Here is a 115,343-nt window from a genome sequence, read left to right as displayed (position 1 = left end):
CGTACAGGCACATCCCGAGCGCGTTCGACTACGAACTGACGGCGGGCTCCACCGCGAGCGGATTCCTGCGGATCTATTTAGAGGACAAGCTGAACTTCTACGTGGACCTGCGCGTCACCATGGCGCGGTTCGAGGAGAAGCTCGTGCTCACTCGGAATGCCCAATCCGGCTACTACGATTCCTTTTGGGAAGTCTATCGGAGCCCGGTGGCCAAGCTCTCCACGAACGAGGCCTGGCAGCGCACCTTGATCGCACCTGGACTGAGCGTAGGAATGGCACCGCACCTAGGAGAGCACCTCTTCCTCAGCTTCTTCCTTGGCTTGGATTATTACGCCTTCACTGAGAAGAGCTTCTCGATGACGGTCTCTTACACCGAGGACTACGACGGGCAGATGGAATACGCCACTTTCACCACCTTGCTCAACGGCTCCCGCCAGGTCTTCCGTGCAGGCCTGGGCCTTGGAACATACTTCTGATGCATAATGAACCCACGCCTCTTCCTCCTTGCCCTGCCCTTGCTCTCCGCGCATGCCGCGATCGCGCAGTTCGGCTACATCGTGAACGGCTCTCCCGATAGCGCGCAGGTCCTTTTCAACGGCAAGCCCAAGTGCCAGGTGCCCTGCCGAGCGCGATTCAGCTGGAGTGAGGCCGTGGACAAGCGGATCGCCATCGAGATCATCGCTCCAGGCTATGAGAGCTGGCGCGACACCATGACGCGCAAGCCGCAGAGCTACGACCAGAGCGTGACGGTGCACCTGAAGCGAACACCGATCACCCCTGCCCTCGATTCCACCACGGCCATCGTGGGCTTCGACCGCGTTATCGTGGCGCCCAAGAGCGGCGACCGCATCGGCACCTACACCGACAAGCGCGGCGACAGCAGGCCGTTGCTCTGGGACGGCACCACGCAGATCGGCGAGCGCACCGCCGAGCGCAGGTTCTATGAAGCGCTCGATCAGGCCGGTGTCCGCATCCCGGGCAAGCAGTCCGACAAGCTCTTCGCGAAGCCCGGCGAACAGCGCGTGCAGATGCCCCGATTCCTCGTGGGCGCCAAGCTGATGGAGGCCAAGGTGAACATCGCTTATGAGAAGAACGCGGACGCAAAGCTCTCAGGCGAACAGGGCCGCGCGGAGATGCGCATGGAATGGCAGGTGCTCGACCGCAACAGCAGCAAAGTGGTGCTCACCAGGACCACCACGGGATTCTCACGTTCGCGCAACCGCACCATCTTCGGTACCGACAACCAGATCGATGCCTTCGAGGATGCGCTCTGGAAGTTCATCCGGAGCAGCGAATTCCTCGACCTGCTGAGGAATGCCGGACCCGATACCGGTGGCGGATTCGCGGCAGCGGACAGCAGCAGGGCGCCCACAAGCATCACCCGCGCGAAGAACCCTGCCTTCAAGTCGTTGAGCGAGATGATCAAGCATGCCGACAGGGCCTGCGTCACGATCGTCACCGACGACGGGCACGGAAGCGGCGTGATCATCGACCCCGAAGGCATCGCGCTCAGCGCCTACCATGTGGTGGAGGGCTCGAAGCGGATCGAGGCCCAGTTCTCCGATGGCCTTCGGCAGGAAGCGCGCGTGCTGGTGCACGACATGGCCAACGACCTGGTGCTGCTCGACATCACCGGCTCGGGCTTCCGCGCCCTGCCATTGGGCCAGGACGAGGACAATTCCATGGGTGATGAGGTGATCACCATCGGCACGCCCGCCGATGTGCAGTTGGGCCAGAGCGTGAGCAAGGGCATCTTGAGCGGCAAACGCAAGATCGACGAGAAGGTGTACCTGCAGACCGATGTAGCCGTGAGTCCCGGCAACAGCGGCGGGCCCTTGCTGAACGACAAAGGCGAGGTGATCGGCATCATCCAAGTCAAGCTCGTGGGCGAAGGCCTGGAGGGCCTGGGGTTCGCGGCGCCGATCGAGCGCGTGAAGGAGCTGCTCAGGATCCAAGTGAAGGACTGAAGCGCGGAACGGGCACTAGTCCCCCTTCTGGCCCACGAAGTGGTCCTCCTTCTCCTCAAAGAGGATGTTGAAGGTGGTGAGCGAGCCGTAGCAGCGTGTGATGTACTGCTGCAGTTCCACCTTTTCAGCCTCGCTGAGCTTTTCGTGCGCGTTGATCTTCTGCTCCAGCACACGGAAGCGGTCACGGATCATCACGATCTTGTGGAAGAAGTCGTCGATGGGCAGCTCCTTGGCCAGCAGGCCCGTGTCCTTCGGCTTCAGCACCAGCGTTCCGCCGTCATAGCGCCGTGAAATGTCCACCGGACGCTGCGGCTGCTGCATCTCCTCGAGAACCTCTTTCAGGCAGTCCCGCACCGCATCGAGGTCCAGCGGCTCCTGGCCGATCTCAACGCCGGGCGCAATGGTCACCAGGCCATCGAAGCTCCGGCTCACAGGCTGCTCGCCGTGCTCCCGGAAGAAGACGTGCACCGTGCGCGGATCCAGGTCGTACACCACGCCCACGCCCATGGTGGGGTGCTTCACGCGCGCGCCGACCGCGATTTCGTAGAGTTCCATGCTTGACGGGATGTTTCCGCCAAAGAAAGCGCGGCTCAGCAGATCTCCAGCACCGCGTATCGAATGCCGTTCACCACAGCGCTCTCGCCGGCCTTGCGCCCGTAGAGCGCTTGCACGAGCGGCGCTTTCGGCGTGACGCCCAGGTATTGCCTCCCTGCCGCCTCGAATTCCTCGATGCTGAACCCGATGAGCAGGTTGCGCTGATCAGTATGCACCACCGCGCCGAATTGCACCGTGTCCATTAGGGCATCGGGCGCGACGATGCCGAGCCGGTCGAGGTCCTGGAGCATGTGCTCATACTGGGCACCGAGCGAATTCATCAGGTCCACATCACTGCCGCGCGTGCTCTCGGTCTGGCTGGCGGTCTCGGCATTGTCGTCGCCGATGGTCACGGACTTCAACTCCTCGATCCGCACCCTCAACTCGTTGGCGCTTCTTTCCATGTGGCTTCGCGCGGCTTGCAGCACAGCGCGCTTGATGTCGATGCGGTCCATGTGGTGTGCGTTTCGGTCCGAAGGTACCCGGATGGGATGCGGACGCATTGACGTTCGTCAGTGCCGCGCCGCATCGTGCTAAGCCGGCCGTAAACGACTGCGGTGAACGAGCTCCACCAATGCAAAGGCAAAGGCCGCAAGTGCAACGAGCATCCAAGGACCGCCCATCCCGCCCGGGCCACGGAAGGGCACTGGAGGCGCCACCGTATTGCGTCGTTCAGGGCTCATGCGCCGCTTCACTTCATCGGCGTAATCACGGTGCTTGTCCACGTTCCAGCCGGTGAGCGCGTTCAGCTCTTCCAATTCACGATGGCGACGGTAGTAGAGCTGCTCCAGGTAATCCTGCCCTTCGGAGCAGGTAAGATCGCCTTGGGCCGGGTGCGTGAGGATGTAGCGCGCTTGGAAGTGCTCCGTATTGGGCGTTACCTGGAAGACCAGGTCCTGCGGAAAGCGATCGCGCGAATAGCGCACATGCAGGCGCGTGTAGAAGGTTGGCGCGCCTTGCTGGCTCCAAGAGGCGCCAGCTTCAGCGAACTCGCGCGGCATGGGCGGCGGACCGACGCAGGGATCGCACTTCATCCCGCTGAAGCTGGGCGTCACGTTCCAGGCGTACTCAAGGAAGACCGTGTTGCGTCCCTCACGGCGATGCGCCCGCGCGAACAAGTCCTTGTAGAACGGCCCGAATCGTGGCTTGGCGAAGAGCGGGATGTTGCGGTCGGTAGGCACTTTCACCGTTCGGTAGTTCACGCACTCCACACGGCCGGTGCGGGTGAAGGCATGCACGATCATGTCCTGCGAGCCGTTGCTGTTGGCCATGCCCAATCGGATGGGCAGCATGAACTTATGGCTCTCGTACCGGATCTGGATCGGCCGCAAAGTGCTGTAGCCCGATGCCTGGAGTTCCTTCAGGTTCACTTTCACCACGAAGAACTTCAGGTTGCTCTTGATGTAGGGATCGAGCACCTCGTGCGCCGTCTGGGGGATCTTGTACCCGTTCTCGATCAACCAATCCTTCAAGCCCACGCTCTCCTTCGCGCTCAGGATCAGGATGTCATACTCCCCTACCGTGTAACGCGCCTCAATGGTGACGCCTTTGTCCCTGGCTTCCCGCTCTTCTTGCTTCATGGCCATGGCGGACCTCGTAGCCGCCACGCTCTCCTGCATGTCTGCATTGCTGAATAGCCAGCGCCGGCAGGGATTCTCATCGTAATACTCCACCAGCCGCGGCGCGCTATAGGCATCGAGCGCATCGAACACGCGGCGCTCCACCACCTTGATGTCGTCGCGCAGCAGCACCGTGGGCACGGGCACCACCATGGCGAAGTCCTTCACGTCGCCCTTGAAGTCATTGCTCATGGTGAGGATGGTGCGCTGGCCGTCGCGGACGAGGATCACCTCGCTGCGGTCGTTGAAGAGCGTGGCATCGGCCTTGGCCACATAGAAGCCGCAGAAGGCGGAGGCTTGGTGCGCAAGCAGCGCGAGGATGGGGAGGAATGCGTGGCGCATGTTCATTGGGTTCTCGTTTTCAATCAGGGGGCGGTTCGATCTGTGGCAACCGTTGGGGCGATCTGGTGGATCGCAGGTGCGGCTGCCCCGGTTGGGGCGCTTTCCGCATGCCCAACCCACCGGAACACCTCTCCTTTCCAAATCCGATCGAGCAAAGGGGTGAACGCGCTGATGATCAGCAATGCCCAGATCGGCGTGGCATTCACCCACCACTTCCAGCCGAGCAGGAAAGCGAGCAAGGCGATAGCGAGGCTCCAGCCGATGCGAGCGCCCTGTGCTTTGGGCGTGGTCATCGGATCGGTGATCATGAAGAAGGTGAAGAGCAGCAGGGACCCGTTGCTCATGCGGTGCAGCCATACATCGGGTTCCCAACCGAGGTAGAGCACCTGGCGCGCGAAATCCAGGGCAGCGAAGGCCAAGAGGAATGCGAGGCTCGTATCAATGCGCCCGACCCGCAGCACCACCATGCAGCCGGCAGCGCCCACCAGGAAGACCAGCGCGGCTCCGCTCCCCCATTGCCCTGGGCTCACCCACGCATCGCCTGTGAGCAGCACGGCTGCCGCGATGCCCAGGTTGCCGGGATTGAAAACATGCTTGCCATCGATCCGGAGCAAGAACTTGCTCGCGATGGCCACGGATGCGCCAAGCACCAGCACCCACGGCGACCCGGCCTTCAGCAGCAGGCTCATGCCCAAGCCGGTCACCATTGCGCTCTTGACCGAATGCCAAGGCAGCTTCTTCCAACGGATGAAGAACGCTTGCGCCGCGAGGCAAGTGCCCAAGAGGATCAGGTAGCGCCGCCACTCGGCATCCCACTGCAGCACCGCGATGCCGTATGCGAGGAAGGCCGATAGGAAGAGGATCTGGAAATGGCGCGCATCGCGGCGGAGGTGCTGGATCACGGCGGTCATATGCGGGCGTGTTTCAGGGATGCGGTACCCGCAACGCCTTCGCTGGTTCGATCCGGCAGGAACTTTCGCCGAAGACAATCGTTTGAAGCGCCTCAACGACCATCGCGGATGACCCAAGGGACCCTTCAGCAGACCGAGGTCCGCCACATCATCGTGGTGGACGATGAGGACGATTGCAACTTCGTGACGAAGCTGGTGCTGAAGAAGGCCGGCTTCTCCGGCCGAGTCACCTGCTACACGAGCGCAGCGGAGGCCCTGGCGCATTTCCGCGCCGGCCACGACCTGCCTGACCTGCTCTTCGTTGACATCAACATGCCAGCCGTTAGCGGATTCGAGTTCCTTGCCGCCTGCGAATCCGAGGGCCTGCTCCCCAATGAGCTCACCAGCGTGGTGATGTTCAGCAGCAGCAACCGGCCCAGCGACCTGGAGCGCGCGCTTTCCTACCGCAGCGTGATGGGCTATGTCGAGAAGGCGCTCTCGGTGGATAGCTTCGAGCGCGTATTAGCCGATCGCCGGGCCGGGCGGAAGTGAAGTTGGTCGCCATTAACCTCTCCCACGGACCAACCATGAAGAAGATCCTGATCATCGAGGACGAGGCCATCATCTCGTTCAGCTACCGCCTCCAGATGGAGCGCATGGGCTTTGAGGTCACCGGCACCGCTAAGAGCGCCGAAGAGGCTGAGGCGCTCCTCCGCACGGAGCGCCCTGACCTCATCATCATGGACGTGTACCTCAAAGGCCCCAAGACCGGGCTCGAACTGGCGCAAGAGATCCATGCCAGTGACCCCGTTCCGATCCCCATCCTCTTCCTCACCGCCAGCACGAAGCCTGAAGTGGTGGAGGCCATCCGCGCGCTCAAGGGCTGCCATTACCTGCCGAAGCCCATCAACAGCGACAGCCTGGAGGACATGCTCCAGCGGTTCGCCCGCGAATAAGCGAAGGCCATGAAGGCATCGCCAGAGCAAGCCGAGCGCCTGCACCGTTTCGCGCACGACCTGCGCAACCGCCTCGGCGCGATTCGGCAGGTGCTGGCTCAATTCACTGAACCTGCAGCGCGTGAGCATGCTGACCTGCTCGACTTCGCTGAGCAGCAGTGCTTCAAGGCGTTGCGGGCCACGGAGGAGCTCCTCGACGATTTCATGGTTGACCGAAGCCCGAAGCTGATGGCGAAACAGCCCGTCGACCTCGCTGCGTGCATTGGCCGCGCCATCGACGCCCAACAGCACCGTTTCGCGCGCAAGCAGCAAGCGGTGGAGCAATCGGTCGAATCCGGACTCTTGGCCCAAGGAGATGCCCGCCTCCTCGAGGATCTGGTCTGCGCGCTACTGAGCAACGCGTCGAAATTCAGCGATGCCGGGCACTCCATCTCCATCCGCCTTCGGAAGGCGAATGGCATGGCCGAGATCACCGTAACTGATAAAGGCATCGGCCTTGACGCCGATGACCTCCTTCATGTGTTCACGCGCTATGCACTCCTGAAAGGAAGATCAACCGCCGGCGAGGCCCAAGGGCGCTCAACCCTGGCCCGTGCCAAGCAATGGGCTGAAGCTCACGGCGGCGAGCTGACGGCATCGAGCAATGGCGCTGATCAAGGCAGCGCCTTCACCCTGCGGCTGCCGTTGGCTTGATCAGGCTGCCTATTCCGCCGGCCACGTGATGTTCTTCGCCACGCGCTGGCCGCGGTGATTGATGGCCACATTGAATTCAACCTCATCGCTCACCGACAACTCCTCGAAGGTGATGCCTTGGAGGTCGTCATGGCGGAAGAAGAGGTTGTTGTCCGGGTAGCGGATGAATCCGTAGCCGTTCATCAGGCTCATGATCGCGCTGCGATGACGCTCCTCATCCACCAAGGTAGGGGCCGGACGCTCAACGTCGGGCTCGGCGTCGCGGGCATCGCGCGTCACGAACATGTCCCGCACCACCTCATCATCCTCCTTCAGCCCTTCCTCGATCAAGTCGTGCATGGGCATGGGGTAGCTCACCTCATTCCAGAGGTCAGTGCTCGTCTTCGTGGTCTGCAGTTCGCCGGTCTCCTGGTCAGCGAACTCGAAGTCCCAGCCCAGCAGCATGGTCTTGCAGCCCAAAGCATGCAGCTTGCGCACCAAGGGCACATGATCGCTATCGCTGGCGATGATCACGGCCACATCGAAACGCTTGAGCATGCAGAGCTCATAGGTCTCGAGCGCCATCAGCACATCGATGCCCTTCTCGCGCTTGCGGCCCATGAGGTCCTTCACCGGCAGGTAGTGCGTTTGGACGCCGTTGTACATGAGCACATCGTCGAAAACCCGGTCGTAGTAGAGCTGGTTGGTCTTCTCCATGGCATCGCGAGCGCTGAAGCGGCCACGGAAGAAGTGCGCGTCTATGATGTGGCAGAGGCTGGGGCGGGTATCCTCCCGTTCCGCAAGGCTATGCTTGATGAACTCGTGCACCCCGCCGATGTGAAGCCTGCGCCGCTGCGCGTGCACGTAATTGTAGTAGTTGCTCACGTGGGTGAAATAGCTCCCGTCGTAGAATACGCCCACCTTCAGGGCGGTGCTTCCTTGCTTGCTCATGTTTGATCGGAATAAGGTCGCCAAATGTAGGCCCGCGACGGGCCGGGGCTAACTTGCCACCGTGTCCCCGCGCTGCCTCATCTTCCTGGGTTTGGCCTTGCCAGCGGCAGTGGCCGGCCAAGTTGCTGCCATGGGCGACAGTCCGCCGCTCACCTACACGCGGACGGTGACTGTTCCGCTGAACGCTTTGCTCCTTCACGACAAGGCGCTCGATGCCTGGACCTGGACCTTCGGCAAGGAACCCGCCGGGAAGACCCTGCGGACCGACCGTGAACAAGGCGTGATCGAAGGCCTGGCGCGCGTGAATTACCGGTCGGAGAAGCTGGCCTTGCGCGAGGAGACCATGGGCGTGATCCAGTACCGCGTGGTGGTGATAACCCGTGCCGGCGAATGCAGGGTCACGGTGAGCGAATTGACCCATACGGGCAACCGGGGCACGGCACGCGGGGGCATCCACCTTGGGCTACTGCTGCGGGGCGATCGGCCCGCCAAGAACGTGAAGGGCATCGGCGCCAATACCGGCAGGCGGATCTACGCCGAGGTGAAGGCGGTGGCCGAAGCACGCGTATTGGCGCTGCTCCAAGCCTTTGATGCCCGCCTGCGCGCGAACGCGGAGCCGTGAGCCCCGGCGCAACCCGGATCCGCATCCGCCGTTGAAAGGCGGCCCATGCATTTGAAACTCCTGACCGGTTGGCGCCGATGGCCCTTGGCTGCCGGCATCCTCGCCCTTCTCTTCATTGGCTACGGCATCAGCCTGGTATCCCGCTCGCGCGTGATACAGGCACGCATCGCGCAGGAAGTGCGCCTGCTCGATGCCCTTAGCAAGCTCAGTGACGAACTGCATCGCCTCGGGGTGGTGCACCGTGTGGATGTGAGCAGCGCGCAAAGACATTGGCCGATTGACCTCCAGCGCTTCCGGGACCAAGCCGGGTCGATCGCTCAGGGATTCACTGGCCTGCCGGGCGTAGAGCGGCTTCCGAACGAGCTGATGCCGCCCTTGGTCCAAGCCGATTCATTGCACGCGCAAGCCGTGCTGCGCGGCGATCACATCGCCGACCCCCGCTCCGTGGAGGCCGTGTTCCAGATCATGATGGGCCGTGCACAGAAAGCCATCGACCGGAACGCCCGCGCGGTGCACGAGGAAGGATTGAGCGCGCATTCAGGCACGCTCAGCCGCCAATGGCAAGAGGCCCAGCTCCTGCTGATCGCGGCTTGCCTGCTGGCCGTGGCCATGGCCTGGCTCGTTGGTGCACGGGGACAGTTGCTCGCCGAGAGCCGCTTGCGCGCCGAGCAGCTCGAGGTCGCCAGGCAGAATGTGGAACGCGCCAACCGCGACCTGCGGGAAACCATGCTCAGCAAGGAAGAGAAAGAGGTGATGATCAAGGAGATCCACCACCGCGTGAAGAACAACCTTCAGATCGTGAAGAGCCTGATCCGTTTCCAAATGGACCAGGTGAAGGACCCGCGGACCACCGAGCTCTTCAACGAATGCGTGAACCGTGTGAGCGCAATGGCCCTGGTGCATGAACAGACCTATCTCACCAAGGACCTCGCGAACATCCCGGTCGATGGCTACCTGAACAGCCTCGTGCGCGACCTCGTGTATGCCTACTCGGTGAACGTCAAGCTGAACATGGACATCGACATCAGCGTGAAGACACTCACCGTTGATACACTGGTTCCTTTGGGCTTGCTGGTGAATGAGGTGATCAGCAACAGCTTCAAATACGCGTTCCCAGGCCGCAACAGCGGCACCATCACCTTCCACCTGCATGGCAGTGAGGCCGATGGCTTGCGCATGCGCGTGGGCGACGACGGCGTTGGGCTAAAGAGCCGCGATGGCTTCCACCGGCCCAACAGCTTGGGCATGGACCTGATCCACACCCTGGCCGGACAGCTCGATTGCGATATCCACTTGCTCGATGGCCCCGGCACCCAGTACGAACTCGTGAGCCAGAAACTGGCCAAGCGGAAGGTGGCCTGAGCCAACCGTTCATCATCGCGCCTTCGCGTTGCCGATCATCGCCGACGGATAGCTTCGCCGGCCATAAACGCGAAGCGCCATGCTCAAGCCCGCTATCCTTGCCTTTCCCCTTGCGCTGCTCTGCGCATGCGGCGGCGACCAACCCATCGTGGAAAAGATCACCTACCCTGAAACCCGAAAGGATCCAGCTGCTGGCGACACCCTGCACGGCAGCTTCGTCGCCGATCCGTACCGGTGGCTCGAGAACGACACCAGCGCGGAGACCGCTGATTGGGTGAAACGCCAGAACGCCGTCACCAACGCTTACCTGGAGAAGATCCCTTATCGTGGTGCGCTGGCCAAGCGCTATGAGGAGCTCTACAACTTCCCCAAGGTGTATGGGCCCATGCGCGTAGGCGAGCTCTACTTCATCTGGAAGAACAGCGGCCTGCAGAACCAGAGCGTGATCCTGGTGCGCAAAGGACTCGACGGCGAGGACCAGGTCTTCATCGACCCCAACCAGCTCGACCCTGCGGGAACCACCACCTACAATCCCATCGGCACCAGCAAAGACGACCGGTACATGGCCGTGAGCGTGCAGAAGGCCGGCAGCGATTGGCAGGAGATCATGGTCTACGACCTCACCACCCTGCAGCCTACAACTGACCTGATCAAATGGAGCAAGTTCAGCGGTGCCTCCTGGTATAAGGACGGCTTCTTCTACAGCCGCTATCCTACCCCGGCCAAGGGCACCGAACTGAGCGCGGCCAGCAAATTCCAAAAGGTCTATTACCACAAGCTGGGCGATGCACAGGAGAAGGACCAGCTCGTATGGGAGAACAAGGACAACGGGGACCTCTACGTGGGCGTTGGCGTCACGGAGGAAGAGGAATTCGCGACGCTCTACATCAGCACCGGCACCAACGGCTACGAGATGCACTTCCACGATCTGCGCAGCGGCGGCCTGCCCTCGCCGGCCACGAAATGGATTCCCTTGCAGACCGGCTTCGATCACAAGACGAGCATCATCGACTTCGTGCCCGCCGCAGGTAATTTCCTGGTGATGACCGAAGTGGATGCGCCCAACTACCGTTTGGTGGAGGTGGACCCGAAGAATCCCGCCAAGGAGAACTGGAAGACGATCATCCCCGAAGCGAAGGAGCTGCTGCAAAGCGTAAGCACAGGCGGCGGCAACCTCTTCGCGGAATACCTGAAGGACGCCACCAGCCGCTTCTACCGAATGAAGCTCGATGGCAGCAGCAGGCAAGAGATCGCATTGCCCGACATCGGCAGCGCGGGCGGCTTCGGCGGCAAGCGAAATGACACCTACAGCTTCTACAGCTTCACCAGCTTCACCGATCCGGGCAGCATCTACAAATACGACTACGCCACCGGCCAGAGCGAAGTGTGGTTCCGCCCCGAGCTGAAGTTCGACCCTTCACAGTTCGTCACCGATCAGATCTTCTATCCCAGCAAGGATGGCACGAAGGTCCCGATGTTCATCGTGCGCAAGAAGGGCGTTGAGAAGAACGGCAAGAACCCCACGCTGCTCTACGCCTACGGCGGATTCAACATCAGCCTTTCTCCCAGCTTCAGCACCAGCCGCATGCTGCTCCTGGAGCAAGGCGGCGTGTTCGCTCTGGCCAACCTGCGCGGCGGCGGCGAGTACGGCGAGGAATGGCACAAGGCCGGCATGAAAGAAAAGAAGCAGAACGTGTTCGATGATTTCATCGCCGCCGCCGAATACCTGATCAAGGAGAAATGGACAGACAGCGCGCGCCTCGGCATCAATGGCGGGAGCAATGGCGGCCTGCTCGTGGGCGCGGTGATGACGCAGCGCCCCGACCTATTCGGCGTGTGCTTCCCCGAGGTGGGCGTGCTCGACATGCTGCGCTACCAGAAGTTCACCGCCGGCTTCGGCTGGGTGCCGGAATACGGCAACGCTGAGAACAGCAAGGAGGAGTTCGACTACCTGATCAAGTACTCGCCCCTGCATAACTGCAAGCCCGCGAAGTATCCGGCCACCATGGTCATGACAGCGGACCATGACGACCGCGTGGTGCCCGCCCACAGCTTCAAGTTCATCAGCGCGCTGCAGCCCGCGCAGCAAGGTGATGCGCCGGTGCTCATCCGCGTGGAGACGCAGGCCGGTCATGGTGCTGGCAAGCCCACCAGCAAGATCATCGAAGAACAGGCGGATAAGTACGCCTTCTTCTTCGCGAGCGTGGGGGTCACGCCCACCTTCAACGGCGCAGCGAAGCATTAAGTCGCGAATAACTCAAGGCAACGCCCGGTCCAGCGATGGATCGGGCGTTTACTTTCACCCCATGCCCGACATGCATTCATACGCACTGGACCTGTTGTGGCGCGGAGACCATACGCGCGCCTATGAGGACTACACGCGTGAGCATATCATCCGCATCAATGGCAAGAGCGAGCTGCGCGTCACCGCCGACCCTGCATTCCGCGGCGATGGCGCCTTGCACAATCCGGAAGACCTATTGCTCGCCGCGCTCAGCAGCTGCCACCTGCTCACCTACCTCGCCCTGTGCGCGCGTGCCCGCATCAACGTGCTCAGCTACCATGATCGCGCCGAAGGCACCCTCGTGCTCACCAAGGATGGCGGCGGGCATTTCAGCGAAGTGACGCTTCGGCCCCGGGTTGTGGTGGAGAGCGAGGGCATGATGGAGAAGGCCCGCTACTTCCATGGCGAGGCGCACAAGTACTGCTTCATTGCGCGCAGCGTGAATTTCCCGGTGAATTGCGAGCCGTTGGTCTCTGCGGTCTGAAACGCGCTACCTCAATCGCTCCCGATACAGCGTCCGCTTCTGCGTTGATCCGTGCGGCCGATGCACGTAGTACGCGTGGCCTTCATGCACCTGCACATCTTCCGGGAACGGGTGCGTGAGCATCTCGGGCCCGCCCAGCGATCCATCGCGCGCTTCAACCGATCGCAGCCATGTTCGCGGGCCTTGGCGGAAGAGCGCGTACACATGTCCGCTGTGCCCATCCTGGATCAATGCCTTGGCCCAATGCCGCTCCGAAGCATGCCGCATCTTGACCTCAGCTACGGCTGTGCCGTCGGGCAGGAACCGGCGGATGCGATCGATGGCGTGGTCGAACACGCATAGCGTATCGCGCACCACGAAGAGCGGCGCATATGGCACCTTGAAGTACAGGTCCTTGTGGAAGCCTGTCATGAAGCCCGCGATGATCTCGCGGTCGATGCCGGTCTCGATCTCAAGGTCCATGGCGATCACCTTGTCCGGCCCGCTCATGTACTTGTACTGGCTCCGGAAGAGTTCGATCATGAAATCGTCCTGCACGGTGCAGAGCAGCTGATCCTTGTTCAACTTCAGGTCTCGCGCGAAATGCTCGAAGGCCGGGTATCCTTCGTTGCGGTTGTTGCCGAGCAGCTTGCCGCCGAGGCTGTCGGTCCAGGGCAGCACGGCCGCGCGCAAGGTCTCGCCGTCTATCCTGCCCAAGGCGAGCGAATCACCCTCGCGCCGGGCAATCCACCCCCCGCGTGCGCCTTCCACCACGGGCCTGCCAGCGTGATCGCGGTGCATGGCGCGCGCGTCATCGGGCAGTGCGATGCTGGCCAGTTCGCGCATCAGCGTATCGAGCAGCACCAGCCGGGCCGCCTGCATCACGCGCTGTCCGGCATCGGCCTGGGCATGCCAAAGCTGAGGCTTGCTGTAGGCTAGCACCCAGAGGCCATCGGGATTCGCAAGGAAGCCGCCCACATGGAGGTCAGTCCGTTGGAACACGACCTCTGGAGCGATCCGCGCGCGCACTTCAGTCGGATCGAGCAGGATGGCGCCGCGCGCTAGGCGCAACAGGAGGACCTCGCCTCCGGCCACCTCCTTGGCCGGCACCTTCCGCTGCAATTCCGTGTAGCCCGTGTAACTGACGCGCAACAGGACATCAACACCACGCCGCACGTTCAGGCTGAAGCGGCCCTCAGCATCGGACACCGCGCCTTCGACCGTGCCAGGGATGCTGACGTGCGCACCGGACAAGGTCAGGTTCGTTTCGGAATCCAGAACCACGCCGCTGAGCAGGACGGGTTGCGCCCGGAGCATCGAGCCGATCGCGATGAAGACCGCTAAAAAGCCATATGCAAGGATCCTCATGCCCGTGCGTTGCCGTGGTAAGATACCTTGGCGCTGAAGATCGCATAACCCGCAGGTCACGCAGGGAGCTTTGGATCAGGCATCGGCATGCAGCAAGCCCTACGATACGATCATTACAAAGTGCTGGGGGTGCAGCGCGATGCCACGGCCGTCGAGATCAAGCGGGCATACCGCGATCGCGTGAAGCAATGGCACCCTGACCTGAACGACTCAGCGAGCGCGCCAGAAGTGTTCCATGCACTTCATCAGGCCTACCTCATCCTCAGCGATGATGCGGCCCGCGAGGAGTACGATGCGCAGCTGCGATTCTATCGCAGCGCAGGGGCTCCCGCCCATGCCAGGCCCCCGGCCCATAACACCCATGCACGCCGTCCTTTGGCGGATGAGCGCCCGGCCACGCGCACTGACCGCACCTTGTTCCGGGGCTTGCATGCCACGGGCCTTGCCTTCGGCGTGCTGCTGGTAAGCGGCATCTGCATCGGCTGCATGTTCTTCGGTTGGCCGCCGTACACCCTCCTCTTCATGCTGCCCGGATTGGCGGTGATCCCTGACAGCCTCGCTGGGCTTCGTGCCAAATGACGAAGGCCGCCCAGTGGCGGCCTTCGCGCGAAAGAACAGAGGACCCCTCAGACCGGCACCACCCACCCGTAGGGATCGGCCACACGGCCACGACGGATATCATCGAGCTTCTTGCCGATGCGGTTGGCCAGCTCCCGCGTCTCTACGCCCGGGAGGTCGTAGGTGGCATCGTCGAAAGCGATGGTCTGGATGTGCGCGATGGTGGCGGCTGTGCCAGCGCCGAAGGCGGAACGCAATCGGCCATTGCGCGCAGCGACCTCCACTTCTTCGACGGACACGCGGCGCTCTTCCACCTTGACGCCCTCATCCTTGGCGATGCGGATGATGCTGTCGCGCGTGATGCCGCGGAGGATGGTGCCATCGAGCGCAGGGGTGATCAGCGTCCCATCGATATTGAAGAACACGTTCATGGTGCCGCTCTCCTCGATGTACTCATGCGTGAGGCCATCGGTCCAAAGCAGTTGATGGAAGCCCTCCTCCTGGCCCAGCTTGGCGGGATAGAGGCCGCCACCGTAGTTGCCGCCGCACTTCGCTTCACCGGTGCCGCCGGGGAATGCACGGCTGAACTTCGTCTCTACTTTCACACGGACCGGCTCATTGTAATAGCCGCGCACCGGGCAGGTGAAGATGATCAGCCGGTAGGTATCGCTTGGTCGCACCCCGATGTAGGCGTCGCTTGCGAAAAGGAACGGGCGGATGTAGAGCGAGGCGTCCTCATCCTTCAGTACCCAGCCGCTATCAGCGCGCACCAGCTCCACCATCGCCTCCAGGAAAGCCTCCTCCGGGATATGCGGCATGCACATGCGGTGCGCGCTGCGATTCATGCGCGCGATGTTGTCCTGGGGACGGATGAGGTTTATGCCGCCGTCCACGTTGCGATAGGCCTTCAATCCCTCGAAAATGGTCTGGCTGTAATGCAGCACCAAGGAAGCCGGGCTCATTCGCATGTCCGCGAAGGGCACGATCCGCATGTCGCGCCACGCGCCATCGGCATAGTCCATCACGAACATGTGGTCGCTGAAGACCCTTCCGAACTTGATGTTCTCGAGGTCGGTTGCGGGCAGCTTCGAGGCGGCGATGCGCTCGATGGCTATCTTTTGGCCGGTGGTGATCATGCGCGTTGCGATTCAGGGGCTCGGGCCAAATGTAGAAGGCCCGCGCAGGTGAACGGCGCCAATGTAGCCCCGCCGAACGAAGCCGCCGTTAAGGGATGTCAAGCCCAACCGTGATGCGAACGCCCGCTGATGTGCTATCGGAGCATTGGGGCTATCCGGCCTTCAGGCCCGGACAGGAGGCGGTGATCGCTCGCGTGCTGGAGGGCGGCGATACCCTGGCGCTGCTGCCAACCGGTGGCGGCAAGAGCCTTTGTTACCAAGTGCCTGCCCTGTGCATGGGCAAGCTCTGCATCGTGGTCTCTCCGCTGATCGCACTCATGAAGGACCAGGTGGATGGCTTGCGCAAGCGCGGAATCGCGGCACGCGCGCTCATTGCAGGCATGCGCGCAGCCGAGATCGAGAACACCCTTGAAGCCGCTGTGCACGGCAAGCTGGCCTTCCTGTATGTCTCTCCTGAAAGACTGGGCACGGACATGGTGCGCGCGCGATTGCCGCGCATGCCGGTGGGCTTGCTGGCCGTGGACGAAGCGCACTGCATCTCTCAATGGGGCCACGATTTCAGGCCAGCCTACCGGCGGATCGCTGAGGTGAGGGAATTGCTGCCACGGATCCCTGTGCTCGCGCTCACGGCCTCTGCCACGCCAGCGGTTGCAGCGGACATCATGGACCAGCTCGCCTTCAGCGAAGGCAAGCTCCTCCGCGGGTCCTTTGCACGGCCGGAACTCGCCTTGTGGGTGAGCCGCGGCGAGGATCGCACCGGCCGTTTACTGCGGATATTGCGCGAGATCCCCGGCAGCGCTATCGTGTACGCACGTGAACGAAGGGCCACAGTGCGCATCGCGCAATTGCTCGCGCAGCACGGCATCTCAGCCGCAGCCTATCATGCCGGACTTGGCACCGTTGATCGGGATCGCGTGCAGCGTGAATGGACCACAGGTGCTATCCGCTGCGTAGCCGCGACCAACGCATTCGGCATGGGCATCGACAAGTCAGACGTGCGCAGCGTGATCCATCTGGAGCCGCCGCCCGACCTGGAGAGCTACTACCAGGAAGCGGGCCGCGCAGGGCGCGATGGCCAGGGATCATGGGCGTTCCTGCTCATTGGGCCTGGCGATGCCGAGCGCGCACAGGAACGTCTCCGGGATAGCTACCCTCCGATCGAAACCGTGCGCCTCGTCTATCAAGCTTTCGCGGATACCCACGGCATCGCCTTGGGATCAGGGCTGCATGAAGCCTACCCAGTGGACCTCGCCGCGCTCGCGAAGCGCACCGGCTTGCGGGCGCCCGTGGTAGCCAATTCACTGAAGGCCTTGGAGCTCGATGGCCGCATCGCGTTGAGCGATGGCGTCCACAGCCCTTCCCGCGTGCTGGTCGTGGCGGATCATGCCAGCGTCCACCGCATGCGCGTGAACGACCTGAGGCTCGGCGCCCTCTTGGAGGCATTGCTCCGCCTCCATGGCGGCTTGTTCGAGGAACCCACGCTGATTGACGAGGCGAGGCTCGCGAGGCTCCTGGACAAGCCGTCGGCGGAGATCATCGGGCACCTCAAGGAACTCGATCGCATGGGCATCCTATCCTACCGGCAACGCACCGATGCGCCGATGGCCACCTTGCTCATGCCCCGCGCGGATGCTGCAAAGCTCTGCCTGGAACCGGAGGCGCTCAGCGAACGTGAACGTCGGGCCAAGGAGCGGCTGCGAGCCATGCTTGCATACGCTGAAGGCGCAGAGGCCTGCCGGATGATAACGGTGCTCGACTATTTCGGTGAGCGCTTGGAGGCTCCCTGCGGGCGCTGCGATGCATGCACGCGCGCCACGAGGAAGGCCGGAGCAGGCGCTGATGCGCGGGCAATGGCCTCTGAGCCATTGACGGCGTATGCGCGGATATCCGTTGCCGATCGGGCGCTGCGCGATGAGTATGGCGATGGCCCCATGGAGGCATGAGCGCAGTGCTGAACCGGGAATTCTATACGAGACAGGATGTCGTGCGAATAGCTCGTGAACTGCTGGGCAAGGTGCTGGTGAGCGAGATTGATGGGTTCCGCACCAGCGGCATCATCACTGAGACGGAAGCCTATGCAGGAATCGGCGACCGCGCTTCCCACGCATTCGGCGGCAGGCGGACGGCGCGCACCGAAGTGATGTACGCTGATGGCGGCACGGCATACGTGTACCTCTGCTACGGCATGCACCACCTCTTCAATGTGGTCACGCATGAAGCGGGCACCCCGCACGCGGTTCTGGTGCGCGCCATGGAACCATTGGAGGGGATCGAGGCCATGCGCGCCCGGCGCGAAGGAAAGCCGCTGCGCACTGGAGGCCCGGCCTTGGTGAGCACCGCGCTCGGCATACGGACGGCGCACTCCGGACTGGACCTGCTTGATGGTCCGATCAGGATCGAGGATCGCGGCTATCGCCCTGTGCGCGGATCGATCATTGCCGGACAGCGCATCGGCGTTGATTATGCTGGCGCCGATGCACTGCTGCCATACCGGTTCCGCATCGCACCTTCGTCCCCGCTGATCCGGAAGCAGAAGTGAGCAAGGGCCGCGTGATCTTCATGGGCACACCGGAATTCGCGGTGGCCAGCCTGCGCGCATTGATCGATGCGGGCATTGATATAGCTGCGGTGATCACGGCACCCGACCGGCCTGCAGGCCGTGGCCAGCGCGTGCGCGTGAGCGCCGTGAAGGAATCCGCCTTGCAATGCGACCTGCGCGTGTTGCAGCCGGAGAAGCTCCGGGACCCGTCCTTCTTAGCCGACCTCGATGATTTGCAGGCCGACCTGTTCGTCGTGGTCGCCTTCCGCATGCTGCCAGCGGTGGTCTGGCAGAAGGCCCCGCTTGGCACCATCAACCTCCATGCATCCCTGCTGCCCGCATACCGCGGCGCCGCACCGATCAACTGGGCCATCATCAACGGCGAAACGCGTACCGGCGCAACCACCTTCTTCATCCGTGAGGAGATCGACACTGGCGATGTCCTCGACCGCGTTGAATTGGCCATCGGCCCGGAGGAGAGCGCAGGGGAGTTGCATGACCGATTGATGACGGCTGGAGCTGCGCTTCTAACGAGCACGGTGAAGCGCGTCTTGGGCGGCGATCGATCCAGCACGCCGCAAGGCCCAGTGCCGAACGGGTCACCACTGGCCCCGAAGCTCACGACGGAGAACTGCCGCGTGGATTGGAAAAGATCCGTGCAGCAGGCACACGACCAGATTCGCGGCCTCTCCCCATTCCCCGGCGCATGGACCTTGCTGCACCATGCAGACGGACGCCAAGAGCGATTCAAGATACTCCGGGCCACACTTGAGGCTGATTCGGATAACGGTTCCGATGCTGGAGCCATCGTCCTGAAGGATCGAAACCTGCTCGTCCGCTGCGCCGATGGTTGGTTAGCCGTGACACAGCTGCAGCCCGAGGGGCGTAAGCGCATGTCCGCAGCCGAGTTCATCCGGGGCGCTGGGCGCCTGGAGAATGCCCGATTCCAATGACCTGGACCCGGGCCGCATTCCTGCTCCTGGCCTTTGCCAGCGTCTGCTTCGCCTTCGGGCAGCGCTTCAGCAGCGACTTCGCACCGTGCGGTAAGGGTCCTGCGAACACCGTGGCTCCCTTGCACTCTGACAGCCTTTGCTCGTCCTTCCTCATCTGCGTGCCGCGCGAAGTGCACCCGCACTACCACGATTGGCATACGGAGCATGTGGTGGTGATCGAAGGCGAAGGGGAGATGCTGCTCGGTGATTCGGTCTTCGTGATCCGCGTTGGTGATGCGATAGCGATCCCGAAGGGGACCGTGCATGCCGTGACCACCCTCTCCGGAATACCGCTGCGGGTGGTGAGCATCCAGTCACCGCGCTTCGATGGCGCCGATCGCGTGCCCGTGGAGCGTTGATTCAACGGCTGCTGAAGGGTGCCTACAAATCGCCCGATGGCCATTTCTGAAACCCTTGCTGGCAGCGGGATTCCGGATGACTTATGAACAAACACCCTGATTTTTCAACATTCTCCGGATGTCCGCCCGGAAACCGTTGACAGGCGCGGGTTTCAGAATAGATTTGCCCTCGAGTTCAACAAACCACAACTCACCAACACAACACGACCATGGGTAACAAAGCAGAACTGATCGAGAGCATTGCCAACGACGCGAAGATCTCCAAGGCCGATGCGAAGCGCGCCCTCGACGCCTTCGTGGGCAACACCACCAAGGCCCTGAAGAAGGGTGAGCGCGTGACGCTCGTGGGCTTCGGCACCTTCAGCATCACCAAGCGCGCTGCTCGCAAGGGCCGCAACCCTCAGACGGGCAAGGAGATCAAGATCGCTGCCAAGAAGGTGGTGAAGTTCAAGGCCGGCGCCGACCTCGCCAGCCGCGTGAAGTAATCCCCTTCCGCTACCGGGAAAGCCCCTCGCATCGCGGGGGGCTTTTCTTTTGCGCCCTCCGACCGCATGACCGATCACGACCTGTACGAGCGCCTCTGCGCCTTCATCACCGACAACAAGCGCGCGCTCTTCGATCGCATCGCTCCGGAGCGCACGCGCCACATCACCTGCGTGCTCGAGGACATCTATCAGGCGCACAACGCCAGCGCGGTGGTGCGAACCTGCGACCTGTTGGGCATCCAGGACCTGCACATCATTGAGAACCGGAACAAGTACACGGTGAACCCGGATGTCACCCTCGGCTCATCGAAATGGGTGGACATGCACCGCTGGCGCGGCGAAGCCGACAACACCGCGCGCTGCATCGCGCACCTCAAGGAACGCGGATACGCCATCGTCACCACCTCGCCGCGCGCCACTGACTGCACGCCCGCCACCATCGCGCTGGACCGGCCGCTGGCCTTCTGTTTCGGCACGGAGCTCACCGGCGCCAGCGATGCGCTTATGCAGCAAGCCGACATCGCGCTGCGCATTCCGATGCATGGATTCACCGAGAGCTATAACATCAGCGTATCGGCGGCCATCACGCTCTACACGGTGATGGAACGCCTTCGCGCATCCGATGTGAACTGGCAGCTCGATGCCGCCGCGCTCGACGCGCTGAAACTGTCCTGGGCGCGGAAAGTGGTGCACAGCGCTGCTCACCTGGAGGAGCGGATCCGGCAAGAGCGCAGGCCTTGACCGTTTTCGACAGGCACGGGTTCACAAGGGCGAGACCCGCCCGCGCGCCATCATCCGATGCGGGATACTTTCGCCGCGAAACCAACAACCTCGATCTCATGGGAAAAGGTGACCGCAAGTCGAAGAAAGGGAAGCGCCGCATGGGCAGCGCCGGCAAATCGCGCCCGAGCCTGCGAAACAAGCGCCGCGCTGCGCGCAAGGCCGCTGGCACCGCCAAGCCAGCTAAGAAGGCAGCTCCGAAGAAGGCCGCAGCCAAGAAAGCCGCCCCGAAGAAAGCCGCGGCCAAGAAGGCCGCTCCGAAGAAGGATTGAGCGCACGGCGCGTTCATGCTGAGGCCTCCGGCGATCCGGGGGCCTCGCTATTCACACGCGTTCATGGCTGCAAGCGCACGCGCAACCATTGCCCATCGTTGAGGGCTTCATAAGCGATGCGGTCGTGCAACCGGCTGGGGCGGCCCTGCCAGAACTCGATGCGCGCCGGGCGTACCCTATAGCCGCCCCAATGCAAAGGGCGCGGGACTTCGTCTCCCTCCTTGAAGCGATCGGTCCAACGCTGATAGCGCTCTTCCAGCGCTGCGCGATCAGCAACAGGCCTGCTCTGGTCGCTGCTCCATGCTCCGATGCGGCTATCGCGCGGCCGGGATGCGAAGTACGCATCGCTCTCCTGCGCGGTCACATGCTCTGCCTTGCCCTCGATGCGCACCTGCCGTTCGTGCGCACCCCAGAAAAAGGTGAGCGCCACCCGCGGGTCGCGCTCGATGTCCATGGCCTTGCGGCTGTTGTGGTTCGTGTAGAACACGAAGCCCTCGCGATCGAATGCACGCAAGAGCACGATGCGGCAGCTGATGGTGAGCGTGCCCATGCTGGCCATGGCCATCGCGTGGGGCTCCGGCAGTCCATCAGCGATCGCATCATCGAGCCAACGGCTGAAGAGCGCGATGGGATCATCACCGGCCTGCTCTTCCAGCAGTTCGGCCTTACCATACTCCACGCGGTGATGCAAATGCCGTTTCTCGCTCATGGCTCCTTTCTTGGCGCGGCGAAAGATATCCGCCGCTGAACGCTGCGCACCAGACGGACCGCAGGCACTTACCAGGCGTTTACCTTGCCCGCATGTTGCGGTTTTCCATGGTGGTCCTAATGATCGCTTCTTGCGCTGGGGCAACGGCCCAGCTCCAAGACGGGAAGGACTCATTCCTCAGGGCCGATACGCTCAGGGGAAGCCTCGGTCCGGAGCGAGCCTGGTGGAATGTGGTCGGCTACGATGTCTCGGTGAAGCCCGATTTCGGGGCGCGTTCCATCGAAGGCCGCACCATCATCGCCTTCGATGCGGTCGCCGAGGGCCAGCGCATGCAGATCGACCTGCAGCAGCCGCTCATCGTCGACAGCATCCTTGCGGACGTGGCTACCTATAAGGATGGAACCATCGGCGTGAGCTACCGGGCCATTCCATTCCATCGCGAGGGGAACGTGGCTTGGGTGGAACTGCCGCAGCCCATGAAGAAGGGCGAGGCCACCACGATCACCATCCATTACCACGGGATCCCGCGATCCGCGAAGAACCCGCCGTGGGATGGCGGCTGGATCTGGAGGACAGATGCGCGCGGCAATCCTTGGATGAGCGTGGCCTGCCAGGGACTTGGCGCAAGCGCGTGGTACCCGTGCAAGGACCACCAGAGCGATGAGCCCGAGCATGGCGCCAACCTTCGCGTCACCGTGCCCGACAGCTTGCAGGCCATCGGCAATGGACGCTTGCGCAGCACCGTGAGGAATGGCGATGGCACGAGCACCTGGCATTGGCAGGTGAGGAATCCGATCAACACCTACAACCTGGTTCCCTACATCGGCAAGTATGCGCAGCTATCCGACACGTTCGCCGGCATGGAGGGCCATCTCGACCTGGACTTCTGGATCCTGCAGCACCATGCGCCATGGGGCGAAGGTGAATCCAGAGCGAACCGCGAAGAGGAAGAGCAGTGGCTGCAGAAAGCCACGACCCAATTCAAGCAAGTGCCGGAAATGCTCAGCTGCTTCGAGGAGTGGTTCGGCCCCTATCCGTTCCATGCCGATGGCTACAAACTGGTTGAATCACCGCACCTTGGCATGGAGCACCAGAGCGCCATCGCCTACGGCAACGGGTTCGTGAACGGATACCGCGGCAGCGACCTGAGCGGCACAGGCCATGGTCTGACGTGGGATTACATCATCATCCATGAGAGCGGGCATGAATGGTTCGGCAACAGCATCACCACGGCCGACATCGCCGACATGTGGGTGCATGAGGGCTTCACGGATTACAGCGAGACCATCTTCACCGAGTGCCAGCAGGGCAAGCAGGCCGCCGAGGAATACGTGATCGGCCTGCGCAGGAACATCCGCAACGACAAGCCCATCATCGGCCCTTATGGCGTGAACGAGGAAGGCAGCGGCGACATGTATTACAAGGGCGCCAACCTCATCCACATGATCCGCCACATCGTGGGCGACAGCACCTTCAAGGCCATGCTGCTGGAGATGAACCGGCGATTCAGGCACGCGGTCGTCACCAGCGCGCAGGTCGAGGAGTTCATGATCAACTTCAACGAGCGGACGAAGTCGCTGCTGAACAAGAGCATCTTCGATCAGTACTTGAGAACGACGCAGGTGCCTGTTCTGGAGTGGGGCGTGAAGAAGCGGACCCTCTTCGCGCGATGGACGAACTGCCTGCCAGGATTCAAGATGGTCGCATGGATCGACTTTGGCGGCCATCCCATGTACAAGGAGTTGGGCGCGGAATGGACCGTACTTGCAACAGGCAAGGTGAAGAAACTGCGCCCCTCGTTGAACAGGAATTGGTACGCATCCATTTCCCATGTCCATAAGAATGCGCTCAAATCGGTCCTGATCCCGCGCACCGTCTCTCCCGAACTTCGCGCCAAGTGAAGATGCCCTTCAACCATATCGCCCTCCTCACCTCCGGCGGCGATGCGCCCGGCATGAATGCAACCATAGATTTTGAGGAATGTCCGTTGCCCGTAACCGCGTAGGTTCGTAGCATGTCACGCTTGATCAGCACGCTAGCCTTTTCCGGACTCGCGTTCTCCGCCCCCGCCGCCACCTTCACCATCGCGCATTTCGGCACGCCGACCGATGCGCAGCCCGCGATCGATCGCGCGGCGCAGATCTGGGGCAGCATCCTGGTGAGCGATGTGCCCATCAAGGTGGCCGTGAGCTGGTTCCCGCTCGGGGCTTCGGCCCTGGGCGTGACCTTCCCGAATGGGCGCAAGGATTTCCCGGGAGCACCAGTGGCCTCAACGTGGTACGCCTCCTGTCTCGCGAACAGCATTGCGGGTTTCGAACTCAATCCCGGCGAAGACGACATCAACGTCTATCTCAACAGCGGCACCAATTGGTACTTGGGCCTCGATGGCAACACGCCAGCGGGCCAGTACGATCTGGTGACCGTGGCCCTGCACGAGCTCGGGCACGGACTCGGCTTCGTGGGCCTCGCGAAGAAAGCGGGCAGCGAAGGCTCCTTCGGGCAGTTGCTCATGAGCGATTTCGCGCCGCTGATCACCACCTTTCCGTGGCCGGAGCAAGAAGGGCTCCCCGGCATCTTCGACCGCTACCTGACCAGCACCGCTAATGGACCGCTGATCGACCTCACGAATCCGGGCGTTGCGCTGGGCACGGCCTTCACCAGCAATCAGGTCTTCTTCAATGGCGCCAACGCCATGAGCGCCAACGGCGGCCAAACAGCACGCATTTACGCGCCTGCAGCATTCGCACTCGGCAGCAGCTGTGTTCATTTCAACGAGGGCACCTACCCCGTTGGCGATCCCAACGAGCTGATGACGCCCTTCAGCAGTGCTGGCAGCGCCAACCATTGGCCCGGTCCTATCGCCATCGGCGTGATGCGCGACATCGGCTGGATGGTGAATGGTGTAGGCGTGCCCGAGCAGCAGTCGCGATCAGCATGGGGCCTGGCGCTCTTGCCCGACGGACATCTTCACTCATTCGGCCTGGAGGCCGGTGAGCGCTTGACTTTCCTCGATGCCCATGGCCGCAAGCTCCTCGAGGCTTCCGGCAACGGCCCCATCACCTCGGCTGGTTGGAGCAGCGGTCAGTGCATCGCGCTTCGGATGGCCACTGGAGAGGCGCGACGCGTGGTGCTGCCCTGACGCGCTTGCCGCCAGTGGCCATTCCTCTACTTTAGCGGGCCATGATGCGCTCCCTACCCGCGTTCGTCCTGTTATCGGCACTGCTGTCGGCTTGCAGCACGCACGAATACGTGGCCGCCAGCCATCCCAACGGAAAGCCCGAGGTCATCATCTACATGAAGGGCAAGGGCGAAGAAGCCGTAAAGGTGATGGAGAAGGTCTACTACCCGAGCGGCAAGCTGGAATACATCGGTCAATTCCAGAACGGCGTGGAGCATGGCGAATGGACCTACTATTACGAGAACGGCACCAAGAAATACGTTGAGCACTGGGAGGGTGGCGTGGAGCATGGGATACATTACGATTACAGCCCCGACGGGCAGATCTACCGCGAGCTGCATTATGACAAGGGCCGCCTGGTGAAGGAGGTGGACCGCAGCAAGCCGCAGTGAGCGATTTTGAACATTAGGGCACGGCAGGTGTCTATGCCTCGATTCCTCCAGCATGAGAACCACCATCCTGCTCTGCTCCGCGCTCTTCTCAGGATCCCTTGCCGCTCAGACCTATTACCCGCCGCTCGCCGGCAACACGTGGGAGACCGTTGATCCCGCCACCCTGGGCTGGTGCACCGATGAGATCCCTGCCCTGATCGACTTCCTCGAGCAGAGCAACACCAAGGCCTTCATCGTGCTCAAGGACGGCCGCATCGCCATCGAGCACTACTTCGGCACCTTCACGCAGGACAGCCTCTGGTACTGGGCCAGCGCCGGCAAGAGCCTCACCGCCTTCCTCGCGGGCAAGGCGCAGGAAGAAGGCTTCCTGGATATCGACGAGACGAGCGACACCTACCTGGGCGCAGGCTGGACGAGCTGCGCACCGCTGCAGGAAGAGCAGGTCACCATCCGCCACCAGCTCACCATGACCACCGGCTTCGACGATGGCGTGCCGGATCCGGATTGCACCGATCCCGCTTGCCTCGAATGCCTCGCGGAGCCGGGCACCCGCTGGGCCTACCACAATGCGCCTTATACCTTGCTCGATGGCGTGATCACCGGTGCCACTGGCCAAACGCTGAACGGATACGTCTTCAATAAGCTCACGCTCACAACAGGCCTTCAGGGCGCTTACGCACAGCTCGGATCGAACAACGTCTTCTTCAGCAAGGCGCGAGCGATGGCGCGCTTCGGCCTCCTGTGCATGGGCCAAGGCGCATGGAATGGGAACCCGGTGATGAACGACCAAGCCTACTTCAGCGAAATGGTATCGCCCTCGCAATCGCTGAATCCATCCTACGGATACCTCTGGTGGCTGAATGGGCAATCAAGCTTCATGCTGCCGGGCCTCCAGCAGAGCTTCAGCGGCATGCTGTGCCCCGCCATGCCTGCCGATGCATACAGCGCCATGGGCAAGAACGGGCAGCTCTGCAACGTATCGCCCAGCACCGGACTCGTGGTGGTGCGCATGGGCGATCTGCCCGGCGGGATCTTCGTGCCCAACTTCTACAACAACGACATCTGGGCGCTGCTCAATGATGTGATGTGCACCAGCACCGCTGCTTCGGACGTCACCTTTTCCGGGAACGTGAGGCTCTGGCCGAACCCGGCCTCGGACCTGGTGCGCCTCACTGCGGATGGAAGCACGGTGAATCAGATGGAGGTTCGCGCAGCCGATGGGCGATTGCTGCTGAGCGCCTCGAACGTGGCTCACTTCGATGCATCAGCGCTTCCCATCGGGCACTACCTCATGACCCTGCGTGATGGCAGCGATCGCTGGCATTGCGAGCCGCTCGTCATCGTGCGCTAGCCGGAATACCTCAGGTCAATGGACCTGTTCCGCCGAAGCGGGTTTCGCGGAAGAGCACCGGATCACGCTTGCGGAGATGCGCACTTACGTTGACGGGAACATGCGTCAACGGGCAAGACCTCGATGCGCTTGGTCAGCACGCGGCCTGGCATGCAAGCACAAGGGCGACCGTTGGCCGCCCATGTGCATTCAGCGAGGTCAGGATTCTATCACCCCTTCCGGTTCATATCCAGCATCTCCTTGATGCCGCCCACGCTGCTGAGCACGCCGGTGGCCTCGTAGGGCATGTAGATCACCTTGTTGTTCTGGCCGCTGGTCATGCTGGTGAGCGTCTCCAGGTACTTCATGGCGATGAGGTAGTTGGCCGGGTCGGCCTTGGCGCCGCTGATGGCCTGGGTGACGAGCTTGATGGCCTCTGCCTCGCCCTGCGCGCGGCGGATGCGGCTCTGGGCATCGCCTTCGGCCTCGAGGATCTGCGCCTGCTTCTGGCCCTCAGCGGTGGTGATCTGCGCCTGCTGGATCCCTTCGGCCTGCAGCACGGCTGCGCGCTTGCTGCCCTCGGCGTCGATGATCTGCGCACGCTTATCCCGCTCAGCGCGCATCTGCTTCTCCATGGCTTCGCGGATGTCGCGCGGTGGGTTGATGTCCTGCAGCTCCACGCGGTTCACCTTCACGCCCCATTTATTGCTGGCCTCATCGAGGATCGCGCGGAGCTTGCCGTTGATGGTGTCGCGGCTGGTGAGGGTCTCATCGAGATCGAGTTCGCCGATCACGTTCCGCAAGGTCGTCTGCGTGAGCTTCTCAATGGCCAACGGCAGGTTCTCGATCTCGTACATGGCCTTCACCGGATCCATGATCTGGAAATAGAGCAGCGCGTTGATCTCGGTCATCACATTGTCGCGCGTGATCACGTTCTGGCGCGGGAAATCATAGACGGTCTCGCGCAGGTCGATCCGCTCCTTGCGCTGGAACTGCACGTACTTATTGCCATCGGGCAGGTCGCGCGTGAAGCGGAAGATGATCTCGCGCGGCTTGTCGAACACCGGGATGATGATGTTGAAGCCGGCGGTGAGCGTGGTGCGGTACTTACCGAAGCGCTCGATCACCATGGCTTCGCTCTGCTGGACGATGCGAACGCCCTTGGCGATGATCACGAAGGCGAAGACGACCAGAAGCGCGGGGATGATGTAGTCGGTCATGTTGATCCTGATGTTGAGGGGTTGAGGGTTGTAGGCCTACGCTGGTGCTTCGGCGGTAGAAGGTCGGAGGGGGAGCTGCATCCTCGCATGGCTGGTGGCTGGTGGGCTGCGCTACGCTTCAAATGGCTTCACGATGACCGTATTGCTCTCCACGCGCACCACCTCGACCAAATCGCCCACGCGCAAGGCCCTGTCGTTCACGCATTCGGCGCGCCAATCGTCACCTCCGACCGAAACGCGGCCCAGGCGTATCCCAGCCTCGAAGTCCTGCGTGACGCGGCCGCGTTGGCCAACAAGGGCATCCACGTTGGTGCGCACGCCGTTGTCCTTCCACATGCGCCTCATGAGCAAGGGGCGCAGGGTGAAGAATGCCACGAGGGAGACCGCCGCGCACACGATGAGCTGCAGGCTAAGGCCAGCGCCCAGGAATGCCGTGGCGCTCGCAGCGAAGCAGCCCATGCTCACGCAGAAGAGCCAGAAGCCCGGCACGAAGATCTCTGCGATCAGGAGCACGATGGCCACTGCGGCCCACCAGTGATAAGGGGAGAGGGACAGGTCTTCCATATTGTTCGCCGTCGAATATAGCCGGGGCCTCCGAACCGTTTCGTCGTGCTTCTGATGAGCGGCGGGTCACCGGGCCGGGCGGCGACCGGTATTTTCGCGCGCCATGCCCGAACCCGCCGCGCGCAAGCCCGCCCTCCGTCTGGGTCGAGACACCTTGCTCACCTTCGGCACTGAAGGCCTCGCCTTGCTGGGCATGGTGCTCGCTTTCCGGCTGGCGGCGCAACAGAGCAAACACGACCTCGACCTCTACGTGATCGCGCGCCGCACCGTGGCTTTCCTATTCCCGGTGGTGCTCATGGGCGCCATGGTGGGACTCACGCGCTTCGTGGCCATGGATGCCGCGCCCGATGCTGCTCGGCGCTACCTGCGCGGGGCTTTCGCCGTGGTGGCGCCCCTCGGTGCGCTCGTATGCGCTTTGGGCGCACTGCTCGCTGAGCCCCTTGCCTGGATCCTCTTCGGCGACCGCGAAAGCGCTGCACTGGTCCCGCCAATCGGCGTGATGACCTTCGGCATGGCAGCGCACGGCGTGGCGTACGGCTACCTGCGCGGTCGCGGCCGCATCGTCGGGGCCAATGCGCTTCAGCTCGTGGTGCTGGCCATCGGTCCGTGCCTGGCCTTCGTCCTCTTCCACGACATGGAGCGCGCGCTGTGGGCCACGGGCATCAGCTGGCTGCTGCCGCCCGTGATCACCATTGCGCCCGAATTGCTGCGCAGGGATGGTCCCTCGCGACGGGAGCGCAGCGAGATCCTGCGCTACGGGCTGCCCCGCGTGCCGGGAGATGTGGCCCTCGGTGCGTTGCTTACGGTGCCGGGGTACATCGCCCTGCGCACCCACGGCCTCGATCTCAGCGGTGAGGTGGGTTTCGGCGCCACCTTGCTCAACATCGCCGCCGCCGCTTTCTCACCGGTGGCGCTGTTGCTGTTGCCGGCTGCTGCCGCCAAGCTCGCACGCGGGGAGTACGCCGACCTCGCGCAACGCGTGGCCCGCATGTCACGCTTGGTGCTGCTCGCCTCGGTGGCCCTCACCGTGGGCTTCGAGCTGCTGGCAACACCCCTGCTGCTGCTTTACCTCGGGCCCAATGGCGAGGCGTATGTGCCCATGGCGCGGCTGGTCTTCGTCGGAGCGCTGCCTTTCGCGTACTTCAATGGCATGCGCAGCCTGCTCGATGCCTACTTCCGAACGCCGCGCAACGGCATCAACCTCAGCAAGTCCTTCGCCATTCTCCTGCTCGGCGGACTCTTCCACCTCTTGGTGCCCACGCCGTGGTACACCATGCCCGTGGTCCTGCTCACCGCCCTCACCTACCTTGGCTTGGCAACCTGGAGCGATGCGCGGTATGTGCAGAGCGAATTGCAGCGCCTTGCCGATCAGGACCTCAGCGCGCTGCGCGTGATCGTGGTGGTGCCCGAGGCCGAAGGCGGCGAAGTGTATGCCCCCGCGCGTGAGGAAGCGGCGCACTTGGCCGGACAAGGCGCGCATGTGAGCTTCGTGCATCTCGAGAGCCGCACGTCACCATGGCGACTATGGCTCGCGCGTCAGCGCCTCAAGCGCATGATCGTGTCGCAGCGTGCCGATGTGGTGCTCTCGCTCTACGGCTCGGCGGCAGGGCTGTTCACCGTATTGAGCAGCCTCTCCCCTGTGGTGGTCACCTTCGTAGGCGACGATGTGCACAGGCGCGCCGTGCCCGGCGTGGCGCGGCCATGGCTCGGACGGCTCTTCTCACAGCTCGCGGCCTTCTTCGCCGCTGGGCTGATCTGCCGCAGCAGCGCCGTGCGCGACGGACTTTGGTGGCGGGGCAGCGAAGCCCTGGTGGTGGAAGCGGACACCGGGTCGCGTGAAGCGGCCGAGCTCACCCTCGCCCACCTCCGCGCAGTGGCGCTGCACAAGCCAGCCGAGGCATGAGGCTCTTGCTCGTTGCTGCCGCTAACTCGATCCACACGAGGCGATGGGCCGATGCCTTCGCGGAGCGTGGACATGAGGTGCACGTGATCTCGCAGCATGCACCGCGCGAGCCCTATGGTGAAAGCGTGCGGTTGCATCTGCTCCCTCACCGCGGCGGATTGGGCTACGTGCTGAACCGGGCTGCTGCGCAAAGGATCGCGAATGAGATCAACCCCGATGCGATCAATGTCCACTATGCCTCGGGCTATGGCACCTTGGCTCCACGGATCGAAGGCGTTCCGCTGATCCTGAACGTTTGGGGCAGCGATGTGTACGAATTCCCCGACACCAGCGCAGTTCACCGCTGGCTCCTGCGCCGGAATCTCATGCAGGCTGATGCCGTGGTGAGCACCAGCCGCGTGATGGCCGAACGCACCAGGCGCATCTGCCCGGACCTTGCGGCTATCGATGTGGTTCCTTTCGGCGTGGATCCCGAACGGTTCTCGCCGATGCCCAAGGCCGATGGCCCCTTGGTGATCGGCACTGTGAAGACCCTTGCGCCCAAGTATGGGATCGACACGCTGATCAAGGCCTTCGCACTGATCGCTCATGAACCCGGCTTGGAGCTCGCTCGGCTCCGCCTCGTAGGCGATGGCCCGCAACGCAAGCCCTTGGAAGCGCTCGTTCGTTCCTTTCGCATCGCCGACAGGGTGGATTTCATCGGCGCAGTGCCGCACGACCGTGTGCCCGAAGAGCTGGTGAAGCTCGACATGTATGCCGCGTTGAGCCGAAGCGACAGCGAGAGCTTCGGCGTGGCCGTGATCGAGGCCAGTGCCTGCGGATTGCCGGTGGTGGTGAGCCGCGTGGGCGGTCTGCCCGAAGTGGTGGATGAGGGCCGGAGCGGGTTGATCGTGCCGAAGGAGGATCGGAAGGCGGCCGCTGATGCCATCCTGCGCCTAGCGCGCGATGCATCGCTGCGTGAATCGATGGGCGGAGCCGGACGCGCACGTGTGCTTGCGCGCTATGCATGGGGCGATTGCGTGAACCGACAGCTCATGGTGATCGAAGCGGCCATGGAGAACATGCGCGGATCATGAGCGCGCAGCCAACGAACGCCTCGGCCATGCCGCTGGATCCTCCGAGGGTGCGCGTGGTGATACCCTGCCGCAATGAGGCCGGGTACATCGGCAAGTGCCTGCGCTCATTGATCGAGGCGGACCGGAGCGGCATGCAGGTGGAAGCCTGGGTGTGCGATGGGATGAGCGATGACGGCACACGTGAGGAGATCGGGGCCCTTGCAGCATCGCATCCCTGGATCAAGCTGGTGGACAACCCTGCGCGCACCACGCCTCAGGCCATGAACCTTGGCTTGAGGGCCGAAGGGTACGACGTGGGCATCCTCTTGGGCGCGCACGCTGAAGTGGAGGCCGATTTCCTGCAGGCGAACCTCGATTGCCTCGTCGCGCATCCGGAGGCGGGCTGCGTGGGCGGCATCATCGGGAATGTTTACACGGATGCTTCGAGCCGGCGCATCGGCGCAGCCATGGGGCACCCGTTCGGCGTGGGTGGAGCGCATTTCCGCACGGGCCTCAAGGAAGGCGAAGTGGATACCGTGGCATTCGGCGCCTATCGTCGCGAAGCGCTGGCCGCCATCGGCTTCGTGGATGAACGGCTCGCCCGCAATCAGGATGATGAACTCAACTTCCGCCTCACCCGCGCCGGGTGGAGGATCATCCTGTCACCACGCATCCGCAGCCGTTATTTCGTGCGCGCCAGCTTGAAGAAGCTCTTCCGCCAATACTGGCAATACGGCTATTGGAAGGTCTTCGTGAACCGGCTGCACCGCACAGTGACCACCACGCGGCAGCTGGTGCCTGCAGCCTTTGTGCTCTTCCTGGTCGCTGGCGGAGTGCTGGCCTTCATGCATCCTCTTCTGGCGCTCGGCTTTGGAACAGGCATTGCGCTCTATGGCATCGTGGCCATCGCCAGTGCCTTCCACGCCGCTGACCGCATGGTTGATGCCCCGGGCGTGCTCCTCGCTTTCATCACGCTCCATCTGGCTTATGGATCGGGCTACTTGCGCGGATTGCTCGACTTCATCGTGCTGGGCCGCCAACCGAAGGGCAGCGCCGCTACGAGTTCGCGGTAACGAAGGAGCCCCGGATCGCTCCGGGGCTCCGAATCATCATTCAACCTAAGGACTACGCCTCCTCGCCTTGGGTGTCGTCCTCGGCGGTGCGCTCCTTGTTCTCCATCGAGCTCTTCAGGTTGCTCAGCACGCTGAGGTCGCCGAGGGTGCTCTTCTCCACCTTCTCATTCACGCTCTTCACGCTCGCGCTGGTGGCAGTGCTGTCGCTTTCCTTGCGGGTGCGCTTTCCTTTGGCCACGGTCTCCATCGGCTCATCGCCTTCCTCAAAGGTGCGGGTATGGCTTAGGGCGATGCGGCGCGCATCAGCATTGAACTCGAGCACCATGAAGGGCAGCTTGTCCTCCAGCTCCGCCTTGGAGCCATCGGCCTTCTTCAGGTGCTTCAGGGTCACGGTGCCTTCCACGCCATAGGGCAGGCTCACCACGAAGTTCTGACCGGCGCGGCCCGTGAGGGTTCCCTCATGCACGCTGCCCGGTGTGAACACGGAGGCGAATACTTCCCACGGGTTCTCTTCCACCTGCTTGTGGCCGAGGCTGAGGCGGCGGTTGTCCTTATCGACCTCGAGCACCATCACCTCCACTTCGTCGCCCACGTTGCAGAATTCGCTGGGGTGCTTGATACGCTTGGTCCAGCTGAGATCGCTGATGTGGATCAGGCCGTCGACGCCCTCTTCCAGTTCGGCGAAGATGCCGAAGTGGGTGAAGTTGCGGACCTTGGCCTTGTGCTTCGAGCGCACAGGGTAGCGGAACTCGATGTCGGCCCATGGATCGGTGCTCAGCTGCTTCATGCCGAGGCTCATCTTGCGCTCTTCGCGATCGATGTTGAGCACCACGCAATCGATCTCCTGGCCTTCCTTCAGGAAGTCCTTGGGGCTGCGCAGGTGCTGGCTCCAGCTCATCTCGCTCACGTGCAGCAGGCCCTCCACGCCGGGGCTCACTTCCACGAAGGCGCCGTAATCGGTGATCACCATCACCTTGCCCTTCACCTTGTCGCCGGCGTTCAGGTCGGGGCTGAGCGCATCCCATGGGTGCGGCAGCAGCTGCTTCAGGCCGAGGGCGATGCGGCGCTTCTCGTCGTCGAAGTCGAGGATCACCACGTTGATCTTCTCGTCGAGCTTCACCACTTCTTCCGGATGGCTCACGCGGCCATAGGCCAGGTCGGTGATGTGGATCAGGCCATCCACGCCGCCGAGGTCCACGAACACACCGTAGCTGGTGATGTTCTTCACAGTGCCCTCGAGCACTTGGCCCTTCTCCAGGCCGCCGATGATCTGCTTCTTCTGGGCTTCAAGCTCGGCCTCGATCAGCGCCTTGTGGCTCACCACCACGTTCTTGAACTCCTGGTTGATCTTCACGACCTTGAACTCCATGTTCTTGTTCACGAACTGGTCGTAGTCGCGGATCGGCTTCACGTCGATCTGCGAGCCGGGCAGGAAGGCCTCGATGCCGAAGACATCGACGATGAGGCCGCCTTTGGTGCGGCACTTCACGAAGCCTGTGATCACCTCGTTGGTCTCCATGGCGTGGTTCACCTTGCCCCACGCGTTGTGCACGCGCGCGGTCTTGTGGCTCACCACCATTTGCCCCCCCTTGTCCTCCTGCTTCTCGATGTACACTTCCACCTGATCGCCGATGGCGAGGTCGGGCTTGTAGCGGAACTCGCTGATGGGGACGACACCTTCGGACTTGTAGCCGATGTTGATCACCACCTCCTTCTTGTTCATGCCCACCACGGTGCCCATGAGCACCTCCTTCTCGGAGATGCTGCTCAGGGTCTTCTCGTAGGCGTTCTCCATGGCCTGGTGCGCCTCAACGCCCATGGCTTTCCTGTCATCCTCAACACCGGCCCAATCGAAATCGGCTGGTGGCTCGTTAAAGGTGACCTTGTTGTTCTCGACAGTTGACATGCGTTCGCTTCAACTTGTATCCCGGACCTAGGGGGCGCTGTCCGAGAGGGTTCTTGATGCTGCGCCCGGGGCTCCCCTTCCCGGACGTTCCCCGGGCCCGCCACGGAGGGCGGGGGAAACGGGGCCGCGAATGTAGTCGAATGCTCTGAAACGCAGAGGCATGCCGGTGAAGCAATCCGATGAGCGCGCGTGAACATGCGCTTCATCCATCGGACCCTACTTTCGGCACGATGCGCAACGCACTCATCATCACCTCACTCCTATCGGCCTCGGCCTGCCTCGCCGGTGGCGATCCGCTCACCGTGGGCGCGCGATTCGCGGGCATGGGCGGCAGCGGCCTCACCCTTGCGGACCTCTGGAGCGTGCGCCTGAACCCGGCCGGCATCGCCGGCCTCGAAGCACCGGTCGCGGGCCTCTTCTACCAACGGCACTTCCTCAGTGAGGACCTGGCGCATCAAGGCTTGGCTGTGGCGCTGCCGGTAGGCAAAGGCGCTTTCGGGGTGGGAGTTGACCGTTTCGGATACTCGCTCTACAACGAGACGCGCGCCAGCCTGGCGTACGCCATGCGCTTCGGCGAAGGATTGCGCGCCGCCGTGCAGCTGGACTACCTGGGCGTGCAACTCGGCGGCAACTACGGCGGAACCAGTGCTTTCGCCGCCGAGCTAGGCGTGCAAGCCCGCATCAGCGAGCAATTCTGGCTGGGCGCGCACCTCTTCAATCCAACCCGGGCCAAGCTGGATGCCGTTACCGAAGGGAATGTGATCCTCGATGAGCGCGTGCCCACCCTGCTCCGCGCGGGTCTGGGCTGGGTGGCGAGCAGCAAGCTCACCCTCACCGGTGAGGTCGAGAAGGACATCGATCGCGCGGAGCGATTCCGCTTCGGCGTGGAGTACGGCCCGAGCAAGGCGCTTTTCCTGCGCGCTGGCATCAGCACCGCGCATGTGCAAGGTCATTTCGGCGTGGGCGTGCGCACGGGCAGGCTCGATGCGGACCTGGCCTTGGCCGTGCGGGCGCAGCTCGGCCCCACGCCCATGATCAACCTGAACTACCGCTTCAAGTGAAACGCCTCGCGGCATCGGTGATGGCCGGCGCGCTGGTCCTGGGTGCACGGGCCCAGGTCGATGGCGTCCCACGCGATGTGATCGAGCAGCGCATCGAAGCCGCCGTGGAGCAATTGGGAGGCGACAACGACGTGGACCTCACGAACCTCTTCGAGCTGCTGGCTGACCGCTACAACGACCCGATCGACCTCAACCATACCACCGCGCAGGAGCTCAATGCCCTGCTGCTGCTGAACGACGTGCAGGTGAGCGCGCTGATGCAGCACATCAAGCGCAATGGCCAATTGCTCAGCCTCTATGAGCTGCAGGCCATCCATGGCTGGGATGCGGCCACAATCCAATTGGTGCGGCCCTTCATCACCGTGCGCGAGACCCAGATGGGCGCGCGCGCTTCGCTCAAGGAGATCCTGAAGCAGGGCAGCCACGAGTGGACCACGCGCAGCACCTTGAACATCGAGTCACGGCGCGGATTCCTGGACCGCAGGAATCCCATCGGTACGAGCTACGAGGATCCCAGCGGCGATGCGCTGCCCGATGCCGATGACCCCGAGGTGCGCGATTCGCTCCGTGCGAACAGCAAGGTTTACCTGGGCAGCCCTTACCGCTTGTACACGCGCTACCGCTTCCGTTACCGGCAGAACATCAGCCTCGGCTTCACGGCGGAGAAGGACGAGGGCGAGGAGTTCTTCCAGGGCTCGCAGCGCAGCTTCGACTTCCTCAGTGCGCACCTCTTCGTGCGCGATCTCGGGCGGTTGAAGTCCGTGGCCATCGGCGATTACAGCGCGCAGTTCGGGCAGGGCCTCACCTTCTGGAACGGATTGGCCTTCGCCGCGAAGAGCAGCTTCACCTTGAACGTGAAGCGCAACGCCGTCGGGCTGGCGCCCTATACCAGCGTGAACGAGAATCTATTCATGCGAGGGGCCGCGGCCACCTTCGCGGTCACGCGCAAACTCGAGCTCACGGGCTTCTTCTCGAAGAAGCGCATCGATGCGAACGTGAGCGCCCAGCCCACCGGCAGCGACACGCTGGACACCAACATCCAAGAGGTCATCTTCAGCAGCTTCCAGGAGGATGGCTTCCACCGCACCACGAACGAGCTCCAGAAGAAGGAGTCGATCGGGGAGCAGATCATGGGCGGGCACCTGCGCTGGAAAGAGCGCGGCTGGAGCATCGGCGCCACCGCCGCCCGCATCGAGTACGATGCAGTGCTCGCGCGCAGCACGCAGCCCTACAATCGATTCGAGTTCCAGGGCCGCAGCAACACCACCATGGGCCTTGACTGGAACGTGCTATGGCGAAATATCACCTGGTTCGGCGAGGCGGCGCGCAGCGCGAACGGCGGCGTGGCCATGAACTCCGGCCTGCTGGCCGCGCTAGACCAGCGCGTGAGCATGAGCCTTCTATGGCGCGACTACGGCCGCGACTTCCACGGCTTGCAGAGCGTGGGCTTCGCCGAAGGCACCAATCCATGGAACGAGCGCGGGGTCTACGCGGGGATCGAGATTCGTCCCAGCCGGCAATGGCAGATCAACGCCTACTTCGACCAATTCCGCTTCCCTTGGCTGCGCTACCTCACCGACGGCCCTAGCAGCGGCTTCGACTGGATGGCGCAGGTGAATTGGCGCCCCAGCCGCAAGGTGGAGCTCTATGCCCGGGTGCGCCATCAGGACCGTGCGCGCAACACGTCGGCCGATGTGCGCGGAATCGATCCGCTGGTACGCGTGGAGCAGACCAACTACCGGGTGAACGTGAGCGCCAAGGTGAGCAGCAGCATCACCCTGCGCACCCGTGTGGAGACCGTCGATTTCCAGCGCGGGTCGGCGCCCTTGCAGCATGGCTTCCTGCTCTATCAGGACCTCGTGCACCGGCCGCTGAAGAGCCCGGTCGAGCTTACGGCCCGCTTCGCGCTCTTCGAGAGCGACAGCTACGATGCGCGACTGTACGCGTTCGAGAACGACCTCATCGGCGTGTTCGCCATCCCTGCGTATTACGGCCGCGGCATCCGTTGGTACGGCATGGCGCGCATCACGCCCTTGCGACGGGTGGATGTCTGGGTCCGTTACGGCGCGTGGATCTACCGCGACCAAACGAGCATCAGCAGCGGCTTGCAGGAGATCAATGGAAATGTGCGCAGCGACCTGAAGGCACAAGTGCGCTGGTTGTTCTAGAAGTTGAGCGGTTGCCTGCTCAACTTAGCCGGCGCTCATTCCATGGCCCTCCATCACATCCGCATCTCGCGCGAACAGCCCATCGCCTCTTTCGCCGGCAGCACCATGCCGCGCCTAGAATTCCGGCAGGCGCTCTTCAGAACACGTGATGCGCACTGGCAGCAGCGGCTCTATCGGGCGGCACTGGTGGTCACCACATCGGCCTTGGGGCTCGATGGCCGCAAGCTCGTGGTGGACCATCAAGCCATGCGCTTCGCGCTGCTCTATAATGCCTCCTGGCCGGAGCCCGCATTCCTGAAGGTCCGCAACTGGCCTTACAAGCCGGTTGAGCTGCGCGAGGATGCACCTGTCGTTTCCTGGACCGTGGAGCTGCATTTACGGGAACTCCGGCTCCTTGAAGAGGAATGGGTGGAGCTGGTCTTCATGGGCTGAGCGCCGTCTAACTTGCGCACGCCATGCGGTCGATCCTCCTCGCCCTTCTCCTGCCGGTCAGCGCCACAGCCCAGATCAACAATTGGGATCCGCGGTGGTACGCCACTGACAGCACGCTCATCTTCCACGACGACCTTGATTACTACCTCAACGCCTATAGCGAGCCCGAGATCAAGGCCATGCGCAAGCAGGTGAGCATCTGGCGCATGAACTTCGATAAGCTCATGCGGCGGACCATCCATGAACTGCGCGACTACAGCGAAGGCCATGGCATGCAACCGGCGGCCCACGATTTCGACCTGCCGATCGCGCAGCAAGAAGGCCGCTATCGCCTGATGGAAAACCAAGGGAAGATCAGAGCCTTCATGTTCGGGAGCATCAGCAATCCGCCGGCGCGCGTGCAGATGGAGCGCTGGAGCCACTTGGCGAAGAAGTACGCCAAAGAGGCCGATGTGCAGCTCTTCGTGATCTACGGCCGCGAGCTTCATCCCGGCGACCGGAAGAAGTTCAAGCTGTACCCCCAGCCGAAGAGCGAGACCGAAAAGGCGGCCTATGCCAAGGAGTTCGCGCAACTGGGCGCCTTGCCGGTGCTGATCGATGGCCTCGATGAAGCGGTCTACACCACCTATGGCCGGGTCCCGAACGGCGCCTATCTGGTGGACGCCGATGGGAACCTGGTATTCCGCAGCACCTGGGCTGATGCAAGGAAGATGGAGCATATGATCGATACCCTGCTGCGCTGGTACAAGGCTGGACGGCCGAAGGGGTTCGAGGCGAAGTAGGGGCACTGCACGGTTCCGGCGACCACAGAGCCGGAAGTCATCTGATGAACTCGATCTTGCCCAATGCAACATCAACCTTCTGGGTTGACCAAGAGGATTGAAGGAACACCATGCGGACCTGGATCCTGCTTTGCACCTGCTGGCCTCGATTGCGCGGTCTTTTGCACGGTGCTGTGTCCACTGCCGGGGTCGTTTCCCTATTGATGGCCTTCCTTGCGTTCACGCGCATCCCCTTCGATGCGCACCGCTGGCTGGGAACCGCCGCAGGCGAGTGCCGGAGCGAGCCGACGCTGATCATCGTGCTTGGTGGCAGCGGCATGCCCTCGGCACCTGAATTACTGCGGCTGCACCGCGCTGCGGAGCTGGCGCATGCCTGGCCTTCAGCCGGCCTGGCCATCGTGCATCCCGGTGATCCACAGGCCATCCTTTCGATGCGTGATGAGTTGGTGCAACGCGGCGTGGACAGCACCCGGATGAGACTGATCAACGAGGGCGACAATACACGCGCGCAGGCCTTAGCCTTAGCCTCTCGGATGCTGCCGAGCATGAAGGCCATGTCCATCGCTTTAGTGACCGCACCCGAGAACATGTACCGCAGCGTGCTCACTTTTCGCGGTGTTGGCTTCACTGAGGTGTGCGGGGCCCCAGCATGGGATCATGCCATGCATTACGATTTCAACTACGATCACACCGTGGCCGGTGGCAAGGCCTGGGTGCCCGACGTATCGGACAAACCTGCGCTCCGGTACACCTTCTGGAACTACCTGAAACTGGAGGTCACTTGCCTGCGGGAGTATTTGGCCATAGCCTACTACTGGTTGAACGGCTGGGTCTGATGGATTCCTGGTTCATTGGGGCTGGCTATATTCGCACCCGATTTTGAAGGACCCGTAGCTCAATTGGATAGAGCATCTGACTACGGATCAGAAGGTTTGGGGTTCGAATCCCTACGGGTCCGCAGGACACGGAGCAGGCGCCGCGAGGCGCCTTCTTCATTTCGCAGAAATGAAGGATTCGAGGCCTGTCCCGGTGAAAGCCGGGAAATCCCTACGGGTCCGCAGGACACGGAGCAGGCGCCGCGAGGCGCCTTCTTCATTTCGCAGAAATGAAGGATTCGAGGCCTGTCCCGGTGAAAGCCGGGAAATCCCTACAGGTCCGCAAGACATGGAGCAGGCGCCGAAAGGCGCCTTCTTCGTTTCAGAGCGGCTCGCGTCCGGTTTCGACTGATGGCGCTGACAGGCCGACCGCATCCAGCCAACCCGGCCTCAGTCACCCTCTGCATCCCGCCTGACCGGTCCGAACCGACCGCTTGGAGCGGTCAAGCGGAAACTGCCTTGATCAGTTGGCCGTAGGAACGCACGGATCACTCCGCTGCCGCCCTCGATGCTCCAACGATACACCCTCACCATCCTGCTCTTCGTCGCAGCACTCGCTGGCCGAGCCACGCATTTCTCGGGCGGTGAGATCTATTGGACCTGCCTGGGCAACAACCAGTACCAGATCACGCTGATGGTGTACCGGGACTGCGCGGGCATCAACGTCGACCCGAACGTCACGCTGCAGCTCAACAGCCCATGCGGGAACACCAGCATGACGGTGAGCCACAGCGGGCCAACCGAGATCAGCCAGCTGTGCAACACGGAACTGCCCAACAGCACCTGCAACGGCGGAACGCTGCCGGGCATCCAGCAATACACCTACACGGGAACGATCACCCTCGCCCCATGCGACTCGTGGACGATCTCCTACACCAACATCTACCGGAACGACGCGATCGTGAACCTGGTAGCGCCCGGAACGCAGCGCACCCACATCAACGCGATCGTGAACACGCTGGTGAGCCCTTGCAATGATTCGCCGCAATTCTCGAACACGGCCATCCCGTATGTGTGCATGGGCTATCCGATCACGTACAGCTTCGGCGCCTGGGATCCCGAAGGCGACTCGCTCAGCTACGAGCTGATCAACGCGATGGGCCTTGGCGGAGCCCCCATCCCCTATCAGCCGCCGTACACGTTCCAGGATCCCATCCCGGGCATCACGCTCGACCCGGTCACGGGCGAGGTGAACTTCACGCTGAACATGCTGGGCAACTGGGTCGTGGTGGTGCGCGTGCACCATTGGGTGAATGGGGTGCTCGTCGGTTCGGTGATGCGCGATATGCAGTTCGTGGCTTTCCCATGCGGCAACGATCCGCCCGATCCGGCGACAGGCGTGATCACGGGCCTCACCGGCAATGCTGTGCAGCTCGGTCCGCGCGCCATCCAGGTGTGCGAATCCGGCAACTTCTGCTTCAGCTTCGCCATCAACGACCCCAACCTGACCAATGTGCTGGAAGCCTTCAGCAACATCGGTCAGAACCTTCCCGGTGCCACCTTCACCTATACGGCCGGCAATCCGCTAATGGGCCAGGTGTGCTGGACGGCGCAACCGAACAGCTCTGGCTTCTATCCCTTCATCGTGAACGTGGACGATGGGGCCTGCCCGATCCCCGCGTTCCAGACCTACATCTACTCCGTAACGGTTATCCCGGGCCTTTACGGCACCCTGAGCACCACGGGTGAAACGTGCTTGGGCAGCGGAAACGGCACCGCCACCGCGAACGTCACCGCAGGCACGGCGCCCTTCACTTATACCTGGAGCACAGGCGCCACCACACCCAGCATCTCCGCTCCGCCTGGATCCTACACGGTGACCATGACGGACGTGAACAACTGCGTATCGCCGCCGATCACCGGTGTCATCGGCACACAGTCGTTGCCGAACCAGGCGATCGCCGGACCCGATGCGATAGGCTGCGTGGGGAGCTTCCCGGTCACGCTTGGCGGATCCGTGGTGAATGCCACCGGCGGGATCTGGAGCGGCGGCGCCGGGACTTTCGGTGGAGCCTGGCCTTCGATCACCTACACCCCGACAGCGGCGGAGATCGCGGCAGGCAGCGTTGCACTCACCCTCACCACCACGGGCAATGACAACTGCCCGCCAGACAGCGATACGGGCACCTTGCTCATCCCGAACAGCTTCGTGGATGTGAGCCTGTCCTCGGACTCGACCACATGCAACGGTGGCAACGATGGCAGCGCATCGGTGCTGAACGGCCAGCCCGGCTTCACCTATCAATGGAGCACCACGCCGGTGCAGACCGCAGCAACGGCCACGGGGCTCGCGCAGGGCACCTATGGCGTGATCATCACGGATGCCTACAACTGCATCACCAGCCTGAGTGCCACGGTGATGCAGCCACCTGCTCTTGCCGTGAGCATCATTGCCATCGGCGATGAAAGTTGCGCCGGCCTTGGCGATGGCACCCTGACGGCCAGCGCAAGCGGCGGAACGCCGCCCTACACCTACACCTGGAGCACAGGTGCAAGCGGCGCGCTCCTCACAGCCACGGCGGGCACTTACACGGTGAGCGTAACGGATGCCAGCAACTGCGGCCCTGTAACGGCCACGGCAACCATCAATGCAGCCGCACAGCCGAATCAAGCCGATGCGGGCGCCGACCTCGTGGGCTGCATCGGCGATTTCCCCGTCGCGCTGAATGGCAGTGTGACCAACGCGACAGGCGGCACATGGAGCGGCGGAACCGGAAGCTTCTCAGGCGCTTGGCCGGCAATGAGCTACGAGCCCAGCCCCGATGAGATCGCTGCCAATGGCGTGACCCTCACGCTCACCACCACAGGCAACACCAATTGCCCTCCGGCCACGGATCAAGTCTTCATCAACATCCCGAACAGCTTCGCGGATGCGCAAGTAACGCCTACGGATGCGGTCTGCTTCGGCACCGCAACAGGGTCAGCCGCATTCAATCCGGACCTGCCCGGGTACACCTATGCTTGGAGCACGGCACCGGTGCAGACCACCGCTACCGCTACCGGCCTCATGGGCGGCGACTACACTGTGACCGCCACCGATCCCTTCGGATGCAGCATCACCATGACCACGACCATCGGCCCTAGCGCACCATTGAGCATCGTGAGCATCACGGGCGCGGATGAGAGCTGCGCAGGTTTCGCCAATGGCACGGCCACTGTCGAAGCAACCGGTGGCGCGGCGCCCTACAGTTACCTGTGGAGCAATGGCGCAACGACGCAGAGCATCACAGTTGGCGCCGGCGACTATACCGTGACCGTGACCGACGCGAACAACTGCGCTCCGGAAAACGCCTCGATCACCATTGCAGCTGCAGCGCAGCCCAACGTGGCGATTGCGGGTCCCGACCTGCTTGGCTGCGTGGGCAACTTCCCCATCGCGCTCTTCGGAAGCGTGCAGAACGCCGATAGCGGCATTTGGAGCGGCAACGGCACTTTCAGCGGCAGCTGGCCCGGCGTGAGCTACACGCCATCGGCAGCGGAGATCGCCGCAAACAGCGCGACGCTCACGCTCACCACCGCGGGCAACAGCAACTGTCCGCCCGCCACCGACCAGATGGTGATCACCATCCCCAACAGCTTCGCGAACCTGAGCACCACCACGGTGAATGCGCCTTGCAGCGGACAGACCATCGGCTCCGCGAGCGTGACCCCGGTGATCCCCGGCCTCACCTATCTGTGGAACGACCCCGGTGCGCAGACCACGCCCACGGCGACCAATCTGGCAGCCGGCACCTATACGGTGACCGTGTCCGATGGCCCGGGCTGCAGCACCACGCTCACGGCCACGGTCACCTCGCCTGACCCCATCATCGTCACGAGCATCACCAGCACCGATGAGACCTGTGCAGGCTTCGGCAACGGAACGGCTTCGGTGACCGCTGCCGGTGGCACACCGCCATACAGCTACCTCTGGAGCAATGGCGCCACCACCCAGAGCATAAGCGCCAGCGCGGGCAATTACATCGTTGGCATCACCGATGTGAATGACTGCGCCGTGGCCATCGGCATGGTCACGATCAACGCGCAAGCGCAGCCCAATCAGGTGAATGCGGGAACGGACCAGGTAGCCTGCATGGGCAATTACCCGATCAACCTGAACGGCAGCGTGGTGAATGCCACCGGAGGAGTTTGGAGCGGCGGCACCGGCACCTGGCTGAACACCAGCCTGAGCGCGCAGTACATGCCGAGCAACGCGGAAATCGCCAATGGCGGACTGACCCTCACGCTCACGACCACCGGCAATCCGATCTGTCCGCCAGCGAGCGACCAGGTCGTCATCAGCCTCAGCAACGCATTCATCGGTGCGGGGCTCACCACGACGAACATCGATTGCAATGGGAACGGCAATGGCAGCATCGCCTACGCTCCCTTGGTAGCCGGCAATAGCTACCAATGGAACGACCAGGCCGGTCAATCAACATCAACGGCTGTGGACCTCACCCCTGGGGCCTACACCATCACCGTCACCGATGCGCTCGGCTGCGATACCTCGCTCACGGCCGTGATCTCAGAGCCTGCGCCCCTCATGATCACCGCCTTCAACCTCACCGACGTGAACTGCAGCGGAGGCAACGATGGCTCCGCCTATGCGCTGGTGAGCGGCGGAACCCCGCAATACACCTACGCCTGGAGCGGAGGACAGTCCACACCGGCGGTAACTGCCCTCTCGGCTGGTCCGGTCAGCCTGATCGTGAATGATGCGAACGGCTGCACTGCGCAAGCTGATGGCCTGATCAATGAACCGCCGCCGCTGAGCTTCATGGCCGTGGTGCCCGACACCGCGTGCGTGAATGCCCCGGTGACCCTGGTGGCGCAAGGGAGCGGCGGCACTGGCAGCCTCACCTTCAACTGGGGGCCGCTCGGTACGGGCAATCCCATCACGGTCAGCTTCACGCAATCGCAGAACGTGCAGCTCAGCGTCAGCGATCAGAACGGATGCACCGCGCCCGCGCAATTCTATCCGGTGCAGGTGCTCGACCTCAATTCCGGCGAGTTCACCACGTATGGCGACACCACGATCTGCCCGGGCGGCATCCCGGCCACGGTGGGCGCGTTGCTCGCGAACTATCCGGGCTCATACACGATCACCTGGCCCGAGCTCGGGCAGACCGGAGCCGGCCCGTACACCGTGCCTTTCACGGTTGATCAGGACCTGAACGTGACCGTGACCGACCAGTGCGGCAATACGTTGCAACAGGTGGTGGAATTGCGCGTAGAAACACCGCCCGCCATCAACCTGCCGCCGATCATCGCGGAAGGTTGTGCACCGCTCAACGTGACCTTCCCCGACCTGCAACTCGGCCCCGGCCTCACCTACCTCTGGGACCTGGGCAACGGCAGCACGAGCGTTGCGCCGCAACCCGTGCTCGTGTACCAGGCCGGCACCTACGCTGTGAGCCTTACGGTGAGCACGCCGATCGGATGCACCAGCAGCAGCACCACCAACGGGGTCATCAACGCGTGGCTCCCGCCAACAGCGGGCTTCAGCGCCAGCACCTATAGCACCACGGCTGACAATGCCAGCATCGATTTCACCGACCAGAGCCAGGGCAGCATCGCCACCTGGGATTGGACCTTCGGCGATGGCGGCACAAGCAGCGCCATGAACCCCACCTACGCCTACGGCGATGTGGGCACCTTCCAAGTGATCATGCAGGTGACCGACATCCATGGCTGCGCGGACGAGGCTGAGGCGAACATCATCATCGCACCGATCCACGAGATCGTGATCCCCACCGCCTTCACCCCAACAGGCAACGGCGGTTACTACGACCCCAATGCGCTCAACAACGATGTGTTCTATGCCTTCGCGCGCTTCGTTGACGACTTCAGGATGCGCGTCTTCAACCGCTGGGGCGAACTGATCTTCGAGAGCGACGATGTGCGCTACGGCTGGGATGGCACCTATCGCGGCCAGCTCAGCCCGCAGGATGTCTATGTGGTGCAGACCTGGGTGCGCTTCGTGGACGGCAAGGAGAAGCAGATGCTCACTGACCTCACGCTCTTCCGATGAAGGCACGGCATGCGCATCTTCTCTTGCTGTTCCCGGTGCTCGCCGCGCATGGACAGGATCCGCAATTCTCACAGTGGTACGCGGCGCCGCAATACCTCAATCCTGCGCTCACCGGCAACACGCATCAGGACCGCATCGCACTGAACTATCGACTGCAGTGGCCGGGCGTGCAGCCGGGCTACGAGACCTATATGGCGGCCTACGACCATCGCTTCAGCACGGCTCCCATCGGCATGGGGGCCATGGTGCTGCGCGACAAGGCCGGCAGCAGCGGGCTCACCAGCACCACCATCGGCCTCAGCTATAGTTATGAAGCGCGGCTCAGCTACAAGCGCGCATTGCGCGGCGGCGTGCGCCTGGGCTACACGATGCGCGGCGTGGATCCCAGCGGCTACCTCTTCGCCGACCAGGTGATCCGCGACAACGCGCCGGTGACCATCGAGCCGAACCTCGTCCAGCGCACCAACTACCTCGACCTGGCCGGCGGGTTGATGTACTACACCGAAGGATTCTGGGCCGGCGTGAGCATGAATCACCTGAACCGGCCGAACATGAGCCTGATGGTTGATGGCAACGCCCCGTTGCACCGCCGAGTGAGCGTGCATGCGGGCTACCGCTTCCCGCTCGACGGCCAGCGCAACCTGAGCAAGAGCGAGACGCGCATGACGCTGGCCACGCACTACAAGATGCAGGGCAAGTGGGACCAGCTCGACCTCGGCGCCTATGCCGACCACAAGCAGTTCACCGCTGGCCTCTGGTACCGCGGGCTGCCCATCGTGAAGGCCTACGAGCCGGGATACGGCAACAACGAGGCGATAGTGCTCATGGTCGGCTACGAGACCGAGACCCAATTGCGCTTCGTGTACAGCTACGACATCACCATCAGCAAGCTCACCATGCGCAGCGCCGGTGCGCACGAGATCTCCTTGATCTACGAATGGCCCAAGCAGGCCAAGAAGCGCAAGCACAAGATCGTGCCCTGCCCGAAGTTCTAGGCGGCGTATCGCTAGGCGAAGATCCTGTCAAGTGTGGCAAAGACGACCACGAAAGCGAGTACAGCGATCGTGCTGAGCTGCCACCAATCTTGCTTCATTACGATGGCATGTATGCTCTCTTTGCGCCCGGTGAAGAACCACCAAATCAACGCCCCGGGATACGCGAGCACCCAACGGACGAGCACCTCCACAAGGAACTCCGCCAGCCACTCCAGCATGGGTCACATTCGTTCCGGCACCTCGATGCCGAGGCACCACATCGCCTTTTGCGTCGCCGCAGCAACAGTCGCGCTCAGCCCGATGCGGAATGCGCGCTTCCCAGCATCTTCCTCCTTCATCACCGGGATGGCCTGGTAGAAACTGTTGTAGGCCTTCACCACTTCGTATGCATGATTCGCGAGCGAGGAGGGATCGAGCTTCGATGCTGCTTCGTTGAGCACGGCAGGGTATTGATGCAGCAGCTTGATCACCGTGCGCTCCTCCGGGAGCAACGCCCCGTCATAGAGCGCATCGCCTGATTGCCCGGTCTTCTGATCATCCGATCCACCCGCCTTGCGCAGCAGGCTCTTGATCCGCGCGTAGGTGTACTGGATGAAGGGTCCCGTGTGCCCTTGCAGGTCGATGCTGGCGGCTGGGTCGAAGAGCATGCGCTTCTTCGGGTCAACCTTGAGCAGGAAGTACTTGAGCGCGGCCAGGCCGATCATCTCGTAGAGCGCGGCCTTCTCCGCTTCGCCGAAGCCTTCGAGCTTGCTGAGCTCCTCACCCGTGCGGCGCGCCTCGCTCACCACTTCGTCGATGAGGTCATCGGCGTCCACCACGGTGCCCTCGCGGCTCTTCATCTTTCCGGAAGGGAGGTCCACCATGCCGTAGCTGAGGTGGTGCAGGTCGTTCGCCCAGGCGAAGCCGAGCTTCTTCAGGATGATGAAGAGCACCTTGAAGTGGTAATCCTGCTCATTGCCGACCGTGTAGATGAGCTTGCCCAGGCCGGGGTGCTCCTCGAAGCGCTTGATGGCGGTGCCGATGTCCTGCGTCATATAGACGCTGGTGCCATCGCGGCGCAGCAGCACCTTCTCATCGAGGCCCTCCTTGGTATTATCCACCCACACGGCACCGTCCTTCTCATAGAACACGCCCTTCTTCAGCCCGTCGAGCACATCCGCCTTGCCCAGGAGATAGGTCTGGCTCTCGTAGTAGTTCTTGTCGAAATCAACCCCGGCACGCCGATAGGTGGCATCGAAGCCTTCGTAGCACCAACCGTTCATCCTCTCCCATAGAGCGCGCACTTCGGGGTCGTTCGCCTCCCACTTGCGGAGCATCTCCTGGGCCTCGAGCAGGATCGGCGCTTCCTTCTCCGCGATCTCCTTCGGCTTGCCGCTCGCCACTTGCTCCTCCACTTGCCGCTTGAGCTCCCTATCGAATTCCACGTAGTACTTGCCCACCAGCTTATCGCCCTTCACTCCTGCGGAAGCCGGGGTCTCCCCACCACCGAACTTCTGCCAAGCGATCATGCTCTTGCAGATGTGGATGCCACGGTCGTTGATCACTTGCACCTTGATCACCTCATGCCCTGCCGCTTGGAGGATCCGGCTCACGCTATAACCGAGGAAGATGTTGCGCAGGTGGCCGAGGTGCAGCGGCTTGTTGGTGTTGGGCGAGGCATACTCCACCATCGTCTTCTGGCCGGTGGGCGCAAAGGCGAGGATGTCCTGCTGGCCCGCCTCCTTCAGGAAGCCCAGCCAGTAGCTGTCGGCGATGACGATATTCAGGAAGCCCTTCACCACATTGAAGCGCTCCACCACCGGTACTTGCCCTTGCAGGAATTCGCCGATGGCCTGCGCGGTCTGCTCCGGCCCCTTGCCGCTGACCTTGAGGAAGGGGAAGACATTGATGGTGACATCGCCCTCGAACTCGGGTCGCGTAGCCTGGAAGCCGATGCTTCGAACGTCGAGTTCCTTCCCGAATAGCTGCGAGAAGGCGCTTTGCAGTGCAGGAACGAGCAGGTCTTGAAGTCTGTCTTGGAACATCGGGTGGCAAAGGAATGGCAACGATCGTCACGCCGGAGGACGGGCGAGCAACGCTCGCTTGTCCCGGCCATCCGGCGACTCACCAAACGAGATCCTTGTTCTTGGATGAGATCCCGGATGCGCGGGAGCCTGCTGCTTCGCATCTCCCGCGCTCCGGAATGACGCTCAGGTTAGCGGAAGGAAATTCTCAGCCAGCATGCAGCGCACGCTGCCGCCTCCGATGGCCTCGATGGTGGGCACCGCCACGGGAATGAGCTGCGCGTGGCGCTCCAAGGCGATGCGCTGGAAGGGCTTGAGCGCGTGGAATGCGGTTTCGCTCAAGAAGATCGCTTCGCTGCGCCCGCGATGACCGGCTTCACCGGAAATGCGGTGGGGGACCAGCTCGAGCGCATTGCCCACGAACTGGTGCAGCTGGGGCAGGTCGAAGGCGATGACCTCGCGTCCGCTCTTGGCCAATTCCTCTTCTACTTCCTGCCGCTCGGCCGGGTAGGGCATGGCATCGAAGCAGACCAGCGCCCAGTTGGAGCCGATGCTCATGACCACGTTGGTGTGGTAGACGGGAGCACCATTGAGCCGGCCGTCCATGGTTGCGGTGAAGCTGATGGGCGTGTACCCCAATTGCTCGCACCATGCACTGAGCGCACGCTCGGAGGTGCGGGGCGAGAGGCAGGCGAAGGCGCGGCGCTTGATGCGGTCGAGCACCAGGCTGCCGGTGCCTTCGAGGAAGAGGCCGTGATGCTCCCAAGCGCTGAAATCGAGGGTTTGGCGCACGGCGGATCCCTCCGCTTTCAGGACTTCCGCGAGGTTGGGGTCTCGCTCGGCGCGGCGGCTGGGCGTGAGCATGGGGTAGAGCACCAGAGTGCCATCGGCGTGCGTGCCGAACCAATTGTTCGGGAACACGCTGTTGGGCGCCGTAGGGTCGATGGGCTCGAGCACCGTGAAGCCGATTCCGCATTGGCGCAGCGCTTCCAGCAAGCCGTCGAACTCCTCGGCGGCGGATCTGCGCGCATCATCCACCGGCACGCGCTGCTGGAACTCGTTGCTGGCAGCGGTCTCCGGGTCGTACCCGAAGCCGGTGGGACGGATAAGGATGACGGAGGAAGCGGATTGGCTCACCGTGCTCTCAGGATCGGGAACAGCGGTTCCAGGATGCTCAAGGTCGCCTCGGCCATGGCATTGCCGGTATCGAGCGCCGGGTTGATCTCCACTACATCGAGGGTGGCGGTCTTCGGGTCGGCGCAAAAGCCGCTGAGCAAGGCGCGCGCTTCTTCGAGATTGAGTCCGTTGGGAACCGGGGTGCCCGTGCCCACCGAGATGCTGGGGTCCAGGCTATCCACGTCGAAGCTGATGTGCAGGCGCTGGCATGCGGCGAGGTGGTCCAAGGTTTCCTTCACCGCTGCATCGGCCCCGCGCTTCCGAAGATCATCGACGGTAATGACCTTGATGCCGTGCTCCTTGATGATGGCTTCCTCCTCGGGCTCGTAGTCGCGCAGGGCGATGAAGACCAGGTCGCTGGGCAGGAGCTTCGGGCCGCTCACGCCGATTTTCCGCAGGCGGTCCCAAGTGTCCATAGTGTACACACGGGGACGGTTCTTGCCCTTCTTCTCGATCTGCATCAGCAACGCCAGCGGCATCCCGTGGACGTTTCCACTGGGGGTCGTCCACGGGCTGTGGAGGTCGGCGTGGGCATCGATCCAAACCACGCCCAAACGCTGATCGGGGAAGGCCATCTTGGTGCCCGAAACCGAGCCGATGGCGATGGAATGATCGCCTCCGACAACAATGGGGAAAACGCTGTTGCGCAGATACTTGTAAACCTCATAAGCTAAATCGCTCTCGAAGCGGATCAAGCCGTCGATGTGGTGGGCGTTCGGGCTCCGGTCGTCCTCGTAAAGCACATCGTTCTCGTCGCGCAGGATGCTCTCCTCGGCGTGGCCGAACAGTTCGCTGCCGAGTTTCCATGCGGCCACGCGCAAGGCGGCCATGCCCATGCTGGTGCCCCGGGTGCCAGCGCCGATCTCCGACGCAGCCTCAATCAATCGCAAATCCATGCGGGCGAAGGTAATCGGGGCGTCCAAGGAGCATTCTGCCATGTAACTCCGTGGATTCGTCGTTCGTAGGAGGCGGACCATCGAACCCTTCAGCATGACAAACCGGATCCTCCTGCTCGTCCCTGCCAGCGCGCTGCTCCTCTGGAGCTGCAACTCGAGCCTGCTGCAATCAAGGGTCTCTGAAGGCACCATCGAGTACGCGCTCAGCTTCCCGGGAGCCGACCCGGACGGGCTCATGGCGGGCATGTTGCCGGAGAAGACCATCCTCAGCTTCAACGAGGACATGCAGGCGGCGGAGGTAAGCGCCGGCATGGGGCTCTTCCGCACCCTGATGCTCGCCGACAACGAGGCGAAGCAGATGGACTACCACATGAGCATGATGGGCAAACGCATCGTGAGCCACCTGAAGCCGCGCGACCTGGAGCTCTTCAACAATGAGGGCGGCCGGGCCACGATCCTGTACACCGGCGACATCGACACCATTGCGGGCTATCCCTGCAAGAAGGCCCTGGCCATCTTCAACCACATGGATCAGCGCGAGATCGAGCTGTGGTACACGGACCGCATCGCCATGAACGACCCGAATTGGTTCAATCCCTTCAGCGAGGTGCCCGGCGTGCTGCTCCGCTACGAAGTGGTGCAGAACGGCATCCGCATGAAGCTCGATGCCGTGAGCGTTACCCCCGGCAAGGTCGATGAAGCGAAGTTCAAGCCCAAGGCCGACCACGAAGCCGTTTCAGCCGAGGCCTTGCACCATGAGCTCGGTGAGGTGATGGGGACTTTCTCGATGTAACGATCAGCGCAGCAGCAGGACCCTCCCGGTCCGAAGTATGGGCGCCCCGTTGACCGGGATCGCTACGACCCTGTAGAGATAGGTACCGGTTGACACCTCCGCTCCCATCGTGTTCCGGCCATCCCAGTTGATGAGCGGGTCGTTGGTGGCGAAGACGCGGACGCCCTGCCGATCGAAGAATTCGGCCTCAAGCGACCTGATGTTCCTGCTCCGTACTGGAACGAAAGAGCTCCCGGCGCCTCCGGGCGTGAAATGGGTGGGCAGATCTAGTAACGCAGTCTCCATGTGCTCTGTCATTCCGACCGTATTGCCATGCAGCAGGCTCAGTCCATCCAAACCCATACGGATGCCCTCCGGCCATGTGACGTCTGCATCATCGTCATGCGGCATGAATTTAAGGGTGACTGAAGACGCTGGTGCAACGAAGGTGACCTCCCGCATTTCCCATGGCAGATCGAGGCTGCCGGGTGCTTCCGCGCTGTAGGTGGGATCCGTGAAACCGAGGGGAACGTTGCCCGCATACACCGCCCATCCGCCCGAAGGATCAAGCGCGTCATTCATCACCTGCTTCAATACGGTCTGATGGAGCCTGATCGTGTAGGTGGCTCCGACGGTGAGTCCATTCACTGTCTGCTTGATCCCCTCGTGATGCGAGTTGGTGTGCAGCCCCGATATGAAAGTCTGCCCGTCGAATGGATTGCCGAGAATACCATTGAATGCAGCCGGGCCCGTCATGTCGGTGAGATCAGGTGTTGCCCCTCCTGTGAACGTCGCGTCGCAGATGGGATCCGAATGGGGAACGGCGGTCCAGCCTGCGGGGACCACGGAAGGACCCGTGACGACTCCCTCCAACCCGCCATTCACGAAGTCCTGACCGAGCACTGAGCGGGCAAGCGTGAACAGCCCCGCGAGGAGCAACAATCGTGAAATCATGTCCATGGCGATGGAGTTGTGCGAAGATGGATCTGGTGATCGATCATCCGCATGCGATTGATCAACCTCCGCTTGTTGATACTACCGGCCAGTCTTATCCCGTTCAGCCAAGGCACGGCTTCGACCTTCGACGCATCGCTCGCGGGTGCGCGCGAAGCCCCCTATCACCTTGGCCACCGAGAAACGCAACCGCCTCCGCGAAGAGGCACCCGAAGAAGAGACCGCGGCCGCAGAGCCCAAGAAGCGCCGCGCACGGAAAGCAGCAGAGGAAGCTCCCGGCGCATGGAGCCGCTTCAAAGCGTTCCTATCGGATGAGCGCATCCACAAGCTCTTCGGCATGCTGCTCATCCTGGGCGGGCTCTTCCTGCTCACCGCCTTCACCAGCTTCCTCTTCACCTGGAGGGTCGATCAGGACCTCATGTCGCGCGGGTGGTGGGAGATCCTGCGCACCGACATCGCCGCAGAGAACTGGTTGGGCAAGCTCGGCGCCATCAGTGCGCACCGCTTCATCCACGTGTGGTTCGGCCTGGCGGCCTTCGCCTTGCCGCTGTGGAGCTTCCTCGCCGGGGTCCGCATCCTGCTGGGCACCTGGCTGCTGCCCACGCGCCGCACCCTGGGCTGGACAACGATGGCCCTGTTCTGGATACCCGCGCTGCTCGGCTTCTTCTTCCGCGGCGAATACAGTTTCCTCGGCGGCGGCTTGGGCGTGGTGATCACCAAGCACCTCACCACCCTGCTCGGTGAATTCGGCGCGGGCGCCTTGCTCGTGTTCTCAGCGGGCACTTTCGCAGTGTACAGCTTCAACCTCAGCTTCGGATGGGCGGGCAGGCTCTTCGCGAAGCGGGAGATGGAAGAAGAAGCCGTTGCGGAAGAGGCGGCAGTGAGCTCTGGCGTGCGGATGAAGGAGGAATGGAGGGATAGCGGGTTCGCGGAGGAGAAGGTCGCTTCGGGTTCGGGCATCGAGATGGAGGTGGAGGGTGACGAGATCGCTTCGGCCTCCGGCCTCGCAATGACCGGAGAACTTGAGATGGAGGTTGAGGGTGGCGAGATCGCTTCGGGCGGAGCCCTCGCGATGACCGAACAGGCAAACGATTTGCACCTGGAGACCACGCCGATGGAAGTGGTGGAGCCGGTGCTCTCACCGGTGATCAGCACGGCGGAGGACCTGAACGGCGACCTGAACGGCATGAGCGTGACGGCCAACACCGAAGAGGCCGTGCTCAGCGAGGACGAGATCGAGGCCAAGCTCGCGGAGTTCGGCGAATACGACCCCACGCTCGACCTCAGCAGCTACGAGCCTCCCCCGCTCGACCTGCTCGTGGACCACGGCACCGGTGAGATCACCGTGACGAAGGAAGAGCTCGAGATGAACAAGGATCGCATCGTGCAGACTCTTGGCCATTACAACATCGGCATCGACAAGATCAAGGCGACCATCGGGCCCACGGTGACGCTCTACGAGATCATCCCGCAAGCGGGCGTGCGCATCAGCAAGATCAAGAACCTCGAGGACGACATCGCCCTCAGCCTCGCCGCCCTGGGCATCCGCATCATCGCGCCGATCCCCGGCAAGGGCACCATCGGCATCGAAGTGCCCAACAGCAAGCCGCAGGTGGTGGGCATGCGCGCCGTGGTGGCCAGCGAGAAGTTCCAGAACAGCACGGCCGACCTGCCCATCGTGCTGGGCAAGACCATCAGCAACGAGACCTTCGTCACCGACCTCGCCAAGATGCCGCACCTGCTCATGGCCGGCGCCACGGGCCAGGGCAAGTCGGTGGGCTTGAATGCGATCCTCGTGTCGCTGCTCTACAAGAAGCACCCGAGCCAGATCAAGTTCGTGCTCGTCGACCCGAAGAAGGTGGAGCTCACCCTCTTCAACAAGATCGAGCGCCACTTCCTCGCCAAGCTCCCCGGCGACGGCGAGGCCATCATCACCGATACCAAGAAGGTGGTGGCCACGCTGAACAGTTTGTGCATTGAGATGGACGTGCGCTACGAGCTGCTCAAGGACGCTCAGGTGCGCAACATCAAGGAGTACAACGCCAAGTTCATCAGCCGCCGCCTCAATCCGGAGAACGGCCACCGGTACCTCCCCTACATCGTGCTGGTGGTCGATGAGTTCGCGGACCTGATCATGACCGCGGGCCGCGAGGTGGAAACGCCCATCGCCCGTCTTGCGCAGCTCGCCCGCGCCATCGGCATCCACCTCATCATCGCCACGCAGCGCCCCAGCGTCAACATCATCACCGGCACCATCAAGGCCAACTTCCCGGCGCGCATCGCCTTCCGCGTCACCAGCAAGATCGACAGCCGCACCATCCTCGATACCGGCGGCGCCGACCAGCTCATCGGCCGCGGCGACATGCTCCTCAGCACCGGCAACGACCTCATCCGCATCCAGTGCGCCTTCGTGGATACGCCCGAGGTGGACGAGATCACCGCCTTCATCGGCAACCAGCGCGGCTACCCCGATGCCCTGCTCCTGCCCGAGCCGCCCATGGAGGAAGGCGAAGGCGGCGGCGACCTCGACGATGGCGAGCGCGACCCCATGTTCGAGGAGGCCGCACGCCTGGTGGTGCAAACGCAGCAAGGCAGCACCTCCCTCATCCAGCGCAAATTGAAGCTCGGCTACAACCGCGCCGGCCGCATCGTGGACCAACTGGAAGCCGCCGGCATCCTCGGCGGCTTCGAGGGCAGCAAGGCGCGCCGCGTGCTCATCAACAACGAAGCAGCGCTGGCCGCGCACTTGAACAGCGGCGTGGCGGCCGGGCCGGGCGTGGGGGGATTCTGATTCGGTTGTGACCGCAGGGTCCCCGAAGACGGGAGACCCTGCGGTGGTTTAAATGGCCTCCACGATGTAGGCGCCCTTGGGCCCTTGCAGGGTCTGCCATCTTCGGCGACCCTGCCTCTGCCAGTCAAGCATCCAGCGTCGGAGCCACGCATAATCTGCACCGCTCAATCACGTTCCTAGCGCACTATGCGCTGGCTCCTTCTCCCCTTCCCGCTCACGCTGTTCGCGCAAGCGCCAGCCATTCCAGAGCGCCGTTGGCAAGCGCCTTCTTTCGCTGAGGCTTCGGCATTGCTCTCTTGCGGCATGGGCGTATACGGCGATACGGTCCTCACCTGGAGTTCCCGCTTGAAACCCGCCCACGCGCGGCTCTCCGGAATCGTGATCCGCACGCATGGCGATAGCACCTATTCGGCCATCATGCAGTACAGCGAAGGTCGCCGCTGCGGAACTTGGTTCGAGTTTGAACCAACAGAGCGCGTAGAGGAAATCCGGGTGTATGCTCCGGACAGCACGCAAGAGGTGTTCAGGTACGATCCGCACGGCCACTTGGAGGAATACTGCCTGTTGCGTGGGTGGCCGGATGATGCCTTCGATCGGATCTTCGGCGGAGGAGGCTCAGGCCAATGCTGGTCCTTCGACTCACTGGCGCGCATCACCTATTACCTCGATTCGCGGTCAGTGGAGGAGCAGACCATGATCCACTATTACCCCAACGGCCAGATGGCCGAGCGCCGCTGGCATTCACGTAACGATAGACACTTTGAGCAATGGTGCCCGAGCGGAAAGCGCGTCGGATCCATTGAGGTACGGTCCGATGGCAACGGCAAGGTCATATACCGGCAAGGCCATGGCATCGAATGGAGCGTGGCGGAATACTCGTACTACCACATCAGGATGAAGAACGATCGCTTCGGTCTCCGGCGGCTGCCGGGCGGTCGATGGCGCAGCTACGACGAAGCGGAGTTCCATGCCATTGCTACAGAGCTGCGCCTTCGCCGGGTAGTCTTCAACGACCCGGAACGACCAGCTGAGCTGCCTTGCTGGTGGCCGTAGGATTTCTATTGCCACGGCTGGGGCCTTAAGCCTCGCCAAGGTCCTCACTTGGTTCCAAGACACGCTGTCATCGCGGCCCCTTGGGATCACCACCGCGTGGGTCACCCGGTTGGGCGAGACCATTGCGGGGGCAGGGCAGTGATTACTTTCGGCGGAGACCTTGCACAGTTGATGATCGTCTAATTCAATCCGGACAATGCCCAGCGAACTGCGATGCATCGAACTGCCCATGGCGCAAATAGCACTGATGGGCGGCAACCATGTGGAGGTGCGCATAAGGCCGGATGTGCGCATTGATGTCGGCGGCCTGCTGGCGAGCATGCAGGCGCGGCGCGAACTGCTCGACACTAGTCGCGGACCCCTGTACTTCATCGCGCTCGGTGAGTTGGACTGGGACCCCGCCGCATTGCAAACGGATTTCTTCGGGCAGGATGCGGAATCCATCACCGCGCTTGCCGTGCTGGTTGACAGCCGGTCATTGACGCTGGTGGCCAACATGTACTTCAGCCTTTTCCCCGCACGCTTCCCCACCAAGGTATTCAACACCGATGCGGAGGCGCGGCAATGGTTGACCGCGCAAGCGCTTTGAGAAACAGCCCTGGTGCATCGTTGGAGCCCGCCCGTGCTCCTTTCACACCAGCTCGATCGGCATTGCGCCGTGGAATCGGGCACGGTGGCGCGCACGATTCGTGCAGCCGCTGCTGAAGCGCGGTGGCAGCGGGGAACAGCGTGTCCCCAGCTGAATCGGATCGAAGTGCGACATTACGTCCGATCCTATATTTGGCCCGGCCCGCATCCACAACGGGCAAGCGCCATGAGCGACAACCACTTCGAAGGCCATTTCCCGGAAGAAGCCGAGCAGAACGAGATCGGAGGGCCCGTGCTCTTCGCCCTGATGGTCCTGGGCATGATCGTGCTGCTGATTTGGGCAGCGAGCTAGCGGAAGCGCTCCTCAGTTCTCCTTGCGCGCGGTATCGCCTGCGCGCTCCAGGTACTCATCGCGGCGCACGAGCATGAACCAGTTCTCGCCCAGTTCCAGGTAGCCCTGCTCGAAGCAGAACACGTAGGTATTTCCGGCCTTGGTGCGGTGCGTGTTGGTGTGGTAGGTGAAGGTGTAGCCCTTCTCGATCAGCTTGTCGCGGTGCACCTTGGTCTTGCCCTCGGCCCCCGTGTTCAATTCCGATAGGATCCGCCGGTTGCGCTTCAGGGCGTTCACCACATTGCGCACGTAATTGATGGGCGCGTTGTTGGTGTGGTAGTGATAGAGGTTGCGGCAGGCATCGCTGCAGAAGCGCTTATCGGTGCGCCCCACGATCTTCTCCCCGCATTCCAGGCAGACGCGTTCCACGGCAGGCATGGTCCGAAAGTAAGAGCCTATCGGGAATCTCCCCTTTCGAAGCGAGCGAGGAGGATATGGCGATCAGACGAGGCGCGAGAACCGGAGCATAGCGGTGGCTACGTGACGGTTTGCGCAACGAGGTATGGGCGCCAAAGACCATCGCGGAGCCGAATGCGGAGATTCCCGATAGGCTCTCAGCGCGGCCCCTGATCCAGCGGCTTTCGTCCATCTTTGGCGACCTCATCCCGTCCCGCAGGGCATGCTCTTCAACTCGCTCGATTTCGCCGTCTTCCTGCCGGTCGTCTTCCTGCTCTACTGGCTGGCCGGCGGCTCCAGCATCGCCCGCCGCAACCTGATCCTGCTGGCGGCCAGCTATGTGTTCTACGGTTGGTGGGATTGGCGCTTCCTTTCGCTGCTCGCCTTCAGCACCCTGGTGGATTATGCCGTGGTCCGTGCCTGGGATCGCGCGGAGGAGCCCTCACGGCGAAAGGCCCTGCTCGCCACGAGCCTTGTGGTGAACCTCGGACTGCTGGGCTTCTTCAAGTACTTCAACTTCTTCGCCGCTGAATTCGCCAGCGCCTTCACCTTCCTGGGCATGCCCATCGCGGCAGCCCGGCTCGACATCATCCTCCCGGTCGGCATCAGCTTCTACACCTTCCAGACCCTGAGCTATTCCATCGATGTGTACCGCAGGCAGCTCGTGCCATCGCGCGACCTGGTGGCTTTCTCGGCCTACGTGAGCTTCTTCCCGCAGCTCGTGGCCGGCCCGATCGAGCGCGCCACCAATCTGCTGCCGCAGTTCGCCGTGCTCCAGCGCTTCGACCGGGCCAAGGCCGCCGACGGATTGCGCCAGATGCTCTGGGGCCTTTTCAAGAAGCTGGTGATCGCCGACAACTGCGCGCTGGAAGTGGACCGCATCTTCGGTCAGCACGAGACCATGGGCGGCAGCACGCTCCTGCTGGGCGCGGTGCTCTTCGCCTTCCAGATCTACGGCGACTTCAGCGGGTACAGCGACATCGCCATCGGATGCGCACGGCTCTTCGGCTTCTCGCTCATGCGCAACTTCGCCTTCCCCTACTTCTCGCGCGACATGGCGGAATTCTGGCGCCGCTGGCACATCAGCCTCAGCACCTGGTTCCGCGACTACCTCTATATCCCGCTCGGCGGCAGCAAGGGCGGGCGCTGGATGGCGGTGCGCAACACCTTCATCATCTTCCTCGTGAGCGGATTCTGGCACGGCGCCAATTGGACCTTCATGGCCTGGGGCGCGCTGAATGCGCTGTACTTCCTGCCGCTGCTGCTGCGCGGATCGAATCGCACGCACATCGAGATCGTGGCTGCCGGTCGCTGGCTCCCCAAGCCGGGCGATGCCTTGCGCATCGGGTCAACTTTCCTGCTCACCTGCATCGCCTGGGTCTTCTTCCGCTCGGCGGACCTTGGTCAGGCGTTCGAATACCTGAGAGGCATGCTCTCCCCTTCGCTGTTCCGATCGCCTGAGTTCGAATACGCGCCGCTCCCGTGGCTCATCGGCTTCTTCGTGCTGCTGGAGTGGATTGGACGCGAGCATCAGTTCGCGCTGGAGCGCCTCGGCCTGCGCTGGCCCTGGCCGCTTCGATGGGGCTTCTATGCGCTGCTGATCGCGGTCATCGGCATCTACATGGCCGTGGGCGAAGTGCCCTTCATCTATTTCCAGTTCTGATGCGCGCCCTCCTCCCCTTCCTGATGCGCGTGCTGGGCTTCGGCCTCTTCACCGCTGCCCTCTATCCGATGCTCATGGCCCTGTTCAGCATCGCGCTGCCCAATGCCTACACACCGAATATCCGTTACCCGCTGAACAGCTATGGCCACGAGCGCTCGCGCATGCAGGACCTCGAGCAGCATCAGCCGGTCGATATCGTGTTCATCGGCAGCTCCCATGCCTACCGCGGATTCGACCCGCGCATCTGGCGGCAGCATGGCTTCACCTCCTTCAACCTCGGTTCCTCAGCCCAATCATTGCTGCAGACGGATCTGCTCGTTGAAGCGGACATGCCGAAGCTGAGTCCCAAGCTGGTGATCATGGAGGTGCATCCCAACCCGTTCCGCGCCGATGGCATCGAGTCGGCAGTGGACCTGATCGCCAACCGCCCGATCGACATGCACACCGTAGGCATGGCGCTTCGATTGCCCAATGTGCTCACTTGGAATGCGCTCGCCTACGGCCTGGTGCGGCAAGCCATTGGTGCCGATGAGCGCCTGGCGGAAGCCCGGGTCCGCGGCAAGGATGCCTATATCGATGGCGGCTTCGTGGAGCGCAGGTCGGGGAACTTCGATCAGACGGGGAGCCTGAAGCGCGAGCCGGCGGAACCGATGCCGATGCAATGGGATGCCTTTGAACGGGCGCTGGGCGCGTTGCGCGAGCAAGGCGTTGAGGTGATCCTCGTTGAGGCCCCGATGACCCGCTGGTACTACGAGAACGGATTCTCGGGCCACGATGCGTTCGCGCAGCGCATGGCAGCGAGCGGGCGATACATCAACATGAACGGCAAGGTTGAACTCTCAGACAGCCTTCACTTCTTCACGAAGGGGCACCTGAATCAGGCGGGCGTGGAACTGTTCAATGAAGCGCTGATCGATACGCTGGAACGGCGCGGCTGGCTGCCGGAGCCGAGGCACCGCTGAGTGCTACGCCACTACGCGGGCGAGGGCGAACGAGGCCACGGCCAGCAGGGCGAAGAGCAGCATGCTGGTGCGGATCAGGGCGGAGCGGTCCGAGTTGCGGGTGCGGTCCATGGTGCGGGTCCTTTTGTAAGAGCACACCAATGACGGGCGGCTGGGGAATGGTTGCTTAGAAGCGGTCAATTCTTCATCCAAGGCCTTTGGACGGTGTCCCCATTGGACCTGATCACGTGCAGCACATAGGCTCCCGAGCGGAGCCCTGAGGCGTCCATCTCCATCACGCCGCCCCCCCAGCCGGAATGCAGGACCTCCCGGCCCAAGAGGTCCATAACGCGCACGCTGAAGGCTCCAGCAGCCTGAATGGTGATTCGATCCCGTCCAGGATTAGGGAAGACGCTCAGATCCCACGCATTCGCGTCCTGCTCCCCCGTGCTGAACTCCGCCACCAGCACGCTCGGCTCGGTGATCACGGGATCATTGAAATCAAAGTAGATATTGGCGATGTTCTCGATGACGGTGCCGGGCACCAGCGGCGGCATTGGTCTCAGCCGGAAAGCCACGAAGCCCTGACTGCCCAGCAGGTCCGTGGTGCTGTCCGGCAGCTGGATATCCGGAAAGGTGAAGACCAGTTCGCGACCCTCGTCCATCGAAGGCGTGAACGGATGCGAAGCGCCCAGGATCTCCAGGCTCATCATGTCCAGGCCTTCCTCGATCGCATCGCGGACCACGACGGTGAATGCTGTATCCGTGCCGGTGTTCTGGAAGCGGATCACATAGTCGATCCACTCATCATTGCCGATGAAGTACTGCGTCGTGCTCCCGCTGGCGTTGGCCGTGCCCACCTTGTCGTTCGGGTCATAGCTGGCGGTGATGGTCACGTCGAGCGATGCGCTGTTGTTCGAGAGGTCGGGTTCACTGGCGGTGTTGCCAGCCGTGGCCGTGTACGTGAGCACGTTGCCCACCAGGCCCGCATCCGGTGGCAGGTTCGCCGTGAAGGAAAGGGTGATGGATTGGTACGGAGCGATCACGCCGAAGTCCCAAGGCTGTGTTGTCGAGGGGTTCAGCAACAGCGGATCGAAGTCCAGGTCCACCGTCACATCGCCGCTTGGGAAGGCGGAGTTGTTGCTCACCGTGACCCACACCTGCGTGGCGAAGCCCGGCCGCGCTGCCGAACTGGTAAGTTGAACGCTAACGTCGTGGGGCGCGGTGCTCAGGTTGGCGAATTCGACATAAGCGGTGGGCGTGGTGGTGCTGATGGTGAATGCCGTTGAACCCGAAGCCGGGCAGAACGGCACTTCATCCGTGAGGGCGCCTTGTGCCAGGTTGTAGCTGCCGTTGGACAGGTTGCGTGCGAACTGTCCGTTGGCATCGCTGATCGTGAAGACGCCCCCAGGCTCAATGCTCAGCACCCGATAAGGCAGTCGGATGTCGAAGTTGTTCAGCGCGCAGTCCTGATCGGCATCGTGGTAGATCAGGCCGGTCAAGGTGCCGCACGGCTGTGGAAGGGCGGGCACGGTGACCATCGCGGGAGCCGTGCACCAGAGGTCCAGATATCCTCCGCCCCAAGGCGCCAAGCCCATGGGCGAGACCGAGTACTCACCGGCAGGCACACCACCCAGCGTGAAGGGCGGGAAACCCGAAAGCACATACAGGGAATCGAAGCCTGATCCGCCTTGAACCCGGAAAACCGGGTTGTCACCGGGTCCAGATGCGATGATGGCGCCGTTCGCCCATGTGCCGCAAGCAGGCAATGCACCGACGGACGGAGTGGAGATGGACTCCATGCCCACCGTGGCTTGGATCAGCCCGGTGCATCCTTGAGCATCCACGACGGATATCGGCGTGGTGCCGGTGCAAAGGCCTTGGAAGGTGACGGAACCCGGCCCCATGAGGCCCGTGTCGATCATCCCCCAGCTGTAGTTGTAAGGTGGAGTCCCACCGAACGAATTCACATAGGCCACGGCCCAACCATTGCAACCGCCCATGCAATCCGAGAGGAGTGGCTGCGCCTGCAGGAATGGAGAAAGCCCAGGCAGCGCATCAATGGTGAAATCGGCTGTGGCGGTTGCCCCCACCGCATCGGTGACCAGGACCGACCATTGACCCGGGCAGAGGTCCCAGATCTGGTTGGTGCCTTGGCCGTTGGCCGGGTTCGGGGACCAGAGATAGGAGTACGGAGGCGTGCCACCGGTGACGAAGGCCTGGGCAGCGCCATTGCATTGGCTGCACGTGGCGGGCACGAACTGCACATTCACCTGGATCGCGAGCGAGGGCCCAGCGACCAGAAGCCCGAGAACGAGTGAGCGGTTGCGGCCCATGATGCGTTCATTGTTTGATGAAGAGGTTCCGGTAGGTCATGCCATCAGACCCCACCAGCTGAAGCTGATACGCTCCGGGGGTCAGGTGCGCGATGGAGAGCCTGCATGGGTCTGCGCGGACCGGATCAACCAGCACTGAGCGGCCATCCGGCGCGAACACTTCGACCCGCACATGCCCATGGTCCTTCACTCCTGCGATATTGAGCACATCTGCGGCAGGATTGGGATAAACGCGCAGCTCGTTGGCCTGCTCATTCCCCACCCCTGTGCTGAACTCCGCTACCAGCACGCTCGGCTCGGTGATCACGGGATCATTGTAATCGAAGTAGATGTTGGCGACGTTCTCGATGAGGGTGCCCGGCAGCACGGGTTGTTCGGGACGGATACGGAAGGTGACGAAACCGTGGCTGCGCGGTTCGTTCGTGTTGCTGTCTGGCAGCAGGATGGTGGGGAAATTCCACCGCAGGATGCCTTGGCCCGAAAGCGAAACGTTATGCGGATGCGAAGCGGCCATGGGCATGAAGGTCGCCGGATCGAGCGTGGGCGGGAGGGTGTCCGTGATCACCACGAAGAAGGCGGTATCCGTTCCGGTGTTCTGGAATCGAATCGTGTAATCGACCCATTCATCTTCGTTGATGAAGTAGATCTCGCTGCTCTCACGCGAACTGGTCAGCGCGGTCTTGTCGTTCGGATCATAGGAGCCCGTCACCAGGACCAGGTCCGTGTAACTGTTGTTCGTGAGGTTGGCCTCCGGGTTCGATACACTGACGGTCGCCGTACTGGTGAGGAAGGTGCCCAGGAGACCCACATCAGGCGGCACCGTGAAGTTCACGGTGTAGTCCCAGTCCTGCAAGGCCCCCAGGTTCGCGCTTGTCCAAGTGAGCGTGTTCCCGTTCACCGAGGTCGGTGCCGGGTTGGCGCTTACAAAAGCCAGCACGGGATCGTAGGTGAGCGTCACCGTGGTGGTCCCGGGCAGCACACCGGTGAGGTTGCGGACCTCCATGCCCATGGTCATGGGGAACCCGGGACGTGCCGGTCCGCTCCCCAGGCTGACCATCACATCCAGCCCCACCAGGCTCGTGTCGGCCAGGTTGCGCACCACGTTGGGCTGTCCCACGCTCAGGGTGAAGGGCGTGGCGCTCACGCCACAGTGCTCCTGGTACACCGCGCTCGATGAGTTGACCGTGTACGACCCATAAGGCAGGCTCATGGTGTATTGTCCAGACGCGTTCGTAAGGGCATAGTGATCGCCGGGCTGTGCCACCACGACCGTCTGTCTCAGGTTGGGCTCCCCGGAGCCTTGGACGCAATTCTCATTGACATCCACAAAAGCCCTTCCCGAGAGAGCGCCACAGCCGGAGCCTAGGTTGGGGATCGTGAATGGGATGTCCACCGCACACGGCGACTGGATGGAGCCCAAGGTCTCCTGACTGGTGAAGCGCATCACCCAATTGCCCGGATGCAGGCCGAACAGCTCAACGGGAATGGGTGGAAAACCGCTGAAGCTCATCGGCTGGATGGGCACAGTGGCCCCCAGGTCATCCACGGCCTGCATGTTCCACCCAGCGGTCAGGCCGGCCCCCGAATAATTCATGACGCCAGACAGGTATCCATTGCTGGAATTCGTGCAGCTGCCGGTGATCTGGAGCACGTCCACGGTGGGGTCCACCAAGGCAGGCGGTATGGTCACGTTCGTAGAACCTGATCCGCAATCGTTGCTCACCATGAAGCTCACGCTTTGACCCGGGCATGCGCCGATGAACTGGAACAAGGTGAAATACTCCACCTGCTGGCCTCCTGACGGAACATACTCCTGCACCTGCATGGGCGGAGTGGTACTGAAGGTATAGCCCCCCACCACAAGCGGCAGGTAGATCCGAAAACCTCCGTTGCATTCACCCTGGCACGGCTCCAAACCGGCGAAATAGATGTCCTGGAAGGAGCAACAACCTAGCGTCTGCTGGATGTCGAAGGTCTGTGAGCCGGTCGCACCGGCGTTGTCGGTCACGGTGATGGTGTAGCCTTGGCCCGGGGGCAACGATGCTTCTGGACCGGTGCTGCCATCGCTCCAGTTGTAGGTGTAAGGCGGCGTGCCGCCGCTGGCCGTGGCAATTGCGTATCCCATGCCGCCGCTGCAATCGGCCGCGTAGACATTCACCTGGACATCCAGAGCCACCACGCTAGACGTGATGCACAGTGCATGAACAAGGACGAGCAGGGTTCTCATGATCATCATTGTTTGATGAAACGGGCCGTGCATCCACCCAGGTTGATCACATAGAGACCGGCCCGCAGAGCGCTCACATCCAACTCGAGCGAATGGGCCTTCCAACTGCCGGGCGCGTGCACCTCACGACCGTCGTAGGCGAATATGCGGTACGTGCCGGAGGAAGGCGCAGGCCTCGTTACCATGATCCGGTCCATCGCAGGATTAGGCATCACGGTCAGCACGTCCTTCACGGCTTCACCCACCCCCGTGCTGAACTCAGCTGTGAGCACGCTCGGCTCGGTGATCACCGCCGGATTGAAGTCGAAGTAGATGTTGGCGGTGTTCTCGATGGTGGTGCCGGGCTCGATCGGCAAGCGAGGCCGGATACGGAAGCCCACGAAGCCGTGGCTCAGCGGCTCGTTCACGTTGCTATCGGGCAGCAGGATGTTCGGGAAGTTGAAGCGCAGGATGCCATGGCCGGTGAGGTTCCAGCTCATCGCGTGCGAGGCCGCGCCCACCTCGATGGTGGCCGGATCGAGCGTGGCTGGCAACGTATCGGTGACCACCACGCTGAAGGCGGTGTCCGTGCCCGTGTTCTGGAATCGGATCACGTAGTCGATCCACTCATCCTGATCGATGAAGTACACCTCATCGCTGAGGCCGGTGCTGGTGCGGGCGCGCTTGTCGTTCGGGTCGTAAGCGGCGGTGATGATCTGCTGCGAGGTCCACACGTTGTTCGCCGGAAACGCATCGGTGTTGGTGGTGGCCACCGTGGCCGTGGCCGACAACACGGTGCCGATAAGGCCGATGTCGGGCGGTACTTGCAATTGCACGAAGCGGTTGGCGTTCGCGTAGGCACCGATCCCGGTCAAGTTCCACGTGACGGTATTGCCTACCACCGAGGACGGCGTGGGCGATGCCGAAACGAAGCCGAGCACCGGATCGAACTCGAAGGTGAGCGTGCTCGCACCTGCGTTCGCCGCGGTGTTGTTGCGAAGGTTCAGCCCATAGAGGATCTGGAAGCCGGGTCGCGCCGGTCCGTTGCATCCGGTCACTTGCGCATCCAGCGGGAAGAGCGACGAACAGCCGATCGGCCTGGTCACGCTGCTCTGGCCACCGGTCACAGTGAACGGCCCAGGGCACTCCTGCTGCGCTCCGGGATGAATGATGGTGTGATCGTAGGTGCCCAGCGGAAGGTTCACGCTGTAGCCACTGACGGCGTTGGAAGTGGCGTAGAAAGGCCCGGGCGTGAACTCCACGATTGCCTGCGGGATCTTGTTCTCGTTGAATTGCCAGGAGCAATTGGCGTTGCCATCGATGAAGACCGGGCCATTCACATTCGCGCAGCCGTTGCCCAGATCCTCGATCACCACGGTGGTCTGGTCCCAGCACAGCTCATCATCGAAGGGGCCATTGCTCTCGGCCACCACTTTCAGCACATAGGTCCCCGGCGACAGCTGGCCATAGCCGCCACCTGTGCCCGGTCCGATGGGCACAGAAGCAAGGAGAGAACCGGTGGGCCGGTAAACGCGCAAGGTCATGGGCTGTGAGGAAAGCGGGCTCACCGAATAGTAGAAGCTCCCATTGTTGCCACCGGCGCAGGATCCCTGCACGTCATACACGAAGACATTGGGCCACACCGCCTCCGTGCTCATGATCACCATGCTCTCTCCGGGGCATCCGTTCGCATCCTGCCAGGTGATCGTCTGCACGGATCCCGATGGAACGTTCATCTCTACACGGACCAGGGAATCCATGCCGGAGCAATTCGTGCATTGCACCACCGAAACGCTTTCGACCTCTGGAGGCCCTGTTATCGTGAATGGCGGAACGCCCCAGATATACGCGCCGAACTGGGCCTGGTTGAACAGCGTGAGCTCCGCCATCGGGAAACCACCAGGGCAATGCGCGAGGTTCGTAAAGGTCTGCCCGCCCTGCTGCATGTTGGTCACGCCTACATCGCCCTGACCAACGACCTGGGTCCCCACGAAGTCCGTCACCGTGACACTATAGGTGCCCGGTAGCAGGCCCGTGATGATCTCGGTGGTGGCTCCCGTGCTCCAAGCGATGGTGTACGGCGGCACTCCACCACTGATCATCGCCTGCATGATGCCTGTCGGGTATCCGCAGGCCGATTGGACAGCGTTGATCACCTCGACTTGAAGCGCTAGAATGCGCAATGATCCGAGGAACGCGAGCGCGAATGCGAGGTTTCTCTTTCTGGTCATTGGTCGATCTTGATGAAGCGTTCGTTGCGGGTCTCGTTCAATGCATGCATGCGCAATACGTATGCGCCATTCTCCAAGTGCCCAATGGCGATGCCCGATGCGGGGATGGGACCGCTGCCTTGGAGCAAGGTCGCACCGGAAGAAGAGATGACTTCCCAGTGTCTCACCCTGGCCGCGACCGATGGATCGCTCAAGCGCACGTGATCCGCTGCCGGATTCGGGATCAGCACGGCTCCATCAGTCCTTGCCTCCACCACCCCCGTGCTGAACTCCGCCACCAGCACGCTCGGCTCGGTGATCACCGGCGGGTTGAAGTCGAAGTAGATGTTGGCGATGTTCTCGATCACGGTGCTCGGCGCGATAGGCATATTCGGGCGGATGCGGAAGGTGACAAAGCCGTGGCTGCGCGGCTCGTTCACGTTGCTGTCCGGGAGGAGGATGTTGGCGAAGCGGAACTTCAGGATGCCCTGCCCGATCAGTTCCCACGTATGATCATGCGAGGCGGTACCCACCTGCAGCGACCCTGCGTCAAGGGTGGCCGGCAGCGTGTCGGTGATCAGGATGTTGAAGGCGGTGTCCGTGCCGGTGTTCTGGAAGCGGATGGTGTAGTCGATCCACACATCGTTGTCCAGGTCCCACACCGTGCTGCTGCCGCTGGTGGTCGCGGCCAGCTTGTCATTGGGATCGTAGCTGCCGGTGACGACGCGGTCGTTGGTGGCCGTGTTGTTGGTGAGGTCACCGTCGGTATTCGTGGTGGTGAGCTGGGCGGTGGCCGTGAGCACGCTGCCGAGCAGTCCCACATCGGGCGGCACCTGCGTGATGACCTGGTAGTCCCGTTCGGTCCAGGCCGTGAGCTGCACCTGGTCCCAGGTGATCACATTGCCCACCACCGAGGTGGGCGTGGGCGTGGCGCTCACGAAACCCAGGACCGGATCGATGGTGAGCGAGACGGAAATGGGACCGCTCGCGGTCGGGGTCAGGTTGCGCACCGTCATGGCGTAGGGGAACTGGAAACCCGGCCGCGCCAGCCCACTGCCCAAGGCGATCATCGCATCGAGCGCGATCAGGGAGGTGTCGGGGAAATTGGTGGTGGCGAGGGCGGGCCACACATCAATGGTCACCGGGATGGGAGCCCCTTCGCAATGCTCATCCAGCACCGTGCTCTGTTGCTCCAAGGTGTAGGCCCCCGGGGGCATGGCGATGGCGTAGTTGCCCAAGTTGTCCGTCACGCCGTACCACGGGCCCGGCTGCGCTTCGATGATCATGCCCGGCACCCGCGGCTCCCCGACGTTGATACTGCAGTTCTCGTTGTTGTCCACGAACACCGTTCCGGTGACCACGCCGCAGTTCGTACCGAGATCGGGCACCGTGAAGGTGGTGATGGGGGCGCACCCAAGATGCTCCTCATCCACCAGGGTGAAGAACTCCGGGTGGAAATAGACCTCGTGCTCACCGGGCAGCAGTCCGGTGACATGGACCGGTTGCGGGTTCCAGCGATAGACCTGGTAGGACGCACAGGCCGAAGGCACCCATTCGCCCGTGGCCACCCGCTTCACGCGGATCTTCATGTAGGTGCTCCCCCCCTGCCCGGTCCACGTGTCCATGGAAAGCACCGCCGAACCATAGGGCGCATTGGTGCAGGTGCCTTGGATGTTGGACACATCGATGGGCGGCTGCGGGATGGGGTGCGGGATCAGCACCTGTCCGCTGCTCACACAACCGGCCCCATCGGTCATGGTCACAGGCACCGTGGTGCCTGGAGGCGCATCCACCTGAAGGATGAACGGTCCGGTGGACCCGCTGCATTCCCCCTCCATGGTGTAACTGCTGAAGGCATATCCCGGCACATCGAAGGTGTAGGGGCCTGGTGCGAAATAGCCCACCCGGAAGGGGATCACGTAGGGCGTGCTGCCGGCACAATAGCTGTACTTGTCGTCCTCCGACGGCATGCTACCAACACCAAGACCTTCCATGTAGGTGGGCGTAACAGGAACCTCGGCCCACTCGGTGACCTGCGTGCCCTCCGCATCCGTCACCGTCAATGAGTACCACCCGGCAGGCACGTATTCATTGTGGTCGGTGGTCACCCCATTGCTCCACAGGTAACTGTATGGCGGTACACCGCCTTCCACATAGGCATACATGGCCCCGGTGGTCTGGCCACAGGCGCTGGTACCGTTCACGTAGATGGTGACCGTGAGGGCCTGGGCATGCAGTATGCCGAATACCAACAGGCCGGTGATGAGGTTACGCAGCATCGGGTCAATGTTTCAGGAATCGCTGGCGCAGAACAGTGCCGTTCTCCAGGTGAGCCACAAGCAGGTAGGCGCCTGATGACAACCTGCCGACGTTGAGCGTTGCGCTGGTCGATCGTATGGAGAGCCGAAGCTCCTCCCTTCCATCCATTGCAAAGACCTGCACAGCATCGATGGACCGGCTGGAGGAGACTAGCAACTGGTCGTTCGCGGGGATCGGTGCCAACAGAAGCGCACCGCTGTCCACCGTTGCCACCCCCGTGCTGAACTCCGCTACCAGCACGCTCGGCTCGGTGATCACCGGCGGGTTGAAGTCGAAGTAGATATTGGCGGTGTTCTCGATCACCGTGCCGGGAAGGACCGGCTCCATGGGCTTGATGCGGAAGTCGATCAGGCCATGGCTGCCGGGCTCGTTCACGTTGCTATCGGGCAGCAGGATGTTGGGGAAGCGCCACTCCACCACGTGGTTCGGCAAGAAGGTGATGATAGGATCATGCGAGGCGATGCCCATCTCGAAGGATCCGATGTCCAAGGCCTCGCTCAGCGTATCGCGCACAACCACCGTGAATGCCGTATCCGTGCCTGTGTTCTGGAAGCGGATGGTGTAATCGATCCAGGTGTCCTGCCCGATGAAGTACTCCGTCTCGCTCTGGCGCGTGCTCGTGCGCGCGGTCTTGTCGTTCGGGTCGTAGCTGCCTTGCACGGTGCCGTCGCCATTCGCAGTATTGTTCGCCAACGTGGACTCGGTGAGCGGCTGCGACACGCTGGCCGTGTGCGCGTATGGCTGATTCAAGAGGCCGATGTCAGGTGGCACCTGCACCTGCACGTGAACAAGGTGCCGCTGGTATCCGCTCAAGGGATCCATACCCGCCCAAGTTACCGTGTTGCCGACCACGCTCGTGGGCGCGGGCTCTGCGGAGAGGAAACTGAACTGCGGATCGATGGTGAGCGCCAGATCCACCGCGCCGCTCAACTGCCCGCTCAGATTCTTCGCGCGCAACAACACATTCTGCACGAATCCGGGCCGGGCCGGACCCATGGCGATCTCCGCTTTCAGGTCCAACGGCACCAAGCTGCTGTCCGCGAATGACTGGTTCACCACACCTCCGCTCACCACCACATCGGTGGTCGGCGTGGGTGGACAGATGGGATACAGGTCCGTTCCGGTTCCATCAACAGCCATGGTGTACGAGCCGTTGGTCAGCCGGCGGGTGTAGCCCCCGTTGGAGTTGGTGTAAGCGTACTCCGGCCCTGGCGTGAAGGTGATCAACCGATCAGGCACACCGACCTCGTTGGCATCCTGCACGCAGTCCTGATCATGATCGAAATAGACCCGGCCTTGTACAATACCGCAGTTCCCGGTAAGATCAGGGACCTCCACGTAGAAAGAGTCGGCGCAGTTCGGTAAGCCGTACGGGTTGCCTGGATCCCAGCTATCCAACCCATCGGGATCGGTGATCACCCAATACGCCCCCGGGGCCAGGAAGGAGAAGCTGAAAGCGTAAGGGCCGATGTCCGAGGTGAAATTCTGCCCCGAGGCAATCGGTGTCCCGTCCATGGTCCGCAGATGAACGCCCACCATGGCGAACTGCTGGTTGACCAGGGTGCCGGTGATGCTTCCGTTGTTCCCCAAGCAGGCACCGGTGCTCGTTAGCGAGGTCATCTGCGGGGGTTGGTAGATGTTCGACACCTGTCCGCTGGTCGTACCTGGACAACCGTTCGCATCCGCCCACTGCACCTCTTGCGTGGATCCCGGTGCGGCGCCGGGAAAGACCATGTAATAGAACGTGAATGCGCCGCCTTGCCCCAGCAGCGGCACCCAGTTGGACGGGTTGGTGATGGTGTGCGGCCCTGGCCCATGCGTCCAACCGGACTGATCGAAGTGGATCTCCGCGATGGGATCGCCACCCGGGCAATGGCTGAACGTAGCACCGGATACCGGAAAGGGGTGCGACGGCAGATCGAGGATGGTCTCGGTGGCTGCGGCCTGTTCGCTGTTCCCATCGGTGACCGTAACGGTGTACGATCCGGGAAGCAAGCCTTCCAGATGTCCAGTAGTGGCCCCGTTGCTCCATGAGAACGTATAGGGTCCCACGCCACCGGAAGCATAGGCATCAAGCACACCCAACGGCTGCCCGCAAGGAGAATCCTGGTACTTGGATATCGTGACGGTAAGGGCTTGGGCGGCGAAGGTGAAATAGGCCGTGACCGCGAGTAAGGGAAAACGCAAGGTGTTCATTGCTTGATGAAGCGCTCGCGCGCCACGGTGTTGTTCTTGAGCCCGGCTTCAAGCAGGTAGGCCCCGCACGGCAGCGCGCCCAGGTCGATGCGGACTTGCGTTGAGCGGCCATTCATGCGCAATACTTCGCGTCCATCGGCGGAAAGGATGCGCACAAGGCAGAGAACGTCAGCGCTGGAAACAATCAACTCTTCACTGGCCGGCACAGGCGCCAGGGCGATCGCGCTTCCCTTCTGCTCAACTACTCCCGTGCTGAACTCCGCCACCAGCACGCTCGGCTCCGTGATTACCGGCGGATTGAAGTCGAAGTAGATGTTGGCGATGTTCTCAATCACGGTTCCGGGCACGATGGGCTGGTGCGGGCGGATGCGGAAACCGACGAAGCCGTGGCTCAGCGGCTCGCTGAAGTTGCTGTCGGGCAGCTGGATGTTCTGGAAGTAGAATTTCAAGGTGCCTTGGTCACGCAATTCCCAGCTGAATGGATGCGAGCCAGCGCCCATGTGAATGGTCGTGGGATCCAGGGTGCCGGGCAGCGTATCGGTGATCAGGATGTTGAATGCCGTATCCGTGCCGGTGTTCTGGAAGCGGATGGTGTAATCGATCCATTCGTCCTGAACGATGTAGTACACCTCATCGCTCAATTGGGAGCTGGTCTGGGCCAGCTTGTCGTTGGGATCGTAGCTCCCCGTGATCGTGCGGTAGTTGGTGGCGATGTTGTTCGTCAAGTCGCCGTCGGGGTTCACGCTGCTCACCGAGGCGGTGCCGATCAGCTCGGTGCCCAGGAGCCCGGGGTCGGACGGCACGTTGAGCCGGACGATGTAGTTGCGTTGCTGCCAGGCCCCGAGCGATGACTGGGTCCACGTGATGGTGCTGCCCAGCACCGATCCATTGGGCGTTGCGCCCACGAACGCGAGCAGCGGGTCGAAGGTGAGCGAGAGGGTGGTGTTCCCGCTGGCAGTAGGCGTCAGGTTGCGCACGGTGATGCCGTATTGGAACTCGAAACCGGGCCTTGCCGCTCCGCTGCTGATCACCGTTTCAAGATCGAGTGCGACCACGGAAGTATCAGGCAGGTTGCGCAAGGTGGTCGTGCCCGCATTGATCGTGAATGGTATGGGGGCGCCCGTGCAATGCTCTGCCACGGAGGGACTGATCTGGCTCAAGCTGAAACTGCCGGTGGGCAGGCTAAGGCTATAAGAGCCATTGCTGGCGAACGGCGCGAAATAGGGCCCAGGCTGCACCTCCACGAAGCCGAGCGGCACGCGCACCTCGCTTGCGAGGAGCAGGCAATTCTCATCAGCGTCGATGAAGGCCGTTCCGGACACCATGCCGCAATCAGCACCAAGGCTGGGCACCGTTACCGGCATCAGGTCCACGCAATCACCCGAATACATGTTCGGGAACCGGCGCTCGATGTGATAATCCCCAGGAGGGCGATTGCTGACGGTGGCGATGTTCCAGCCGATCACCGGGTCCGCTGTGATGTTCACGCCTGGCACAGGTTGCAAAGCCGCATCCAGCAGCCGGGTTTCCCAATTGGGCCCCACTGCTCCATTGTCCTGGCCGACGTTCACCACGATGCTACCGCCGCTCATGCCCGCGCACGATGGGACAATGTTGACCACGCTCATCGGCGATGGGTCCGAGCTCGGGAGGTCGTACTCAGTGAGTTGAAGCTGCGCCACGCATCCGAGGCCATCAGTCACCGTGGTGAAGGTTCCGGAGAAGCCTGGGCAGAAGCCCACCCAGGCCCCCTGCAGGATGTCTAACGGGTTGATTAAGAATGTGGGCGGTATCGAGAAGCTGAACGGGGGCACCAGGTTGAGCGGCATGCCCGCCTCATCATACCAGATGCCTCCGTTGCACTGGCCCTGACAGCCTTGGAGCCCATAGGTCGTCCAGCTGTAGGGAAGCACCGGACTGGGCAGATCCACGATGATGATGCCGTCAGTTGCCTCATCGAAGTTCGAGTCCGTGACGGTCACGGTGTAGTTGCCCGGGGCAAGGCCCGTGATGGTATCGGACTGGGCACCGTTGCTCCACGAGTAGGTGTACGGTGGTACTCCGCCCCACGCATAGGCATAGGCATAACCGGTATTGTTCCCGCATGTGGCGCTCGCTCCATTCACGCTCACCTGCAAAGCCAGCGTAGGCGTGCCAACGCCGATCAAGCTGACAAGGAGGAGGGCGCTGAACGGGTTCGTGGTGTGCCGCATGGAGGCGTCAGAGTTTCTTGAATCGACTACGCAGGATGGTGCCATCCGCCATGTACGCGATCAGCAGGTAGGCTCCGGATGCCAAGCTGCCGACGTGGAGTGATGCACTCGAGGCCTGTGCGGGGATCCGGAGTTCTTCTCGCCCGTCCATCCCGATGATCTGCACGGCATCGATGGTCCTGTTGGCTGCCACACGCAGTTGGTCGCTCACTGGCACCGGTGCCAGCTGGAGCGCCCCGTCATTCGCCTGCGTCACCCCTGTGCTGAACTCTGCTGTTAGCATGCTCGGCTCGGTGATCACCGGATCATTGAAATCGAAATAGATGTTGGCGATGTTCTCGATCACGGTGCCCGCGAGCAGGGGTTGCGCCGGGCGGATCCTGAACTGCACCGACCCATGTGAGGCAGGCTCGTTCACGTTGCTATCGGGCAGGAGGATATCGGCAAAGGTCCACTCCACCACGCGGCCCGGCTTGAATGCCACCTCGAAAGCGTGCGAAGCCACCCGTTGCTGGAAGCTCGCCATGTCGAGCTCAGCGGCAAGCGTGTCCGTGATCACGACCGTGAAGGCCGTATCCGTGCCGGTGTTCTGGAATCGGATGGTGTAGTCGATCCACTCATCCTGATCGATGTAATAGAGCTCATCGCTCCAACCGCTGCTGGTGGCCGCCAGCTTATCGTTCGGGTCGTAGCTGCCCGTGACCAGTTGGGCCACGGTGGCGGTGTTGTTCGCCAATCCGCCTTCGGCGATGGCACAAGTCACATCCGCCGATGTGGAAAGCGGTGTGCCGATGGGCGTTGGCGCAAGCACGAGGACTTGCACAGAGAAGGAGAAGCTGCTGAGCGGAGCCAGTGCGGGCAGCTCCCACGTCACCACGCTGCCATTCACCGATAGCGGCACTGGCCAAGCGTTTGCGAAACTGAGTTGCGGATCCAGGGAGAGCGTGATGGTCACCGCACCGGTGAGTTGCGGTGAGAGGTTGCGCGCAGCGCCCCAATAGCTGCCGATGAAACCCGGCCGCATCGCGCTGCTCGACAATTCGGCGGAAGCATCCAAGGGCACGGTGCTGCTATTGGCGAGCGCGATGGTGATCTGGTTCGAAGCAATGGTGAACGGCACCGGTGCGCTAGCCGGGCAGTTCTGCACCAGCGTAGGATCCGTCTGCTCAATCGTGTAATTCCCGTCCACCAGGTCCATCGAAAACGATCCCGACGCGTTCGTGATGGTATAGCCCGGACCGGGCAGGATCTCGAGAACCTGGTAGGGCACCGGGTAGTCGACGGGGTCCTGCACGCAATCGCCATCGTAGTCGATGTAGGCCGTGCCGCTCACCGAGCCGCAATCGGGGCCCAGGTCAGGGATCGTGAAGTCGATGCGGTCGTATGGATTGCCATCGCACGAATAGGCCATGTAGATCTCATTGGGATCCCAGTCGCGCACCATGTGGTAGTCCCCTGGCGCAAGGCCCGTGAAGGTGATCGTGTTAGCCGCATTGAATCCGCCCGCGATATAGGCGTCCGTCGCATCAAGGAGCTGATAGTCCGGTCCGCCGAAGAAGCTGCCATCGTAGATGTTCCCCACCACTGCCGAGCCGCCCGCACCGGTGGAGCATGAACCCTGCACGGACCCCACCGTCATCTGCGGGCCACCATAGATCTGGGGCGCCATCACGTACTCGGTGAGCACCCCGGTGCAACCCATCGCATCCGTTACCTGGATCTGCACCGCTTGTCCCGGGGCCACGCCGAACAGCTCGAAATAGGGATCGCCTTGCGGATCGATGCCATTTGGTGGTGGCGAGTAGCTGTAAGGCGGCGTGCCATTGATGCCCCACTCGATCACCTGCACCCTTCCGTTCATGGAAGCGATGCAACTGGCATGTCCATCCTGCGCGCTCGGAGCAGAGGTCAGCGGGTTCGGGTTCAGGTTCCAGCCTTGCGTGGCTTGATCGCTCGCCGCATCCGTTACGGTCACTTCGTAGTAGCCAGCGCCCAAACCAGCGATGTTCTGGGTGATGGCACCATTGCTCCACGCGTAGGTGTAAGGCGGCGTTCCGCCGCTGACCCCGATGTTGATGAATCCATCGGGCGTGCTGCACGCCGGGTTGGACCAGGACATCAAGGTGATGGTAATGGCCTGTGCGTGCACGACGGCAGCGAAGAACAAGAACGCAGTAATGGAGGATCGCATGAGACTAGTGCTTGGTGATACGCAGGGTTCGACGCTCTCCGCCAACTGCGGAGACCTCAAGCAGGTAGGCGCCAGGTGCAAGAGCCGCGAAATTGATCGTTGCAGGCAGCGTGGTGACCCGCTCGTCGCGCAAGAGCTTTCCATCGGGCGAGAAGATGCGCAACCGATCGGCCGGCACTCCGCTTACGCTGAGCATGCCTGTGGTCGGGTTCGGGTATGCAATCGGTTCATCCGCCGTCCGCTCCCCCGCTCCCGTACTGAATTCCGCAACCAGCACGCTCGGCTCGGTGATCACCGGCGGATTGAAGTCGAAGTAGATGTTGGCGATGTTCTCGATCACTGTGCCCGCGAGTAATGGCTGCACCGGTCGGATCCGGAACTTGATGAAGCCGTGGCTGCCCGATTCATCGCTTGTGCTATCGGGCAGGTTGATGCCATCGAAGAACCACTCCACCACTCGGCCCTGCTTGAAGCTGAGGGCGTAAGCGTGCGAGGCCACGCCCATCTCGAAGCTCGTCATGTCCAGTTCCTCCGGCAGCGTATCGGTCACGGTCACGAAGAGCGCTTCGGCATTGCCCGTGTTCTGGAAGCGGATGGTATAGTCGATCCACTCATCCTCGTTGATGTAGTAGAGCGCCTCGCTCAGGCGCGAGCTGGTCTGCGCGGTCTTGTCGTTCGGGTCGTAGCTGCCCTGCACCATGCGGCTCAAGCCGTCGGCGTTGTCGCTCAGATCGGCATCGGGGTTCGCGGTTGAAACGGTCCAGCTGTGCGTGAGTATGGTACCGAGCGGTGTTGGCACTGGCACGTTGGTCTCCACGCTGAAGCCTGCCGTGCCGAAGTAGTCCAGTTCAGCCAATTGCCAAGTGATCACGTCGCCGCTCACATCGAAGGGCGCAGGCGTTGCGCTCACGTAGTCCACATTGGGATCGATGGTGCAGACCACGGTAACGAGCCCAGTGGCTTGCATGGACTGGTTCACGGCACTTGCGCTGATGGTATGCGCGAAGCCCGGACGCGCATTCGAGCAACCCGCGCTGATCCGCACATCCAAGGGCGCTGTGCTGTTGTTCGCCAGATCGATGCTCACCGGCGTGCCGCTGATGGTGAACGGCGCGGGCATCACTGCCGGGCAATAGGGATCGAGGAAGGCATCGGCCTGTGCCAGCGTGTAGCTGCCGGTGGGCAGGCTGAAGGCGAAGGAGCCGTCATTCCCGGTGATCGCGTATTGCGTGCCGGGCTCGATCACCAGCACGCTGCCTGGGATGCCCACTTCGCCCACGTCCTGCACGCAATCGCCATCCGCATCGTACCACGAACTGCCTGTGACCTGCGTGCAGCCGGGGCCGAGGTCGGGCACAATGACCTCCAATGGAATGAAGCACTGGCTCTGCATCGGATTCACCATCAAGGTGTAAGTATCCGGCGCCAGCCCTTCAAAGACATGCGATTCGAATTCACCAAGGAAGACCGCAGTGCCGATTGCCGTGCCCAGGCTGTTCTGGAGCTGAACAACCGAGATACCAGTGACCTGGTTCACTTGGATGCTCCCGATTTCCGAATCTGCGCATGCTCCTTCAACAACGCCGACCACAGGCATGTAGTCATTGTTCATCTCGAACATGTAGAACTCACTGGAGCCCTGGCACCCCAAGGCATCGGTGAGTGTGTACGTTACGAAATCGCCGCCGCAGAAACCAGCGTACATGGGGAATCCGTTATTGTCCGTGCCGAGGTAGTTGGCCGACACATTGAAGGAGACGGAGAAAGGAGGAGTGCCTCCGAACAAGACTTGGGGAAAGGAGATGATGCCGTTGCACTCGCCTGCACACGCCCCACCGGTAATGCCCAGGAGGTCGAAGAATGAGGTGAGACTGGGTGAGTCGTTAGCGCCGAACGGCAGCTCATCCACGTTGTTCAGCGTCACGTTCGCGGTGTACTGCACGCTCAGGGCATCGGTGATCGTCACCGAATAGGCCCCGGCGGCCAGCCCGGTGATCGAGGCCGTGGTGGCGTTGTTGCTCCAGAGGTAGGTGTACGGCCCAACGGCACCGCTGCCGCTGATGTATGCATTCAGTTCACCATTGGAATTGCCGCAGGTCTCCGGCTTGATGATGCTGATCACGGCCGTGGCCGAGTGGGCCAGATAGCTCAAGCAAGCGGCAGCCAACAACACCTGCAGGCGAAGGGTCAAGTTCCAGGTCATGCGCGTCATTGTTTGATGAAGCGCTCACGCGCCGTTGTCCCGTTCTCGAGCTCCGCCACGAGCAGGTAGGCCCCGCTCCTCAATCCGTTCAGAACGATCCGTACGCGCGTCGACCGCGTGTTCATCCGCAGCACCTCGCGGCCGTCGGCGCTAAGGACCCGAAGAAGGCCGATCGACATGCCACTGGCAACGATCAACTCATCGCTCGCCGGCACGGGAGCCAAACTGATGCGGCTCGTCTCCCGCCCGGCCACCCCCGTGCTGAACTCCGCTGTGAGCACGCTCGGCTCGGTGATCACCGGCGGGTTGAAGTCGAAGTAGATGTTGGCGATGTTCTCGATCACGGAGCCCGGCGCTACGGGAAGATGCGGGCGGATGCGGAAACCCACGAAGCCATGGCTCAGTGGCTCGTTAACGTTGCTGTCAGGCAGCAGGATGTTCGGAAAGATGAACTTGAGCACGCCCTGTCCCACAAGGGCGCGCGAATGCGCATGCGAGCCCGCGCCCCAGATGATGCTCGCTGGATCGAGCGTAGGCGGCAGCGTATCGGTGATGATCACATTGAAGGCGGTGTCCGTCCCCGTGTTCTGGAATCGGATGGTGTAGTCGATCCAATCGTCCTCATTGATGACCCAGGTGCTGCTGCTTCCCAACGAAGTGCTCGCTGTCTTGTCGTTGGGGTCGAAGCTGCCGGTGACGAGCTGATTCGAAACCGCGCTATTGTTGGCCGGATCGCCATCGGTGTTCGCGGTGACCAATTGGGCCGTGGTGGTGAGCGTGCTGCCGATGAGACCGACATCGGGAGGCACCTGCGTTCGCACGCCGATGTCCTTGTGCTCGAACACCTGGCTCATCACCAGTTGCGGGCTGGTCCATGTGAGCACATTGCCGACCACGTTCGTTGGGGCAGGAAACGCGGAGAGGAAGGTGAGCGCCGGGTCGATCGTCACGGTCAGGGTGACGTTGCCCGTTGCGGCCGGCGTGAGGTTGTCGAGGTCGATCCCATAGTGCAGCTCGAAACCCGGTCGCGCCCATCCATTGGCCATGGCCAATTGCACATCCAGCGGTTCGCCGCCGGCACAGCCCACGTTGAAGGTCTGCGACCCCGCGGAGAGCGTCACGGCGCCGGGACAACTTTGATTGAACACGGCATTCTGCTCGGTCACCGTGTAGTCGCCGAAGTTGAGCCCGATGCTGTACTGGCCGCTGCTGTTGGTGGTGAGGTAGATCGGCCCCGGCGTGATCTCCACGATGGTGCCCGGCACACGGTTCTCTGTTCCCGCGCTGCCCATGATGCAATCGGCGCTCTCATCGATGTACACGCGGCCGTTGAGCACGCCGCAATCCGTTCCCAGCGATGGCACCGTGACCAACGTGCTGTCCTTGCAAGCAAACTCGGATAAGCTCGTTCCGGCCAGCCAGCGGTTGGCATCGGTGCTCGTGATCAACCAATAATCGCCCGGCAGGAGGCTGCCGAACGCGCGCGTGCCTGGTGGGGTGTTGGTGCCGATGAATTCCGTGCGCACTTGCGGGTCGCACTCACCGGTCACGGCATCAGGCCGAAGCAGCACCAGATACTCATAGCCCAACGAGCCTTGGTAAGCAAAGGAGATGGAGCCCGTAGCGGTCGATGGGCAACTGGGAAGAACGTTCACCGCCTGCACCTGCGGAAGGTCGTTGAGCTCCGGCATGATGGCCACCTCGATGGTTCCGGGACATCCGATGCCGTCCGTGAAGTCGACCGTGTAGTTGCCTGGCGCTGTGCCAGGGAACACGAGCAGGTCGGTCCAGATCGGTTCCAGGAAATCCTGGCATTCAGCTGATGTGATCGAGAATGGATTCTCCGGGCTGGTATACATGAACGGTGCTGGGCCAAAGGACACGGTCGGGTCATAGTCCGTCATGACCGGGAACACCGGAACAATGGGATCATCACCAGCGCACCTCGCCAGGCTCGTGAAGGAGCCGAAGAAGCCGTAGCTGTTCAACAGGTCAACGGTGAAATTCGCCGTGGCCTGGTCCGATTGCGAATCGGTCACCGTCAGGCTGTAATTCCCCGGCAGAAGACCTACCGCCTGCCCATCCGTGCTGCCATTGCTCCAAGCATAGGTGTAAGGCGGCACGCCTCCGAAGACATTGGCCGCAGCATAGCCCGATTCGCGCCCGCAATAGGAATGGCGGTAGACCTGGACTTCCACCGAAATCGCCGAAGCGCAAGCTGTGCTCAGAGCAGCCGCAAGGATAGAAGCGTACCGTTTCATGCTCATTAATGTTTGATGAAGCGCTCACGAACCTCGTTCCCCGTGGCGAGCGTGGCGCTGATCAGGTAGGCGCCTGCCTTCAACCCGGAAACGTCAATGACTGCGGAAGACGCCCGCACCGATCGCCGGTCCACCTCGCGGCCGTCCGCAGCAATTATCCGTACCGAAAGCATCTCCATGGCTGCAGCGACGTTCAGCTGATCGGTCACCGGCACCGGAGCAAGCTGTAAGCGAATCGTGCCCTCCTCCCCCACCCCCGTGCTGAACTCCGCCACCAGCACGCTCGGCTCGGTGATCACCGGCGGGTTGTAGTCGAAGTAGATGTTGCCGGTGTTCTCGATCACAGTACCGGGCAACAGCGGAAGCTGCGGACGGATGCGGAAGGAGACGAAGCCATGGCTCAGCGGCTCGTTCACATTGCTATCGGGCAGCAGGATGTTGACGAAATAGCACTTCAGCGTTCCACCAGCCTGCAACTCCCAGGTGAAGGGATGCGAGCCAGCACCCACGGTGATCGACCCGGCATCGAGCGTCGCCGGAAGCGTATCAGTGATCACCACCGTGAAGGCCGTATCGGTCCCGGTGTTCTGGAACCGGATGGTGTAGTCGATCCATTCATCCACGTCGATGTAATACAAGGAGTTGCTCCATCGCGAGCTCGTCGTAGCGGTCTTATCGTTGGGGTCGTAGCTGCCCGTCACCGTTGTGATCCCCGTAGCGCTGTTGTTCGCGGCGTTCGCATCCAGCGGATTCTGGGTGAGCACGGCCGTGGCGGTGAGATCGGTGCCGATCAAGCCCACATCGGGCGGGACTTGCAGGCTCACCGAGATGTCGCGGTGCTGGAAGTAGTACAGCGCGCCTGCATTGTTCCAGGTGATGGTGTTGCCGCTCACGTTGCTGGGCGTGGGCACTGCGCTCAAGAAGCTCACCGCCGGATCGAAGGTCATCACTACTTGGTTGGTGCTGCCTGTGGCGCTCGTGAGGTTGTCCAGGTCGATGGCGTAGTGCATCTGGAAACCGGGACGCGCAGGACCACTGGCCATGCTCAACTGGATGTCCAGCGCTTGCGTGGCGGTATCCAGGAGGTTGAAGGTGGCGCTGCCAGTGACATTGAGCGTGATGGGATCCGGCAGGCAATGCTCATCCACCACGCTGGCCTGCTGCGTCACGCTGTAATTCCCCAATGGCAGGTTGACGCCATATTCCCCTTGGGCGTTCGTGGTGGCGTAATAAGGCCCCGGCGAGAACTCGATCACCAGTTCCGGCACTGCAGTATCGCTGAAGTCGAGCGTGCAATCCTCATCGATATCCATCGCCACCGTGCCGCTGATGTGGCCGCAGGTTGGGCCAAGATCCGGTACGGTGAAGTAGGTTGTGTCGCCGCAACCCAATCCGAAAAGATCAAAGTCCGGATCATGCAGCATTCGCCGAACGAAGGCGTAGGTGCCTGCGGCTAGGTTGGGCACATCATAGGTCCATCCGCCTGTCCAGTTCGTTCCCAGCGCAGCGAACTGCGGTGCCGGTTGCCATTGGTCATTGAAGAGCCGAGGGAACAGGCCGTAGATATAATCCGGCTCCGGCGCACAACTGAAGCGCAGGCTTCCGTTGGCTCCGCCAGAACAGGAGCCTTCAAGGTCCAACAAGGTCACCGGGAGGAACTGGGGTGGCTGCGGCACGATGGCTTCCATGTAGCCGGGGCAGCCGTTGAGATCGGTATAATTCACGGCATAGGTTTGTCCGGTCGAACCCCAGTAGCAGATTGTCCGGAGCACCCCACCGAACCCTAGGAAATCATCAGGCACGTTCTGCGGCTGCAGTTCCGTCACGCAACCTGCATCGTTCTGGTGCGGGCCAGGTCCCTGCGGATAGGACGGAATGTCCCCGCCGAATAGGATCAATCCACCGGGCGTTCCGTCGCATGAGGGTATCGCTTGGGCCAAGCCCTGCATCGGATCCCATTCCCAATTCGGCAGGTTGGGCACTACGGCGGTATTCTGCTGCTGCGCTCCAACAAAGTCGGTTACCGTGAGGGTGTAGCTGCCCGCCGGAAGACTGCCGCGGTTCTGGGTGGTAGGCCCATCGCTCCAAGCATAGGTGTATGGCGGCACACCGCCAGTCACGGTCGTCCCGATATAGCCATCGGCATATGCGCAATGCTCCGGCGTGATGTTGAAGAAGATGTTCGCTCGCAGCGCTGGTGCGGCGAACAGGACTGGAAGAAAGATCGAGAGCGCGCGTAGGGTTCGCGTCATGGGTCCTGGTTGGGTGGTGGCCGGGCGGGCACCTGCCGATTGGCAGACGCCTGCTTTTGATTTGGATGCCTAAACCTAGCAAAGTCCTTTGAACAGCAGCCCGTTACCTTCGCGCGCCCACAGATCCACGCGCAGGAACATTCGCCACCTGCTCTTGCCCCTGCCCCCTTGTCCTCCCCCCGCACCGCCGCCTTCCACACCCTGGGCTGCAAGCTCAACTTCAGCGAGACCAGCACCCTGGCCCGTTCGCTGGAAGAAGCCGGCTATGCGCGCGTGAAAGCCGAAGAGCGCCCGGATGTCTTCGTCCTCAACACCTGCAGCGTCACCGAGAACGCCGATAAGGAATGCCGCCAATGGGTGCGCCGTTTCCAGCGCATCAACCCGGAGGCCTTCATCGCCGTGGTGGGCTGCTACGCGCAGTTGAAGCCGACGGAGATCGCCGCCATCCCGGGCGTCAACCTCGTGCTCGGTGCCAATGAGAAGTTCGACCTCGCCGCGCACATCGACCGGGTGAGCAAGAGCGAAGCCGGTCATCGCGAGCCGCAAGGCGAAGCGGTCTTCTCACCCATCAAGGACCTCAAGCGCTTCGTCCACTCCTTCAACTCGGGGGATCGCACCCGCACCTTCCTCAAGGTGCAGGACGGCTGCGACTACTTCTGCTCCTTCTGCACCATCCCGCTCGCTCGTGGACGCAGCCGCAGCGGAACCATCGCGGAGACGGTGGCCATCGCGGAGAAGATCGCCGCAACAGGCGTGAAGGAGATCGTGCTCACGGGCGTGAACACCGGCGACTTCGGGCGCGGCCATGGCGAGGACTTCCTCGGGCTCATCAAAGCGCTGGACAAGGTGGAAGGCATCGCCCGCTTCCGCATCAGCAGCATCGAGCCCAACCTGTGCAGCGATTCCGTCATCGGCTTCGTAGCGGAGAGCGAACGATTCATGCCGCATTTCCACATGCCCTTGCAGAGCGGAAGCGATGTGATCCTGGAGCGCATGCGCCGCCGCTACAACACCGCCCTCTATGCCGATCGCGTCGCGCGCATCAAGTCCCTCCTCCCCCACGCCTGCATCGGCGCCGATGTGATCACGGGAACGCCCGGCGAAACGGATGAGGAGTTCCTGAAGACCCACGCCTTCATCCGTGCGCAAGCCATCGGCTACCTCCACGTGTTCACTTACAGCGAGCGCGCCAACACCACCGCCGTGCGCATGGACGACATCGTGCCAATGGAGACCCGGCGGGAGCGCACCAAGCAGCTGCGCATCCTCAGCAGCAAGCTCCAGCGCGCGCATCACGAGCGGCACATCGGCACCATTCGCAGCGTGCTCTTCGAGGCGGAGGAGATCGATGGCCGCATGCTGGGCTACACGGACAACTATCTGCGGGTGTCAATGCCATTCGATCCCGCGATGACGAACACGATCATCCCCGTGCGATTGAAGCGCATCAATGGTGATGGGCATATCGACGGGGCGCTCCGATTCCAGCAAGGTGCGCCTGAGTTCGACCCGGAGGATCGGCGATACGGCGGCGTTGGCAGCGATCATTCTTTGACGTTCTGAACACATGTACCCAACGATCTACCACGCCTTCCTCGATCTGTTCGGCATCGATCTGCCCATCCTGAGGCCGCTCAACAGTTTCGGATTCTTCGTGGCCATCGCCTTCATCTTCGCCAGCTGGACGCTGGGCCTCGAGCTGCGCCGCATGGCAGGTCTCGGCCTTCTGAGGCCAACTACGCGCAAAGAGACCATCGGGCTTCCGGCCAGCCCCGGTGAAGTCGCAGGCCAAGGCCTTCTCGGCTTCCTCATCGGTTGGAAGGGACTTCACCTTCTGCTCAACACCTCGGATGTGCTCGCCGACTTCCCGGGCTTCCTGCTCAGCGGCCAGGGCAGCTTCATCGGCGGCATCGTGGTGGGGGCGCTGCTGGCCTGGCTCCGCTGGCGCGCGAAGGAAAAGGCCAGGCTCGCCGAGCCGCGCACCGAAGAAGTGCAGGTGCTGCCGCATGAGCACGCCGGCAACATCACCATCACCGCCGCCATCTGGGGCCTGATCGGAGCCAAGCTCTTCCACTGGATGGAGAATCCCGACGAGGTCATGGCCTTCCTCAGCGACCCCACCGGGAAGGACATCATCAGCGGCCTCACCATGTACGGAGGGCTCATCGTGGCCGGTGCCATGGTGATCCGCTATTTCTTGAAGAACGGCATCCCCGCGTGGAACGGCGCCGATGCCGCAGCGCCCGGAGTGATGCTCGCCTATGCCATCGGCCGCATCGGCTGCCAGGTGAGCGGCGATGGCGATTGGGGCATCGTGAACACCGCCTTCCGCGGCCCCGGACCGCGATGGCTTTGGCAATACGACTACCCGAACAACGTGAATGGCGTGGGCGTGCCCATCACCGAAGGCACTTGCTTCGAAGGGTATTGCACCGTGCTCCCGGAAACGGTCTTCCCCACCCCGCTCTACGAGACGATCGCATGCCTTGCGCTCTTCGGGGTGCTCTGGATGCTGCGCAAGCGCCTGAAGCCCGCCGGCAGCATCTTCTTCCTCTTCCTCTTCCTGAATGGCCTTGAGCGCTTCTTCATCGAGAAGATCCGGGTAAACGTGCATGTGCTCGGCAACATCACCCAGGCGGAGATCATCTCATCTGCCTTGATGATAGCGGGCATCGGCGGGCTCATCTGGCTGCGGCGCCGGAACGCTCCCCCAGCTGCTGCTTGATCCGCCTCAGCGAACCGGAATACCGTGACCGAACCTCTGACAACCTCCAGCATGGACCTCCGCAAACTCACCGAGCAAGTCACCGCCATCAGCGTCGATGTGGCCTCCTTCATCCGCAGCGAAGCCGGCAAGCTCACCGAGACGCGCGTGAGCGCCAAGAGCCTGAACAACCTCGTGACGCATGTTGACCACGTGAGCGAGGACCGGCTGGTGGAGGGCCTGGAGAAATTGCTGCCCGAAGCGGGCTTCATCGCTGAGGAAGGAAGCGGTGAGCAAGCCGAACGCTTCAACTGGGTGATCGATCCGCTGGATGGCACCACCAACTTCGTGCATGGCGTGCCTTGCTATTGCATCAGCGTGGCGCTGCTCGATGGCACTGAGCCCCTGCTGGGCGTGGTGCATGAGGTCACGCGCGATGAGCGCTTCACCGCTTGGCGCGGGGGCGGCGCATACCTCAATGGACTGCCCATCCGTGTGAGCGAGCGCGCCACTTTGCAGGACAGCCTGCTCGCCACGGGCTTCCCGTATGACGATTTCGGATATGAGCAGGAATACATGGACCTCCTGCGCGAGCTCATGCACCGTACGCGCGGCATCCGCAGGCTGGGAAGCGCAGCCGCTGATCTCGCCTATGTGGCCTGCGGGCGCTTCGAGGCCTTCTATGAGTATGGCCTCAATAGCTGGGATGTGGCCGCCGGCGTGCTGCTGGTGCGCGAAGCGGGCGGTCAGGTCACCGGTTTCCGGCCGAGCAAGGATCCCGTGTTCGACGAGGAGATCCTGGCCAGCAACAGCGCCATCCATAACGAATTGCTGGAGGTCATCGAGCGCAACTGGCAGCGGCAGGATTAATCTGACTGGGATTCAGCCGTCAAGGCGGTCCTTCGCTTTTGGGCGTCTCGACAATTAACGTTACGTTGGATCCCTCATCCACCAAAACGCCGACCATGTCCAAAGCAACCAAAGTGTCCATCCAGTCCACCGATCCGGGCTACCCGAGCGACGCATCGTCCGTCACGAAAGAGGTCACCAAGTCTTCGCCCAACGATAAGGTGGTGGTGAATGCCTGGGAGACCGGGGTGAATACCAACTCGCGCAAAGCGGTGGTGGCGCTGAAGATCAGCACGGGCCCCAACCCAACCGCCAGCTTCGATTCCAAGGGCGTAGTGACCTTGACCGCATCGAATACAGGGACCACGGCTTTCCTCCTCGTGGAACTGGATACCGCCGACCCGAACAACTGGACCGTTAACCTGAACACGAGCGGAGGGACATCGGCGATGTTCAGAAAAGGAAGCGGAGGTGGTGGCAGGAAGCGCTGACCTCACATGCATGATCCGATCCCCGCTCCTGAAAAGGGCGGGGATCGCGCTGTTCGGCCTGATCCGTTGCGCCTCCATTGCGGCACAAACGAACCATTCAGCCGATGTGCCCAAGGCATGGGCTGACAGCGTTTACAGGGCGTACACCAATGGCCGGATCACCGATGGCGCGGTGAGCCTTCCGGTGCTGAACAAGGCGCTGAGCGTTTTCCTGGCCTCCGGAGATACCTGCAAAGCCGCCAGGATCATGTCCTGGCGTTGCCATAGCTACGACAACATCGGTCGCCTGGACTCTGCGGTCATCGCCGGGCAGCAAGGGCTTAGCTGGTTCCATGCCGGATGTGACAGCCTCATCTTGATGTCGCTGAATGTCAGCCTCTCCAATGCGCTCTTGAGCTTAGGGGAATACCAACGGGTACGGGAGATCTCCGAGTCATCCTTGGCCGCATGGAACGATGCCTGGCCCTATTCCGTGGCGCGGAATGGGCTGTACACCAACAGGGCCATTGCCATGGTCAACGCAGGTGCAATGGATGAAGCTTTGGCCGCATTCAGGGACGTGCTCGCCAACGCCCGCAAGGAGCGTGTCCCAGGGGCAGAGTTGGATGCGCTGCTCAATCTGGGAGCGATGTTCGTCGAGATGGGAGGCGATGGGGCCAACCTTTCGTTCCTCGATAGCTCAGCCCTCTACAACCGCCTTGCGCTTCCCATGTTCAAACAAGCCGGGGATAGTGAAGGCCTGATGCTGCAATACAGCAATATCGCCAACGTCGAATGGCAATTGAAAAGGCACCAGCGCGCGCTGGCCTATCTGGATTCATCGGATGCCCTGGCAGCGGACCTGCATCATTTGGATGCGCTCGTGAAGAACGAGAATCTGCGCAGCCGCAGTTTCCTGGGGCTCGGCCGATTGAACGAAGCCTACGAGAGCCTCCAGCGCTATGTGGGCCTGAAGGACTCCCTCCTCAATACCGAGAAGGTGAAGGCCATCGCCGATATGCAGGAGAAGTACGAGAGCGAGAAGAAGGTGCGCACCATCAAGGAACTGGAGGTGAAGAACCTGGACGCCGAATTGAAGCAGGAATCGATGCGACGCACGCGCAACGTATATCTCTTCGCAGGCATCGGCACGGTGCTGATCGCGCTGGGTCTATTCTCGCGCTTGCGGTACGTGCGGCGCTCGCGCGCCGCCATCCAGAAAGAGAAGGACATCAGCGAGAGCCTGCTGCTCAACATCCTGCCGGAGGAAGTGGCCGCTGAGCTGAAGGCCAAGGGCGAGGCGGAGGCCCGGCTCATTGACGAGGTCACGGTGCTCTTCACCGATTTCAAGGGCTTCACGGCCATGAGCGAGAAGCTCAGCCCCAAGGAGCTGGTGAGGGACATCCACGAGTGCTTCTCGGAATTCGACCGCATCATGGAGCGGCACGGCATCGAGAAGATCAAGACCATCGGCGATGCATACATGGCCGCAGGCGGCCTGCCGGTCCCCAACGGAACGCACGCGTTCGACGTGGTGAATGCGGCACTGGAGGTCCGCGATTTCATCCAGGCGGGAAAGGCCCTGAAAACGGCCCAGGGCCTCCCTTTCTTCGAGATCCGCGTGGGCGTGCATACCGGCCCGGTGGTGGCGGGCATCGTGGGCCTGAAGAAGTTCGCCTATGACATCTGGGGCGATACGGTGAACACCGCCAGCCGCATGGAGAGCAGCGGATCGCCCGGCGAAGTGAACATCAGCGAGAGCACCTATACGCTCATCAAAGGCGACCCGCGCTTCCGGTTCACCGAGCGTGGCAAGGTGAGCGCCAAAGGAAAGGGCGAGCTTACCATGTACTTCGTGGACCGCGCAGCCTAATTGGCTGCATGCGGTCGGTCGAGCGAAGAACTCCGCAGCATTCTCCTGTCATTCGAGGAATGCACGGCCTGACAACGGAGACCGGGGTTAAGAGATCACGAACGGGCTCTAGGGAAGCTTGTAGTCCTCCCGAGGCGCTAGGATGGAATCCACATGCCGCTGGAGCAGGTTGTTCTTCGGATCCTCCTTCACCAAGGTGAACCGGGGCTTGCTGCCCAGACGTCCACGATCGATGAACGTGAAACTGTAGACGTTCCCCATGTGCTTGAAGGTGGTAGGCTGGTTCTCGAGCACGGCGATCTGCTCGATGCGGTCCGGGTTGTTGATGTCCCAGTAATCCACGATCTGCCTCCGACCATCCGCCGATGGGCCCAGGAAGCGCAGCACGATGCCATCGGTGGCGTGGACCTCACCCAAGCGCAACTTGGCCTTGATGCGCTGATTGCGCCCCAAGTCCACCGTGCGCTGCTGGGCCTCCGGCACCGGCGCAGCGTCCGACATCCATCGCGGCTGCAGCACGTACGCCTCGCCGCAAGCCCAGTCCATCACCGTGTCCGGAATGAGCACATAGCCGCGGTCGCCCCAGTTCGGGCCCCATGAGTTGAGCACCCGGAAGGTGTATGGATCCTCGTACCCGGTGCAGACCATGATATGCCCCACGCGGCCTTCCCAATTCATGCCGGGATAGGGCTCGGCCCAAACGAATGGCGCCTTCCCTCCCGTAAGGTCCCCTTGGTCAAAGAAGGGGCCCACGCTGGCCTGGAAGACGATGGGCTCGAACATGCTGAGGTGGTAACGCCATTGGTCGTAGTCGTCACAGCGAACACCCAGGGCCACCGGGCTCGACATCCGGTATGAAAATGCGTCGCTGATGAGCGTGTCCGGCACGTCCTTCAGGCACTCGGTCAACGCGGTATCGTAGGGGAATTGCTCCCAGAAGCAGCAGCCCGTGTCGCACAAGAGCTGGATGGCCTCGGCGAGTTGAACGCCTTCGGCGCAATCGGGAAGCTGCGCCTTGCGGGCGGTCAGGTTGTAGACGAAGGACGGACTGAAGATCTTTGCCCGGGTCGGACAGGAAGGTGGTATCGGCGGTGCGGCCCTCTTTACGGTTCAAGTAATACGTGCTGAGCGCGTAGCCCAAGGCCCAGCCGCTGCACGATGCCTGCTTGCGCTGGTCGCCAGCAGGCGGGAACCAAGGCGAGAGGTCAACGCGCGATGGGAGCTTGAGGCCAGGCGGCATCGTGAAGCCCTCCACGGGTATCTCGATCACGCCTTCTTCAGTGGGAGGCGCTCCACCTTCACCGCGCGTCTTTTCTTGCGCCATGCCATGGGCCACGCTGCAGAGGAACAGCGATAACGAGATGGCTCGGGTCAGGGTCATGACGCGTGTTGATGCGAACGGGCTTCGCGTGCCTGCCAAGATAGTCCGCCGCGAACGTCCTTACGATGATCGGCCGAACAATCAACCCAGCGTGAACCGCAGCCCGAAGAACCAGCGCCGGCCTTGCAGGGGCGCATAGATGTATGCCGTGTCGAAGGTGTAGCCGTAGGGATTGGCCACCGGGTCGTTGACATGGGCATCGAAGGGATCGTTGGCGCGGATCAGGGGGTCCGCTGGCACGAAGTCGAGCATGTTCTTCACGCCTCCATAGAATTCGACCCCTTCACGCAGCACCTTCTTCGCCTGCACGTTGGCGATGATGTGCGTCGGGCTGTACTCCGGCCTGTAATCGTTGGGCAGGATCGGAAGGCGCATGGGCCCATACCATTGGCCTGTGAGGTCAACCGTGAAGCGCTTCGGCAGGTTCACGCCCGCTGTGAAGGTGCCGGACCAATCCGGTGCGAAGTACTGATCGACCTTCCTCATCGCCCCTTCGGCATCGGCCACTTCATTATGGACATCCATGTACGTGGCGCCGACCATGAATTGAATTCGCTGGCCGATGCGTGCCTCAGCGGTGAGCGCAGCGCCCTGCGAAACGCCGTGGCCATCGAGGTTGGCGTAGAGGATGCGGTCGGGATCGGTATCGTAATCGGGGACGATGCGGTTGCTGAACCAGTTGTAGAAGACCTGGCCGTCGAGGCTGAGTGAATTGCGCTTCCCAGACCACTTGCGGACCACGTTGATCGTTCCGTTGAGCGAACGCTCTGGCCGCAGCTCCTCGGTGATGAGCACTTCGCGCGCCCCGGTGAGGGCGGCATGATCCTCGGTGAAGAGATTCACAACGCGGAAGCCGGTGCCGAAGCTGCCGCGCACGGCCCAACGGCCGCTCGGCGCGAACTTGTAGGCAAGGCGCGGCGAATGCACCAGCCCATGCACGCGATCGTGATCGAGCCGATAGCCGATCAGCAGGGTCTGCGCATCGGCGAAGCGCCATTCGTCCTGAACGAAGAGGCCGGGCAAGGGCAAGCGTTGCGCGGCAGCTGTCGCCGGCGTGCTGTCATCGTAGTACGTGAAGCGGTAGGCCGCACCCACCGTGGCCTCGTGCCGTGGTCCGAGGCGCTGCAACCAATAAGCCTGTCCGAAGAGGATGCGCTGGTCGGCGGTGTAGCGCGTGGTGCCATAGTAGCTGTCCTGGAAGTGCCGGTTGAAGCTCAGCTGCGTGAGCACCTTCGGCTTGATGGGCAGCTGGTACTGCCCGATCAGCTCCACGCGGTCGGTGAGGATGCTCTCACCATAGACGCTGTCGCTGCCTTGGAAGGCCGGTGTCCAATTCATCTGCCCGCCCCAGCGGTCCTCGCGCACATAGCGAGCAGCCAGGCTGGCCACGCGGCGCTCCGGCCTGCGGAGATTCAACTTGTTGAAGAGGCTGAGGCGCTTGCTGAGGGCGAGGTCGGTGAAGCCATCGCCGTTGCGATCGCGCGGATCATCGTACCAGGAGGCATTCACGCCGAAGAGGTTGTTCAAGCGGCCTTCCGCTTTGCCCGATCGCACCCCGGCATCAATGTTCACCTCATTCCAGCCGGTGGTGAACGCATCGGCCGTGAGCCGCGGCGCCAGCGCAGGGTCCTTGGTGATCACGTTGATGATGCCGCCCATGGCCTCGCTGCCGTAAAGCGATGAGCCCGGCCCCTTCATCACCTCAACGCGCTCGATCAGCCCCAGCGGGATGCCGCTCAGCCCATACACGGTGCTCAGTCCGCTCACGATCGGCATGCCGTCGATGAGCACCATGGTGTAGGGCCCCTCCATGCCATTGATATGGATGTCGCCGGTGTTGCACACGCTGCAATTGATCTGGGGGCGCACGCCGTTCACCATGCCAATGGCATCGAAGAGCGCAGGCGATGGATTGCGGCGGAAGAGCTTCGGCGTGACCACTTCGATCGGCACCGGGCTCTCGCTGCGGCTCACTTCTTTCAGCGTGCCCGTGACCACCACTTCGTCCAACTCCGTTATCGTCGGCTCCAGGCGCAGCACGAGATCGGCCGCATCCGTGCGGGTCGCTGCGAGCAGGAGCTTGTAGCCCACGGCGGTGACCGAGATGCGCACCGCCCCGCAAGGAACGTCCTTCAGCACGAAGCCCCCGTCAGCATCGGCGGCGGTGCCGCCCGGTTGGCCCACCAGGGCGATGCTTGCGAAGGGAACCGGCCCAGCCGGACCTCGAATGCGGCCGCGAAGGTCGCATTGCGCGGCTGCGAGCAGCGGAAGCGCGGCCAGGAGCGAGGACATCCAGCGGAGCATGCCGCGAAAGTAGCCCGTTATTTAGGATTGTCTAATCTTTTTTCTACTTTCGCCGCAGTTTCATGCTCACCCGCAGCGAAGAGGACCATGTGAAGGCGGTGTACGCCCTTCTCCAGGAGAACGACCGCGCCTTCACCAAGGAGTTGGCCGAGCGCCTGCGGACCAAGGCCAGCAGCGTCACGGACATGCTGAAGAAGCTGGCGGAGAAGGGCTACCTCAAGCACGAGCCCTACTATGGGGTCAAGCTCACATCCAAAGGCCAGGTGCTCGCCTTGCAGCTCGTGCGCAAGCACCGGCTCTGGGAGACCTTCCTGGTGACCCGCCTCGGCTTCGGCTGGGACGAAGTGCACGAAGTGGCGGAACAGCTCGAGCATGTGGGCAGCGACAAGCTCACGGACAAGCTCTTCGAGTACCTGGGGCGACCGGCCTTCGATCCCCACGGCGACCCGATCCCGGACAAGAACGGGAGGATCCAGGCACGGAAGACCAAGCGCCTCGACGCCTGCAAGGCGGGCGACCAGGTGCGCATAGCCGCTGTGAGCGAGACCACCGATGGCCTGCTGCGCCTGCTCGACGCGAAAGGGTTGCGCATCGGCAGCCTGCTCACCGTGCAGGAAGTGCATGGCTTCGATGGCAGCATGGATGTGAAACCGAAGAGCGGCGGCGCCTTCAGCCTGAGCAAGGACGTCAGCCACCACCTGCAAGTAGAATCCGCATGAACACCGTCCTCGACTATTTCAGCCGCATCGATCCGGTGGTGGCCGCCTTCCTCGCCACCACGTTCACTTGGCTGGTGACTGCAGCGGGCGCGGGCCTTGTCTTCTTCTTCGGCAACGCTTCGCGCAAATGGCTCGATGGCATGCTGGGCTTCACCGGCGGGGTGATGGTGGCCGCGAGCTTCTGGAGCCTGCTGGCACCGAGCATTGAAATGAGCGAGCGCATGGGCAATATCCCATGGCTGGCGCCGGCCATCGGCTTCGCGTCAGGAGCGTTGTTCATCTTCTTGCTCGACAAGCTGTTGCCTCACCTCCACATCAACTTCGATCCGAGCCGCAGCGAAGGGCCCGCCACCAATTGGCACCGAACCACGCTCCTGGTGCTGGCCATCACCTTGCACAACATCCCCGAGGGCCTTGCCGTGGGCGTGCTCTTCGGCGGCGTGGCCGCGGGCATGCCGGAGGCGAGCATCGGCGGGGCGGTGGCCCTGGCCATCGGCATCGGCCTCCAGAACTTCCCGGAAGGCTTCGCGGTGAGCATGCCCTTGCGGCGGCAAGGCGTTAGCAAATTGCGAAGCTTCTGGTTCGGGCAGCTCAGCGCCATCGTGGAGCCCGTGGCAGGCGTCCTCGGCGCGGTGGCCGTGATCCACATGCAGAGCGTGCTGCCCTATGCGCTGGCCTTCGCCGCCGGTGCCATGATCTACGTGGTGGTCGAGGAAGTGATCCCCGAGACGCAACAGGACAAGTACACCGACATCGCGACGCTCGGCTTCATCGGCGGCTTCATCGTGATGATGGTGCTGGATGTGGCGTTGGGGTGATGAGATGCCTCAGGCCCCTCCGGCCCCTGTGATCCGCACCTCCTCTTTCGGCACCCGCAGCAGCAGCACCACGCCAGCGATGAAGATCAGCCCGAGCGCGATCGCCGTGTTGCGCAGGTCGTTGGTGAGTTGGAACACCGCACCGAAGATCACGGTGCCCAGCACGGTGCCCAGGTAGTAGCTCACGTCGTAGAAGCTGAAATAGGAGGCGGTGTCATTCGTCGCCGGAAGGAACTTGGCATAGGTGCTCCGCGCGAGCGCTTGGCAGCCGCCCATCACCAGTCCCACGCAGCCCGCCAGGATGTAGAACTCATGCGTCCACCGCGTGAAGTAGGCGGCCGTGCAGATGCCCACCCACACCGTCACGCCGATGGCCAGGGCGCGGATGTTCCCGAAGCGCGCGCTGAGCCGCACGAAGAGCGTTGCGCCGACCGCCGCAACGAGCTGGATGATCAGGATGCTGATGATCAGGCTCTCGGAGGCGATGGGCACCACCGTGCCTGCGGCGTCCACTTGCTTGACCTCCTGTTCGGCGAAGATCACCGCGAGGTACATCACCGTCTGGATGCCCATATTGAAGACGAAGAAGGCCAAGAGGTAGCGCTTCAGCCTCACGGTGGCCATGAGCTGCCGCCACACCTTCCGCAATTCCCGGTAGCCGCTCCAGAGCAGGCCATCGTGGCCATCGGCCGCTGGTGTCCGCTTCGGCAGGCGGTGGAAGGCGACCTGCGCGAAGCCGGCCCACCAAAGGCCGACCGTGATGAAGGTGACCCGGGCCGGCACGCCACCGTAGGTCACATCGCCGATGGTGATGCTCTTCGGCAAGGAGAACCAATCGGGCTGCATCACCATGAGCAGGTTTATGACGAGCAGGACCACGCTGCCGATGTAGCCCATGGTGTAGCCGCGCGCGCTCACCTTGTCGTGCTGATCCTTGCCTGCGATATCCACGAGGAAGGCATCGTAGAAAACCAGGCTTCCGCTGAAGCCGATGCAGGCAAGCGCCACCAGGCCGAGCCCCCACCAGATGCCCTCGAGGGTGAAGAAGGCCAGGCCCGCGCAGGACATGGCGCCGAGGTAGCAGAACCCCTTGAGGAACGCGAGCTTATTGCCGCGACTGTCGGCGATGCCGCTGAGCAGCGGGGCGATCACCGCCACGATGAGGAAGCCGACCGAAAGCGCGTACGAGTAAAGCGATGGCGCCGGGATCCCGATGGCGCTGTTGAGCACCAGGTCCTCCCCTTCCTCATCCTTGGTGATGGCCGCATAGAAGATCGGGAACACCGCGCTGGTGATGGTGAGCGAATAGACCGAGTTGGCCCAATCGTAGAAGGTCCATGCGCGGATGACCTTGGGGTCGTTCTTGTCCACTGAGAGTCCAGTTCCAAGTGCCAAAGTGCAATGGTACTGAGGTGCTAAGGTGCACTATAGCCGCTGATGGGCTATGGCACCCTGCTGAACTACAGCCAACCGGCCCATGATGCGAGCGGGATAAGCCAGGGCGCGAACGAATTCAAGTAGTCGCGCCTCATGGTCTTGATCAATCCGAGGATCGTCGCACTCAGCCGGATGCATTCCGCTCGCAGCGCATCGACATCCTCCTTGCTCAGATAGCCTATACGCTCAGCGAGCACGATAGTGGACCGCACCTCATTGCACGACGCCCGGGACACGTTCAGGAAATAGCGGAACTGCGTGTTCGACCCGCGACCGAACCCTTCGGCGATGTTGTTCGAGACGGAGACCGACGCTCTGAGGATCTGGTCCCTGAATCCAAAATCCCGGTGATCCTTGAAGCGTGCGTATATGCTGGCGGACAGATCAATCCCGCGCTGCCATGCGATGATCTCCTCGAAATCCTTGAAAGCTGCCATGATGGTTCATTTCCACCAAACTAGCAATCTCTCGAATTCAGCGCCGGATCGAGCCCACGGTCAGGTTCAAGTGCCCACGCGGCTTCATCCTTACGGGCCTTATGCACCGCAGCACCTTAGCACCTCCGCACCGCAGCACCGTGCAATCGCTCCCTACTTCACCACCACGTTCACGCGCCGGTTCTTGCTCATGCCAACCTCGTTGCCGCTGTCATCGGCGGGCTCAGAGGCGTCCTTGCCCACCACGCTGATGCGTCCGGCTTCGATGCCCATCTCCACCAACGCATCGCGCACGGCCTCTGCGCGCTCCTTCGAGAGCTCGGCCAGGTCTGGACGGATGCGCGTCCGGTCCATCTCGGTGGCGTCGAAGTGGCCGGTGAGTTCAATGCGCATGGCGGGGTCCTCTATCATGGCCTTCTTGATATCCTCCAGCCAAGGCTCCATGCTCGGGTCGATCATGCGCTGGAAACGCTTGAAGTAGATGGTCTGGCGCTCGGCCCTCTCCTTCGGCTTCAGGCCGGGTGGCGTGACGCCTTTGCGGCTGAAGATGTACTCGCTCTCGGCGTCCTTGAGCTGCTCGCACGAGCAGGAGCTGCGGTTCTTCACGGGATACACCTCCACATTGTCGATGTAGTAGTAGGCGCTGAAGACCTGCGGACGGGTCTCGCCTTTGGGGCGCTTGGCTTTCGCGTTGTCAGTCTTCTCGGTGGCAGCGAAGTTCCCGATGATCATCCACTCTTCGTTGCCCTTGCTCTCATAGGTGCCGCACACGCCCTGCCAGCTGAACATGTCGTTGTAGATCTTGGTGCGCACTGGCGGCACGGTCACTTCGTAAGTGAGGCTGACGGGTTCCTCTTTCTCGGTCTTGTCCTTGCTGAACCAGGCGCCGAGCTCGCCGGTGGCGTACTTGCTGAGGTCGCCGAGGCTCACATAGTAGCGCACGCAGTAGAGCGAGTCCTTCTTCATCTTGCTCTTGAGCTGGGTCTGGATGTAGGTGCGCGGCTCCTTGTTCTGGTGGCTCCACCAGCGCACACCAGCGTAGTTGCTGCCGCTCAGGGCCATCTGCTCGCCAGCGAAGTTCTTAGGGGTGCTCACCGTGCTCTCCACCGTGGCCACTTCGCTGAAGAGGTCGGCTTTCTTGCTGGTGGCACTGCTCCAGCCTTTGGCGTACTGGATGCCGCCAGCGCGCTTCAGCTTCGATTTGCCTTCCCATTGCTCGAAGTCCCCATTGACCACCCAGGTGCGTGTGGTATCGATGGGCTGCGCAAAGGCTGATGCGACGGCGAAGAAGGACAGGGCGACTGTGAGGTGGCGCATGTGCTGGTGCTTTTGATGCGAGGCGGGCGAAAGTAGCGTGTGCCCGCCAACGGCGGCGGCGCTGGCAAGCACCGTGCCCAAGCTCAGTGGACGGACACGGACGACTAGCCTATATTTCCCGCCCAAATTCAAAACGCAACACATGAAACGACTGTTGACCATTCTGAGCGCTGCGGCCATCGGCACCGGCGCATTGGCCCAAGGCGAGGGCCTCAAGTTCGGCGCGAAGGCCGGACTGAACATCACCAATCTTCCAAGCAACGAGAGCGGTTACGTGAGCAAGAGCAAACTCGGGCTGCACTTGGGTGGAATCGCGAATTACGGGCTTGGCCGGAACGGTAATTTCTCCATTCTCGCTGAACTGCTCTACAGCGGCCAAGGCGCCAAGTATGAGACGGTCAATGCGAGCGGGGGCACGGAAACACTGCCCTATTCCATCAGCTACCTCAGCGTCCCGATCCAGGCCCGCTACCGCCTCAACTTCGGCCTGTACTTCGAGACCGGTCCGTATCTCGCATTCCTGCTCGGCGCCAGAGTCGACGGGGAGAGCGAATTCGACAGCGTTGACGGCAGCGGCAACGCCATCAAGGAGAAGTACAAGGATTACCTGAACGGCACGGACTTCGGCTGGACCTATGGCCTTGGCTACATCAACGAGGCGGGCTGGGGCGTTGGATACCGTGGCTTCCTTGGCTTCACGGACATCAGCAAGGATGACGACACCGAATTCGAAGCCGCCACGATCACGCTGAACACCGGGAATCAGCTCTCGTTCATGTGGTTCTTCGGCTGGGACGATTGATCCAACCATCTCTCCAATAGCAGAAAGCCCCTCTTCGGAGGGGCTTTCTTCATTCCAGATGGTGCATGCACTCAGCCCTTCTGCTGCGCCCGGATGATGTTCAGCGCGCCGCCCGCCTTGAACCACTCGATCTGCTGGGCATTGTAGGTGTGGTTGCAGGCGATCGTATCGCTGCTGCCGTCCTTGTGCTTGAAGACCAAGGTGAGCGGCTTGCCCGGCACGAAGGCCGTGAGATCCGTGAAGTCGATGCGGTCGTCTTCCTGGATCCTGTCATAGTCGGCTTCGTTGCTGAAGGTGAGGGCGAGCATGCCCTGCTTCTTCAGATTGGTCTCGTGGATGCGCGCGAAGCTCTTCACCAGCACGGCGCTCACCCCGAGGTGGCGCGGCTGCATGGCGGCATGCTCGCGCGATGATCCCTCGCCGTAGTTGTGGTCGCCCACGATGATGCTGGGGACGCCGGCCGCCTTGTAGCCGCGCTGGGTGGCAGGCACCGGCCCGTATTCGCCCGTCAGCTGGCTCTTCACCTTGTCCGTTTCGCCATTGAAGGCGTTAGTGGCGCCGATGAGCGTGTTGTTGCTGATGTTGTCCAGGTGGCCGCGGTAGCGCAACCAAGGACCGGCCATGCTGATGTGGTCGGTGGTGCACTTGCCCTTGGCCTTGATCAGCACCACCGCATCGGTGATGTTCTTGCCATTCCATGCGGGGAAGGGCTCCAACAGCTGCAGGCGCTCGCTGTCGGGCTTCACCACCACTTGCACGGTGCTGCCATCGGCGGCGGGGGCCTTGTAGCCGGGATCCTGCACGCTGAAGCCCTTCGGGGGCAGCTCCAGGCCCTGCGGCTCATCGAGCTTCACCTTCTTGCCTTCTTCGTTCACCAGCTCGTCCGTGAGCGGATTGAAGGTGAGGTCGCCGGCGATGGCCAGCGCGGTGACGATCTCCGGACTGGCGACGAAGGCGTGCGTGTTGGCATTGCCGTCGTTGCGCTTCGCGAAGTTGCGGTTGAAGCTGGTGATGATCGAGTTCTTGCGGTTCGGGTCGTCCGTGTGGCGCGCCCACTGGCCGATGCAAGGGCCGCAGGCATTCGCGAGCACCACGCCTCCCATGGCATCGAAGGTCTTCAGCAGGCCATCGCGCTCAGCGGTGTAGCGCACCACCTCGCTGCCCGGCGTGATCGTGAACTCGCTCTGCGCCTTCAGCTTCTTGTCGATGGCCTGCTGCGCGAGCGAGGCGCTGCGCGTGAGGTCCTCGTAGCTGCTGTTGGTGCAGGAGCCGATGAGGCCCACTTCCAGCTTGGCGGGCCAGCCATTCTTCTTCACGGCCGCGGCGAACTCGCCGATCGGGTGCGCGAGGTCCGGCGTGAAGGGCCCGTTCACATGGGGCTCCAATTCGCTAAGGTTGATCTCGATCACCTGGTCGAAGTACTTCGCCGGATCCGCATAGACCTCGGGATCGCCTTGCAGGTGCTCCTTGATCGCATCGGCCATGGCGGCCACTTCCGCGCGGCCGGTGCCCTTCAGATAGCGGCTCATCGAGTCGTCGTAGCTGAAGGTGCTGGTGGTGGCGCCGATCTCCGCGCCCATATTGGCAATGGTGCCCTTGCCCGTGCAGCTCATGCTCTCCGCGCCGGGGCCGAAGTATTCCACGATGGCGCCGGTGCCGCCCTTCACGGTGAGGATGCCGGCGACCTTGAGGATCACGTCCTTCGCGAGGTCCAGCCGCTGAGCCTGCCGGTGAGCTTCACGCCGATGAGCTTGGGCCACTTCAATTCCCACGCGAGGCCGCTCATCACATCGCAGGCATCAGCGCCGCCCACGCCGATGGCGATCATCCCCAGGCCGCCGGCGTTCACGGTGTGGCTGTCGGTGCCGATCATCATGCCGCCGGGGAAGGCGTATTGCTCCAATACCACTTGGTGGATGATGCCCGCGCCCGGCTTCCAGAAGCCGATGCCGTACTTGTTGCTGATGCTCTCGAGGAAGTTGAAGACCTCGTTGCTCTTGAGCAGCGCATCCTGCAGGTCCTGCTTGGCGCCCACGCGCGCCTGGATCAGGTGGTCGCAATGCACGGTGCTGGGCACGGCCACTTGCTTGCGGCCCGTGGTGCTGAATTGCAGCAGCGCCATCTGCGCGGTGGCGTCCTGCATAGCCACGCGGTCCGGGGCGAAATCGACGTAGTCCTTGCCGCGGCCGAAGGCGGTCTTCGCATCGCCGTCCCATAGGTGGGCGTAGAGGATCTTCTCCGAGAGGGTGAGCGGCTTGCCCACCGCTTTGCGGGCAGCAGCGATGCGGGCGGGATAGCGGCCATAGACCGCGCGGATCATTTCCAAGTCGAAGATCTGGCTCATTCCAAGCAGCGTTTTGCGGTCGCGAAAGTAGCGCCCGCAATCGCTCAGGTAATCAGCGTTGAAAAGCCAGGGAATGCCTCAGCCCAGCACCTCCTTCACCTTGGCGCCTATGCTGGCCGGGCTCTCCACCACGTGGATCCCGCACTCGCGCATCACCGCTTTCTTCGCGGCCGCGCTCTCATCGGCACCGCTCACGATGGCGCCGGCGTGGCCCATGGTGCGGCCCTTCGGCGCGGTCTCGCCCGCGATGAAGCCGACCACCGGCTTCTTGCAGTTGGCCTTGATCCACCGCGCGGCCTGGATCTCCAGGTCGCCGCCGATCTCGCCGATCATCACGATGGCCTTGGTCTCGGGGTCGTTGGCGAAGAGCTGCACGGCTTCCAATGTGGTGGTGCCGATGATGGGGTCTCCTCCGATCCCGATGGCGGTGGTGATGCCGAGCCCGGCCTTCACTACCTGATCCGCTGCTTCATAGGTGAGCGTGCCGCTCTTGCTCACGATGCCCACGCTACCCTTCTTGAACACGAAGCCCGGCATGATGCCCACCTTGCATTCGCCGGCCGTGATCACGCCGGGGCAGTTGGGGCCGATGAGCGTGCAGTCCTTGCCGCGCAGGTATTCGCGTGCGGCCACCATGTCCTTCACGGGGATCCCCTCCGTGATGCACACGATCACCTTGATGCCGGCCTCGGCGGCTTCCATGATCGCATCCGCCGCGAACGCCGGCGGAACGAAGATGATGCTGACGTCAGCTCCGGTCTGCTTCACCGCATCGCTCACCGTCTCGAACACCGGACGATCCAGATGCTTCTGGCCTCCTTTGCCCGGCGGTAACGCCGCCCACCACATGGGTGCCGTACTCGATCATCTGCGTGGCGTGGAAGGTGCCTTCGCTTCCGGTGAAGCCCTGCACGATCACCTTCGAGTTCTTGTTGACGAGTACGCTCATGCTTTCAAGGTTGAGGGTTGCTGGTCGATCCAGCGGAAGGTTGAGGGTTGACGGCTTTCATCGCCTTCGCGAAGCCTTCAGCGAAGCGAGGCGCCAAGGCTGCGGCGGTTGAATGTTGCGGGCCGCGAAACTAATCGCCGCTGACGATCGGTGCCGCCAATGGCGTATAGCTCGTGCGCAGGTAGTTGAACACGAGCGCCAAGGTGCCGATCATGATCACGCCGCCCACGATGAACGGCAGATCCACGCCCCAAGCATACAGCGGACCGGCCATGGCAGGCCCCGCCACGCGGCCCAAAGAGGTGAAGCCCTGATTCTGGCCCATCACTTCACCCAATTCATGGGGACCAGATTTCCGGCTAAGGATCGAGACCAGGCTCGGATTCAGGCAGGCGTTGCCTAAGGCGCCGAGCACCATCGGCACAAGGCTCATCAGCACAAAAGCAAGGCTGAGGTCGATGGAGGCAGGCAGGCCATCCGCACCCAGAATAACGTCGGCGCGATCACCAACCGGAACGAACGGTATCAAGGCCAGACCAAGCCCCACCATGATGCAGCCGTAGATCATCATGCGCCGTTCGCCCCACCAACGCTGGAACACGCTCACCAGGGCACCTTGCGAAACGGCGCTGAGGATGCCGACCATGCTGAACATGAGGCCCGTCTGGTCCACCGTGAGGTGGTAGCGCTGCATCCAGAGGAAGGCGATGCTCACATTCATCATGCTGAAGGCCGTGATGTACACGAAGCCGATGAGGAAGATGTCGCGGAAGCGCTGGTCCTTGAGCGCGCGGAAGGTGCTGGCCACCGGCTTGAAGTTGATCGGCCGTGCGCGATCGGGATTGGCCAATGACTCAGGCAGCATGAGCACCACGCCGATGAGGTTGAGCAGGCATAGCCCTGTGGCGAACCAGCCCACGGCCTCGATGCCGCCCATGTGGTGGAAGACATACCCGCCCATCGCGGGCCCGAAAGCGAAGGCCAGTCCGAATGACGCGCCGATGATGAGCCCGATGCGTTTGGCCCGGTCCTTCGGCTCGGTCATATCGCTCACGTAGGCTTGCGCGGCCGCGATGTTCCCGCTGCCGATGCCGGTGAGGAAGCGCGACACGAAGAGCAGGACGATGCTGGTGGCGTAGGAGAAAACGATGTAGCTGATGGCCGTGATCACGATGGAGACCATGATCACCGGGCGGCGCCCCACACGGTCGCTCATGCTGCCCCAGATGGGCGAGCAGAGGAAGACCATGAGCGAGAAGAGCGCGGCGCTCAGCATCACCAGGTCCTCGCTCGCGCCAAGGGCCTCGGTGAAATAGGGCACCACCGGGATGAAGAGCGTGAACCCGATGAGATCGATGAAGATGGTGAACCAGAGGATGAAGAGGCGGCGATCCATGCGAGGGCAGCGAAAGTAGACCGCCGCCGGAAGCGGGCTTCACTCAACCGCCACGAAGGGACGTGCCACCGCCGTGCCCTTGCGCACGTAGGGCCGCACGATCAAGCGGATGGTGTTGCGCCAGCTCAGGTATTTCCAGCCCCAATTGAAGAGCACAACGGCGCGGTTGCGGAAACCCACGAGCTGCGCCACGTGCACCAGCATCCACAGGAGCCAGGCCACGGTGCCGCCGAAGCTCCATCCGCCGATATCCACCACGGCCTTGCGCCGGCCGATCACGGCCATGCTGCCCTTGTCGCGGTACGCGAAGGGCACGGGCTCCTTCCCTTCCGCGCGGCGAATGAGATTCATGGCCAGATGCCGGCCTTGCTGGATCGCCACGGTGGCCACCTGCGGATGCCCCTTGGGGTATGCAGGCTCTTCCATCAGGGCCATGTCGCCCAGGACATGGATGTCCATAAAGCCCCGTAAAGCATTGGTGCGATCAACCACGAAACGGCTCGCGCGCTCATTCAAAGCAGCCTCCAACCCGGGAATGGTCACGCCCTTCACCCCAGCTGCCCAGATCACGGTGTTGGTATCCAGGGCGCTGCCGTCATCCAAGGTGATGTGGCCGTCATCGCCGCTCACCACGCGCTTGTTCAGCAGCAGTTCCACGCCCAGCTCCTTCAGGTACTTCTCCGCGTTGCTGCTCGACTTCTCCGAGAAATTCTTCAGCACGCGCTCGTTGCTGTCGATGAGCACGATGCGCATGAGCTCGCTGTGCATCTCGCGGTACTCGTTGCGCAGCACGGTGCGGCGGATCTCGGCCAAGGCGCCCGCCAGCTCCACACCGGTCGGCCCGGCGCCCACGATCACGAAATTGAGGCAGCGCTTCAGCTCGGTTTCCTCCTGCAGCACCAGCGCGCGCTCGAACTCCTGCAGGAAATCGCTGCGGATATCGAGTGCCTGGCTGATGCTCTTGAGCTGCATGGCCACCTCGGCCATCTGGCGGTTGCCGAAGAAGTTGGTGGTGCTGCCCAAGGCGAGCACGAGGATGTCGTAGCTGAACTCGCCCACGTTGGTCTCCACGCGCTTCAGGTCCGGAAGAACGCGCAGGACCTCGGCCATGCGGAATGCCACGTTGGGCATGGGCCCCACGGTGCGCCGGAACGGATGCCCGATGCTGTCTGCCCCGAGGCTGGCAGTGGCCACTTGGTAGAGCAGCGGCTGGAAGCAGTGATGGTTCTGCTTATCGAGCAGCAGCACCTTGTAAGGCTTGCCTGCCAGGCGCTGGATCAGCTCCAATCCGGCGAAGCCGCCGCCCACCACCACCACCTTTGGGTGCGGAAGCTTATCGTAAACATGCTTTTCTATGGTCCACATGGCGTTCCGGGCTCAAGGCGGTGCGAAGATCCGGACATTTGTCGCCCTGCATGCTCCACGCTGACACGATCGCGGCCATTTCAACCGCACCCGGCACAGGGGCCATCGCGCTGCTGCGTCTCTCGGGCCCGGGATCGGAAGCGATCGCGCGTGCGGCCAGCGAAGGCTTGCCGGCTGATCTGCGGGAACGCTTCGGCCACCGCTGCGTGCTCCGCGATGGCGAGGGCCGCATCGACGACGGACTGCTCACTTTCTTCCGCGGCCCTCGCTCCTACACCGGCGAGGACGTCGTGGAATTGGCCGTGCACGGATCACCCTACATCCAGCAACGATTGATGGAAGCGCTGCTCGCAGCGGGGGCGCGTCTTGCGCAGCCTGGTGAGTTCACGCTGCGCGCCTTCCTGAACCGGAAGCTCGACCTGAGCCAGGCCGAAGCCGTGGCCGACCTGATCGCCAGCCAGAGCGCCGCGCAGCACCGGCTCGCGCTGCACCAATTGCGCGGCGGCTTCGGGCAGCGCATCGAGGCGCTGCGGCAGGAGCTCATCGATTTCTCGGCGCTGATCGAGCTCGAGCTCGACTTCAGCGAAGAGGACGTGGAGTTCGCCAATCGCCCCGAGCTCATCGCGCTGCTCGATCGCATCACGGGCATCTGCACCGGGCTGATCGAGAGCTTCCGCTATGGCAATGCCGTGCGGCAGGGCGTCCCCGTGGCCATCGTAGGTGCGCCCAACAGCGGCAAGAGCACCTTGCTCAACGCCCTGCTGCAAGAGGACCGCGCCATCGTGAGCGAGATCCCCGGCACCACGCGCGACACGGTGGAGGAAGCGATCACCATCGGCGGGGTGCTCTTCCGCTTCATCGATACGGCGGGCATCCGCAGGACCGACGACGCGATCGAGAAGCTCGGCATCGAGCGCAGCTACAAGAAGGCGAAGGAAGCGGCCATCGTGGTGCTGCTGGGCGACGCCAGCGTGATGAACGAGCAGGCCTTCGCCTTCGAGGCGGCGATGCTGCGCGAACGGATCGGCGATGGCTTGCCTGACGGCCAACAAGGCCCGTTCGTGCTCCCCGTCCTGAATAAGAGCGACGTGGCCCCGATGAGGTCGAGCGGCACCTTGTCCATCAGCGCCAGGAAGGGCGAGGGGCTGGATGACCTGAAGCAGCGCCTGCTCGATCACGTGAACGCCATGGCATCGCCCGCCGACATCGTGGTGACCAACGCGCGGCATGTGGATGCGCTCACCAAGGCTCGGCGATCGCTGACCGGGGCCCGCGCGGCGATCGATTCCGGCATCAGCGGTGAGCTGCTGGCCGTGGACCTCCGGCACGCGCAGCACCATTTGGGCGAGATCACCGGGAAGATCACGCCCGACGACCTGCTCAGCAGCATCTTCGGCAGGTTCTGCATCGGGAAGTGACGAACCTGATTACCATGGCATTCCTCTTCAAGACAATCCCCTTGTTCGTGAGGTTCAGGATCAACCGGATCGAGGTGACCCGCCTCGATGATGGGGCTTCCGTAGCAGCCGATGCAGCCCCCCCGTTCTCTAACGAGCGCATTGTGCTCGCTGACTTCTTCGTGGCAGAAGGGCTACTGAAGTACCTGATCACTCAGTTGATCGGCAAGCGGACGTTCTCACCAAGGATCAAAATGGTGGTGCAGCAGATGGATCGTGCTGAAGGGGGGTTGAGTAGCGTTGAACGCAGGGCATTGATTGACTCATGCGAGCATGCGGGCGCCTTCCATGTACATGTGGTCGACCATCAACGAGAACTCACAATGGCCGAAGCGCTCAATCTCCTTGAGCGGTGACGCCACAATCCGGCGTTGTACACGCACCGGCACTACTTTGGCCGGCACGAACCGTGCGCTGCGCCCTGCTCCCCTCCCTCCTGCTCCTCGCAAACGGTGCTCTCGCGCAGGCCCCGCAGAAAGGCCGCATCGAAGTGCTCTGGGGCTGGAACCGCGATGCCTACTCGGCGTCCGACATCCGCTTCACCGGTGAGGGCTATGATTTCACGCTGCACGGGGTGCGAGCCTCTGACCGCCCATCGGACATCTCGATCGAATACCTGAGCCCCACCAAGCTCACCCTGCCGCAGACCAACCTGCGCATCAACTATTCCCTTACTGAGCACTGGGCCGTCGGCATCGCCTTCGACCATATGAAGTACGTGATGGCGCAGGGCCAGCAAGTGGGCATCAGCGGCACATTGCCGGAGATTGACGCGCAGCGCGCCCAGGGCGGTAGCATCACCCTCGACCGCGAGTTCCTCACCTACGAGCACACCGATGGCCTCAACTTCGTGAATGCGCGCATCGAGCGGCGCGACCGGCTCGCGCGGCTGAATGCCATTCGCCTCGACGTCGCCTCCGCCACAGGCCTCTCCGTGGGCGCGCTCGTGCCGCGAACGGCCTGCCGCTTCCACGGCAAGGAGCTGAGCGACGACTACCATCTCTCTGGTGCCGGGCTCGGCCTGCACGCCGGTGCACGGCTCACCTTCCTCGGCTGCATCGTGATCGCCGCCGAAGCGCACGGGGCCGGATTTGGATGCCCGATGTGCGCACCACCCACGAGGCCCGCGACCGCGCATCGCAATCCTTCTGGTTCTTCGAGGGCGCGGTGCTGGTGGGCGCCTCGATCCGCCTCCATGGACCGCGCAATGGCCCGTGAGCGGAGCCCGCGCTTCGCCCCGGTGGAACGGATGACTGACAGGTTAGGCCCGCGTTTCCGGAACAGGATGAATCTGCGTTAATGGCGATCGCGACTCCGGATGCCATGACGCCCCTGCTCTCCCCCTGCTACTTCGGCCCGGTGGAGCTTTATCGGCTCCTGGCAAAGCAGGATCGCATCCTCATCGACGCCGGCGAGCACTACGTGCGGCAGAGCTACCGCACACGCACGCGCATCGTGGGACCCAACGGTCCGCAGGACCTGTGCGTGCAGATCGTGCATGACCGCGCCCACGTGGGGGCCTCGGCCGCGGAAGTCCATCTCCGGAAGATGCCCATACATGCCGTGCGTCTCTCTTATGCCGAGACCTGGCCGCAGCAGCACCTGCATGCCATCCGCAGCGCGTACGGCAACGCTCCATGGTTCATCCATTACATCGACGAAATCGAGGCCGTGCTGCTGGCTCCGCACGACCGGCTCATCGACCTGAACTTGGCGACGCTCAAGCAGGGCCTGCAGTGGCTTGGGCTCACCCCTGCGATCGAGGTCAAGGACGCCTACGTGGAGAATGACCCGTCGACCTACCTGGACCTCCGCTCGGCCCTGCACCCCAAGAAGCCCTTGCCACCGGAACTGGACGCAGGCGCGCCGTATGCCCAGGTCTTCGAGCAGCGGCATGGCTTCGTGCCGAGCTGCAGCATAATCGACCTGGTCATGAACCTGGGCCCCGAAGCGCGCGGCTGGCTCCTTCGCGCGTGATCGGCAATCCAAGAGAGGCCCTTCACAGGAAAAGTCCTTTCTTCGCAGGCCATTTCGGCAACTTTCACCAACCCTAACCTCATGAAGACCTCGTTCCTGCTCTCGTTGGCCACTACCGTCCTACTCGCTGCCTGCGGCGGCGGCGGAGACATGACCCCCACCCAGGTGGCGGAGAAGTACCTCACCCACCTGAACAAGATGGAATTCAAGGAGGCCAAGGAATACGGCACTGAGAAGACCGCCGGCATGCTCGACCTCTTGGCCGGCATGGCGAGCATGATGCCCAAGAACGAGAACACGGGCTTCAAGATCTCCGGCGAGACCATCGATGGCGACAAGGCCACGGTGACCTACCGCAGCGAAGGAAAGGACGCCGACGAGACCCTCACCCTGATCAAGCAGGACGGCAAGTGGCTCGTTGACATGGCCAAGGAAGATGGCATGGGCGAAGAGGGCGGCGACATGATGAACGACCTCGATGCAGGCGTTGATTCGATCATGGACGGCGCTGGCGAGATGATGGAGGAAGCCGGCGAGGCGATGCAGGAGGCTGCTCAGTAAGCCACCCTTACAACACGAACCTTGAACCCGGAGCATGGCCAGAGCGGCCTCGCTCCGGGTTCAGTGCTTCTGGTGGTTGAGGATCACCTCGAAGCGCGCGGTATCGAGCAGGCGCATGAACCGGTAACGGCCCGCCTTGTCGCCAACGGCAGGCGCATCGAACACATCGATGCCATAATCGTCGCGGATGATGCGCCACACCAGTTCGGAGCAGTAGATCCGGGTGGTATCCTCCAGATCGAAGTCATGATCGAAAGGCACCTTGCGGCGAAGCAGTTCCTTGGCGCGACGGGCGATCAATGAGCGGTCCGCGGCCGTGCGGAGCCGGGTCACGATCACGCTGCCGGGCTTGCTCTGCCCCACGAACGACTGGAGCCGGTGCGATTGCATGCCATCGGCCTCGCTCACGCTGCTGCTCACGGAGTGGATCACCCAGAGCGCGCTGTCGTGCTCCGCGACGATCCCGCAATGAGACACATCGTATTCCTCCGAGAGCACTGAGGAGATCAGGTCACTGACCAGGCCATGGCCACGGCGCAGGATGATATCGCCGGGCTGCAGCTCAGCCATCTCGGCATCGCTGAGCAGGTATCCCGATCCGCCCGCTTCGTTCCCTTCTGTTGAGAATGCCCGCCATAGCACAACGGCAAGGACCACAAGGGCGACCAGTCCTATCCACCAACGGCGTTCCATGCGAATGCGCGAAGGTACCGGGCAGGGCAGCGTTTCTTGATCGGCGTCAAGCGATCGGGCTGAATGCTGCCGCCACTTTCGCCCCATGGATCCGAATGGCATCAGCGCCCCGGCCTGGCTCAATCGGGGAGAATTCCCCTTCGCCTCGCGCATCTTCCAACAGGCCGACGGCCGCATGCACTACGTGGACGAAGGCTCAGGCCCCGTCCTCCTCTTCGTGCATGGCACACCCGATTGGAGCTTCGGATTCCGGCACCTGATCAAGGCCCTTCGCAGCAATTACCGATGCGTGGCCATCGATCACCTCGGCTTCGGCCTGAGCGATAAGCCGGCACAGGCCGATTTCACCGTAGCGGCACACGCCCGCCGTCTTCAGGACTTCATCGACCACCTCGCATTGAAGGACATCACCCTGGTGGCGACGGACTTCGGCGGAGGCATCGGATTGCAGCATGCGCTCGATCGCCCCGGCAACGTGAAAGGCATCGTGCTGTACAACACGTGGATGTGGGACCTGATGCCCGACAAGCGCTTCAGCCGACCGAGCGCGATCATGAATTCAGCCTTCGGCAAGTGGCTCTACCTCCGGTTCGGATTCAGCGTGAACGTGATGATGCCCAGCGGCTACGGCAACAAGGCGAAGCTGAGCAAGGCCGTCCATTCGCACTTCAAGAACGCGCTGCCCGACGCCGGCTCGCGCAGGGCCACCTTCGCCTGCGTGCAGGAGATCAAGAACGCCGGTCCGCTCTGGAATGCACAATGGGCAAGGGTGCTCAAATTATCCTCCATCCCTACCCTGCTGTGCTGGGGCCTGAAGGACCGCTTCTTCCCGCCCGACCTGCTGGAACGCTGGAAACACGCCTTGCCGCAAGCGACGGTGCGCACCTTTCCGGAGGCCGGGCACTTCGTGCATGAGGAAGCGCACGAGGAACTGGTGGTCGCGATGCGTTCCTTCCTTGATGCGTGCCGTTCGTGACACGGGCCGAAGCAGGGCATTCGGCCAGGGATACCTTCGGCCCATGCTCAGATACTGCCTCATCGCATCCCTGTCGCTGGGTGCTCTAAACGCCTTCGCACAGCCGCGCGCAAATCCTGCCGGACCCGATCAATTCATCTGCGGCAATGCGGCCACCATGCAGGCCGATCCGCTGTCGTCGGGCGATGTTGGCGTGTGGACCGTGCTGCAAGGCACCGCCTCCTTCGCCGAACAGAGCTCACCGACCACCTTGGTGGTGGGCTTGAGCAATGGCGAGAACGTGCTGCGCTGGACGATCTACAGCAGCGCCGGCACCACCTCGGACCAAGTGTCGATCTGGTGCTACAGCAGCGCTTCGCCGGCAGCGGATGCCGGGCCCGACCAGACCGTGCCGCCCTGGCCAGGGTCGGTGCAGCTGAGCGGATCCGTGCCCATCGCGCCCGCCACCTGCTTCTGGACGGTCCTTTCCGGCAGCGGGACCTTCAGCGACCCAACGGACCCGCAGGCCTTGTTCACGGCACCGGGGCTTGGAACCAACGTGCTGCAATGGAGCTGCGACAACGGTCCGTGCGCCAGCACCCTCGATGCCGTCGTGATCGAAGGCGTGGTCGGCATCGACGAGAGCCAACCGAAGCGCGTGTCCATGCGGTACGATGCGGCCATGCATGCCATCATCATCGGCAATGCCGGAACGGCCATCGACCTCGCGCTCTTCGATGCAACGGGCAGGCTCATGCATCAAGGCACGCTGCCATCAGGATCCACCTCCTGGTCGCCGGGCTCCCTTCCGCAGGGCATCTACAACGTGCGCGCGCAGCATGCTGCGGGCGATGAGACCCTGCGCTTCGCAGTGGCCCGCTGATCCCCGCTGAGGCCTTGGCTGATGGCGCCCGCGCGCCGTGGACTACCTTGCGCCGGAATAACCGCACGACCAAGCACGAGAACACCCCCACATGGCCACATTCGAGAAGCGCGAGAAAGAGAAGAAACGGTTGCAGAAACAGGAGGAGAAGAAGCGCAAGAAGGAGGAACGCAAGGCCAATTCACCCGGTGGCGGGCTGGAGAACATGATGGCGTACGTGGACGAGTTCGGCCGGATCACCAGCACCCCGCCCGACCCCAGCAAGCGCAAGGAGATCGACATCTCCGAGATCGAGATCGGAGTGCCCCGCCGCAGCAAAGAGGACGAGATGCCCGTGGAGCGCGTGGGCCGCGTCGATTTCTTCGACACCTCGAAGGGCTTCGGCTTCATCAATGAGGACGGCTCGCGCGAGCGCCTCTTCTTCCACATCAGCGGCCTGATCGACGAGGTGAAGGACGGCGACAAGGTGACCTACGACGTGGAGCGCGGCCCGAAAGGCATGAACGCGGTGCGCGTGAAGAAGGCGTGATCCCGGTTTTTCGCCGCAGCGCCTTCCGATTCCACCAGAAAGCCGAGTTCATCCGCGGCGCGGACCTGAAGCCGGAACCGCCGGTGACGCCGGTCGCTATGGACTGGGCCGCCCGCGTGAAACAGGTGGCGGCGATGCCGTTCGTGAGCGCGGCAAAGAGGAAGTGAAGACCGCGCTGGCGCACCGCATATCTTTGAGCAACCATGACAGCCGTTCAACTGAAGTCCCAGCTCAAAAGGCTGATTGAGAATGAGAAGGATCTCAGCCTTTTGGAACATGCACTGCGCTTCTTCAACCGCGCTGACCAGGAGGAACTCTGGAAAGCGAAGCTCTCGAGCCGCGCGGATAAAGCGGAAGCGGATCTTGCGGCTGGTCGCGTGAAGACGCACGAGCAGGTGGTGGCGCACTTCAAAGCCAAACGCAAGAAGTGAAGATCGTCTGGTCGGACTGGGCACTGGATCGACTGGACGAGATCCATAGCTATCTGGAAAAGGAAGCAGGCCAGCGTGTCGCAGACAGCACGGTGGCCAAGGTGCTGGAAGCAGTGGCTTTGCTGAAGCAATACCCGCGTGGCGGGCAAGTTGAGCCCTGGTTGGAACACAAGGGCTTGGGTCATCGCCGGGCGGTTGTCGGCAATTACAAAGTGATCTACCGCATACACGAGAACGAGATCCGGATCACGGATGTGATCGATGCGCGGCAGGATCCGGGGAAGATGAAGGGCTAATTCCCAGGACCGAACGCACTTGGCGGCGCGGATAGCAGGCGGCGACGATGCCTTTCGTGAGCGCGGCGAAGAAGAAGAGTTTGAATGCCGCGTTAATCGCTTTAGAAGCCTCTTATCCAATCTCTAGCTTCGCTTCGTGAATAGGCGCTTGCAGCGAATCCAAGACCACGACGGCGAAGCGCGTGTGCGCTTTCGCTCTGTTAGGCATCTTCATATGCTTAGCAAGCACGGCGATCTCACAATCCGCGCAACTCGACAGCATAGTTCCGCTGAGCCAAACTCCGACGCAACTCTCCGATTCGACGTGTGAATTATCGCAGGTGCAGCGGCAGCCTGCCTACCCAGGCGGGCAGGAGGCGATGTTCCGGTTCATTGGTAAACACCTGCGCTACCCGACTGACATCGAGATACAAGGAAAGGTGGTCGTCGAGTTTGTGATCGACACCACAGGTGCTGTGGTCGAAGCGCGATCGATCCGAGGAAGCGGCGCTTCTGGTTTGGACAATGAGGCCATTCGTGTGGTGAAGTCAATGCCGCAATGGACACCCGGAGAAGTTGATGGGCGAAAGGTGCGAACACGCTTTATGCTGCCCGTATACATCGACCCCAAATAAGCCCGGTAAGATCCCGCATTTGGCGTGAGCGATTGAAGCGAATGCCCCACAGGCCGGTAATCCGGCCGAGGAGCAGCAGCGGAAAGCGCGACGCCGAGGCTTTGCGAGGGGGCACGCCCAAATAAACCGCTATCGTATTCCTCTGTGTGCTCTGTGCCTCTGCGGTGAACTTTGCCCCGCCCCTACTTTCGCCACATGCCCCAAGACATCGAGTTCAACAAGAACGAAGACCACAACAAGCTGAAGGTCGGTGACCTGCATGCCCGCCTGAAGAAGATCCACCTCGGCGGCGGCGAGAAACGCATCGCCAAGCAGCACGAGCAGGGAAAGATGACCGCCCGCGAGCGCATCGACGCGCTGCTCGACCCCAAGAGCCCCCGCATCGAGATCGGCGCCTTCGCGGCCGATGGCATGTACAAGGAGCACGGCGGAGCGCCCTGCGCCGGTGTGGTGGTGATGATCGGCCACGTGAGCAAGCGCCAGTGCATCGTAGTGGCCAACGACGCCACCGTGAAGGCCGGCGCCTGGTTCCCCATGACGGGCAAGAAGAACCTCCGCGCCCAGGAGATCGCCATCGAGAACCGCCTGCCCATCATCTACCTGGTGGACAGCGCCGGCGTGTACCTGCCCATGCAGGACGAGATCTTCCCCGACAAGGAGCACTTCGGCCGGATCTTCCGCAACAACGCCGTGATGAGCTCCATGGGCATCACGCAGATCGCCGCCGTCATGGGCAGCTGCGTGGCCGGCGGCGCCTACCTGCCCATCATGAGCGACGAGGCCCTGATCGTGGAGAAGACCGGCAGCATCTTCCTCGCGGGCAGCTATCTCGTGAAGGCCGCCATCGGCGAAGAGATCGACAACGAGACCCTCGGCGGCGCCACCACGCACAGCGAGATCAGCGGCGTTACCGACTACAAGTGCAAGGACGACGCGGATTGCCTCAAGAAGATCCGCGCCATCGTGGACAAGCTCGGCAAACCCAAGGATGCGGGCTTCAGCCGGGAGAAACCCGCCGCGCCCAAGAGCGAGCCGAAGGACCTCTACGGCATCATCCCCAGCGAGCGCGCCAAGCCCTACGACATGCGCGAGGTCATCGCGCGACTGGTCGACGGCAGCGAGTACACCGAATACAAGGAAGGCTACGGCCAGAGCATCCTCACCTGCTACGCGCGCATCGACGGCTGGGCCGTGGGCATCGTGGCCAACCAGCGGAAGGTGGTGAAGAGCAAGAAGGGCGAGATGCAGTTCGGCGGCGTCATCTACAGCGACAGCGCCGACAAGGCCACGCGCTTCATCGCCAACTGCAACCAGAAGAACATCCCGCTGGTCTTCCTGCAGGACGTCACCGGCTTCATGGTGGGCAGCCGCAGCGAGCACGGGGGCATCATCAAGGACGGCGCGAAGCTGGTGAACGCCGTGAGCAACAGCGTGGTGCCCAAGTTCACCGTGATCGTGGGCAACAGCTACGGGGCAGGCAACTACGCCATGTGCGGCAAGGCCTACGACCCGCGCCTCATCGTGGGCTGGCCCAGCGCGCAAGTGGCCGTCATGGGCGGCGACCAGGCGGCCAAAGTGCTGCTGCAGATCGAAGTGGCCGCGCTGAAAGGAAGAGGTGAAGAGATCACCAAGGAGCGCGAAGAAGAGATCCTCGGCAAGATCCGGGCACGTTATGAGGAAGCGATGAGTCCGTATTACGCCGCTGCCAGATTGTGGCTTGACGCCATCATTGACCCTCTCGACACTAGGACCTGGATCTCGATGGGGATTGAGGCGGCGGCACAGGCGCCTGCTACCCGTGATTTCAACATGGGTGTATTGCAGACGTGAGTTCTTTGGGCGTTCCGGCTCGAAGACTCGCCGTCGGGCCATTCGCTCGTAGTCCTCGTCGGCTTCGTTCCTCAGCCGCCTGCGGGCTACCCGCTTCTGTCCCTAACGCGACATGCGCATCTGTGTGCATTGGGTACATTTGATTCGCTATGCAGCAGATGGTCGTTGGAGTGATCGCAATGCTGATGTCCTGCATCGATAGCGCAGCACAGACCTACGTTCCTTTATTCGACGACACCACGCGCATGTGGACATCGACCATTTCCGGCTCTGCCGAGGGTGATTGTCTCGATACGTGGGTGACCACACATTGGATCGATGGGGACACCTTGATCGAAGGCACCACGTACACCAAGGTCCGATCGCGTGAAAGACACTACGTTGAGCCGCTGATCGAATGGTGCCAATCCATGACCGAGTACCCCGGCCAGGACACCTATGTAAGAGAGGTGGACCATGCGGTATTCGCACGCTCGAACTGGTCGACGGAATCGCTCATCTATGACTTTGACGCCGTGGTCGGCGATACCATACCCTATCCAGCCAATGCCTACGAAAATGGTTTCGGATGGCATGCTGTCGTCGTGCAAGTGGATTCGATCCTCGTCAATGGCATGTACCGCATTCGCCAAACAGTGAGCGCATACCAAGGAGACACTGTGCGCATGATCGAAGGCATCGGAGCCACATCCGCTCTATTCGGACAGCTAAACCAGCAACTTGGTCTATCCCACTTCGGCCGACTCGACTGCGTCAGGGAATCTGGTCAAGTGATCTTCGGAGATACATGGTGCGAACTGATCACCGGGATCGTTTCACATTCTTCTCCCAGAATAGCACCTCCCTACCCGAATCCTGCACGACACACTGTGAAATTTGACGATAGGATATGGGCGTATCACATTGTCGACCTCTATGGTCGGAGCGTGCTTCATGGGATCGGCCACGCGGCGGATGTCATGAGATTGTCGGCTGGTGCGTATTTGATCCGTGGTTGGGACGAACAGGGCTCCATTCTCGGAACATGGACGATCCTGATCGAACCTTGACTGTGAAGAGAGCATGAGCCCCTAT

The 115,343-nt window shown here is 62.4% G+C and carries 94 protein-coding genes, 1 tRNA gene and 2 pseudogenes (2 of these 97 only partly in view); 60 read left to right on the top strand and 37 right to left on the bottom strand.

All coding sequences use genetic code 11. The features are described from left to right. A protein-coding gene (locus IPK70_14325) for a hypothetical protein (GenBank protein MBK8228335.1) crosses the window boundary here: on the top strand, window positions 1-476 show its 3' portion. The gene continues 358 nt to the left of window position 1, outside the view; the window shows 476 of its 834 coding nt (coding positions 359-834); its start codon lies beyond the left edge, outside the window; its stop codon occupies window positions 474-476. Between the two features lie 6 nt (window positions 477-482). After that, window positions 483-1,967, top strand: a complete 1,485-nt coding sequence (locus IPK70_14320) for a trypsin-like peptidase domain-containing protein (GenBank protein MBK8228334.1) — start codon at window positions 483-485, stop codon at window positions 1,965-1,967. A gap of 15 nt (window positions 1,968-1,982) precedes the next feature. Here IPK70_14320 and IPK70_14315 read toward each other — a convergent pair whose 3' ends face one another. The 4 genes from IPK70_14315 to IPK70_14300 all read right to left on the bottom strand — a co-directional run bounded on the left by IPK70_14315 (window position 1,983) and on the right by IPK70_14300 (window position 5,433). Further along, window positions 1,983-2,522: a hypothetical protein gene (locus IPK70_14315; GenBank protein ID MBK8228333.1), complete on the bottom strand. Its 540-nt coding sequence runs from the start codon at window positions 2,520-2,522 to the stop codon at window positions 1,983-1,985. Window positions 2,523-2,557: 35 nt separating this feature from the next. Continuing rightward, window positions 2,558-3,016 carry a hypothetical protein gene (locus IPK70_14310; protein MBK8228332.1) on the bottom strand — a complete coding sequence of 153 codons (459 nt, stop codon included), beginning with the start codon at window positions 3,014-3,016 and terminating at the stop codon, window positions 2,558-2,560. 78 nt (window positions 3,017-3,094) lie between these two features. Further along, complete coding sequence (locus IPK70_14305) at window positions 3,095-4,522, bottom strand: DUF2330 domain-containing protein (protein ID MBK8228331.1); 1,428 nt, start codon at window positions 4,520-4,522, stop codon at window positions 3,095-3,097. 23 nt (window positions 4,523-4,545) lie between these two features. Next, on the bottom strand, window positions 4,546-5,433 hold the full coding sequence (locus IPK70_14300) for an RnfABCDGE type electron transport complex subunit D (GenBank protein ID MBK8228330.1): 888 nt from the start codon (window positions 5,431-5,433) through the stop codon (window positions 4,546-4,548). A gap of 108 nt (window positions 5,434-5,541) precedes the next feature. Between IPK70_14300 and IPK70_14295 the strand changes: the two genes are divergently transcribed. Genes IPK70_14295 through IPK70_14285 form a run of 3 tightly spaced genes read left to right on the top strand, consistent with a single transcriptional unit; the run spans window position 5,542 to window position 7,061 of the window. Further along, complete coding sequence (locus tag IPK70_14295; protein MBK8228329.1) at window positions 5,542-5,964, top strand: response regulator; 423 nt, start codon at window positions 5,542-5,544, stop codon at window positions 5,962-5,964. A gap of 35 nt (window positions 5,965-5,999) precedes the next feature. Continuing rightward, window positions 6,000-6,368, top strand: a complete 369-nt coding sequence (locus tag IPK70_14290; protein ID MBK8228328.1) for a response regulator — start codon at window positions 6,000-6,002, stop codon at window positions 6,366-6,368. Window positions 6,369-6,377: 9 nt separating this feature from the next. Next, window positions 6,378-7,061, top strand: coding sequence for a HAMP domain-containing histidine kinase (locus IPK70_14285; protein MBK8228327.1), 684 nt, complete (start codon window positions 6,378-6,380; stop codon window positions 7,059-7,061). A 9-nt stretch (window positions 7,062-7,070) separates the two neighbouring features. Here IPK70_14285 and IPK70_14280 read toward each other — a convergent pair whose 3' ends face one another. After that, window positions 7,071-7,991 carry an NYN domain-containing protein gene (locus IPK70_14280; GenBank protein ID MBK8228326.1) on the bottom strand — a complete coding sequence of 307 codons (921 nt, stop codon included), beginning with the start codon at window positions 7,989-7,991 and terminating at the stop codon, window positions 7,071-7,073. Window positions 7,992-8,052: 61 nt separating this feature from the next. On the opposite strand from IPK70_14280, the gene IPK70_14275 reads away from it, so the two are divergent. From IPK70_14275 to IPK70_14260, 4 genes are all read left to right on the top strand, one after another. Then, a complete protein-coding gene (locus tag IPK70_14275; protein MBK8228325.1) occupies window positions 8,053-8,613 on the top strand; it encodes a hypothetical protein in 561 nt (186 codons plus the stop codon). A 45-nt stretch (window positions 8,614-8,658) separates the two neighbouring features. After that, window positions 8,659-9,975: a hypothetical protein gene (locus tag IPK70_14270; protein MBK8228324.1), complete on the top strand. Its 1,317-nt coding sequence runs from the start codon at window positions 8,659-8,661 to the stop codon at window positions 9,973-9,975. A 79-nt stretch (window positions 9,976-10,054) separates the two neighbouring features. Then, window positions 10,055-12,220, top strand: coding sequence for a S9 family peptidase (locus IPK70_14265; GenBank protein MBK8228323.1), 2,166 nt, complete (start codon window positions 10,055-10,057; stop codon window positions 12,218-12,220). A 61-nt stretch (window positions 12,221-12,281) separates the two neighbouring features. Continuing rightward, window positions 12,282-12,743, top strand: coding sequence for an OsmC family protein (locus IPK70_14260; GenBank protein MBK8228322.1), 462 nt, complete (start codon window positions 12,282-12,284; stop codon window positions 12,741-12,743). Between the two features lie 6 nt (window positions 12,744-12,749). On the opposite strand, the gene IPK70_14255 is transcribed toward IPK70_14260, so the two are convergent. Then, window positions 12,750-14,090 (bottom strand): carboxypeptidase-like regulatory domain-containing protein, encoded by a 1,341-nt coding sequence (locus IPK70_14255; protein MBK8228321.1) that lies wholly within the window; start codon window positions 14,088-14,090, stop codon window positions 12,750-12,752. 87 nt (window positions 14,091-14,177) lie between these two features. On the opposite strand from IPK70_14255, the gene IPK70_14250 reads away from it, so the two are divergent. Continuing rightward, the gene (locus IPK70_14250; GenBank protein ID MBK8228320.1) at window positions 14,178-14,669 is read left to right on the top strand and encodes a J domain-containing protein; all 492 of its coding nucleotides are present in this window, start codon (window positions 14,178-14,180) and stop codon (window positions 14,667-14,669) included. A gap of 47 nt (window positions 14,670-14,716) precedes the next feature. On the opposite strand, the gene IPK70_14245 is transcribed toward IPK70_14250, so the two are convergent. Then, window positions 14,717-15,784 (bottom strand): branched-chain amino acid aminotransferase, encoded by a 1,068-nt coding sequence (locus IPK70_14245; GenBank protein MBK8228319.1) that lies wholly within the window; start codon window positions 15,782-15,784, stop codon window positions 14,717-14,719. 113 nt (window positions 15,785-15,897) lie between these two features. Between IPK70_14245 and IPK70_14240 the strand changes: the two genes are divergently transcribed. From IPK70_14240 to IPK70_14210, 7 genes are all read left to right on the top strand, one after another. Next, window positions 15,898-17,727, top strand: a complete 1,830-nt coding sequence (locus IPK70_14240; protein ID MBK8228318.1) for a RecQ family ATP-dependent DNA helicase — start codon at window positions 15,898-15,900, stop codon at window positions 17,725-17,727. Beyond that, entirely contained in the window at window positions 17,724-18,323 is a 600-nt protein-coding gene (locus IPK70_14235) for a DNA-3-methyladenine glycosylase (protein MBK8228317.1), read from the top strand. Before IPK70_14240 ends, IPK70_14235 begins: the two co-directional genes overlap by 4 nt. A gap of 20 nt (window positions 18,324-18,343) precedes the next feature. Further along, window positions 18,344-19,276, top strand: a complete 933-nt coding sequence (locus IPK70_14230) for a methionyl-tRNA formyltransferase (GenBank protein ID MBK8228316.1) — start codon at window positions 18,344-18,346, stop codon at window positions 19,274-19,276. Continuing rightward, window positions 19,273-19,674 (top strand): cupin domain-containing protein, encoded by a 402-nt coding sequence (locus tag IPK70_14225; protein ID MBK8228315.1) that lies wholly within the window; start codon window positions 19,273-19,275, stop codon window positions 19,672-19,674. Before IPK70_14230 ends, IPK70_14225 begins: the two co-directional genes overlap by 4 nt. 209 nt (window positions 19,675-19,883) lie before the next feature. After that, on the top strand, window positions 19,884-20,159 hold the full coding sequence (locus tag IPK70_14220; protein MBK8228314.1) for an HU family DNA-binding protein: 276 nt from the start codon (window positions 19,884-19,886) through the stop codon (window positions 20,157-20,159). A gap of 66 nt (window positions 20,160-20,225) precedes the next feature. Further along, window positions 20,226-20,900, top strand: coding sequence for an RNA methyltransferase (locus tag IPK70_14215; protein ID MBK8228313.1), 675 nt, complete (start codon window positions 20,226-20,228; stop codon window positions 20,898-20,900). 98 nt (window positions 20,901-20,998) lie between these two features. After that, entirely contained in the window at window positions 20,999-21,211 is a 213-nt protein-coding gene (locus IPK70_14210) for a 30S ribosomal protein THX (protein ID MBK8228312.1), read from the top strand. Window positions 21,212-21,272: 61 nt separating this feature from the next. On the opposite strand, the gene pdxH is transcribed toward IPK70_14210, so the two are convergent. Then, window positions 21,273-21,920: a pyridoxamine 5'-phosphate oxidase gene (pdxH, locus tag IPK70_14205; protein ID MBK8228311.1), complete on the bottom strand. Its 648-nt coding sequence runs from the start codon at window positions 21,918-21,920 to the stop codon at window positions 21,273-21,275. 119 nt (window positions 21,921-22,039) lie between these two features. Between pdxH and IPK70_14200 the strand changes: the two genes are divergently transcribed. From IPK70_14200 to IPK70_14185, 4 genes are all read left to right on the top strand, one after another. Further along, window positions 22,040-23,821: a M1 family metallopeptidase gene (locus tag IPK70_14200; GenBank protein ID MBK8228310.1), complete on the top strand. Its 1,782-nt coding sequence runs from the start codon at window positions 22,040-22,042 to the stop codon at window positions 23,819-23,821. Between the two features lie 113 nt (window positions 23,822-23,934). After that, entirely contained in the window at window positions 23,935-25,059 is a 1,125-nt protein-coding gene (locus IPK70_14195) for a hypothetical protein (protein MBK8228309.1), read from the top strand. 41 nt (window positions 25,060-25,100) lie between these two features. Beyond that, complete coding sequence (locus tag IPK70_14190; GenBank protein ID MBK8228308.1) at window positions 25,101-25,490, top strand: hypothetical protein; 390 nt, start codon at window positions 25,101-25,103, stop codon at window positions 25,488-25,490. A 52-nt stretch (window positions 25,491-25,542) separates the two neighbouring features. Further along, on the top strand, window positions 25,543-26,841 hold the full coding sequence (locus tag IPK70_14185) for a beta-lactamase family protein (protein ID MBK8228307.1): 1,299 nt from the start codon (window positions 25,543-25,545) through the stop codon (window positions 26,839-26,841). Window positions 26,842-27,050: 209 nt separating this feature from the next. Here IPK70_14185 and IPK70_14180 read toward each other — a convergent pair whose 3' ends face one another. After that, a complete protein-coding gene (locus IPK70_14180; GenBank protein ID MBK8228306.1) occupies window positions 27,051-28,040 on the bottom strand; it encodes an SPFH/Band 7/PHB domain protein in 990 nt (329 codons plus the stop codon). A 111-nt stretch (window positions 28,041-28,151) separates the two neighbouring features. Continuing rightward, window positions 28,152-28,604, bottom strand: a complete 453-nt coding sequence (locus tag IPK70_14175) for an NfeD family protein (GenBank protein ID MBK8228305.1) — start codon at window positions 28,602-28,604, stop codon at window positions 28,152-28,154. Between the two features lie 103 nt (window positions 28,605-28,707). On the opposite strand from IPK70_14175, the gene IPK70_14170 reads away from it, so the two are divergent. From IPK70_14170 to IPK70_14160, 3 genes are read left to right on the top strand one after another with little or no spacing between them, the layout of a single operon-like run. Beyond that, entirely contained in the window at window positions 28,708-30,507 is a 1,800-nt protein-coding gene (locus IPK70_14170; protein MBK8228304.1) for a hypothetical protein, read from the top strand. Then, entirely contained in the window at window positions 30,504-31,583 is a 1,080-nt protein-coding gene (locus IPK70_14165) for a glycosyltransferase (protein ID MBK8228303.1), read from the top strand. Before IPK70_14170 ends, IPK70_14165 begins: the two co-directional genes overlap by 4 nt. After that, window positions 31,580-32,635, top strand: coding sequence for a glycosyltransferase family 2 protein (locus IPK70_14160; protein ID MBK8228302.1), 1,056 nt, complete (start codon window positions 31,580-31,582; stop codon window positions 32,633-32,635). Before IPK70_14165 ends, IPK70_14160 begins: the two co-directional genes overlap by 4 nt. A gap of 52 nt (window positions 32,636-32,687) precedes the next feature. Here the strand turns inward: IPK70_14160 and rpsA are convergent, their stop codons facing one another. Continuing rightward, entirely contained in the window at window positions 32,688-34,541 is a 1,854-nt protein-coding gene (gene rpsA, locus IPK70_14155) for a 30S ribosomal protein S1 (GenBank protein MBK8228301.1), read from the bottom strand. 230 nt (window positions 34,542-34,771) lie between these two features. Between rpsA and IPK70_14150 the strand changes: the two genes are divergently transcribed. From IPK70_14150 to IPK70_14115, 8 genes are all read left to right on the top strand, one after another. After that, window positions 34,772-35,602: a hypothetical protein gene (locus IPK70_14150; protein ID MBK8228300.1), complete on the top strand. Its 831-nt coding sequence runs from the start codon at window positions 34,772-34,774 to the stop codon at window positions 35,600-35,602. Further along, window positions 35,599-37,770 (top strand): hypothetical protein, encoded by a 2,172-nt coding sequence (locus IPK70_14145; GenBank protein MBK8228299.1) that lies wholly within the window; start codon window positions 35,599-35,601, stop codon window positions 37,768-37,770. Before IPK70_14150 ends, IPK70_14145 begins: the two co-directional genes overlap by 4 nt. 42 nt (window positions 37,771-37,812) lie before the next feature. After that, the gene (locus IPK70_14140) at window positions 37,813-38,202 is read left to right on the top strand and encodes a hypothetical protein (protein MBK8228298.1); all 390 of its coding nucleotides are present in this window, start codon (window positions 37,813-37,815) and stop codon (window positions 38,200-38,202) included. Between the two features lie 23 nt (window positions 38,203-38,225). Continuing rightward, window positions 38,226-38,984, top strand: coding sequence for a hypothetical protein (locus tag IPK70_14135; protein ID MBK8228297.1), 759 nt, complete (start codon window positions 38,226-38,228; stop codon window positions 38,982-38,984). 203 nt (window positions 38,985-39,187) lie between these two features. Next, window positions 39,188-39,820: a YdcF family protein gene (locus tag IPK70_14130; protein MBK8228296.1), complete on the top strand. Its 633-nt coding sequence runs from the start codon at window positions 39,188-39,190 to the stop codon at window positions 39,818-39,820. A 48-nt stretch (window positions 39,821-39,868) separates the two neighbouring features. Then, window positions 39,869-39,942, top strand: a tRNA-Arg gene (locus IPK70_14125). Between the two features lie 425 nt (window positions 39,943-40,367). Further along, window positions 40,368-45,872, top strand: a complete 5,505-nt coding sequence (locus IPK70_14120) for a PKD domain-containing protein (GenBank protein ID MBK8228295.1) — start codon at window positions 40,368-40,370, stop codon at window positions 45,870-45,872. Further along, window positions 45,869-46,867: a type IX secretion system membrane protein PorP/SprF gene (locus tag IPK70_14115; GenBank protein ID MBK8228294.1), complete on the top strand. Its 999-nt coding sequence runs from the start codon at window positions 45,869-45,871 to the stop codon at window positions 46,865-46,867. Before IPK70_14120 ends, IPK70_14115 begins: the two co-directional genes overlap by 4 nt. A gap of 11 nt (window positions 46,868-46,878) precedes the next feature. Here the strand turns inward: IPK70_14115 and IPK70_14110 are convergent, their stop codons facing one another. From IPK70_14110 to IPK70_14095, 4 genes are all read right to left on the bottom strand, one after another. After that, complete coding sequence (locus IPK70_14110) at window positions 46,879-47,085, bottom strand: hypothetical protein (protein ID MBK8228293.1); 207 nt, start codon at window positions 47,083-47,085, stop codon at window positions 46,879-46,881. 3 nt (window positions 47,086-47,088) lie between these two features. Further along, window positions 47,089-48,891, bottom strand: coding sequence for an arginine--tRNA ligase (locus tag IPK70_14105; protein ID MBK8228292.1), 1,803 nt, complete (start codon window positions 48,889-48,891; stop codon window positions 47,089-47,091). Window positions 48,892-49,056: 165 nt separating this feature from the next. Continuing rightward, window positions 49,057-50,007 carry an amidinotransferase gene (locus IPK70_14100; GenBank protein MBK8228291.1) on the bottom strand — a complete coding sequence of 317 codons (951 nt, stop codon included), beginning with the start codon at window positions 50,005-50,007 and terminating at the stop codon, window positions 49,057-49,059. Next, the gene (locus IPK70_14095; protein ID MBK8228290.1) at window positions 50,004-50,942 is read right to left on the bottom strand and encodes an arginase; all 939 of its coding nucleotides are present in this window, start codon (window positions 50,940-50,942) and stop codon (window positions 50,004-50,006) included. Before IPK70_14095 ends, IPK70_14100 begins: the two co-directional genes overlap by 4 nt. A gap of 94 nt (window positions 50,943-51,036) precedes the next feature. Between IPK70_14095 and IPK70_14090 the strand changes: the two genes are divergently transcribed. Beyond that, window positions 51,037-51,735: a hypothetical protein gene (locus IPK70_14090; GenBank protein ID MBK8228289.1), complete on the top strand. Its 699-nt coding sequence runs from the start codon at window positions 51,037-51,039 to the stop codon at window positions 51,733-51,735. Between the two features lie 3 nt (window positions 51,736-51,738). Here the strand turns inward: IPK70_14090 and IPK70_14085 are convergent, their stop codons facing one another. Beyond that, entirely contained in the window at window positions 51,739-52,674 is a 936-nt protein-coding gene (locus IPK70_14085) for a gliding motility-associated C-terminal domain-containing protein (GenBank protein ID MBK8228288.1), read from the bottom strand. 331 nt (window positions 52,675-53,005) lie between these two features. Between IPK70_14085 and IPK70_14080 the strand changes: the two genes are divergently transcribed. The 3 genes from IPK70_14080 to IPK70_14070 all read left to right on the top strand — a co-directional run bounded on the left by IPK70_14080 (window position 53,006) and on the right by IPK70_14070 (window position 57,101). Then, a complete protein-coding gene (locus tag IPK70_14080; GenBank protein MBK8228287.1) occupies window positions 53,006-55,459 on the top strand; it encodes a DNA translocase FtsK 4TM domain-containing protein in 2,454 nt (817 codons plus the stop codon). Window positions 55,460-55,645: 186 nt separating this feature from the next. Further along, the gene (locus IPK70_14075) at window positions 55,646-56,512 is read left to right on the top strand and encodes a hypothetical protein (GenBank protein MBK8228286.1); all 867 of its coding nucleotides are present in this window, start codon (window positions 55,646-55,648) and stop codon (window positions 56,510-56,512) included. Window positions 56,513-56,708: 196 nt separating this feature from the next. Further along, window positions 56,709-57,101, top strand: a complete 393-nt coding sequence (locus IPK70_14070; protein ID MBK8228285.1) for an STAS/SEC14 domain-containing protein — start codon at window positions 56,709-56,711, stop codon at window positions 57,099-57,101. A gap of 363 nt (window positions 57,102-57,464) precedes the next feature. Here the strand turns inward: IPK70_14070 and IPK70_14065 are convergent, their stop codons facing one another. Then, window positions 57,465-57,869, bottom strand: a complete 405-nt coding sequence (locus IPK70_14065; GenBank protein ID MBK8228284.1) for a hypothetical protein — start codon at window positions 57,867-57,869, stop codon at window positions 57,465-57,467. A gap of 241 nt (window positions 57,870-58,110) precedes the next feature. Here IPK70_14065 and IPK70_14060 point away from each other — a divergent pair, with 241 nt between their 5' ends. Continuing rightward, a complete protein-coding gene (locus IPK70_14060; protein ID MBK8228283.1) occupies window positions 58,111-59,550 on the top strand; it encodes an MBOAT family protein in 1,440 nt (479 codons plus the stop codon). Beyond that, window positions 59,550-60,512, top strand: coding sequence for a hypothetical protein (locus IPK70_14055; GenBank protein ID MBK8228282.1), 963 nt, complete (start codon window positions 59,550-59,552; stop codon window positions 60,510-60,512). Before IPK70_14060 ends, IPK70_14055 begins: the two co-directional genes overlap by 1 nt. Before the next feature lie 176 nt (window positions 60,513-60,688). On the opposite strand, the gene IPK70_14050 is transcribed toward IPK70_14055, so the two are convergent. The 10 genes from IPK70_14050 to IPK70_14005 are packed head-to-tail and all read right to left on the bottom strand — an operon-like array spanning window position 60,689 to window position 82,878. Further along, window positions 60,689-62,827: a T9SS type A sorting domain-containing protein gene (locus IPK70_14050; GenBank protein MBK8228281.1), complete on the bottom strand. Its 2,139-nt coding sequence runs from the start codon at window positions 62,825-62,827 to the stop codon at window positions 60,689-60,691. A 7-nt stretch (window positions 62,828-62,834) separates the two neighbouring features. Next, on the bottom strand, window positions 62,835-65,054 hold the full coding sequence (locus IPK70_14045) for a hypothetical protein (protein ID MBK8228280.1): 2,220 nt from the start codon (window positions 65,052-65,054) through the stop codon (window positions 62,835-62,837). Between the two features lie 5 nt (window positions 65,055-65,059). After that, on the bottom strand, window positions 65,060-67,264 hold the full coding sequence (locus IPK70_14040; protein MBK8228279.1) for a hypothetical protein: 2,205 nt from the start codon (window positions 67,262-67,264) through the stop codon (window positions 65,060-65,062). Further along, window positions 67,261-69,522 (bottom strand): hypothetical protein, encoded by a 2,262-nt coding sequence (locus IPK70_14035; protein ID MBK8228278.1) that lies wholly within the window; start codon window positions 69,520-69,522, stop codon window positions 67,261-67,263. The genes IPK70_14040 and IPK70_14035 overlap by 4 nt, the downstream gene beginning before the upstream one ends. Before the next feature lie 4 nt (window positions 69,523-69,526). Next, window positions 69,527-71,758 carry a T9SS type A sorting domain-containing protein gene (locus tag IPK70_14030; GenBank protein MBK8228277.1) on the bottom strand — a complete coding sequence of 744 codons (2,232 nt, stop codon included), beginning with the start codon at window positions 71,756-71,758 and terminating at the stop codon, window positions 69,527-69,529. Beyond that, a complete protein-coding gene (locus IPK70_14025) occupies window positions 71,755-73,971 on the bottom strand; it encodes a hypothetical protein (protein MBK8228276.1) in 2,217 nt (738 codons plus the stop codon). Before IPK70_14025 ends, IPK70_14030 begins: the two co-directional genes overlap by 4 nt. A 7-nt stretch (window positions 73,972-73,978) precedes the next feature. Next, window positions 73,979-76,162, bottom strand: coding sequence for a SprB repeat-containing protein (locus tag IPK70_14020; GenBank protein ID MBK8228275.1), 2,184 nt, complete (start codon window positions 76,160-76,162; stop codon window positions 73,979-73,981). Between the two features lie 4 nt (window positions 76,163-76,166). After that, window positions 76,167-78,365: a T9SS type A sorting domain-containing protein gene (locus tag IPK70_14015; GenBank protein MBK8228274.1), complete on the bottom strand. Its 2,199-nt coding sequence runs from the start codon at window positions 78,363-78,365 to the stop codon at window positions 76,167-76,169. Between the two features lie 5 nt (window positions 78,366-78,370). Further along, window positions 78,371-80,626, bottom strand: coding sequence for a T9SS type A sorting domain-containing protein (locus IPK70_14010; protein ID MBK8228273.1), 2,256 nt, complete (start codon window positions 80,624-80,626; stop codon window positions 78,371-78,373). Window positions 80,627-80,631: 5 nt separating this feature from the next. Next, window positions 80,632-82,878 (bottom strand): DUF11 domain-containing protein, encoded by a 2,247-nt coding sequence (locus IPK70_14005; GenBank protein ID MBK8228272.1) that lies wholly within the window; start codon window positions 82,876-82,878, stop codon window positions 80,632-80,634. A 168-nt stretch (window positions 82,879-83,046) separates the two neighbouring features. Between IPK70_14005 and mtaB the strand changes: the two genes are divergently transcribed. From mtaB to IPK70_13980, 5 genes are all read left to right on the top strand, one after another. Next, on the top strand, window positions 83,047-84,441 hold the full coding sequence (gene mtaB, locus IPK70_14000) for a tRNA (N(6)-L-threonylcarbamoyladenosine(37)-C(2))-methylthiotransferase MtaB (protein MBK8228271.1): 1,395 nt from the start codon (window positions 83,047-83,049) through the stop codon (window positions 84,439-84,441). A 4-nt stretch (window positions 84,442-84,445) separates the two neighbouring features. Beyond that, entirely contained in the window at window positions 84,446-85,603 is a 1,158-nt protein-coding gene (locus IPK70_13995) for a prolipoprotein diacylglyceryl transferase (protein MBK8228270.1), read from the top strand. A 51-nt stretch (window positions 85,604-85,654) separates the two neighbouring features. After that, the gene (locus tag IPK70_13990; protein ID MBK8228269.1) at window positions 85,655-86,452 is read left to right on the top strand and encodes an inositol monophosphatase; all 798 of its coding nucleotides are present in this window, start codon (window positions 85,655-85,657) and stop codon (window positions 86,450-86,452) included. A gap of 95 nt (window positions 86,453-86,547) precedes the next feature. Beyond that, window positions 86,548-86,922 (top strand): hypothetical protein, encoded by a 375-nt coding sequence (locus IPK70_13985; GenBank protein ID MBK8228268.1) that lies wholly within the window; start codon window positions 86,548-86,550, stop codon window positions 86,920-86,922. Between the two features lie 10 nt (window positions 86,923-86,932). Further along, on the top strand, window positions 86,933-88,774 hold the full coding sequence (locus tag IPK70_13980) for a hypothetical protein (GenBank protein MBK8228267.1): 1,842 nt from the start codon (window positions 86,933-86,935) through the stop codon (window positions 88,772-88,774). Window positions 88,775-88,882: 108 nt separating this feature from the next. Here IPK70_13980 and IPK70_13975 read toward each other — a convergent pair whose 3' ends face one another. Further along, window positions 88,883-89,734: a hypothetical protein gene (locus IPK70_13975; GenBank protein MBK8228266.1), complete on the bottom strand. Its 852-nt coding sequence runs from the start codon at window positions 89,732-89,734 to the stop codon at window positions 88,883-88,885. A gap of 502 nt (window positions 89,735-90,236) precedes the next feature. After that, on the bottom strand, window positions 90,237-92,459 hold the full coding sequence (locus IPK70_13970; GenBank protein ID MBK8228265.1) for a TonB-dependent receptor: 2,223 nt from the start codon (window positions 92,457-92,459) through the stop codon (window positions 90,237-90,239). Window positions 92,460-92,521: 62 nt separating this feature from the next. On the opposite strand from IPK70_13970, the gene IPK70_13965 reads away from it, so the two are divergent. Next, entirely contained in the window at window positions 92,522-93,178 is a 657-nt protein-coding gene (locus IPK70_13965) for a metal-dependent transcriptional regulator (GenBank protein ID MBK8228264.1), read from the top strand. Next, the gene (locus IPK70_13960; GenBank protein ID MBK8228263.1) at window positions 93,175-93,996 is read left to right on the top strand and encodes a ZIP family metal transporter; all 822 of its coding nucleotides are present in this window, start codon (window positions 93,175-93,177) and stop codon (window positions 93,994-93,996) included. The genes IPK70_13965 and IPK70_13960 overlap by 4 nt, the downstream gene beginning before the upstream one ends. Window positions 93,997-94,005: 9 nt before the next feature. Here IPK70_13960 and IPK70_13955 read toward each other — a convergent pair whose 3' ends face one another. From IPK70_13955 to IPK70_13945, 3 genes are all read right to left on the bottom strand, one after another. Further along, a complete protein-coding gene (locus IPK70_13955; protein MBK8228262.1) occupies window positions 94,006-95,367 on the bottom strand; it encodes an MFS transporter in 1,362 nt (453 codons plus the stop codon). Between the two features lie 89 nt (window positions 95,368-95,456). After that, on the bottom strand, window positions 95,457-95,870 hold the full coding sequence (locus IPK70_13950) for a four helix bundle protein (GenBank protein MBK8228261.1): 414 nt from the start codon (window positions 95,868-95,870) through the stop codon (window positions 95,457-95,459). A gap of 153 nt (window positions 95,871-96,023) precedes the next feature. Further along, on the bottom strand, window positions 96,024-97,187 hold the full coding sequence (locus tag IPK70_13945) for an OmpA family protein (protein ID MBK8228260.1): 1,164 nt from the start codon (window positions 97,185-97,187) through the stop codon (window positions 96,024-96,026). 142 nt (window positions 97,188-97,329) lie between these two features. Here IPK70_13945 and IPK70_13940 point away from each other — a divergent pair, with 142 nt between their 5' ends. Further along, window positions 97,330-97,989, top strand: coding sequence for a PorT family protein (locus IPK70_13940; protein MBK8228259.1), 660 nt, complete (start codon window positions 97,330-97,332; stop codon window positions 97,987-97,989). A 71-nt stretch (window positions 97,990-98,060) separates the two neighbouring features. Here IPK70_13940 and IPK70_13935 read toward each other — a convergent pair. From IPK70_13935 to IPK70_13920, 4 genes and pseudogenes are all read right to left on the bottom strand, one after another. Next, window positions 98,061-100,333: pseudogene (locus tag IPK70_13935) on the bottom strand (aconitate hydratase). A 78-nt stretch (window positions 100,334-100,411) separates the two neighbouring features. Next, a pseudogene (gene sucD / locus IPK70_13930) lies at window positions 100,412-101,282 on the bottom strand (succinate--CoA ligase subunit alpha). Between the two features lie 130 nt (window positions 101,283-101,412). Next, window positions 101,413-102,678, bottom strand: coding sequence for an MFS transporter (locus IPK70_13925; GenBank protein ID MBK8228258.1), 1,266 nt, complete (start codon window positions 102,676-102,678; stop codon window positions 101,413-101,415). Between the two features lie 39 nt (window positions 102,679-102,717). Next, window positions 102,718-104,043 (bottom strand): NAD(P)/FAD-dependent oxidoreductase, encoded by a 1,326-nt coding sequence (locus IPK70_13920; GenBank protein ID MBK8228257.1) that lies wholly within the window; start codon window positions 104,041-104,043, stop codon window positions 102,718-102,720. Between the two features lie 50 nt (window positions 104,044-104,093). On the opposite strand from IPK70_13920, the gene mnmE reads away from it, so the two are divergent. The 5 genes from mnmE (at window position 104,094) to IPK70_13895 (ending at window position 108,038) form a co-directional block, all read left to right on the top strand. After that, window positions 104,094-105,461: a tRNA uridine-5-carboxymethylaminomethyl(34) synthesis GTPase MnmE gene (gene mnmE, locus IPK70_13915; GenBank protein MBK8228256.1), complete on the top strand. Its 1,368-nt coding sequence runs from the start codon at window positions 104,094-104,096 to the stop codon at window positions 105,459-105,461. A gap of 14 nt (window positions 105,462-105,475) precedes the next feature. After that, window positions 105,476-105,856 carry a rod shape-determining protein gene (locus tag IPK70_13910; protein ID MBK8228255.1) on the top strand — a complete coding sequence of 127 codons (381 nt, stop codon included), beginning with the start codon at window positions 105,476-105,478 and terminating at the stop codon, window positions 105,854-105,856. 53 nt (window positions 105,857-105,909) lie between these two features. Continuing rightward, window positions 105,910-106,800 carry a hypothetical protein gene (locus tag IPK70_13905; GenBank protein ID MBK8228254.1) on the top strand — a complete coding sequence of 297 codons (891 nt, stop codon included), beginning with the start codon at window positions 105,910-105,912 and terminating at the stop codon, window positions 106,798-106,800. Then, on the top strand, window positions 106,800-107,477 hold the full coding sequence (locus IPK70_13900; protein ID MBK8228253.1) for a WbqC family protein: 678 nt from the start codon (window positions 106,800-106,802) through the stop codon (window positions 107,475-107,477). Before IPK70_13905 ends, IPK70_13900 begins: the two co-directional genes overlap by 1 nt. A gap of 81 nt (window positions 107,478-107,558) precedes the next feature. Continuing rightward, complete coding sequence (locus tag IPK70_13895; protein ID MBK8228252.1) at window positions 107,559-108,038, top strand: DUF4878 domain-containing protein; 480 nt, start codon at window positions 107,559-107,561, stop codon at window positions 108,036-108,038. Between the two features lie 60 nt (window positions 108,039-108,098). Here IPK70_13895 and IPK70_13890 read toward each other — a convergent pair whose 3' ends face one another. After that, the gene (locus IPK70_13890) at window positions 108,099-108,731 is read right to left on the bottom strand and encodes a hypothetical protein (GenBank protein MBK8228251.1); all 633 of its coding nucleotides are present in this window, start codon (window positions 108,729-108,731) and stop codon (window positions 108,099-108,101) included. 85 nt (window positions 108,732-108,816) lie between these two features. On the opposite strand from IPK70_13890, the gene IPK70_13885 reads away from it, so the two are divergent. From IPK70_13885 to IPK70_13845, 9 genes are all read left to right on the top strand, one after another. Next, a complete protein-coding gene (locus tag IPK70_13885; protein MBK8228250.1) occupies window positions 108,817-109,707 on the top strand; it encodes an alpha/beta fold hydrolase in 891 nt (296 codons plus the stop codon). A 43-nt stretch (window positions 109,708-109,750) separates the two neighbouring features. Next, the gene (locus tag IPK70_13880; GenBank protein ID MBK8228249.1) at window positions 109,751-110,569 is read left to right on the top strand and encodes a T9SS type A sorting domain-containing protein; all 819 of its coding nucleotides are present in this window, start codon (window positions 109,751-109,753) and stop codon (window positions 110,567-110,569) included. Between the two features lie 91 nt (window positions 110,570-110,660). Next, on the top strand, window positions 110,661-111,098 hold the full coding sequence (locus tag IPK70_13875) for a cold shock domain-containing protein (protein MBK8228248.1): 438 nt from the start codon (window positions 110,661-110,663) through the stop codon (window positions 111,096-111,098). A gap of 203 nt (window positions 111,099-111,301) precedes the next feature. Next, window positions 111,302-111,529, top strand: a complete 228-nt coding sequence (locus IPK70_13870) for a hypothetical protein (protein ID MBK8228247.1) — start codon at window positions 111,302-111,304, stop codon at window positions 111,527-111,529. Next, the gene (locus tag IPK70_13865) at window positions 111,526-111,825 is read left to right on the top strand and encodes a type II toxin-antitoxin system RelE/ParE family toxin (protein ID MBK8228246.1); all 300 of its coding nucleotides are present in this window, start codon (window positions 111,526-111,528) and stop codon (window positions 111,823-111,825) included. Before IPK70_13870 ends, IPK70_13865 begins: the two co-directional genes overlap by 4 nt. Window positions 111,826-112,184: 359 nt before the next feature. Then, on the top strand, window positions 112,185-112,439 hold the full coding sequence (locus IPK70_13860; GenBank protein ID MBK8228245.1) for an energy transducer TonB: 255 nt from the start codon (window positions 112,185-112,187) through the stop codon (window positions 112,437-112,439). A gap of 195 nt (window positions 112,440-112,634) precedes the next feature. Continuing rightward, window positions 112,635-114,269, top strand: coding sequence for an acyl-CoA carboxylase subunit beta (locus IPK70_13855; protein ID MBK8228244.1), 1,635 nt, complete (start codon window positions 112,635-112,637; stop codon window positions 114,267-114,269). A gap of 149 nt (window positions 114,270-114,418) precedes the next feature. Beyond that, a complete protein-coding gene (locus IPK70_13850; GenBank protein MBK8228243.1) occupies window positions 114,419-115,318 on the top strand; it encodes a hypothetical protein in 900 nt (299 codons plus the stop codon). Between the two features lie 13 nt (window positions 115,319-115,331). Next, window positions 115,332-115,343 carry the start of a hypothetical protein gene (locus tag IPK70_13845; protein MBK8228242.1) on the top strand. Its footprint extends 207 nt past the window's final position, so the window shows 12 of its 219 coding nt (coding positions 1-12); its start codon is at window positions 115,332-115,334; its stop codon lies off the right edge, out of view.

The organism is Flavobacteriales bacterium, assembly GCA_016712535.1.
In the GTDB taxonomy this organism is placed as follows: Bacteria; Bacteroidota; Bacteroidia; order Flavobacteriales_F; family PHOS-HE28; genus PHOS-HE28.
This window is presented reverse-complemented; position numbering and strand designations above follow the sequence as displayed.

Coding starts and splice junctions, on each gene's coding strand:
- IPK70_14110 (MBK8228293.1), bottom strand. CDS start 47,085: ATGCTGGAGTGGCTGGCGGAGTTCCTTGTGGAGGTGCTCGTCCGTTGG.
- IPK70_13870 (MBK8228247.1), top strand. CDS start 111,302: ATGACAGCCGTTCAACTGAAGTCCCAGCTCAAAAGGCTGATTGAGAAT.
- IPK70_14320 (MBK8228334.1), top strand. CDS start 483: ATGAACCCACGCCTCTTCCTCCTTGCCCTGCCCTTGCTCTCCGCGCAT.
- IPK70_14290 (MBK8228328.1), top strand. CDS start 6,000: ATGAAGAAGATCCTGATCATCGAGGACGAGGCCATCATCTCGTTCAGC.
- IPK70_14085 (MBK8228288.1), bottom strand. CDS start 52,674: ATGGACATGATTTCACGATTGTTGCTCCTCGCGGGGCTGTTCACGCTT.
- IPK70_14150 (MBK8228300.1), top strand. CDS start 34,772: ATGCGCAACGCACTCATCATCACCTCACTCCTATCGGCCTCGGCCTGC.
- IPK70_14305 (MBK8228331.1), bottom strand. CDS start 4,522: ATGCGCCACGCATTCCTCCCCATCCTCGCGCTGCTTGCGCACCAAGCC.
- IPK70_14105 (MBK8228292.1), bottom strand. CDS start 48,891: ATGTTCCAAGACAGACTTCAAGACCTGCTCGTTCCTGCACTGCAAAGC.
- IPK70_14245 (MBK8228319.1), bottom strand. CDS start 15,784: ATGATCACCACCGGCCAAAAGATAGCCATCGAGCGCATCGCCGCCTCG.
- IPK70_13890 (MBK8228251.1), bottom strand. CDS start 108,731: ATGGAACGCCGTTGGTGGATAGGACTGGTCGCCCTTGTGGTCCTTGCC.
- IPK70_14165 (MBK8228303.1), top strand. CDS start 30,504: ATGAGGCTCTTGCTCGTTGCTGCCGCTAACTCGATCCACACGAGGCGA.
- IPK70_13850 (MBK8228243.1), top strand. CDS start 114,419: ATGCAGCAGATGGTCGTTGGAGTGATCGCAATGCTGATGTCCTGCATC.
- IPK70_14175 (MBK8228305.1), bottom strand. CDS start 28,604: ATGGAAGACCTGTCCCTCTCCCCTTATCACTGGTGGGCCGCAGTGGCC.
- IPK70_14040 (MBK8228279.1), bottom strand. CDS start 67,264: ATGACCAGAAAGAGAAACCTCGCATTCGCGCTCGCGTTCCTCGGATCA.
- rpsA (MBK8228301.1), bottom strand. CDS start 34,541: ATGTCAACTGTCGAGAACAACAAGGTCACCTTTAACGAGCCACCAGCC.
- IPK70_14200 (MBK8228310.1), top strand. CDS start 22,040: ATGATCGCTTCTTGCGCTGGGGCAACGGCCCAGCTCCAAGACGGGAAG.
- IPK70_14045 (MBK8228280.1), bottom strand. CDS start 65,054: ATGAGAACCCTGCTCGTCCTTGTTCATGCACTGTGCATCACGTCTAGC.
- IPK70_14315 (MBK8228333.1), bottom strand. CDS start 2,522: ATGGAACTCTACGAAATCGCGGTCGGCGCGCGCGTGAAGCACCCCACC.
- IPK70_14210 (MBK8228312.1), top strand. CDS start 20,999: ATGGGAAAAGGTGACCGCAAGTCGAAGAAAGGGAAGCGCCGCATGGGC.
- IPK70_14280 (MBK8228326.1), bottom strand. CDS start 7,991: ATGAGCAAGCAAGGAAGCACCGCCCTGAAGGTGGGCGTATTCTACGAC.
- IPK70_14015 (MBK8228274.1), bottom strand. CDS start 78,365: ATGACCTGGAACTTGACCCTTCGCCTGCAGGTGTTGTTGGCTGCCGCT.
- IPK70_14120 (MBK8228295.1), top strand. CDS start 40,368: ATGCTCCAACGATACACCCTCACCATCCTGCTCTTCGTCGCAGCACTC.
- IPK70_14055 (MBK8228282.1), top strand. CDS start 59,550: ATGCGCGCCCTCCTCCCCTTCCTGATGCGCGTGCTGGGCTTCGGCCTC.
- IPK70_13990 (MBK8228269.1), top strand. CDS start 85,655: ATGGACCTCCGCAAACTCACCGAGCAAGTCACCGCCATCAGCGTCGAT.
- IPK70_14220 (MBK8228314.1), top strand. CDS start 19,884: ATGGGTAACAAAGCAGAACTGATCGAGAGCATTGCCAACGACGCGAAG.
- IPK70_14130 (MBK8228296.1), top strand. CDS start 39,188: ATGGCCTTCCTTGCGTTCACGCGCATCCCCTTCGATGCGCACCGCTGG.
- IPK70_14025 (MBK8228276.1), bottom strand. CDS start 73,971: ATGCGGCACACCACGAACCCGTTCAGCGCCCTCCTCCTTGTCAGCTTG.
- IPK70_14075 (MBK8228286.1), top strand. CDS start 55,646: ATGCGCTGGCTCCTTCTCCCCTTCCCGCTCACGCTGTTCGCGCAAGCG.
- IPK70_14020 (MBK8228275.1), bottom strand. CDS start 76,162: ATGCGATCCTCCATTACTGCGTTCTTGTTCTTCGCTGCCGTCGTGCAC.
- IPK70_13920 (MBK8228257.1), bottom strand. CDS start 104,043: ATGTGGACCATAGAAAAGCATGTTTACGATAAGCTTCCGCACCCAAAG.
- IPK70_14295 (MBK8228329.1), top strand. CDS start 5,542: ATGACCCAAGGGACCCTTCAGCAGACCGAGGTCCGCCACATCATCGTG.
- IPK70_14170 (MBK8228304.1), top strand. CDS start 28,708: ATGCCCGAACCCGCCGCGCGCAAGCCCGCCCTCCGTCTGGGTCGAGAC.
- IPK70_13985 (MBK8228268.1), top strand. CDS start 86,548: ATGTCCAAAGCAACCAAAGTGTCCATCCAGTCCACCGATCCGGGCTAC.
- IPK70_13970 (MBK8228265.1), bottom strand. CDS start 92,459: ATGCTCCGCTGGATGTCCTCGCTCCTGGCCGCGCTTCCGCTGCTCGCA.
- IPK70_14310 (MBK8228332.1), bottom strand. CDS start 3,016: ATGGACCGCATCGACATCAAGCGCGCTGTGCTGCAAGCCGCGCGAAGC.
- IPK70_13980 (MBK8228267.1), top strand. CDS start 86,933: ATGATCCGATCCCCGCTCCTGAAAAGGGCGGGGATCGCGCTGTTCGGC.
- IPK70_14180 (MBK8228306.1), bottom strand. CDS start 28,040: ATGACCGACTACATCATCCCCGCGCTTCTGGTCGTCTTCGCCTTCGTG.
- IPK70_14195 (MBK8228309.1), top strand. CDS start 23,935: ATGTCACGCTTGATCAGCACGCTAGCCTTTTCCGGACTCGCGTTCTCC.
- IPK70_14060 (MBK8228283.1), top strand. CDS start 58,111: ATGCTCTTCAACTCGCTCGATTTCGCCGTCTTCCTGCCGGTCGTCTTC.
- IPK70_14250 (MBK8228320.1), top strand. CDS start 14,178: ATGCAGCAAGCCCTACGATACGATCATTACAAAGTGCTGGGGGTGCAG.
- IPK70_14135 (MBK8228297.1), top strand. CDS start 38,226: ATGCGGTCGATCCTCCTCGCCCTTCTCCTGCCGGTCAGCGCCACAGCC.
- IPK70_13885 (MBK8228250.1), top strand. CDS start 108,817: ATGGATCCGAATGGCATCAGCGCCCCGGCCTGGCTCAATCGGGGAGAA.
- IPK70_14035 (MBK8228278.1), bottom strand. CDS start 69,522: ATGCTGCGTAACCTCATCACCGGCCTGTTGGTATTCGGCATACTGCAT.
- IPK70_14265 (MBK8228323.1), top strand. CDS start 10,055: ATGCTCAAGCCCGCTATCCTTGCCTTTCCCCTTGCGCTGCTCTGCGCA.
- IPK70_14255 (MBK8228321.1), bottom strand. CDS start 14,090: ATGAGGATCCTTGCATATGGCTTTTTAGCGGTCTTCATCGCGATCGGC.
- IPK70_14160 (MBK8228302.1), top strand. CDS start 31,580: ATGAGCGCGCAGCCAACGAACGCCTCGGCCATGCCGCTGGATCCTCCG.
- IPK70_14095 (MBK8228290.1), bottom strand. CDS start 50,942: ATGGATTTGCGATTGATTGAGGCTGCGTCGGAGATCGGCGCTGGCACC.
- IPK70_14185 (MBK8228307.1), top strand. CDS start 25,543: ATGAGAACCACCATCCTGCTCTGCTCCGCGCTCTTCTCAGGATCCCTT.
- IPK70_13895 (MBK8228252.1), top strand. CDS start 107,559: ATGAAGACCTCGTTCCTGCTCTCGTTGGCCACTACCGTCCTACTCGCT.
- IPK70_13995 (MBK8228270.1), top strand. CDS start 84,446: ATGTACCCAACGATCTACCACGCCTTCCTCGATCTGTTCGGCATCGAT.
- IPK70_14260 (MBK8228322.1), top strand. CDS start 12,282: ATGCCCGACATGCATTCATACGCACTGGACCTGTTGTGGCGCGGAGAC.
- IPK70_14080 (MBK8228287.1), top strand. CDS start 53,006: ATGCTGCTCATCCTGGGCGGGCTCTTCCTGCTCACCGCCTTCACCAGC.
- IPK70_14030 (MBK8228277.1), bottom strand. CDS start 71,758: ATGAACACCTTGCGTTTTCCCTTACTCGCGGTCACGGCCTATTTCACC.
- IPK70_14090 (MBK8228289.1), top strand. CDS start 51,037: ATGACAAACCGGATCCTCCTGCTCGTCCCTGCCAGCGCGCTGCTCCTC.
- IPK70_14230 (MBK8228316.1), top strand. CDS start 18,344: ATGGGCACACCGGAATTCGCGGTGGCCAGCCTGCGCGCATTGATCGAT.
- IPK70_14070 (MBK8228285.1), top strand. CDS start 56,709: ATGCCCAGCGAACTGCGATGCATCGAACTGCCCATGGCGCAAATAGCA.
- IPK70_14190 (MBK8228308.1), top strand. CDS start 25,101: ATGATGCGCTCCCTACCCGCGTTCGTCCTGTTATCGGCACTGCTGTCG.
- IPK70_14140 (MBK8228298.1), top strand. CDS start 37,813: ATGGCCCTCCATCACATCCGCATCTCGCGCGAACAGCCCATCGCCTCT.
- IPK70_14270 (MBK8228324.1), top strand. CDS start 8,659: ATGCATTTGAAACTCCTGACCGGTTGGCGCCGATGGCCCTTGGCTGCC.
- IPK70_14235 (MBK8228317.1), top strand. CDS start 17,724: ATGAGCGCAGTGCTGAACCGGGAATTCTATACGAGACAGGATGTCGTG.
- IPK70_14050 (MBK8228281.1), bottom strand. CDS start 62,827: ATGGGCCGCAACCGCTCACTCGTTCTCGGGCTTCTGGTCGCTGGGCCC.
- IPK70_13960 (MBK8228263.1), top strand. CDS start 93,175: ATGAACACCGTCCTCGACTATTTCAGCCGCATCGATCCGGTGGTGGCC.
- IPK70_13910 (MBK8228255.1), top strand. CDS start 105,476: ATGGCATTCCTCTTCAAGACAATCCCCTTGTTCGTGAGGTTCAGGATC.
- IPK70_13925 (MBK8228258.1), bottom strand. CDS start 102,678: ATGGATCGCCGCCTCTTCATCCTCTGGTTCACCATCTTCATCGATCTC.
- IPK70_14010 (MBK8228273.1), bottom strand. CDS start 80,626: ATGAAACGGTACGCTTCTATCCTTGCGGCTGCTCTGAGCACAGCTTGC.
- IPK70_14065 (MBK8228284.1), bottom strand. CDS start 57,869: ATGCCTGCCGTGGAACGCGTCTGCCTGGAATGCGGGGAGAAGATCGTG.
- mnmE (MBK8228256.1), top strand. CDS start 104,094: ATGCTCCACGCTGACACGATCGCGGCCATTTCAACCGCACCCGGCACA.
- IPK70_14115 (MBK8228294.1), top strand. CDS start 45,869: ATGAAGGCACGGCATGCGCATCTTCTCTTGCTGTTCCCGGTGCTCGCC.
- IPK70_13950 (MBK8228261.1), bottom strand. CDS start 95,870: ATGGCAGCTTTCAAGGATTTCGAGGAGATCATCGCATGGCAGCGCGGG.
- IPK70_14005 (MBK8228272.1), bottom strand. CDS start 82,878: ATGACGCGAACCCTACGCGCGCTCTCGATCTTTCTTCCAGTCCTGTTC.
- IPK70_13965 (MBK8228264.1), top strand. CDS start 92,522: ATGCTCACCCGCAGCGAAGAGGACCATGTGAAGGCGGTGTACGCCCTT.
- IPK70_14215 (MBK8228313.1), top strand. CDS start 20,226: ATGACCGATCACGACCTGTACGAGCGCCTCTGCGCCTTCATCACCGAC.
- IPK70_13860 (MBK8228245.1), top strand. CDS start 112,185: ATGTTCCGGTTCATTGGTAAACACCTGCGCTACCCGACTGACATCGAG.
- IPK70_14300 (MBK8228330.1), bottom strand. CDS start 5,433: ATGACCGCCGTGATCCAGCACCTCCGCCGCGATGCGCGCCATTTCCAG.
- IPK70_14285 (MBK8228327.1), top strand. CDS start 6,378: ATGAAGGCATCGCCAGAGCAAGCCGAGCGCCTGCACCGTTTCGCGCAC.
- pdxH (MBK8228311.1), bottom strand. CDS start 21,920: ATGAGCGAGAAACGGCATTTGCATCACCGCGTGGAGTATGGTAAGGCC.
- IPK70_14225 (MBK8228315.1), top strand. CDS start 19,273: ATGACCTGGACCCGGGCCGCATTCCTGCTCCTGGCCTTTGCCAGCGTC.
- IPK70_13945 (MBK8228260.1), bottom strand. CDS start 97,187: ATGCGCCACCTCACAGTCGCCCTGTCCTTCTTCGCCGTCGCATCAGCC.
- IPK70_13875 (MBK8228248.1), top strand. CDS start 110,661: ATGGCCACATTCGAGAAGCGCGAGAAAGAGAAGAAACGGTTGCAGAAA.
- IPK70_13940 (MBK8228259.1), top strand. CDS start 97,330: ATGAAACGACTGTTGACCATTCTGAGCGCTGCGGCCATCGGCACCGGC.
- IPK70_14240 (MBK8228318.1), top strand. CDS start 15,898: ATGCGAACGCCCGCTGATGTGCTATCGGAGCATTGGGGCTATCCGGCC.
- IPK70_13855 (MBK8228244.1), top strand. CDS start 112,635: ATGCCCCAAGACATCGAGTTCAACAAGAACGAAGACCACAACAAGCTG.
- IPK70_13880 (MBK8228249.1), top strand. CDS start 109,751: ATGCTCAGATACTGCCTCATCGCATCCCTGTCGCTGGGTGCTCTAAAC.
- IPK70_13900 (MBK8228253.1), top strand. CDS start 106,800: ATGGCGATCGCGACTCCGGATGCCATGACGCCCCTGCTCTCCCCCTGC.